Origin of the sequence: Aeromonas sp. 600276, assembly GCF_049175815.1 — a bacterium.
Taxonomy (GTDB): Bacteria; Pseudomonadota; Gammaproteobacteria; order Enterobacterales; family Aeromonadaceae; genus Aeromonas; species Aeromonas dhakensis.
In genome coordinates this window covers 54701-168167 of the sequence record NZ_JAAKVU010000008.1, presented here as the reverse complement: position 1 = coordinate 168167, position 113467 = coordinate 54701, and the positions used below count along the sequence as shown (strand labels likewise).

At 62.9% G+C, this 113467-nt stretch carries 102 protein-coding genes, 3 tRNA genes, 1 pseudogene and 1 riboswitch (2 of these 107 cut by a window edge); of the genes and pseudogenes, 41 read left to right on the top strand and 65 right to left on the bottom strand.

Going from position 1 to position 113467, the window contains the following annotated elements:
• A protein-coding gene (gene queG, locus G5134_RS10520; RefSeq protein WP_065018653.1) for a tRNA epoxyqueuosine(34) reductase QueG crosses the window boundary here: on the bottom strand, positions 1-898 show its 5' portion. It extends 230 nt beyond the left edge of the window; only the first 898 of its 1128 coding nucleotides appear in the window; the start codon lies at positions 896-898; the stop codon falls past the left edge of the window.
• Positions 899-1084: 186 nt separating this feature from the next.
• Here queG and G5134_RS10515 point away from each other — a divergent pair, with 186 nt between their 5' ends.
• The 10 genes from G5134_RS10515 (at position 1085) to G5134_RS10470 (ending at position 11881) form a co-directional block, all read left to right on the top strand.
• A complete protein-coding gene (locus tag G5134_RS10515; RefSeq protein ID WP_065018654.1) occupies positions 1085-2596 on the top strand; it encodes a bifunctional ADP-dependent NAD(P)H-hydrate dehydratase/NAD(P)H-hydrate epimerase in 1512 nt (503 codons plus the stop codon).
• A gap of 8 nt (positions 2597-2604) precedes the next feature.
• Entirely contained in the window at positions 2605-3078 is a 474-nt protein-coding gene (gene tsaE / locus G5134_RS10510; RefSeq protein WP_005304245.1) for a tRNA (adenosine(37)-N6)-threonylcarbamoyltransferase complex ATPase subunit type 1 TsaE, read from the top strand.
• Positions 3069-4634 (top strand): N-acetylmuramoyl-L-alanine amidase, encoded by a 1566-nt coding sequence (locus G5134_RS10505; protein WP_065018655.1) that lies wholly within the window; start codon positions 3069-3071, stop codon positions 4632-4634. The genes tsaE and G5134_RS10505 overlap by 10 nt, the downstream gene beginning before the upstream one ends.
• A 231-nt stretch (positions 4635-4865) precedes the next feature.
• Positions 4866-6740 carry a DNA mismatch repair endonuclease MutL gene (gene mutL / locus G5134_RS10500; protein WP_065018656.1) on the top strand — a complete coding sequence of 625 codons (1875 nt, stop codon included), beginning with the start codon at positions 4866-4868 and terminating at the stop codon, positions 6738-6740.
• 92 nt (positions 6741-6832) lie between these two features.
• On the top strand, positions 6833-7750 hold the full coding sequence (gene miaA, locus G5134_RS10495) for a tRNA (adenosine(37)-N6)-dimethylallyltransferase MiaA (protein ID WP_017779128.1): 918 nt from the start codon (positions 6833-6835) through the stop codon (positions 7748-7750).
• 70 nt (positions 7751-7820) lie between these two features.
• A complete protein-coding gene (hfq, locus tag G5134_RS10490) occupies positions 7821-8084 on the top strand; it encodes an RNA chaperone Hfq (protein ID WP_005304228.1) in 264 nt (87 codons plus the stop codon).
• A 63-nt stretch (positions 8085-8147) separates the two neighbouring features.
• Positions 8148-9434: a ribosome rescue GTPase HflX gene (hflX, locus tag G5134_RS10485; RefSeq protein ID WP_005304225.1), complete on the top strand. Its 1287-nt coding sequence runs from the start codon at positions 8148-8150 to the stop codon at positions 9432-9434.
• 91 nt (positions 9435-9525) lie between these two features.
• The gene (gene hflK, locus G5134_RS10480; RefSeq protein WP_005304223.1) at positions 9526-10677 is read left to right on the top strand and encodes an FtsH protease activity modulator HflK; all 1152 of its coding nucleotides are present in this window, start codon (positions 9526-9528) and stop codon (positions 10675-10677) included.
• Positions 10678-10680: 3 nt separating this feature from the next.
• Positions 10681-11565: a protease modulator HflC gene (hflC, locus tag G5134_RS10475; RefSeq protein ID WP_017763855.1), complete on the top strand. Its 885-nt coding sequence runs from the start codon at positions 10681-10683 to the stop codon at positions 11563-11565.
• Between the two features lie 127 nt (positions 11566-11692).
• Positions 11693-11881, top strand: coding sequence for a DUF2065 domain-containing protein (locus tag G5134_RS10470; protein WP_005304217.1), 189 nt, complete (start codon positions 11693-11695; stop codon positions 11879-11881).
• A gap of 86 nt (positions 11882-11967) precedes the next feature.
• On the opposite strand, the gene ispB is transcribed toward G5134_RS10470, so the two are convergent.
• The gene (ispB, locus tag G5134_RS10465) at positions 11968-12939 is read right to left on the bottom strand and encodes an octaprenyl diphosphate synthase (protein WP_065018657.1); all 972 of its coding nucleotides are present in this window, start codon (positions 12937-12939) and stop codon (positions 11968-11970) included.
• A gap of 242 nt (positions 12940-13181) precedes the next feature.
• Between ispB and rplU the strand changes: the two genes are divergently transcribed.
• The 5 genes from rplU (at position 13182) to G5134_RS10440 (ending at position 18787) form a co-directional block, all read left to right on the top strand.
• Positions 13182-13493 carry a 50S ribosomal protein L21 gene (rplU, locus tag G5134_RS10460; RefSeq protein ID WP_005304210.1) on the top strand — a complete coding sequence of 104 codons (312 nt, stop codon included), beginning with the start codon at positions 13182-13184 and terminating at the stop codon, positions 13491-13493.
• A 17-nt stretch (positions 13494-13510) separates the two neighbouring features.
• Positions 13511-13768: a 50S ribosomal protein L27 gene (rpmA, locus tag G5134_RS10455; RefSeq protein WP_005304202.1), complete on the top strand. Its 258-nt coding sequence runs from the start codon at positions 13511-13513 to the stop codon at positions 13766-13768.
• 188 nt (positions 13769-13956) lie between these two features.
• The gene (gene cgtA, locus G5134_RS10450; RefSeq protein WP_017763857.1) at positions 13957-15159 is read left to right on the top strand and encodes an Obg family GTPase CgtA; all 1203 of its coding nucleotides are present in this window, start codon (positions 13957-13959) and stop codon (positions 15157-15159) included.
• Positions 15160-15552: 393 nt separating this feature from the next.
• Positions 15553-16923, top strand: a complete 1371-nt coding sequence (locus G5134_RS10445) for a YjiH family protein (protein ID WP_065018658.1) — start codon at positions 15553-15555, stop codon at positions 16921-16923.
• A 169-nt stretch (positions 16924-17092) separates the two neighbouring features.
• Complete coding sequence (locus tag G5134_RS10440; RefSeq protein WP_065018659.1) at positions 17093-18787, top strand: AMP-binding protein; 1695 nt, start codon at positions 17093-17095, stop codon at positions 18785-18787.
• A 42-nt stretch (positions 18788-18829) separates the two neighbouring features.
• Here the strand turns inward: G5134_RS10440 and G5134_RS10435 are convergent, their stop codons facing one another.
• The 3 genes from G5134_RS10435 to G5134_RS10425 form a co-directional block, all read right to left on the bottom strand.
• On the bottom strand, positions 18830-19183 hold the full coding sequence (locus G5134_RS10435; protein WP_065018660.1) for a hypothetical protein: 354 nt from the start codon (positions 19181-19183) through the stop codon (positions 18830-18832).
• Between the two features lie 85 nt (positions 19184-19268).
• The gene (locus G5134_RS10430) at positions 19269-19619 is read right to left on the bottom strand and encodes a hypothetical protein (RefSeq protein WP_017763861.1); all 351 of its coding nucleotides are present in this window, start codon (positions 19617-19619) and stop codon (positions 19269-19271) included.
• Positions 19620-19752: 133 nt separating this feature from the next.
• A complete protein-coding gene (locus G5134_RS10425) occupies positions 19753-22725 on the bottom strand; it encodes an HD domain-containing phosphohydrolase (protein ID WP_421231995.1) in 2973 nt (990 codons plus the stop codon).
• 155 nt (positions 22726-22880) lie between these two features.
• Between G5134_RS10425 and G5134_RS10420 the strand changes: the two genes are divergently transcribed.
• Both G5134_RS10420 and G5134_RS10415 read left to right on the top strand, forming a co-directional pair.
• Positions 22881-23870 (top strand): luciferase-like monooxygenase, encoded by a 990-nt coding sequence (locus tag G5134_RS10420; RefSeq protein WP_005304175.1) that lies wholly within the window; start codon positions 22881-22883, stop codon positions 23868-23870.
• A gap of 233 nt (positions 23871-24103) precedes the next feature.
• Positions 24104-24604 (top strand): 2TM domain-containing protein, encoded by a 501-nt coding sequence (locus tag G5134_RS10415; protein WP_017763864.1) that lies wholly within the window; start codon positions 24104-24106, stop codon positions 24602-24604.
• A 252-nt stretch (positions 24605-24856) separates the two neighbouring features.
• On the opposite strand, the gene G5134_RS10410 is transcribed toward G5134_RS10415, so the two are convergent.
• Genes G5134_RS10410 through lptD form a run of 6 tightly spaced genes read right to left on the bottom strand, consistent with a single transcriptional unit; the run spans position 24857 to position 31610 of the window.
• Positions 24857-25678, bottom strand: coding sequence for a symmetrical bis(5'-nucleosyl)-tetraphosphatase (locus tag G5134_RS10410; protein ID WP_005304169.1), 822 nt, complete (start codon positions 25676-25678; stop codon positions 24857-24859).
• Between the two features lie 6 nt (positions 25679-25684).
• Complete coding sequence (apaG, locus tag G5134_RS10405; RefSeq protein WP_065018663.1) at positions 25685-26047, bottom strand: Co2+/Mg2+ efflux protein ApaG; 363 nt, start codon at positions 26045-26047, stop codon at positions 25685-25687.
• Positions 26048-26051: 4 nt separating this feature from the next.
• Positions 26052-26864, bottom strand: coding sequence for a 16S rRNA (adenine(1518)-N(6)/adenine(1519)-N(6))-dimethyltransferase RsmA (gene rsmA / locus G5134_RS10400; RefSeq protein ID WP_005304162.1), 813 nt, complete (start codon positions 26862-26864; stop codon positions 26052-26054).
• A complete protein-coding gene (pdxA, locus tag G5134_RS10395) occupies positions 26854-27849 on the bottom strand; it encodes a 4-hydroxythreonine-4-phosphate dehydrogenase PdxA (RefSeq protein ID WP_065018664.1) in 996 nt (331 codons plus the stop codon). The genes rsmA and pdxA overlap by 11 nt, the downstream gene beginning before the upstream one ends.
• Positions 27849-29147, bottom strand: coding sequence for a peptidylprolyl isomerase SurA (gene surA / locus G5134_RS10390; protein ID WP_005304159.1), 1299 nt, complete (start codon positions 29145-29147; stop codon positions 27849-27851). Before surA ends, pdxA begins: the two co-directional genes overlap by 1 nt.
• 30 nt (positions 29148-29177) lie before the next feature.
• Positions 29178-31610 carry an LPS assembly protein LptD gene (gene lptD / locus G5134_RS10385; RefSeq protein ID WP_065018665.1) on the bottom strand — a complete coding sequence of 811 codons (2433 nt, stop codon included), beginning with the start codon at positions 31608-31610 and terminating at the stop codon, positions 29178-29180.
• Between the two features lie 174 nt (positions 31611-31784).
• Between lptD and G5134_RS10380 the strand changes: the two genes are divergently transcribed.
• Genes G5134_RS10380 through djlA form a run of 3 tightly spaced genes read left to right on the top strand, consistent with a single transcriptional unit; the run spans position 31785 to position 34310 of the window.
• Positions 31785-32795 carry an aminoglycoside phosphotransferase family protein gene (locus G5134_RS10380; protein ID WP_065018666.1) on the top strand — a complete coding sequence of 337 codons (1011 nt, stop codon included), beginning with the start codon at positions 31785-31787 and terminating at the stop codon, positions 32793-32795.
• Entirely contained in the window at positions 32792-33460 is a 669-nt protein-coding gene (gene murU / locus G5134_RS10375; RefSeq protein ID WP_065018667.1) for an N-acetylmuramate alpha-1-phosphate uridylyltransferase MurU, read from the top strand. The genes G5134_RS10380 and murU overlap by 4 nt, the downstream gene beginning before the upstream one ends.
• A gap of 19 nt (positions 33461-33479) precedes the next feature.
• Entirely contained in the window at positions 33480-34310 is an 831-nt protein-coding gene (gene djlA / locus G5134_RS10370) for a co-chaperone DjlA (protein ID WP_017779140.1), read from the top strand.
• Positions 34311-34387: 77 nt separating this feature from the next.
• Here the strand turns inward: djlA and G5134_RS10365 are convergent, their stop codons facing one another.
• The 3 genes from G5134_RS10365 to ettA form a co-directional block, all read right to left on the bottom strand.
• Positions 34388-35731: an NCS2 family permease gene (locus G5134_RS10365; RefSeq protein ID WP_005304142.1), complete on the bottom strand. Its 1344-nt coding sequence runs from the start codon at positions 35729-35731 to the stop codon at positions 34388-34390.
• Positions 35732-35991: 260 nt separating this feature from the next.
• Positions 35992-36327 carry a hypothetical protein gene (locus G5134_RS10360; protein ID WP_010634932.1) on the bottom strand — a complete coding sequence of 112 codons (336 nt, stop codon included), beginning with the start codon at positions 36325-36327 and terminating at the stop codon, positions 35992-35994.
• A 96-nt stretch (positions 36328-36423) separates the two neighbouring features.
• Positions 36424-38091 (bottom strand): energy-dependent translational throttle protein EttA, encoded by a 1668-nt coding sequence (gene ettA, locus G5134_RS10355; RefSeq protein WP_005304135.1) that lies wholly within the window; start codon positions 38089-38091, stop codon positions 36424-36426.
• A 241-nt stretch (positions 38092-38332) separates the two neighbouring features.
• Here ettA and G5134_RS10350 point away from each other — a divergent pair, with 241 nt between their 5' ends.
• Both G5134_RS10350 and G5134_RS10345 read left to right on the top strand, forming a co-directional pair.
• A complete protein-coding gene (locus G5134_RS10350; protein WP_065018668.1) occupies positions 38333-38908 on the top strand; it encodes a Crp/Fnr family transcriptional regulator in 576 nt (191 codons plus the stop codon).
• A 57-nt stretch (positions 38909-38965) separates the two neighbouring features.
• A complete protein-coding gene (locus G5134_RS10345; protein WP_065018669.1) occupies positions 38966-39475 on the top strand; it encodes a YgjV family protein in 510 nt (169 codons plus the stop codon).
• Positions 39476-39564: 89 nt separating this feature from the next.
• Here the strand turns inward: G5134_RS10345 and G5134_RS10340 are convergent.
• The 4 genes and pseudogenes from G5134_RS10340 to G5134_RS10325 form a co-directional block, all read right to left on the bottom strand.
• A pseudogene (locus tag G5134_RS10340) lies at positions 39565-40402 on the bottom strand (5'-methylthioadenosine nucleosidase).
• A 108-nt stretch (positions 40403-40510) separates the two neighbouring features.
• Entirely contained in the window at positions 40511-41365 is an 855-nt protein-coding gene (locus tag G5134_RS10335; protein ID WP_005304122.1) for a lytic transglycosylase domain-containing protein, read from the bottom strand.
• A 208-nt stretch (positions 41366-41573) separates the two neighbouring features.
• Positions 41574-41762 carry a hypothetical protein gene (locus G5134_RS10330; protein ID WP_005304119.1) on the bottom strand — a complete coding sequence of 63 codons (189 nt, stop codon included), beginning with the start codon at positions 41760-41762 and terminating at the stop codon, positions 41574-41576.
• A 210-nt stretch (positions 41763-41972) separates the two neighbouring features.
• Positions 41973-42992, bottom strand: coding sequence for an NAD-dependent epimerase (locus G5134_RS10325; RefSeq protein WP_024942294.1), 1020 nt, complete (start codon positions 42990-42992; stop codon positions 41973-41975).
• 323 nt (positions 42993-43315) lie between these two features.
• On the opposite strand from G5134_RS10325, the gene G5134_RS10320 reads away from it, so the two are divergent.
• Positions 43316-43942, top strand: coding sequence for a YitT family protein (locus tag G5134_RS10320; protein WP_005304112.1), 627 nt, complete (start codon positions 43316-43318; stop codon positions 43940-43942).
• Here the strand turns inward: G5134_RS10320 and G5134_RS10315 are convergent.
• The 4 genes from G5134_RS10315 to G5134_RS10300 are packed head-to-tail and all read right to left on the bottom strand — an operon-like array spanning position 43930 to position 47466.
• A complete protein-coding gene (locus tag G5134_RS10315; RefSeq protein ID WP_065018670.1) occupies positions 43930-44745 on the bottom strand; it encodes a substrate-binding periplasmic protein in 816 nt (271 codons plus the stop codon). The two genes, G5134_RS10320 and G5134_RS10315, sit on opposite strands and share 13 nt — an antisense overlap.
• Positions 44746-44795: 50 nt before the next feature.
• The gene (locus tag G5134_RS10310; RefSeq protein ID WP_065018671.1) at positions 44796-45584 is read right to left on the bottom strand and encodes a heme ABC transporter ATP-binding protein; all 789 of its coding nucleotides are present in this window, start codon (positions 45582-45584) and stop codon (positions 44796-44798) included.
• Positions 45585-45598: 14 nt separating this feature from the next.
• Positions 45599-46630, bottom strand: coding sequence for a FecCD family ABC transporter permease (locus tag G5134_RS10305; RefSeq protein ID WP_010634923.1), 1032 nt, complete (start codon positions 46628-46630; stop codon positions 45599-45601).
• On the bottom strand, positions 46627-47466 hold the full coding sequence (locus G5134_RS10300) for a heme/hemin ABC transporter substrate-binding protein (RefSeq protein WP_042049569.1): 840 nt from the start codon (positions 47464-47466) through the stop codon (positions 46627-46629). Before G5134_RS10300 ends, G5134_RS10305 begins: the two co-directional genes overlap by 4 nt.
• A 168-nt stretch (positions 47467-47634) precedes the next feature.
• Here G5134_RS10300 and hutX point away from each other — a divergent pair, with 168 nt between their 5' ends.
• A complete protein-coding gene (gene hutX / locus G5134_RS10295) occupies positions 47635-48147 on the top strand; it encodes a heme utilization cystosolic carrier protein HutX (RefSeq protein ID WP_005304096.1) in 513 nt (170 codons plus the stop codon).
• Positions 48144-48701 (top strand): heme utilization protein HutZ, encoded by a 558-nt coding sequence (gene hutZ / locus G5134_RS10290; protein ID WP_005304092.1) that lies wholly within the window; start codon positions 48144-48146, stop codon positions 48699-48701. The genes hutX and hutZ overlap by 4 nt, the downstream gene beginning before the upstream one ends.
• Before the next feature lie 71 nt (positions 48702-48772).
• Here the strand turns inward: hutZ and G5134_RS10285 are convergent, their stop codons facing one another.
• From G5134_RS10285 to G5134_RS10275, 3 genes are read right to left on the bottom strand one after another with little or no spacing between them, the layout of a single operon-like run.
• A complete protein-coding gene (locus G5134_RS10285; RefSeq protein ID WP_017779150.1) occupies positions 48773-49177 on the bottom strand; it encodes a hypothetical protein in 405 nt (134 codons plus the stop codon).
• Positions 49178-49216: 39 nt separating this feature from the next.
• Positions 49217-49768 carry a cysteine hydrolase family protein gene (locus G5134_RS10280; protein ID WP_019840206.1) on the bottom strand — a complete coding sequence of 184 codons (552 nt, stop codon included), beginning with the start codon at positions 49766-49768 and terminating at the stop codon, positions 49217-49219.
• Positions 49769-49828: 60 nt separating this feature from the next.
• The gene (locus G5134_RS10275) at positions 49829-50812 is read right to left on the bottom strand and encodes a ChaN family lipoprotein (protein WP_065018672.1); all 984 of its coding nucleotides are present in this window, start codon (positions 50810-50812) and stop codon (positions 49829-49831) included.
• A 188-nt stretch (positions 50813-51000) separates the two neighbouring features.
• On the opposite strand from G5134_RS10275, the gene G5134_RS10270 reads away from it, so the two are divergent.
• Together G5134_RS10270 and G5134_RS10265 are read left to right on the top strand one after the other, a co-directional pair.
• Positions 51001-53094, top strand: a complete 2094-nt coding sequence (locus G5134_RS10270; RefSeq protein WP_065018673.1) for a TonB-dependent hemoglobin/transferrin/lactoferrin family receptor — start codon at positions 51001-51003, stop codon at positions 53092-53094.
• 266 nt (positions 53095-53360) lie between these two features.
• The gene (locus G5134_RS10265) at positions 53361-54515 is read left to right on the top strand and encodes a 3-phenylpropionate MFS transporter (RefSeq protein WP_065018674.1); all 1155 of its coding nucleotides are present in this window, start codon (positions 53361-53363) and stop codon (positions 54513-54515) included.
• Between the two features lie 74 nt (positions 54516-54589).
• Here the strand turns inward: G5134_RS10265 and G5134_RS10260 are convergent, their stop codons facing one another.
• Genes G5134_RS10260 through G5134_RS10250 form a run of 3 tightly spaced genes read right to left on the bottom strand, consistent with a single transcriptional unit; the run spans position 54590 to position 56633 of the window.
• A complete protein-coding gene (locus tag G5134_RS10260; RefSeq protein WP_421231994.1) occupies positions 54590-55798 on the bottom strand; it encodes a hypothetical protein in 1209 nt (402 codons plus the stop codon).
• Between the two features lie 6 nt (positions 55799-55804).
• Positions 55805-56014, bottom strand: a complete 210-nt coding sequence (locus G5134_RS10255) for a helix-turn-helix domain-containing protein (protein WP_005304071.1) — start codon at positions 56012-56014, stop codon at positions 55805-55807.
• Positions 56015-56021: 7 nt separating this feature from the next.
• Entirely contained in the window at positions 56022-56633 is a 612-nt protein-coding gene (locus G5134_RS10250; protein ID WP_211028132.1) for a DUF2975 domain-containing protein, read from the bottom strand.
• Between the two features lie 219 nt (positions 56634-56852).
• Between G5134_RS10250 and G5134_RS10245 the strand changes: the two genes are divergently transcribed.
• The 4 genes from G5134_RS10245 to G5134_RS10230 all read left to right on the top strand — a co-directional run bounded on the left by G5134_RS10245 (position 56853) and on the right by G5134_RS10230 (position 67780).
• Positions 56853-60353, top strand: a complete 3501-nt coding sequence (locus G5134_RS10245) for a PAS domain-containing hybrid sensor histidine kinase/response regulator (RefSeq protein WP_065018677.1) — start codon at positions 56853-56855, stop codon at positions 60351-60353.
• 174 nt (positions 60354-60527) lie between these two features.
• A riboswitch (cyclic di-GMP riboswitch) is annotated at positions 60528-60615 on the top strand.
• A gap of 110 nt (positions 60616-60725) precedes the next feature.
• Positions 60726-63335 carry a glycosyl hydrolase family 18 protein gene (locus G5134_RS10240; protein ID WP_017763888.1) on the top strand — a complete coding sequence of 870 codons (2610 nt, stop codon included), beginning with the start codon at positions 60726-60728 and terminating at the stop codon, positions 63333-63335.
• 68 nt (positions 63336-63403) lie between these two features.
• Positions 63404-65782 carry a M66 family metalloprotease gene (locus G5134_RS10235; protein ID WP_065018678.1) on the top strand — a complete coding sequence of 793 codons (2379 nt, stop codon included), beginning with the start codon at positions 63404-63406 and terminating at the stop codon, positions 65780-65782.
• A gap of 75 nt (positions 65783-65857) precedes the next feature.
• The gene (locus G5134_RS10230) at positions 65858-67780 is read left to right on the top strand and encodes a glycoside hydrolase family 19 protein (RefSeq protein ID WP_306729713.1); all 1923 of its coding nucleotides are present in this window, start codon (positions 65858-65860) and stop codon (positions 67778-67780) included.
• Positions 67781-67838: 58 nt separating this feature from the next.
• Here G5134_RS10230 and G5134_RS10225 read toward each other — a convergent pair whose 3' ends face one another.
• Complete coding sequence (locus tag G5134_RS10225) at positions 67839-68639, bottom strand: putative RNA methyltransferase (protein WP_005304051.1); 801 nt, start codon at positions 68637-68639, stop codon at positions 67839-67841.
• A 126-nt stretch (positions 68640-68765) separates the two neighbouring features.
• Positions 68766-69404 carry a cAMP-activated global transcriptional regulator CRP gene (gene crp / locus G5134_RS10220; protein WP_005304048.1) on the bottom strand — a complete coding sequence of 213 codons (639 nt, stop codon included), beginning with the start codon at positions 69402-69404 and terminating at the stop codon, positions 68766-68768.
• A 311-nt stretch (positions 69405-69715) separates the two neighbouring features.
• Between crp and G5134_RS10215 the strand changes: the two genes are divergently transcribed.
• Both G5134_RS10215 and G5134_RS10210 read left to right on the top strand, forming a co-directional pair.
• Positions 69716-70120: an OsmC family protein gene (locus tag G5134_RS10215; protein WP_005304045.1), complete on the top strand. Its 405-nt coding sequence runs from the start codon at positions 69716-69718 to the stop codon at positions 70118-70120.
• A gap of 49 nt (positions 70121-70169) precedes the next feature.
• Positions 70170-70466 (top strand): MliC family protein, encoded by a 297-nt coding sequence (locus G5134_RS10210; protein ID WP_017763891.1) that lies wholly within the window; start codon positions 70170-70172, stop codon positions 70464-70466.
• 62 nt (positions 70467-70528) lie between these two features.
• Here the strand turns inward: G5134_RS10210 and G5134_RS10205 are convergent, their stop codons facing one another.
• From G5134_RS10205 to arnB, 9 genes are all read right to left on the bottom strand, one after another.
• On the bottom strand, positions 70529-71062 hold the full coding sequence (locus tag G5134_RS10205; protein WP_010634906.1) for a DUF4136 domain-containing protein: 534 nt from the start codon (positions 71060-71062) through the stop codon (positions 70529-70531).
• A 15-nt stretch (positions 71063-71077) separates the two neighbouring features.
• Positions 71078-71947, bottom strand: coding sequence for a phosphoribulokinase (locus G5134_RS10200; RefSeq protein ID WP_010634905.1), 870 nt, complete (start codon positions 71945-71947; stop codon positions 71078-71080).
• 165 nt (positions 71948-72112) lie between these two features.
• Entirely contained in the window at positions 72113-72526 is a 414-nt protein-coding gene (gene arnF / locus G5134_RS10195) for a 4-amino-4-deoxy-L-arabinose-phosphoundecaprenol flippase subunit ArnF (protein ID WP_065018680.1), read from the bottom strand.
• Positions 72523-72867: an EamA family transporter gene (locus G5134_RS10190; protein WP_017787715.1), complete on the bottom strand. Its 345-nt coding sequence runs from the start codon at positions 72865-72867 to the stop codon at positions 72523-72525. The genes arnF and G5134_RS10190 overlap by 4 nt, the downstream gene beginning before the upstream one ends.
• Entirely contained in the window at positions 72867-74510 is a 1644-nt protein-coding gene (arnT, locus tag G5134_RS10185) for a lipid IV(A) 4-amino-4-deoxy-L-arabinosyltransferase (protein WP_017787716.1), read from the bottom strand. Before arnT ends, G5134_RS10190 begins: the two co-directional genes overlap by 1 nt.
• A 78-nt stretch (positions 74511-74588) precedes the next feature.
• A complete protein-coding gene (arnD, locus tag G5134_RS10180; protein WP_065018681.1) occupies positions 74589-75488 on the bottom strand; it encodes a 4-deoxy-4-formamido-L-arabinose-phosphoundecaprenol deformylase in 900 nt (299 codons plus the stop codon).
• Positions 75481-77472, bottom strand: coding sequence for a bifunctional UDP-4-amino-4-deoxy-L-arabinose formyltransferase/UDP-glucuronic acid oxidase ArnA (arnA, locus tag G5134_RS10175; protein ID WP_065018682.1), 1992 nt, complete (start codon positions 77470-77472; stop codon positions 75481-75483). The genes arnD and arnA overlap by 8 nt, the downstream gene beginning before the upstream one ends.
• Positions 77469-78449, bottom strand: coding sequence for an undecaprenyl-phosphate 4-deoxy-4-formamido-L-arabinose transferase (gene arnC, locus G5134_RS10170; RefSeq protein ID WP_065018683.1), 981 nt, complete (start codon positions 78447-78449; stop codon positions 77469-77471). Before arnC ends, arnA begins: the two co-directional genes overlap by 4 nt.
• A gap of 6 nt (positions 78450-78455) precedes the next feature.
• Positions 78456-79592, bottom strand: coding sequence for a UDP-4-amino-4-deoxy-L-arabinose aminotransferase (gene arnB / locus G5134_RS10165; protein WP_065018684.1), 1137 nt, complete (start codon positions 79590-79592; stop codon positions 78456-78458).
• Positions 79593-79813: 221 nt separating this feature from the next.
• On the opposite strand from arnB, the gene G5134_RS10160 reads away from it, so the two are divergent.
• The gene (locus G5134_RS10160; RefSeq protein WP_421231993.1) at positions 79814-81160 is read left to right on the top strand and encodes a UDP-glucose dehydrogenase family protein; all 1347 of its coding nucleotides are present in this window, start codon (positions 79814-79816) and stop codon (positions 81158-81160) included.
• 425 nt (positions 81161-81585) lie between these two features.
• Here G5134_RS10160 and G5134_RS10155 read toward each other — a convergent pair whose 3' ends face one another.
• The 4 genes from G5134_RS10155 to G5134_RS10140 form a co-directional block, all read right to left on the bottom strand.
• Positions 81586-81828, bottom strand: a complete 243-nt coding sequence (locus tag G5134_RS10155) for a YheU family protein (RefSeq protein ID WP_005304010.1) — start codon at positions 81826-81828, stop codon at positions 81586-81588.
• A 107-nt stretch (positions 81829-81935) separates the two neighbouring features.
• On the bottom strand, positions 81936-82919 hold the full coding sequence (locus tag G5134_RS10150; protein ID WP_324039864.1) for a hydrolase: 984 nt from the start codon (positions 82917-82919) through the stop codon (positions 81936-81938).
• A gap of 56 nt (positions 82920-82975) precedes the next feature.
• A complete protein-coding gene (locus tag G5134_RS10145; protein ID WP_005304001.1) occupies positions 82976-83875 on the bottom strand; it encodes a chemotaxis protein in 900 nt (299 codons plus the stop codon).
• 182 nt (positions 83876-84057) lie between these two features.
• Entirely contained in the window at positions 84058-84744 is a 687-nt protein-coding gene (locus G5134_RS10140; protein ID WP_421231992.1) for a hypothetical protein, read from the bottom strand.
• A 39-nt stretch (positions 84745-84783) separates the two neighbouring features.
• Here G5134_RS10140 and G5134_RS10135 point away from each other — a divergent pair, with 39 nt between their 5' ends.
• Both G5134_RS10135 and G5134_RS10130 read left to right on the top strand, forming a co-directional pair.
• Entirely contained in the window at positions 84784-84990 is a 207-nt protein-coding gene (locus G5134_RS10135; RefSeq protein WP_010634894.1) for a YheV family putative zinc ribbon protein, read from the top strand.
• Positions 84991-85222: 232 nt separating this feature from the next.
• Complete coding sequence (locus tag G5134_RS10130) at positions 85223-85861, top strand: FKBP-type peptidyl-prolyl cis-trans isomerase (RefSeq protein ID WP_005303992.1); 639 nt, start codon at positions 85223-85225, stop codon at positions 85859-85861.
• A 62-nt stretch (positions 85862-85923) separates the two neighbouring features.
• Here G5134_RS10130 and G5134_RS10125 read toward each other — a convergent pair whose 3' ends face one another.
• Positions 85924-86139 (bottom strand): SlyX family protein, encoded by a 216-nt coding sequence (locus G5134_RS10125; protein ID WP_005303987.1) that lies wholly within the window; start codon positions 86137-86139, stop codon positions 85924-85926.
• A 14-nt stretch (positions 86140-86153) separates the two neighbouring features.
• A complete protein-coding gene (locus G5134_RS10120) occupies positions 86154-87122 on the bottom strand; it encodes a WD40 repeat domain-containing protein (RefSeq protein WP_017784365.1) in 969 nt (322 codons plus the stop codon).
• 119 nt (positions 87123-87241) lie between these two features.
• On the opposite strand from G5134_RS10120, the gene fkpA reads away from it, so the two are divergent.
• Positions 87242-88048 carry an FKBP-type peptidyl-prolyl cis-trans isomerase gene (gene fkpA, locus G5134_RS10115; RefSeq protein ID WP_005303977.1) on the top strand — a complete coding sequence of 269 codons (807 nt, stop codon included), beginning with the start codon at positions 87242-87244 and terminating at the stop codon, positions 88046-88048.
• A gap of 139 nt (positions 88049-88187) precedes the next feature.
• Positions 88188-89594, top strand: a complete 1407-nt coding sequence (locus G5134_RS10110) for a sigma-54-dependent transcriptional regulator (protein WP_421231991.1) — start codon at positions 88188-88190, stop codon at positions 89592-89594.
• Between the two features lie 80 nt (positions 89595-89674).
• On the opposite strand, the gene G5134_RS10105 is transcribed toward G5134_RS10110, so the two are convergent.
• From G5134_RS10105 to G5134_RS10080, 6 genes are all read right to left on the bottom strand, one after another.
• Positions 89675-90544, bottom strand: coding sequence for a tetratricopeptide repeat protein (locus tag G5134_RS10105; RefSeq protein ID WP_421231990.1), 870 nt, complete (start codon positions 90542-90544; stop codon positions 89675-89677).
• Between the two features lie 113 nt (positions 90545-90657).
• Positions 90658-90993 carry a hypothetical protein gene (locus tag G5134_RS10100; RefSeq protein WP_005303968.1) on the bottom strand — a complete coding sequence of 112 codons (336 nt, stop codon included), beginning with the start codon at positions 90991-90993 and terminating at the stop codon, positions 90658-90660.
• 125 nt (positions 90994-91118) lie between these two features.
• Positions 91119-91460 carry a DUF2956 domain-containing protein gene (locus G5134_RS10095; RefSeq protein WP_421231989.1) on the bottom strand — a complete coding sequence of 114 codons (342 nt, stop codon included), beginning with the start codon at positions 91458-91460 and terminating at the stop codon, positions 91119-91121.
• 86 nt (positions 91461-91546) lie between these two features.
• Positions 91547-93385, bottom strand: a complete 1839-nt coding sequence (locus tag G5134_RS10090; RefSeq protein WP_010634889.1) for a bifunctional metallophosphatase/5'-nucleotidase — start codon at positions 93383-93385, stop codon at positions 91547-91549.
• Between the two features lie 233 nt (positions 93386-93618).
• Positions 93619-95160 (bottom strand): EAL domain-containing protein, encoded by a 1542-nt coding sequence (locus G5134_RS10085; protein ID WP_065018693.1) that lies wholly within the window; start codon positions 95158-95160, stop codon positions 93619-93621.
• Between the two features lie 158 nt (positions 95161-95318).
• A complete protein-coding gene (locus G5134_RS10080; protein ID WP_005303956.1) occupies positions 95319-96179 on the bottom strand; it encodes a Tim44 domain-containing protein in 861 nt (286 codons plus the stop codon).
• A 445-nt stretch (positions 96180-96624) separates the two neighbouring features.
• Between G5134_RS10080 and dnaB the strand changes: the two genes are divergently transcribed.
• Positions 96625-98019: a replicative DNA helicase gene (gene dnaB / locus G5134_RS10075; RefSeq protein ID WP_010673258.1), complete on the top strand. Its 1395-nt coding sequence runs from the start codon at positions 96625-96627 to the stop codon at positions 98017-98019.
• Positions 98020-98165: 146 nt separating this feature from the next.
• Positions 98166-99239, top strand: coding sequence for an alanine racemase (alr, locus tag G5134_RS10070; RefSeq protein WP_065018694.1), 1074 nt, complete (start codon positions 98166-98168; stop codon positions 99237-99239).
• Positions 99240-99321: 82 nt separating this feature from the next.
• Here alr and G5134_RS10065 read toward each other — a convergent pair whose 3' ends face one another.
• From G5134_RS10065 to G5134_RS10035, 7 genes are all read right to left on the bottom strand, one after another.
• The gene (locus tag G5134_RS10065) at positions 99322-99570 is read right to left on the bottom strand and encodes a YfhL family 4Fe-4S dicluster ferredoxin (protein ID WP_005303946.1); all 249 of its coding nucleotides are present in this window, start codon (positions 99568-99570) and stop codon (positions 99322-99324) included.
• A gap of 1 nt (position 99571) precedes the next feature.
• Positions 99572-100936, bottom strand: a complete 1365-nt coding sequence (yegQ, locus tag G5134_RS10060; RefSeq protein ID WP_005303943.1) for a tRNA 5-hydroxyuridine modification protein YegQ — start codon at positions 100934-100936, stop codon at positions 99572-99574.
• Positions 100937-101154: 218 nt separating this feature from the next.
• Positions 101155-101892, bottom strand: a complete 738-nt coding sequence (locus G5134_RS10055; protein ID WP_065018695.1) for an EAL domain-containing protein — start codon at positions 101890-101892, stop codon at positions 101155-101157.
• A gap of 725 nt (positions 101893-102617) precedes the next feature.
• Positions 102618-102890, bottom strand: a complete 273-nt coding sequence (locus tag G5134_RS10050; RefSeq protein ID WP_005303800.1) for a hypothetical protein — start codon at positions 102888-102890, stop codon at positions 102618-102620.
• 134 nt (positions 102891-103024) lie between these two features.
• Positions 103025-103109, bottom strand: a tRNA-Tyr gene (locus G5134_RS10045).
• A 31-nt stretch (positions 103110-103140) separates the two neighbouring features.
• Positions 103141-103225, bottom strand: a tRNA-Tyr gene (locus G5134_RS10040).
• Positions 103226-103256: 31 nt separating this feature from the next.
• A tRNA-Tyr gene (locus G5134_RS10035) sits at positions 103257-103341 on the bottom strand.
• A gap of 335 nt (positions 103342-103676) precedes the next feature.
• Between G5134_RS10035 and G5134_RS10030 the strand changes: the two genes are divergently transcribed.
• On the top strand, positions 103677-104909 hold the full coding sequence (locus tag G5134_RS10030) for a cysteine desulfurase-like protein (RefSeq protein WP_065017463.1): 1233 nt from the start codon (positions 103677-103679) through the stop codon (positions 104907-104909).
• 46 nt (positions 104910-104955) lie between these two features.
• Here G5134_RS10030 and G5134_RS10025 read toward each other — a convergent pair whose 3' ends face one another.
• The 7 genes from G5134_RS10025 to G5134_RS09995 all read right to left on the bottom strand — a co-directional run.
• Complete coding sequence (locus G5134_RS10025; RefSeq protein WP_010634881.1) at positions 104956-106017, bottom strand: protein-glutamate methylesterase/protein-glutamine glutaminase; 1062 nt, start codon at positions 106015-106017, stop codon at positions 104956-104958.
• An 11-nt stretch (positions 106018-106028) separates the two neighbouring features.
• A complete protein-coding gene (gene cheD / locus G5134_RS10020; protein ID WP_005303792.1) occupies positions 106029-106499 on the bottom strand; it encodes a chemoreceptor glutamine deamidase CheD in 471 nt (156 codons plus the stop codon).
• 11 nt (positions 106500-106510) lie between these two features.
• Positions 106511-107314: a CheR family methyltransferase gene (locus tag G5134_RS10015; RefSeq protein WP_010634880.1), complete on the bottom strand. Its 804-nt coding sequence runs from the start codon at positions 107312-107314 to the stop codon at positions 106511-106513.
• A 56-nt stretch (positions 107315-107370) separates the two neighbouring features.
• Positions 107371-109542, bottom strand: a complete 2172-nt coding sequence (locus G5134_RS10010) for a methyl-accepting chemotaxis protein (RefSeq protein WP_065017464.1) — start codon at positions 109540-109542, stop codon at positions 107371-107373.
• 65 nt (positions 109543-109607) lie between these two features.
• Complete coding sequence (locus G5134_RS10005; protein ID WP_065017465.1) at positions 109608-110180, bottom strand: chemotaxis protein CheW; 573 nt, start codon at positions 110178-110180, stop codon at positions 109608-109610.
• Between the two features lie 12 nt (positions 110181-110192).
• Positions 110193-112115, bottom strand: a complete 1923-nt coding sequence (locus G5134_RS10000) for a methyl-accepting chemotaxis protein (protein WP_017763911.1) — start codon at positions 112113-112115, stop codon at positions 110193-110195.
• Between the two features lie 15 nt (positions 112116-112130).
• Positions 112131-113467: the 3' portion of a chemotaxis protein CheA gene (locus G5134_RS09995; RefSeq protein ID WP_065017466.1), read on the bottom strand. It continues 877 nt past the right edge of the window; 1337 of the gene's 2214 nt are visible here — the last part of the coding sequence; its start codon lies off the right edge, out of view; the stop codon is at positions 112131-112133.

The following is a 113467-nucleotide window of genomic DNA, read 5'->3' as shown; positions in this document are numbered from 1 at the left end:
GGCGAATAGGGCTGCCTTCCGTGTGCTTGAGAAACTCGCTCTCGCTCCAGCCCCACAAGGTCAAGAGGGGCGGGCGGTGCAGATTGGGGCGCGGGCTGAAGTCGGGCTCAGGGCTGGCATTGGCGTAGCGGTTCCAGGGGCAGATGAGCTGGCAGTCGTCACAGCCATAGATGCGGTTGCCCATCAGCGGCCGGAACTCTACGGGGATGGGGCCGTCGTTCTCGATGGTGAGATAGGAGATGCAGCGGCGGCCATCCACCACGTAGGGGGCGACAATGGCGCCGGTGGGGCAGATGTTGATGCAGGCCACGCACTTGCCGCATTGCTCTTTCTCCACCGGGGCGTCCAGCGGCAGTGGCAGGCTGAGCAGCAGCTCCCCCAGAAAGAAGAAGGATCCCGCCGACTCGTTGAGCAGCAGCGAGTGTTTGCCCACCCAGCCGAGGCCGGCCTTGGCCGCCAGCGGTCGCTCCAGAATGGGGGCCGAGTCGACGAAGGGGCGCCAGCCCAGCGCCTCGCAGCGCTGCTCGATGCGCTCCCCCAGCTGCTTGAGCCGGCTGCGCAGCAGCTTGTGGTAGTCGCGACCGAGGGCATAGCGGCTGATGTAGCCGAGGGTGGGGTCGCGCAGGGTGGCGGCGAAGCCCGCCTCGAACGGGAGATAGTTCATCCGCACCGACAGCACCCGCAAGGTACCCGGCAGCAGCTCGTGGGGACGGGCCCGCATCATGCCGTGGCGCGCCATGTAGTCCATGCTGCCGTGATAGCCAGCGTCAAGCCAGGCTTGCAGCCTGGGCTCCTCGAGGGTGAGATCCGTGTCTGTGATGCCGGCCTGGTCGAATCCTAGCTCGCTCGCCCAGAGCTTGATATCTTGGGCCAGTTGATGAAGTTCGGCCGTGGTCATGGCGCTGCCGGTCCTGCTGGCGGGCGGCCTGAGCGTGCACCGGGATGGGAGTGTACTGTCATGCTGTATCGCATCTCTGGGGGCTTGCTGCCAAGGTTAACCGATGGGGGCGTTTGCCGCCGTCATACTGCATCATGAGCCCGGTGCCCGCCGGACCGGATCAATGGATGAGAGTCAGGAGCCGTCATGGAACAGGTCATCGGGGATGCTATCAGCGGGAAAGAGGGGCAGAGCTTACCACAATCACTGTGGCGGACTGAACAGATCCGTGCCCTGGAGCGGGAGTGGGCCGAACGCGAGGGGCTGAGCCTCTATGCCCTGATGGAGCGCGCCGGCGCTGCGCTGCGCACCTACGCCACCCACCACTGGCCGCACAGCCGGTGCTGGTGGATCTTTACCGGCCCCGGCAACAACGGTGGCGACGGCTACGTGCTGGCCCGCCTGGCGAGACAGCTGGGTCTTGAGCCTCAGGTTATTGCCGTGCGGGATCCCGCCGAGCTGACGGGGGATGCCAGGCGGGCCGCCGACGAGTGGCTGGCGATGGGGGGCACAGTGGTGTCGCCCGAGGAGCGGGAACTCGACCGGCTGCCGGCCCCGGATCTGGTGATAGATGCACTGCTTGGCACCGGTGTCCATATCCGGCTGTCACCGCTCATGACAAGGATCGTCGCAACAATCAATGGCTTGCAGGTGCCCGTGTTGGCTGTGGATCTCCCCTCCGGCCTCAATGCCGATACCGGCTGCGCCATGGGAGCCGTGGTGCGCGCCAGCCGTACCCTCACCTTCATCGGCATCAAGCAGGGCATGCTCACCGCCGACGGGGTGGATTGCGTCGGTCGACTCGACTGCGACACCCTCGGCGTCACCGCGCCGCCCGAGTGTCAGGCTGCCGCCGAGCGTGTCGATTATCCTTCTCTTTGCGCCAGGCTGACGCCGCGCCAGCGCTCGTCCCACAAGGGCTCCCACGGCAAGGTGTTGCTGGTGGGGGGCAATGCGGGGATGCAGGGGGCCATCGTGCTGGCCGCGCGCGCCTGCCTGCGGGCCGGTGCCGGTCTGGTCCGGGTGTGCCAGCATCCTGATCACCTGCCCGCCAGCCTCTATCAGGCCGAATTGATGGGCAGTCAGGCCGGGGGGGATGAAAGCTGGGCCTCGGTGCGGGTGGTGGGACCGGGTCTGGGTCAGGATGAGTGGGGTCGGCGCCATTTTGAGTCATTTGTTAACGAGCGGGTGCCACTGGTATTGGATGCCGATGGATTGAATTGGCTGGCGCAATGTCCCCGTCATCAGGATAATTGGGTGCTCACGCCCCATCCGGGCGAGGCGGCCCGCCTGCTGGGCTGCACCATTGCCGAGATCGCCGCGGATCGCTTTGCCGCGGTGCAGCGTCTGCAGCAGCGCTTCGGCGGTGTGGTGCTGCTCAAGGGGGCGGGGACGCTGATCCACGACGGCAAGGGGATGGCGCTCTGCAACGAGGGCAATCCCGGCATGGCCAGTGGCGGCATGGGCGACCTGTTATCTGGTATAATCGCCGCCCTTTTGGCCCAGGGCTGGTCTGCCGCCGAGGCAGCCCGACTGGGCGCCGTGATCCACGGGGAAGCGGCCGATCTGGCCGCTGCAGACGGAGAGCGGGGCATGCTGGCATCAGACCTGCTGCCCTTTATCCGTCGACTGGTTAATCCCGACACCATAACAAGCTAAAGAAGAACATGGCAAAACAGTTGATGATGACACTGCCGGACGAGGCAGCAACCGTGGCACTGGGTGGCCGTCTGGCCCACGCCTGCCAGCAGGCGACCACTGTCTTCCTGCACGGGGCCCTCGGGGCCGGCAAGACCACCCTGACTCGTGGCTGGGTGCAGGGGCTGGGTCATGAGGGCAAGGTCAAGAGCCCGACCTACACCCTGGTGGAGCCCTACGAGCTGGCCGACTGGCAGCTTTACCACTTCGATCTCTATCGGCTGGCCGACCCGGAAGAGCTGGAGTTCATGGGGATCCGCGATTACTTCGGCGCCAACACCCTCTGTCTGGTGGAGTGGCCGGAAAAGGGCGACGGCTGGCTGCCTGCGCCGGATCTCGAGATCACCCTGAGTTATGCAAACGAGCAGCGCGAGGTGCAGATTGACGCCCGCACTGCTATTGGCGAAGCCATTCTGGAACGGTTGTCATCTACGTGCGCTTGATCCTTGTTATTGCCCTCTCCCTGCTGGCCTTACCTTCCTGGGCGAATCAGCTCAAGAGCGTGCGGGTGTGGCCGTCGCCGGACAACACCCGGGTGGTGCTCGACATGAGCAGCGCCCCCAATTACAACTACTTCACCCTGACCGGCCCCGATCGGCTGGTGATCGACCTGAAAGGGGCGAGCAACGTCACCAACCTGGCCCGCATCGAGAACAAGAGCGAGCTGGTGCGCAAGATCCGCGAAAGCTCGCCGCTGGAAAAAGGCGGGCTGCGGCTGGTGCTGGACCTGAGTTCAGCCATCAAGCCGGTGGTCTTTCCGCTGGCACCGGCCGGCCCCTACGGCCACCGGCTGGTGATCGACCTGCCTTATGAAGAGAAAGCCTCCGCCACCGCTCAGACGGCACCGGTGGGCGGCAAGGGCAAGGGGGTGGTGATCGCCATCGACCCGGGCCACGGCGGGGAAGACCCGGGCTCCATCGGCCCGCGCCGCACCTACGAGAAGCGGGTGACCCTGGCGGTTTCCCAGAAACTGGCCGCCCTTATCGACCGCGAACCCGGCATGCGCGCAGTGCTGACCCGGCGCGGCGACTACTTCGTCGATCTGAACAAGCGCTCCGAGATTGCCCGCAAGGCCAAGGCCGACCTGCTGGTGTCGGTGCACGCCGACAGCTTCCACAACTCGACCCCGCGCGGCGCCTCCGTCTGGGTGCTGTCGACCAACCGTGCCAACCGCGAGATGGGCAGCTGGCTGGAGAAGCAGGAGAAACAGGGCGAACTGCTGGGGGGCGTTGGCAAGGTGTTGGCCGAATCCGATCCCAACCCCTACCTGGCGCAGACCTTCCTCGACCTCTCCATGGACAAGTCGCGGGCCGAGGGCTATGACGTCAGCCGCCAGATCCTGCGCTCGCTGGGCCGGGTGGCCCGGTTGCACAAGAAGGCACCGGAACACGCCAGCCTGGCGGTGCTGAAGGCGCCTGACATTCCCTCCGTGCTGGTGGAGACAGGTTTTATCTCCAACCACGCCGAAGAGAAGCTGCTGGCGACCTCCAGCTATCAGGATCAACTGGCTCGCGCCATCTTCGAGGGGATCCGCAACTACTACCGGGCTCACCCGACCAAGGGCGCCATGCTCACCGGCAAAGGGCAGGCCAGCAACAAGCAGGCCGCGGTCAGCCGACCTGCCCCTGCCAGCAAGCCGGTCGCCGTCAGCAAACCGGCGGCGCAGCCGGTGCAGCAGGTGGTAACCAACCGGATGCCGGCCACCGAACCGAACCGCAGCAGCGACGGCGGGGCGCCGGTCAGCAGCGTTGGCGGCTCTTCGTCCGGTGCCGGGGTGATCAAGCCCTACGTGGTGGCAGCCAAGGAGCCGAGCGTGCCGGTGACCAGCGTGCAGAGCAATGACAAGGCCAACATGATCCGTCATGTGGTCACCCGCGGGCAGAGCCTCTCCCGGCTTGCCGAGAAATACGGGGTCAGCCAGGCGCGGCTGGTGGAGATCAACAAGCTCAAGTCGCGGGACATCCAGATAGGGCAGGTGCTCTATATCCCGCAAAAGTAGCGCTGGATGAGGCGCCGGGTCCGTCCCTGCCGGTGGCAGAGGCTGACCCGGTGAACCGTCATCTAACCCCGCCGATTGCCCGCACCTTCAACCAAGCAGGAGCCAGCGATGCCGATCCGTACCTTGTCCCCTGTTCTGGCCAGCCAGACGAGCGCGGGCGGTGATACGGCGGCGTGGCTCCCAGTCGGGGCGGTTGCCACAGCCATTCCGTTCAACCAGCAGGAGTAAGCGATGCCAATTCGTATATTGCCGCCGATTCTGGCCAACCAGATTGCTGCCGGTGAGGTGGTGGAGCGGCCCTCCTCCGTGGTCAAGGAGCTGGTGGAAAACAGCCTGGATGCAGGGGCCGACCGGGTCGAGATCGACATCGACAAGGGTGGTGCCAAGCTCATTCGCATTCGCGACAATGGCGGTGGCGTCGCCAAGGATGAGCTGGTGCTGGCGCTGTCGCGCCACGCCACCTCCAAGGTGGCGACCCTCGACGATCTGGAAGGGATCAACAGCCTGGGCTTTCGCGGCGAGGCGCTCGCCTCCATCAGTTCGGTCTCCCGGCTCACCTTTACCTCCCGCACGGCGGAGCAGTCCGAAGCCTGGCAGGCCCAGGCCGAAGGGCGCGAGATGAGCGTCACCGTCAAGCCGGCGGCCCACCCGGTGGGCACGACTGTGGAGGTGGTGGACCTCTTCTTCAACACCCCGGCTCGGCGCAAGTTCATGCGCAGCGAAAAGACCGAGTTTGCCCACATCGACGAGCTGGTGCGCCGCATCGCGCTCTCCCGCTTCGACGTCACCCTGATCCTGCGCCACAACGGCAAGGTGGTGCGCCAGTACAAGGCCGCCAACACGGTGGCGGAGCAGGAGCGCCGGCTCGCCGCGGTGTGCGGCTCTCCCTTCATGCACCACGCGCTGGCGGTGGAGAGCGAGCACAGCGACGTGCGGCTGTGGGGCTGGCTGGCCACGCCCGCCGGCGCCAGACCGCAGAACGATCTGCAATACACCTATGTCAACGGCCGCATGATGCGCGACAAGCTCATCAACCACGCCATCCGCCAGGCCTATGACGAGCTGCTGCCGGCCGATCGGTTCGCGGCCTACGTGCTCTACATCGAGCTGGATCCTCGTCAGGTGGACGTCAACGTCCATCCGGCCAAGCACGAGGTGCGTTTTCATCAGGCGCGCCTCATTCACGACTTCATCTTCCAGGCGCTCTTTACCGCCCTGCGCCAGCCAGGGGCGGCAAGCGACGAGTGCGACCAGCCTCTGGCCGAGACCCTGGTCGAGCTGCCGGTCAGTGCCCCCATCGAGTATCCGGGCCAGGCGCCCAGAGCCGAGTGGTATGGCGCCGAGCACAACTACCGGGCCCCGGCCCGGGAAGTGCGGGAAGGAAGTGGCGCCGGGCGACCCGGCCACTACCAGCCGCCCGAGCCCCCGAGCCGGGAGGCGATGCGCGGCATGGGCGCGCTGCTCACCACCCTGCCGACGGTGCAGGGCACGCCGCTGGCAGAGGCTGAAACCGCGCCTGCCGCCGCCGTGGCGGCCAAGGCGGGGGCGTGGCGGGCCTTGACCCTGGTGGAGCAGGCCTATCTGCTGCTGGAGCGGGACAACCGGCTGGCCCTGCTGTCGCTGGTGCGGGTCGAGCGCCTGCTGCTGCGCCACTGGCTGCTGGAAACCTGGGGCCAGGGGCTGGCGGCCCAGCCGCTGCTGCTGCCGGTCTCCTTCAAGCTGCCGAAAAACCTGGTCGCGCTGGTGGAAACGCAGGAGCGTTTGCTCAAACGGATGGGGCTGGAGTTGAAAAGCGGTGGGCGCGACACCATGATCCTGACTCGGGTGCCGGCGTTGCTGCGCCAGACCGATCTGGTGCGCTTATTACCCGAATTGCTGCAACTGATCGAGAGCGGATCTGACAGTGATGCTGACCAGCAGGCTGAAGTATTATGCCAATGGCTGGTGGAGCAGGGGATAAGTCGCGAAAAAGTATATGATTTTGCCACGGCCAACCGCTTGCTGACGGAACTTGTTGCCGATTTCAGTGACCAACTGGCAGACGTTCGCATGGTGCGCCCGCTGTCACTGGCGAGCGTGCTGGCCGAGTTCGCCGATGGCCATTGAGGGAAATGCCCTCTTGAATCCATAAACCAGTTTTTTGCAGGTGCGCCGCCAAGGGGGGCGACCATGCAAGGGGAGTTTTTCACGTGGCTGACTTGCCGACTGCAATTTTTCTGATGGGGCCGACGGCCTCCGGCAAGACGGATCTCGCCATCGAACTGTGCCAGGCGCTGCCCTGCGACATCATCAGCGTGGATTCCGCGCTCATCTATCGCGGCATGGATATCGGCACCGCCAAGCCTACGCCGGCCGAACTGGCGCAGGCGCCGCACCGGCTGATCGACATCCTGGATCCCGCCATGAGCTATTCGGCGGCCGATTTTTGCCGCGATGCGCTGCGGGAGATGAAAGAGATCGCCGAGCGCGGCCGCATTCCGCTGCTGGTGGGCGGCACCATGCTCTATTTCAAGGCGCTGCTGGAGGGACTCTCTCCGTTGCCCTCCGCCGACCCCGCCATTCGGGCCGGCATCGAGGAGGAGGCCGCCCGCCTTGGCTGGCAGGCACTGCACGATGAGCTGGTGCGCATCGACCCGGTGGCCGGTGCCCGCATCCATCCCAATGACCCGCAACGGCTCAGCCGGGCGCTCGAGGTCTACCGCATCAGCGGCAAGACGCTCACCGAGCTGACCCAGGTGCAGGGGGAGGGGTTGCCCTATCGCGTGCTGCAGTTTGCCATCGCACCGAGCGATCGCGCCGTGCTGCACCAGCGCATCGAGCTGCGCTTTGACAAGATGCTGCAGGGCGGCTTTGAACAGGAGGTCAGGGGCCTCTACCAACGGGGCGATCTCACCCCGGATCTTCCCTCCATCCGCTGCGTGGGATACCGCCAAATGTGGGACTACCTGGCGGGGGAAGTGGAGTATGATGAGATGCGCTATCGCGGAATTGTTGCCACCCGCCAGTTGGCCAAGCGTCAAATGACCTGGTTGCGCGGTTGGTCTGATGTGACCTGGTTGGAATCTGGTGAGTCTGGCAATCTGGCAAGGGTCGTCGCCCGTGCCGGAGTGGCTTGACACTCCTGTATAATCAGGTTGTTATATTGATATCCGGTGTTTAAAAACAACAAACTATAAGGAAAAGAAGATGGCTAAGGGGCAATCTCTCCAAGACCCGTTTTTGAATGCGCTGCGCCGTGAGCGGATTCCTGTTTCTATCTATTTGGTGAACGGCATCAAACTGCAGGGTCAGATCGAATCGTTTGACCAGTTTGTCATTTTGCTGAAGAACACCGTGAGCCAGATGGTATACAAGCACGCCATCTCCACCGTGGTGCCGGCCCGTGCCGTCAACCATCACCAGCACGCCCAGGGCGCGGCTGGCGAAGAGCAGGGTGAAGCCGAGGCGTGATATCCCGGGACGAGGCGACTCGTCAACCCAGATTCATCATGATTCCTGTCAAGGAGCAAGCGCTTGTTTGACCGTTATGAAGCCGGCGAACAGGCCGTTCTGGTACATGTCAACTTCAGTGATGAGGGTGAGCGGGAGGATCTGGAAGAGCTCAAGATGCTGGTGAGCTCGGCCGGGGTCAATGCGCTGGGGGTGATCACCACCAGCCGCAGTGCGCCCAGCGCCAAATTTTTTGTCGGCAGCGGCAAGGCTGAAGAGATCGCGTCCCAGGTCCAGATGCTGGATGCCGACGTCGTCATCTTCAACCATGCCCTGACCCCTGCCCAGGAGCGTAACCTGGAGCGTCTGTTCCAGTGCCGGGTAGTGGACAGGACCGGCCTGATCCTCGATATCTTCGCTCAGCGTGCCCGTACTCACGAAGGCAAGTTGCAGGTCGAACTGGCCCAGTTGCGCCATCTCTCTACTCGCCTGGTGCGAGGCTGGACCCACCTTGAACGTCAGAAGGGGGGGATCGGCCTGCGCGGCCCGGGTGAAACCCAGCTGGAAACCGACCGCCGCCTGTTGCGTGAACGCATCAAGGCGATTTTGCGCCGGCTCGACAAGGTGGCCAAGCAGCGGGAACAGGGACGTCGTGCCCGCAACCGCAACGAGGTGCCGACCGTTTCTCTGGTGGGTTACACCAACGCCGGAAAGTCCACTTTGTTCAACCAACTTACAGCTGCCAGCGTGTATGCTGCCGACCAATTGTTCGCAACCCTGGATCCGACCCTGCGCAAATTGGTGATCCGGGATGTGGGTGATGTGATTCTGGCGGATACAGTTGGATTTATTCGACACTTGCCCCATGATCTGGTCGCGGCCTTCAAGGCGACGCTGCAGGAGACCCGCGAAGCGGATCTGCTGCTGCACGTGGTGGACTGTGCCGACGAGCAGATGCAGGAGAATATCGAGTCGGTGCAGCAGGTGCTGGCCGAGATCGAAGCCGATGACCGGCCCCAGCTGATGATCTGCAACAAGATCGACAAGCTGGGTGAACACCCGGTCGGGCTGGAGCGTGACGAAGAGGGGCGCCCGGTGCGGGTCTGGCTGTCTGCCCAGACCGGCGAGGGGTGTGACGATCTGTTTGTTGCCCTGACCGAGCTGCTGGCCGGCTCCATGGTGCACCACACCCTGCAGTTGCCCCCTTCGGCCGCCAGATTGCGCAGTGCGCTCTATCGCCTCAAGGGCATCGAGCAGGAAGGTTTCAGCGAGGAGGGGGATTTTGTGTTGGAAGTCCGCCTGCAACTGGCTGACTGGAACCGCCTCGTGAAACAAGAAGGTGAGAGTTTACAACGCTTTATCAGGCATTGATTCGTCGATGAGATGAATGTTTGCTGGCTTCATCAACGGTTGATGGCCCGATAGAGATGATATCCATCCGCATGTATTAATGGAGACGCTGATGGCTTGGAATGAGCCTGGTAATAACGGCAAAGACCGTGACCCCTGGGGGAACAACGGCAAGAATCAGGGACCCCCTGATCTGGACGAGATGCTGCGCAAGGTGAGCCGCCGTTTTGGTGGTCTGCTGGGAGGCGGCAAATCGGGTGGTGGTGACGTCGGCAAGTTCGGCCTCTCCATCGCGCTGGTGGTGGCGGTAGTGGTGTGGGTCGTCAGCGGCTTCTATACCATTCGCGAAGCCGAGCGTGGCGTGGTGCTGCGCTTTGGCGAGTACTCCCACAACGTGGATCCGGGCCTGCGCTGGAAACCGACCTTCATCGACCGGGTGATCCCGGTGGACGTGGAGTCGGTCCGCTCCCTGCCGGCTTCCGGCTTCATGCTGACCCAGGACGAGAACGTGGTGCGGGTCGAGATGGACGTGCAGTATCGCGTGGTCGATCCCGAGCAGTACCTGTTCAGCGTCACCAACGCCGACGAGAGTCTGAGTCAGGCGACCGACAGCGCCCTGCGCTACGTGGTGGGTCACACCCGGATGGACGACGTGCTGACCACGGGTCGTGAGAAGGTGCGTCAGGAGACCTGGCAGGTGATCGACAGCATCATCGAGCCCTATCACATGGGTCTGCAGATCGTCGACGTCAACTTCCTGCCGGCGCGTCCGCCGGAAGAGGTGAAGGATGCGTTCGATGACGCCATCTCCGCTCAGGAAGATGAACAGCGCTTCATTCGTGAAGCCGAAGCCTATGCCCGTGAAGTGGAGCCGAAGGCCCGCGGCCAGGTCAAGCGCCTGGAGCAGGAGGCCGAAGCCTACAAGTCCCAGATCGTGCTGAAGGCCAAGGGTGAAGTCGCTCGCTTCAACGAGTTGCTGCCCCAGTATCAGGCTGCGCCCGAGCTGACCCGTGATCGTATCTACCTGGAAACCATGGAAGAGCTCTATCAGCAGGCCAACAAGGTGGTGGTCGACATGCCGGCTGGCAACAACAGCATGATCTACCTGCCGCTCGACAAGCTCTCCGGCAAGGCCAACGCGGTGCAACCGGCTCGTCCGGCAGGTGCGCCTGTGGTTGAACAGACCCCGCCGTCCAACGAAGGGGCCAACTCCACGCCGACCCCGCTGCGCAGCGGCGACCGTTTCAGCTCAGGGAGAAACTGATAGATGAAAAAGCTAGCTATTGGTGTCATCGCTGTGGCCGCCATGGTCTGCTTCTCTTCGGTCTTCATCGTCGATGAAGGACAGAAGGGAATCGTGGTGCAGTTCGGCAAGGTGAAGCGGGTTGAATCCGGCGAGCCGCGCCTGTACGAGCCGGGCCTGCACTTCAAGGTGCCGCTCATCGACCAGGTTCGCAAGATGGATGCTCGTATCCAGACCCTGGAAGGGCAGGCGGATCGCTTCGTCACCTCCGAGAAGAAGGACCTCATCATCGACTCCTACGTGAAGTGGAAGATCGAGGACTTCTCCAAGTACTACCTGGCGACCGGCGGTGGCAACAAGATCCAGGCCGAAGACCTGCTCAAGCGCAAGATCAACAACGGTCTGCGTTCCGAGATCGGTAATCGCACCATCAAGGACATCGTCTCTGGCGAGCGCAGTACCGTGATGGAAGATGCCCTGATGAAGATGGCGCGCTCCTCCGAGCTCGGCATCAAGGTAGTGGATGTGCGCATCAAGCAGATCAACCTGCCGGTGGAAGTCTCCAGCTCCATCTATCAGCGGATGCGTGCCGAGCGGACCGCGGTAGCCCGTGAGCATCGCTCCCAGGGCCGCGAGCAGGCCGAGATCCTGCGTGCCGACATCGACCGCAAGGTGACAGTCATGATCGCCGATGCCGAGAGTAACGCTCGTCAGCTGCGTGGTGAAGGGGATGCCGAGGCCGCCAAGATCTATGCAGACAGCTACAAGAAAGACCCCGAGTTTTTCAGCTTCGTGCGCAGCATGGAGGCCTATCGCAAGAGCTTCGCCGGTGGCAACGACCTGATGGTCCTCAAGCCGGACAGCGAGTTCTTCCGCTACCTCAAGTCGCCGCACGGCAACAAGCAGTAAGCTCGTCGTGATTTGACCCAAGGGCCTGATGATTCAGGCCCTTTTGTTTGCCGGTCATCGGCTGGCAGCGGGGGGCGGCGTGCGAAGTGCTGTGGTTGGGGCACATTCAGACGAGAAAGGAGGTTGTATGCTGACATCCATCCTGATGGGGCTGGGATTGCTGCTGCTGTTCGAAGGGCTGGGGCCGCTCTTGATGCCGCGCGCCTGGCAGCAGATGTTGCGACTGCTGAGCGATCAACCGGCCGAGCAGTTGCGCCGCATAGGCGGCTGTCTGGTGGTGGCCGGGGCCGTTATCTTGTGGGCGCTGGCCCGCTAGCTCCTGGTTGAAACGACAGTGGCACGGCTAATTGGACAATAAAAAAGAGGCCCTCTGGCCTCTTTTTTATTGTCTACCGGCTGGCATCAGGCGCTGCGTTGCACCGCCATGTGGGCCAGGGTTTCCAGCGCCTGCTTGTGTCGGGAGTCCGGCAGGATGGAGAGGGCCGCGATGGCCTTGTCGGCCTCTTCCCGGGCCCGCATGCGGGAGTACTCCAGCGCACCGGTACGGTCGAGGATGCCCAGGATCCGGTCGAGGTGCTCCATGCCGTTGCGGTGCTCGATGGCGTCGCGCACCAGCTGGCGCTCTTCCGGGCTACCCACTTCCATGGCACGCAACAGCGGCAGGGTCGGCTTGCCTTCGGCCAGATCGTCGCCCACGTTCTTGCCCATCTCGTCGCTCTGGGAGCAGTAGTCCATCACGTCGTCGATGATCTGGAAGGCGGTGCCCAGATACTTGCCGTAGTCGGTCATCGCCTGTTCGATGGGCGCGGGCTGATGGGTCAGCACGGCGGCGAGACGGGTGGCCGCTTCGAACAGCTTGGCGGTCTTGCAATAGATGACCGTCATGTAGCTCTCTTCGGTGGTATCCGGGTCGTTGCAGTTCATCAACTGCAGCACTTCCCCTTCGGCGATGGTGTTGGTGGCCTCGGAGAGGATCTCCATCACCCGCAGGTTGGAGAGCTCGCTCATCATCTGGAAGGAGCGGCTGTAGAGGTAGTCACCCACCAGCACGCTGGCGGCGTTGCCGAACATGGCGTTGGCGGTCTCCCGGCCGCGGCGCAGGTCGGATTCGTCGACCACGTCGTCGTGCAGCAGGGTGGAAGTGTGAATGAATTCGATGATGGCAGCCAGTTTCAGGTGATCCTCACCCTCATATCCCAGTGCGCGGGCGGCCATGACGGTCAGCATGGGGCGCATCCGTTTCCCGCCTGCACTGACAATATAGAAACCCAGCTGGTTGATCAGGCTGACATCGGACTGGAGTCGCGCCAGGATCAGTTCATTGACCGCCGTCATGTCGGCGGCACAGAGCGCACGGATAGTCTGTTGGTCCATAAGTCTCGTAACGTGACGGCAGTGATGACTGCGATTTTAGCAATGGCGGGGATTCTACACGATTTCACAATGGGTTACAGTTAAGCGTTTATTCACGGCGGCAGATATGCGCACAAAATAAACTTTTTGCTAAATTGGCCTTGCCTGAGCAAATCGATTTGCGTAGAATGCCCGCCCATTGTTATAGGTTTTTGCGCGTGTCTGGCCTTGAGCAAAAGACACGCCTTTACGGAGTTAATCAAATGTACGCGGTATTCCAAAGCGGCGGAAAACAACACCGTGTGGCCGAAGGTCAAATCGTTCGTCTGGAAAAGCTGAACGTTGAGACTGGCGCTACCATCGACTTCAACGAAGTGCTGATGGTTGCTGCAGGCGACACTTTTAAAGTAGGTGCTCCTTTCGTTGAAGGTGGCAAGGTTGTAGCTGAAGTTGTGGCTCACGGCCGTGGCGAGAAAGTGACTATCGTCAAGTTCCGTCGTCGTAAGCACCACCGTAAGCAAGCGGGCCACCGTCAGTGGTTCACTGAAGTCAAAATCACTGGCATCAGCGCTTAATTAGAGGAGTACGATAGATGGCACACAAAAAAGCTGGCGGTTCATCCCGCAACGGCCGCGATTCAGAAGCTAAACGCCTGGGCGTGAAGCGTTTCGGCGGCGAAACAGTTCTGGCTGGCAGCATCATCGTTCGTCAGCGCGGCACCAAGTTCCACGCTGGTGAGAACGTTGGTCTGGGCAAGGACCACACCCTGTTCGCTACCGCGAACGGCAAGGTGCAGTTCGAAGTCAAAGGTCCGCTGAACCGTAAGTACGTAAGCATCGTTGCTGAGTAATTACGGACCGCAAGGATCCGAAGCCCCGCCAACAGGCGGGGCTTTTGTTTTTCTGATGTAGTTGACGAAAAAACGGCACGCAGCCGACCCTGGCTCTGAAGGGGCGACTGGCAAGATGCGTATCGCCCGCAGGGGTCTGTACCACTATAATGGCGTATCGGTTTTTCGAATTAAGGTGACGGTTACCTATGAAGTTTGTTGATGAAGTCCAGATTCGAGTCGATGCCGGTGACGGTGGTAACGGTTGTGTGAGCTTTCGCCGGGAGAAGTACATTCCAAACGGCGGCCCGGACGGCGGTGACGGCGGTGACGGTGGCGACGTGTATCTGGTTGCCGATGAAAACCTGAACACCCTGATCGACTACCGTTTCGAGCGTTTCCATGCCGCCGAGCGTGGCGAGAATGGCCAGAGCGCCAACTGTACCGGTCGTCGCGGCAAGGACAAGATCCTGCGCGTGCCGGTCGGTACCCGTGCGACCGATGAAGATACCGGCGAACTGCTGGGGGATCTGACCCACCATGAGCAGAAGCTGCTGGTTGCCAAGGGCGGCTTCCACGGTCTTGGCAACACCCGCTTCAAGAGCTCGGTCAACCGTGCGCCGCGCCAGAAGAGCAACGGCACCCCGGGTGAAGTACGTACCCTGAAGCTGGAGCTGCTGCTGCTGGCTGACGTCGGCATGCTGGGCCTGCCCAACGCCGGCAAGTCCACCTTCATCCGCGCCGTCTCTGCGGCCCGCCCGAAAGTGGCCGACTACCCCTTCACCACGCTGGTGCCTAACCTGGGGGTGGTGCGTGGCGAGAACTCCCGCTCCTTCGTCATTGCCGACATTCCGGGTCTGATTGAGGGTGCTGCCGAAGGCGCCGGCCTCGGTATCCGCTTCCTCAAGCACCTCGAGCGCTGCCGCGTGCTGGTCCATCTGGTGGATATCTGCCCGGTGGATGGTTCCGATCCGGCCGAGAATGCCGTGACCATCGTCCGTGAGCTGGAGAAGTACAGCCCGGAGCTGGCGAGCAAGCCACGCTGGCTGGTGTTCAACAAGATGGACCTGATCCTGGAAGAAGAGGCAGGTGAAGTGATGGAGCGCGTGAAGGCCGCCCTGAACCACGAAGGGCCGGTTTACGCCATCACCGCCATTAGCAAGGAAGGGACCAAGAAGGTCTGCTACGACATCCTGGATCTGCTGGATACCATGCCCCGTCAGCTGGCGGAAGATGCCAAGGAAGCCATCGAGAAGGTGGAGTTCAAGTGGGACGACTACCACAAGAACCAGCTGGCCAAGGCCGAAGCGGATGCGCTGGCTGCCTCCAAGGCGTTTGACGAGTCGCTGGACGACGATGACTGGGACGACGAAGACGATGATGGCGTGGAAGTCATCTACGTGCGTGACTGACCCTCATCCTGCGGGTGGGCACAGTGCCCCACCCGCCGCTGAAAAAACCGGAGCCTTGCCAGGCTCCGGTTTTTTTATGGGGATCGACTGGATCACCATATAGATATATTTCTCATGTCACTTATTGCCTGCCAACCGCAACTGATTATACTGCGCTCCTGAATGTAACCTTAACGAAACAATGTGCTAACCATTTGTAATGAATTGATATGCGCATCTGTTTGGGTACATTCTTATGGAAGGTTTGCCTGTAAAAATATTTATGCTTGAAATGATCCATTAAAAGCTTGTTTGTGCATTTTTTTGGAGTATTCTTGCGCCCGTTTTGTCGGGTGAGAGCATGGGTATGCAGGTTCGCCTGGCTAAGGAAAAGTAACATTAAGGCTGTAAACCATGCTGGAAAAGACTCTGCAAGCACCTGCGCTCAATACCCGTCGCAACGTGCTGATGTTCCTGGTCCCGTCACTCATCGGGATCCTGCTGTTCATGACTCCCGTTCTCTATGACGGCAACGTCACCATCCCGGTAGCCGTACTGGCGAAGCTGGTACAGAGGGTGTTTGCCGACTATCTGGTGGCCATGGTCAGCGCCATCATCACCACCACCATGCTGATGACCCTGATCGCCTGGTTGTTCAAGCCGGCGATCCTGGTGAAGCGCCCCTTCCTCAACAGCCTGTTCAACGTCTCACCCTTCTGGGCCTGCGTACGGGTGCTTGGCGGCATCTTCGTGCTGCTGACCTTCTTCGAGGCCGGTCCCGAGGTGCTGCGTTCCGGTGCGACCGGTGGTCTGGTGCTGCACGATCTGCTGCCGGTGCTGTTCTCCGTCTTCATCTTCGCCGGCCTGCTGCTGCCGCTGCTGCTCGATTTCGGTCTGCTGGAGTTTGTCGGCACCATGATGACCCGCATCATGCGCCCCGTGTTCCGCCTGCCGGGCCGCTCCGCGGTGGACTGCTTCGCCTCCTGGCTCGGGGATGGCAGCGTCGGCATCCTGCTCACCAGCAAACAGTACGAAGGCAAGTTCTACACCCAGCGGGAAGCCGCCGTCATCGGCACCACTTTCTCTGCCGTCTCCATCACCTTCTGCCTGGTGGTGATCTCCCAGGTGAAGCTGGAGCACATGTTCGTGCCCTTCTACCTGACCGTCTGCCTGGCCGGGGTAGTGGCCGCCATCGTGGTGCCACGCTTGCCGCCGCTCTCCTGGAAAAAGGATGTCTACAGCGACGGTACTCCCCTGTGCCGCAAGCAGGAGGCGATCCCCCGTCAGCACAGCGTGCTGAGCTATGGCTATGAGCGGGCCCTGACCAAGGCCGACAGCATGACGGATCTCGGCGCCGTGGCGCGGGAAGGGGTGAAGAATGCCCTGGACATGGTGTTCGGCGTGTTGCCGGTGGTGATGGCTGTGGGTACCTGTGCCCTGATGCTGGCCGAGCACACCCCCATCTTCAACTGGCTGGGAGCCCCCTTCGTTCCCTTGCTGGAGCTGCTGCAACTGCCGGAGGCGGAAGCCGCTTCCAAGACCATCATGGTGGGCTTCGCCGACATGTTCATCCCGGCGGTGCTGGCCTCCACCATCGAGAGCGAAATGACCCGCTTCGTGATCGCCGCCATGTCGGTCACCCAGCTCATCTACATGTCGGAAGTGGGCGCCCTGCTGCTGGGCAGCAAGATCCCGGTCAAGCTGTGGGAGCTGTTCGTGATCTTCCTGCTGCGCACCCTGATCACCCTGCCGGTCATCGCCGGGGTGGCGCACCTGCTGTTCTGATCTGCCCCGCGTCTGTAAACGGTCAACTTCGGTTGGCCGTTTTTTTATGGTCGCCATTAGACCAAAGTGAGTCTTTTACGAGGCCTAATTTTACATTAATGTAACAAGCTGAAAAAACACGCCAGCCGAGCAGTAGGCAATTCCAACCTATGTGGCCAGGAGTCACCCCATGACCTCACTGCTCAGCTACCGGGCCGGTCCTTGCGATCAGCCGCTGCTTCACCAGACCATAGGCGCCTACCTGCAAGAGGTGGCGGAACGTTTTCCCGAGCGGCCCGCCGTGGTGGTGCGCCACCAGCAGATCCGCTGGAACTACCGGGAATACCTGACCCAGATAGACCGGCTGGCGCTGGGCCTGCTGGCGCTTGGGATCCGGCCAGGGGATCGGGTCGGCATCTGGTCGCCCAACAACATCGAGTGGTGCCTGGTGCAATTCGCTACGGCCCGCATCGGGGCCATCATGGTCTGCATCAATCCCGCCTACCGCAGCTACGAGCTCGCCTTTGCCATCAACAACGTGGGCTGTCGGGCCCTGATCTGCGCCAGCGCGTTCAAGGGCTGCGACTACCTCGCCATGCTGGGCGAGCTGGCCCCCGAGCTGGCGAGCTGTCCGCCAGGCCGCCTGACATCATCCCGGCTGCCGAGCCTGGAGATGGTGATCCGGCTCGGGGAGCAGCAAAGCGCCGGCATGCTTAACTTTCCCGAGGTGCTGGCTCTGGGCGACCGGCAGGATCCGGCCTGGCTGGCCCGGGTGGCCGCCACCCTCAAACCCGATGACGCCATCAACATCCAGTTCACCTCGGGCACCACGGGCAACCCCAAGGGGGCCACCCTCAGTCACAGCAACATCCTCAACAATGGCCGCCAGGTGGCGCAAGGCATGGCGTTCAGCGAGCAGGATCGGCTCTGCATCCCGGTGCCGCTCTATCACTGTTTCGGCATGGTGCTCGGCAATCTGGTCTGCATCAGCGTGGGGGCCTGCGCCCTGTTTCCGGCCGAAGCTTTCGATCCGGCGGCCACCCTGCGGATGGTGAGCGAGGAGCGCTGCACCGCCCTGCACGGGGTACCGACCATGTTCATCGCCGAGCTGGAGCTGGCGGAGTTTGACCAGTTCGATCTCTCCTCTCTGCGCACCGGCATCATGGCCGGTGCCATCTGTCCCGAGCCCTTGATGCGCAAGGTACAGACCCTGATGCACATGACCGAGGTGACCATCGCCTACGGCCAGACCGAGTGCAGTCCCATCAATCACATGACCGCCATCGATGCGCCGCTGGACAAGCGGGTCACCACGGTCGGCCGCGCCATCGGTCACACCGAGATCAAGCTGGTCGACCCCAGCGGAGAGATAGTGGCCATCGGCGAGCGGGGCGAGATCTGCTGTCGCAGCAACGGGGTGATGCAGGGGTACTGGCAGGATCCGGTCAAGACGGCGGATACCATAGATGAGGAAGGGTGGCTGCACTCGGGGGACATCGGCATCATGGATGAAGAGGGCTATGTGCGGATCGTGGGGCGCAGCAAGGAGCTGATCATTCGCGGTGGCGAGAACATCTACCCGCGCGAGATCGAGGAGCGGCTCTATGATCATCCGGCGGTGCAGGATGCAGCCGTGTTCGGGGTCGACAGCGAGCGCTATGGCGAGGAGGTGTGCGCCTGGGTCAAGCTCAGGCCCCGCCAGGAGGCCAGCGAGGAGGAGCTGAAGCAGTTCCTGTCGGCCCGCATCGCCTACTTCAAGGTGCCAAGATACATCCGGTTCGTGGAGGAGTACCCCATGACGGTAACCGGCAAGCTGCAAAAATTCAGGATGCGGGAACTGATGAGCGACGAGCTGGCCCGCCAGCACGCCGAGGCGATGCGCTGAGCGTGGCGACATCGGAAAAAAGGGCCTGCGGGCCCTTTTTTGTCAGCGTCCCAGCGGGTGGGGCTGTGCCGGCTTGCGGGGGCACTGCACCAGCAGGGTATGGGTGGTGAAGGTGCTGCTTTGGGGGAAGCTTGGGCGAAACCCCGTCATCGGATCGGCGGCCCCCATGCTCATCTGATGGGAAGTGAAGGTGCGCTGGCGGCGATTGGTCTCCTGATAGCCGAGCGGGCAGCTCAGCGTCGCCTGCTGCTGGCACTCCTCCAGTGCGGCGCACTCGATCTGGAAGCGTTGCAGTGCGGGATTGGCGGAGGCGAGTTCGGTGACGGTAGCGGGCGCCGGCAGCAGGGCGCAGCCGGACAGCAAGAGGCTGCCCAGCAGGAAAATTCGGGGTGACATAAGAGAGTGGTGCTCGATGAAACAAGAAAAGGGTGGCTAGCGGCCGGCCGGGGCCAGCTGCCTCGTGCCGGCCGCAAAGCGCGGATCAGCGCGGCGTGATGCCCATATCGACCGGACACTGGATGGTCAGGGAGTGCACCGTGTTGGCCATGCGATAGGGTTTACCAGCCTTGTAGACCTTCTTCTCGTCGTCATAGCTGCCCGCGGTGTACTGGGTGCTGTAGAGGGTCTGCTGACGGCGATCCGTCTCCTTGTAGCCCTGCGGGCAGGTCTGGTTGGCCTGCTGGAAGCAGGCCGTCATGCTGCTGCACTCGATGTAGAAGCCGCGCTGGCTGGCATCGGCCAGGTGCACCGGGGTGACGGTCGGGGCGGGGGGAGACAACAGGGAGCAGCCGGAGAGCGTCAGCGCGCCCAGCATGATGAGATGTTTGGACATAGATAACCTGAACAGTGTGGTGTGACAAAGAGTGAGGGGGAGTCTATTGCTCCCCCTTCGCTATAGGGGCACCGTTATAACCAGCCGGGGGCGTTCAGGCTAGCCCGCAAATGTAAGAAAATATGACCTGGCCCTAGGCCAGCCCGGCCAGCAGGGCGCTTTCATCCACCTGATCCAGCTGTTCGGGGGCGAGGAATCTCCCGGCGTAATCGCGCCAGATGCCGCTGCTGACGAACAGGGCAAACAGGGCGGGATCGATGTGCTGCTCGCGCACCATGCTCTGCATGATGGCCAGCGACTGGGAGACCGTCTTGCCCGATTTGTAGGGGCGATCGCTGGCGGTCAGCGCTTCGAAGATGTCGGCGATGGCCATGATGCGGGCGGGGATGCTCATCTGGCTGCCCAGCAGCTGGCGCGGGTAGCCCTTGCCGTCCATCCGTTCGTGATGGCCGCCAGCAATCTCGGGCACGCTGCGCAGATGGCGGGGGAAGGGGAGCCGCTCCAGCATGCGAATGGTCTGGATGATGTGCTCGTTGATCTTGTAGCGCTCCTCCTCTGTGAGGGTGCCGCGGCCGATGGCGAGGTTGTAGCGCTCGCCGCGGTTGTAGAGATGGGTCGGCACCCGCACCTTGAAGCCCCAGGGATTGCGCTCGTCCAGCTGATCGAGGACGGGGCGGGGGATGAGGTGGGCGGCCTTGTCCGCTAGCAGGGGTTCGACGCAGGGCAGCGGTGCGGCCGCCTCCCCCTGGCGCAGCTTGAGCTCCTCCCGGCTGATGCCGAGCCGATCATCCAGGGTGCGCAGCCAGGTGCGGCTGGCGATTGCATCCAGCCTGGTCAGCTTCTCCGGTGCCATCCATTCGCCGCCCAGGTTGCACTCGGCAACAAAGGCGAACTCCTCGTCCAGGGTGCTCCAGAGCGGTGCCACCGCCGCCCTGGCCGCTTCCCGCTCCGCCGCCGGCAGGCGGGCCGCCAACGCCTCTATGTAGCCGTCGCGCTTGAGCACCTCGAAGCGGGTGCGGATTTCGTGGATCCGATCGTAAAGGGTCTCCAGCTTGGTGGCCTTGTCCACCACGAACTCGGGGGTGGTCACCTTGCCGCAATCGTGCAGCCAGCTGGCGATATGGATGGCCTCCCACTCCTCCTCGTTGAGTCGAAACTCGGCGAACGGTCCCTGCTGCTGGGCACAGGCGGCTTCGGTCAGCATTCGGGTCAGCTCCGGCACCCGCTGGCAGTGGCCACCGGTGTAGGGGCTCTTGGCGTCGATCGCGCCGGCCATCAGCTCGATGAAGGACTCCAGCAACTGCTTCTGCTCCTCCAGCAGGCGCTGATTCTCGATGGCCGAGGCCGAGGTGCCCGCCAGTGCCTCGATCAGACTGATGCGCGAGGCCAGCTCGCGGGCCGAGCAGTCAGGCAGGATCAGCAGCAGGCAGCCGATCAGCTCCTGGCGATGGTTGCGCAGGGGCTCGGCCACCAGCTGGCAGGGGCCGGGGAAGGGGCCCCAGTCGGCCAGATGCTGCTGCCAGCCCTGCTGGTCGATGGCGAGGCTGAGCCGCTCGCCCCGGGCCAGCCCGCCAAACAGGGCCTGCTGCCAGCGGATCTGCCCGGCCGGCAGCGGCGCTTTGCGCCACAGTGCCTGCACCGCCACCATTCCTTTCTCCTGAGCCAGGTAGAGACAACCCCCTTCGGCCTGCACCGCGGCGATGGTTTCGTGCAGGATGCGGCTGAGCAGGGAGTCGAAGCGGTGTTCGGCCGCCAGCGCCCGTCCCATGTTCATGAAGTTGCCGAGGGTCAGCCGCATGCCTGACATGGTATGGGCCAGATCGTCGATCTCGCGGATGGCAGACTCGGGGACCCGACTCTCGCCAAAATCGAAGTGCTGGATCCGCTCCGCCTCCTTGGTGAGCGCCAGCAGCGGGGTGGCGGTACGCCGCGAGACCAGCCAGATCACCGGCAGCAGCAGCAGCAGACCCGCCAGCGCCCACCCCAGATTGACCAGTGCCTCGTCTCTGGCCTGCTGATAGAGCAGGTCGGCCGACACCAGCAGGGCGATATGGAAGGGGGAGTCGCTCCCGAGGGGGGAGAGGTTGACCAGCCAGTCGCTGCCATCGGCGGCGGTCAGGTTGAGCTCGGCCGGGTCGCTCAGCAGGGTGGGCTGGCTGATGATCCGTTGCTGCAGGTCCGCCAGGGCCGGATGGGGCAGACTGGCCAGCATGGGCAGCTGGCTCAGTTGCTCGAAGCTGGGCAGGTGTCTGGGATCGGCGGCCAGCAGGGTGGCGTACTCATCGAACAGGATCACCTGGCTCTGGGCGGGCAGCTGCAGCTTGCCGATCAGGGCCGACAGCCCCTCGACGCTGGTGTCGAGCCCGATCACGGCGCGCCTGTCGTCGCTCTCCACCGCCAGGGTCATGCCAGGCTCCTTGGTGGTGAAGAAGAGGTAGGGGTTGGTGGTGGCGATCCCCGCGCGCCAGCGGGCCTGCTTGTACCAGTCGCGGCTGCGGGGATCGTAGCGGTAGTTCGGCATGGGGCGCCGCTCGAGCAGGCTCAGCCGCTGATCGAAATAGAGAAACTCTCCCTTGCCCTGGCTGAGGCTCTGCACCAGCAGGCTGCTGGCGGCCGGCACGCCCCCCAGCTGGGTCTTGGCTCGCTCGGTCAGTTTGCGCACCAGAAAAAAGTCGCCATCCTCGTAGCCGGCATAGACGGCCCCATAGCTGGGGCTGTTGGCCAGCACCTCCGCCAGTTGTGGCAGGTAGGCCAGGCGTTCGGTCAACGTGGTCATGGCCGCCAGCTGGCCGCTGCGCAACAGGCTGAGAGACATGCGGGCCGGTCGCTCGTTCAGTTGCAGGGCGAGGGCCAGCTGCTGGCGATACTGCAGGAAGTTCTGTCGCTCGTGCTCCAGTCCCTGGCGTGCCCCTTGCTGGAACTGCAAGGCGATGAGGGCGCTGCCGAGCAGGGTGAACAGCAGGATGAAGAGGGTGGCGATATGCACATAGAAGGGTTTACGACCTGGCCTGGCAGTTGTCATGGACACATCCTTGTCACACGGGCGATTGCAGAGACGATCAACCTGCAGTGTGCCTGCAGGATGACAATAAACACAATAACCCATTCAGAAAGATCGGGATGTGACAGAGAGAAAATCCCCCTGCTGGCGCTCCAGAAACCCGTGTCCGTCAATTTTGCCGGCCGATCAGGTGATTCATTCAGGTATCCCGTGCTACATTGCCCCCCTTGTTACTGGTCTGTGAATCAATGGAGTGACCCATGTCTGCCATCCCCTATTCCGTGCTCGATCTGGTGCCCGTGGCCGAAGGCTCGCAGCCGGCCGAATCGTTTCGCCGCTCGCTGGATCTGGCCCGTCATGCCGAGCGCTGGGGTTACAACCGCTACTGGCTGGCCGAGCACCATAACATGCCGGGCATCGCCAGTGCCGCCACCTCTGTGCTGATCGGTCACCTGGCCGGCGGCACCAATACCCTGCGCATCGGCGCCGGCGGCATCATGCTGCCGAACCACTCGCCGCTGGTCATTGCCGAGCAGTTTGGCACCCTGGCGTCACTCTATCCGGATCGCATCGATCTCGGCCTTGGTCGTGCACCGGGCACCGATCAGCGCACCATGCGGGCGCTCAGACGTCAGCGCAGCGGCGAGGTGGATGACTTCCCGGCGGATGTGCGCGAGCTGATGGACTACTTTGGCGACGAGGTGGGCGCGGTGCAGGCGGTGCCGGGCCAGGGGCTGCATCTGCCCATCTGGTTGCTGGGCTCCAGCCTCTATAGCGCCCAGCTGGCGGCGGCCATGGGGCTGCCGTTCGGCTTTGCCTCCCACTTCGCCCCCGCCATGCTGCTGCAGGCGCTGGAAATTTACCGCGCCCAGTATCGCCCCTCCGCCCGCTGGCCCAAGCCCCATGCGGTGGTCTGCATCAACATGATCGCCGCCGACAGCGAGCGGGAGGCGCGCTTCCAGTTCACTACCCTGCAGCAGCAGTTCCTGCGCCTGCATCGCGGCAACGCGGGCAAGTTGCCGGCGCCCGTCGTCGAACTGAGCGAGGAGTGGTCCGAGCGCGAGCTGGTGGCGATGGAGCAGACCCTGGCCCGCTCGCTGGTGGGCAATCCGGATCAGGTACGCCACGGCCTCAAGGCGCTGCTGGCGGAAACCAGGGCCGACGAGCTGATGTTCAACGGTCCCATCGTCGATCATCAGGCGCGGCTGCGCTCCTTTGAAATTGCCGCCGAGCTGATGCAGGCTCTATAAGCTCGACTCCCCGAAGAGCAGGGCGCTATCTTGCTAGAAGCGCCTCTGTCGCCCTGCTGTCAGGTCATCGAGAGGGGGGCGTTATGGGGAGGAAAGATGGGATTTCTGCCCTCTCTATTTATCTAATGCACTGAATTAAAAGGAAAGTCAGGTTGGTGTCAGGCTGCTGTCGTGTCGCATGCCACCCTCCGGCCCCTATGCTGGCCCCGTCAATCAACCACAAGGAGTTCGAGATGATCGTCAGGAAGTTGAGATTGCAGCGGGGCTGGTCACAGGAGCAGTTGGCCGCCTTTACCGGCCTGAGCGTTCGCACCATTCAGCGGATCGAGCAGGGTCAGCAGCCCGGACTGGAATCCCTCAAGGCCCTGGCCGCCGTCTTTGAGCTCGAGGTGGCGCAACTTGACGGTACAAGCCAACAGGAGCATGAGATGAGAGGAAGTGACACGATGGAACGGGATCAGATCCGGGTATCGGTAGAGGAGCGGGCCGCCATGCGTTATGTGGAGGGGCTCAAGGGCTTCTATTACCACATCGCCAGCTACCTGCTGGTAATATGCGGGCTGTTTGTCATCAACTACCTGAGCAACCCGGGCTATATCTGGGCCTGGTGGCCGGCACTGGGCTGGGGGCTGGGATTGATCTCCCATGCCATCAACCTGTTCCAGCCCTTCAAGCTGTTCGGCCCCGAGTGGGAGCGACAGCAGATCGAGAAACGACTGGGACGCAAGCTCTAGGGTGAGGGATGCACCATAAAAAACGGGCCCGGCAATACCGGGCCCGTTTTGTTTTATTGTCTGCAGCCTACTTGGCGTTGGCGGGACAGTGAGTGACGATCAGGGCATCATCTTCATGGCACCACAGGGTTGCTCAGGTTCAGCCGCTTATCGTCACTTGGCGTAGGTAGGGCAGGGGGTCGCGATCAGGGCATCATCTTCATAGCGCCACAGGGTGAGGCTCTGATTGTCCAGACGCTCGCTCCCTCACCATTACTTGGCGTAGGTGGGGCAGGGGGTCGCGATCAGGGCATCATCTTCATAACGCCACAGGGTGAGGCTGTTGCCCCAGACGCAACCGGTGTCGAGCGCCTTGATATCCTGCTTGCCGGTGTTGCCCATCAGGGCCGCCCAGTGGCCGAACACCAGAATGGGGTCGTCCACATGGTGTTCGCGCTGCTCGAACCAGGGGCGCAGGCCCGGGGTCGACTCGGTGGGGCCCTTCTTGCATTTGAAGTCGAGCCGGCCGTCGAAATAGCAGAAGCGCATCCGGGTGAAGGTGTTGATGATGTAGCGGTAGCGCTCGATCCCGACCAGATCGTCCTGCCAGCCATCGGGCTGATCGCCATACATGTTGTGCAGCAGCCACTGGTACTGATCACCGCGCAGCAGGCTTTCCACCTCGCGGGCACAGTTGCGGGCGGTGCGGGCGTCCCACGCCGGGGAGATGCCGGCATGCACCATCATGATGGGCAGGTCGGGGTGCTCCGCCAGCAGCGGGCGGTGGCGCAGCCACTCCAGCAGCTCGTCCCGATCCGGGGCGTCCATCAGCTCCTGCAGCCTGTCTTTCTTCTTGAGCGGGGCGACCCCATCGGCGACCGCCAGCAGGTGCAGATCGTGGTTGCCGAGCACGGTGACGGCCCGGTTGCCCAGCCCTTTGACGAAGCGCAGGGTGTTGAGGGAATCCGGGCCGCGGGCGACCAGATCGCCGCACAGCCAGAGTACGTCGTTAGCGGGATCGAACTCGGCCAGATCCAGCAGACGGCGCAAGTCGTCGTAACAGCCCTGGATATCGCCAACAAAACAGTTCGCCATGAAACCTCAGTTGATAATGTGGGGGACGGCCAGCGTAAAGGGTGCGATGGGCACCTCGAATTGCTGCCCCGACTCGTCTTGCAGGGTATAACTCCCTTCCATCACGCCGAGCGGGGTGGCCAGCGGTACGCCGCTCTGATAGCGGAAGGTCTCGCCGGGGGCGATGACCGGCTGCTCGCCGACCACGCCGGGGCCTTCGACTTCCAGCATCTTGCCATTGGCATCGGTGATGAGCCAGCGCCGGCGCAGCAGTTGCGCCGGGCCGGGCCCCAGGTTCTCGATCTCGATGAGATAGTGGAACTGGTAAGGGTCTTTGCTATCCGCCACATACGAGGGGTATGGGCGGATCAGGATGTGCGGGGTTGCCACGGGATCAGGCCTTTGGCTGATCCGCCAGCCAGTTGGCGATCATGACGAACTGCTCGAGGGAGAGGTTCTCCGGGCGCAGGTTGCCATCGATGCCAAGTTCGGTCAGCTGGGCGTCCGTGATGAAGTTGGAGAAGCTGTTGCGAATGGTCTTGCGACGCTGGCCGAAGCCCTCGGTGCAGACCCGGTTCAGGCAACGAATGTCTTTCGCGACGATAGTCGGGTTCTTGTGCGGGATCAGTCGGACCACGGCAGAATCCACCTTGGGCGCCGGCTTGAAGGCACCAGGGCCCACTTCCAGCACAGGCACTACCTGGCAGTAGTACTGGGTCATCACGCTCAGCCGGCCATAGGCCTTGCTGCCCGGGCCGGCGGCCAGACGCAGCACCACTTCCTTTTGCAGCATGAAGTGCATGTCTTCTACCCGATCGGCGAACTCGCACAGGTGGAAGATGAGCGGGGTGGAGATGTTGTAGGGCAGGTTGCCGAAGATGCGCAGCGGCCCCTTGCCTTCCCCCATCAGGGTGCTGAAGTCGAAACGCATGGCATCGGCTTCGATGACGGTGAGCTTGTCCTTCAGGGTCGGGTGCTCGCGCAGGCGCGCCGCCAGATCCCGGTCCAGCTCGACCACGGTCATCTTGTCCATCTGGGCGGCGACCGGCTCGGTCAGCGCGGCCAGACCCGGGCCGATTTCCACCAGGTTCTGACCCGGCTGCGGATTGATGGCGGCCACGATCTGGTCGATCACGTAGCGATCGTGCAAGAAGTTCTGACCGAAACGCTTACGGGCCGTGTGGCCCATGTGCACCTTACTGCTCATATCTTTTTTTCTCTACCATCTTGATGGCGTGGTTGATCGCGGTGATCAGGCTGCCGGAGTCGGCCAGGCCCTTGCCTGCCAGGTCCAGTGCGGTGCCGTGATCCACCGAAGTGCGGATGAAAGGGAGTCCAAGGGTGATATTGACCGAACTGCCGAAGCCCTTGTATTTGAGCACGGGCAGCCCCTGGTCGTGGTACATGGCGAGTACCGCATCCGCATCCTTGAGGTATTTCTCCTGGAACAGGGTATCGGCCGGCAGCGGGCCGACCAGATCGATCCCCTCCTGGCGCAGGCCGGCCAGGGCGGGTTCGATCACGTCAATCTCTTCACGGCCGAGGTGGCCGCCTTCCCCGGCGTGGGGGTTGAGGCCGCAGACGTAAATGCGGGGCTTGGCGATGCCAAACTTGGCTTTGAGATCCGCATCCAGGATGCGGATCACCTTGCCGAGGCGATCCTCGGTGATGGCCATCGCCACATAGGCCAGCGGAATGTGGGTGGTCGCCAGCGCGACCCGCAGCCCTTCGGTCGCCAGCAGCATCACCACGTCGGCGGTGTTGGATTGCTGGGCGAAGAACTCGGTGTGACCGCTGAACGAGACGCCAGCCTGGTTGATGATCCCCTTGTGCACCGGCCCGGTCACCACGGCGGCAAATTCGCCGCTCATGTTGCCGTCGCAGGCGCGCTGCAGGGTGGCCAGCACGTAGGCGCCATTGCCCTCGTCCAGCTTGCCCGGTATTACGGCGGCGCCGAGGGGAACCGGACAGACGGTCAGGGTGCCCGCCCGCTGCGGTTGTGCCGGCTGACCGGCATCATAGGGCTGCAGCTCGACGGGCAGCCCCAGCAGGGCGGCCCGTTCGTGCAGCAGCGCCGGATCGGCGATCACCACCAGTTGGTGCGGCCAGTCCTGCTGGGCTATCTGCAGCACCAGATCCGGGCCGATCCCGGCCGGTTCACCCGGGGTAATGGCGAGGCGACGACAGGTCATCAGCTGCCGGCGCCTTCGATCTGGATGTAGGCCTCGTCACGCAGCTCGTCCAGCCAGGCCTGGGACTCTTCGGTGAAGCGGCGGTTGTAGATCAGCTGATAGGCGCGCTGCTCCTGGGCCTTGGTGGTGGCATCCTGGCTGCGGCGCTCTTCCAGCTGGACGATGTGCCAGCCGTGGGTAGTGCGGAAGGGTTCGCTGATCTGGCCTGGTTGCAGGCGGTTGACCATGTCGCGGAACTCCGGCACGTAGACGTTGGGATCGGACCAGCCCAGTTCGCCACCCTGCACCGCGGAGCCCGGATCCTCGGAGTACTTCTCCGCCAGGCTGGCGAAGCTCGCCTTGCCGCTCTTGATGTCGTGCAGGATGCCGTCCAGCATGCCCTTGGCTTTCTCTTCGCTCAGAATGATGGAGGGCTTGATCAGGATGTGGCGGGCGCGCACTTCGGTCTGCACCACCTGCTGCTGGCCCTTGCTGTCGAACACCTTGATGATGTGCAGACCGGCACCGGAGCGCAGCGGGCCGACGATGTCGCCCTTCTTGGCGCCCTGCACCGCTTCGGCCATCAGGGTCGGCATCTCTTGCGGGCTCATCCAGCCCCAGTCACCCCCTTCCAGCGCCTTGGGTCCGCTGCTCTCGGCAATGGCCATCTTGCGGAAGTCGGCGCCCTGCTTGAGGGCGGCCAGGATGCGTTCAATCTTGCTCTTGGCGGCGTTGAGCTGCTCGGCGCTCGGATTGTCCGGCAGGGCAACCTGGATGTGACCGACATGGTACTGCTGTTGCTGCTGACCCTGCTTGGCCAGGATATCCACCACCTGCTTCACCTCCTGCTCGGAGATGTTGATGCGGCGGCGCACCTGGTTGCGGCGCACCTCGTTCATCAGGATCTCGCGGCGCACCTCTTCCCGATACTGGGCATAGGTCAGCCCTTCGCGATCCAGCTGGGCACGCAGTTGATCCAGGGTCATCTTGTTGTCGGCGGCGATGCTCTGGATCGCTTGCTCCAGCTGGGTATCGCTGATCTTGAGGCCCTGGCGCTCGGCCAGCTGCAACTGCAGGCTCTCCTGGATCAGGCGGTCCAGCGCCTGTTTGCGCAGGGTAGCGTCATCGGGCAGGGACTGGCCGTTTTCCTGGGCGGAGATCTTGACCTTCTGGACCAGGGCCTCCTGCTGGCTGGCCAGCACCACGTCCTTGTTGACCACGGCAAGCACCTTGTCCATCAGCTCGGGGGCGGCGAAGGCACCCTGGCTCATGGCTCCGAACAGGCCTGCAGTCAGCAGGGAAATCAACGTCTTCTTCATATCCATCTCTCAAGGCGTTTGCCAGACCGCTTATTGGTCTCGCAGGTTAAACGGACGAATGTAAGGCAGTGCTTCGGTGTCAAGGGAGGTGCCCTTGGTGCCGGTACCCACGCTACCCAATCCTTTCATTTCAAACTGAATGCCCAGGCTGCGCTCCGAGGTCGGACGCAGGGTCACGTTGTCCGGAGTGTTGACCCACTCCAGGTTGAAGTTGATGCTCCAGCAGCAGGAGTCGTACTTCAGGCCCACCTTGCGATCAGACTTCACGCTCTGATTCAGCTCCTGATAGTAACCCCCGTACAGGTGCCACTGATCGTTGAGCGGCGTGGTCAACAGCAGGCCGATTTGGTTGAGGTCGGTGACCTGTCCCCGGTTTTCGAGATCGTAGTTGGCGTCGCGCACGAAACGGTGGTTCAACTGGCTGATCAGCTTCTCGTGGCGATACTCGAGAGCGCTATTGGCGGAGCTGAGCCGGCTCTGGTCCATATCATATTGCGCGCCGGCATGGGCAAACCACTGCTCGTTGATCTTGGCATCCCCCTCGAAGGAGAGCGGGGAGCGGGTGTTGGTGGTCAGGGTCTCGCTGGGATAGAGCTTGACCCTGGGCGCAACGAAATCGAAAGCTTGGGCAACGGCCAGCCGAATTCGTTCATCGCCGACCTCATCATATACCCGGCTGGTGAGGCCGATGGAGACTCTGTTGGAGTCGCTGATGCGATCCAGGCCGGCGTAGCGGCGGTCGCTGAACAGGCTGTAGTAGTCCTGGCGCATGGTGGTGGAGTCATAGACCCCTATGTTGTCCTGATCCTTGTAGGGCACATAGAGGTACTGGAACTCCGGCTCCAGGGTCTGGTTGGCATCGCCGCCGAACCAGTTCTGGTTGCGCTCGAAGGTCATGCCGCCCTTGAGGCGGAACGACGGCAGGGTGCGGGTGATGATCCCTTCATCCAGCGTGGTCCCGTTGGCCCCTGCAGGGGTGAAGCGGCTGACAAAGGTCTGGCTCATGTTGTCCGGCACTTCCTGATCGTAGCGGGTGTACATCAGCTTGTACTGGCTGTCGAGGTAGTAGCCTGCCTCGTTGATCAGCGGCATGGTCAGGGTCGGGGCCGTGTAGACCCGGGTGCCGGTGTAGGCGCCGCCCTGGTTCTGGGCGATGGCCTGGGCATTGTTGTAGCCGAACTTGGTGATCTCGGTGTTCCAGGCGAGATCGTACCAGCTGCCCTGCTGGTAGTAGTTGTGGTCGATGCGCGGCATCAGCTCGTGGGGCTGCTGCGCGCTGGCCAGCAGGATCTGGTAGGTGCGCACCTCGGTGTTGATGTTCCAGTTGGGCTGGAAGTAACCGGCCATCAGGGATTGCTGCAACTGGTTCTCGACCTGGGTACCCACCTTGGGAGAGAAGTCGTTGAAGTAGTTGTAATCCCGATCCCGCACCTTGGTGTAGTCGAGCGACACCCGCATGGCGTTGTCGGCAAACAGCGAGGTGTGGTTGGCGTTGAGCAGGTAGCGGTGACCGTCGGACATGGCCTGGTTGAGGCTCGGGGTCTCGTCGTACTGCTTGTCGTTGGCCAGGTTCTCGAAATAGAGGCTGCCCACGTGAGCCGGATCCGGCATGTAGCGGAACTGCACCTGCTCCATCAGGCCCCGTCTGTCCATGAAACGGGAGGTGATGGTGGCATCGTAGTTGGGGGCTATGTTCCAGTAGAACGGCTGGGTGATGTCCATGCCGTTCTTGGAGCTCTGGGTGTAACCCGGGTAGAGCAGACCCGTCTTGCGCTCATCCTTGATGGGGAAGTTGATGTACGGGAAGTAGAACACCGGGTAGTCGTAGAGCCAGAGGCTGGCGTTCCAGGCCTCCCCGAACACCTCGGTCTGATCGATGTCGATGCTGCCCGCCTTCAGGGTCCACACTTCCTGGCCCGGTGGGCAGGTGGTGTACTGGGCCCCTTCCAGGGTGATGTTCTGGTTGTTGTTGGTCATGGTGACCCGGTCGGCGGAGCCGCGCACCGGTGAGCCATGCACCTGATACTTGCCCTCTTCCAGCTCGGAATTCTTGGTATCCAGGTTGGATTTCAGGGTCTTGTCGCTGGTGACCGTGATCTGGCCGTCGTTGTAATAGATGTTGCCGATGGCGATGACGTCCCGGCTCTTCTGATCGAGCTCGGCGTAGTCGGAATCGAACTTGCGCACGCCCTGGCGCACCTTGACGTCGCCCTGATAGACGGCGGTGCCGCCCTGCTTGGCTTCGAGGCGATCGGCATCCACCTCCACGGGCTGGGCATTGGCGTCGGTGCCGGGCGCCAGTTTTTCAATCTTGGGGACATAGTCATAGCAGAGCCCGTCCAGGATCCCGGTGGCGGGAGGCGGCGTCAGCGGCGCTGCCTGCACGATGGCAGGGGTCAGGGCAGGAACAAGGCTGATGGTCAGGGCGATGGGATAGGAGTATCCCAGTGTCCGTTTTGTCATGTGAAAGACTCGCGCAATCCGTGGTAGCTACGGCTGATTCAAGACATGCATTTTACGACAGGATTCATCGAGTTGACATTGCATGTCATTGCTTTATGTTAGCCGGCAATGATAAAGCATTATTGCGGCCAGGGCTAACAGCCAAGTGCTGCTTTCCAATTTGGTCCCCGACTTATGCACGATCGCGATTCCCTCTTGCTGCACTGGGCGCGCCGGATTTCCGGTGATGCCAGCCTTCAGTTGACCCTCATTTCCGGTGACGCCAGTTTTCGCCGCTACCACCGTGGCGGTGGCCTGATCTGGGTGGATGCCAACCCTAAAACCGAAAAAAATCATGAGTTTGTCCGCAATGCCTCGGCCCTGCATGCAGGCGGCCTGCTGTCCCCCGAGGTGCGGGCGGTGGACTACGAGCAGGGGCTGCTGGCGGTGACCGATCTGGGGGATACCCAACTTATTAGCTGCCTGAACGCAGACAATGTGCAGGCCTGGTACGGCAAGGCCATCGCGCTGCTGCCCCGTCTCGGCGCGGTTGAGCTGGACCTTGAGCCTTTTGATTCCGCCTTTATGGCGCGGGAGAACAGCATCTTCCCCGAGTGGCTGCTGGGTCACCATCTGCAACTGACCCTGAGCGATGAAGAGCAGCAGTTGCTCGATGAGACCTTCGCCTGCCTCACCGAGAACAACCTGGCCCAGCCGCAGGGGGTGATGCACCGTGATTTTCACAGCCGCAACCTGATGGTGTGTGGCGGCGAGACGCCGGATGAGAGCAAGCTGGCGGTCATCGACTTCCAGGACATGGTCATAGGGCCGCTCAGCTATGACCTGGTCTCCCTGCTGAAAGACTGCTACGTGCGCTGGCCGGACGCGGTGATCGAGCAGGGCATGCGACTCGGCTTCGACACTTTGCAGCAGGCCAATCTGCTCGGCGGGCTCGATTACGCCGCGTTTCGTCGCGCCGCTGATCTCACCGGCATGCAGCGCCACCTCAAGGCGGCGGGCATCTTCACCCGGCTCTACCACCGCGACGGCAAGTCCGGCTACCTCAAGGATATTCCCCGCACCCTGGGCTACGTGGTGGATGTCTGCCGCAGCCATGGCGCCGCCTATCCGGTGCTGGCCCGCTTCGGCCAGTGGCTGGAGCAGGTGGTGCTGCCCGGGCTGGCCCGCAGCGGAGTGGCGTCATGAAGGCGATGATCCTGGCCGCCGGGCGCGGCGAGCGGATGCGCCCGCTCACCGACAGCCTGCCCAAGCCGCTGCTGGCGGTGGGGGGCAAGCCGCTCATCGTGCACCATATCGAAAAACTCAAGGCAGCCGGCGTGACCGACCTGGTCATCAACCACGCCTGGCTTGGCCACAAGCTGGTGGAAGCGCTCGGCGATGGCAGTACGCTCGGGGTTTTTATCCACTGGTCGGCCGAGGAGAGCGCGCTGGAGACCGCCGGCGGCATCGTACAGGCGCTGCCGCTGCTGGGCAGCGATCCTTTTCTGGTGATCAACGGCGATACCTGGCTCGACCTGGACTATCGCACCCTGGTGAGCCAGCCCCTTGGCGACCAGCTGGCCCACCTCTGGCTGGTGCCCAACCCGCCGCAGCATCCGGCGGGGGATTTTGCGCTGCAGGCGGGCAAGGTGGTTGATAGCCCGGCGCTGACTTTCAGCGGCGTCGGGCTCTATGATCCCGCCGCCTTTGCCGGATTGGCGGCGGGGGCACGCAAGCTGGCGCCTCTGCTGCGGGAGTGGATGGCGCAAGGCAGGGTGGGCGGCAGCCTGCTGGCCGGCGAGTGGCGCGACATAGGGACGGCCCAGCGGCTGCACGAGCTGGACGATCAGTTGCAAGGACGCACTCATTAATTTCACGAGGTCTTGAACCATGCGTATTTGGGGTAAGGTGCTTGGCGCCTTCTTCGGTTTTCTGCTCGGCAACATCTTTGGTGCCCTGCTTGGCCTCTGGATCGGCCATCGCTTCGATCGGGGCATGGGCTTGAATTTTCGCCGCGCCCCCACCCAGCAGCAACAGGCGGTCTTCTTCCACGCCACCTTCGCCGTCATGGGCCACATCGCCAAGGCGAGCGGCCAGGTGACCGAGCAGGAGATCCGGGTCGCCTCCAACCTGATGGACCGGATGCGGCTGGCAGGGGAGCAGCGGGCTCGCGCCCAGGAGTCGTTCCGCCAGGGCAAGGAGGCGGACTTCCCGCTGCGGGAGACCCTGGCCGAGTTTCGCCAGGCCAGCCAGGGCCAGCGCGATATCCTGCGCTTCTTCCTCGAGGTACAGCTGCAGGCCGCCTTCGCCGATGGCAAGGTCGAGGCCAGCGAGCGCGCCATCCTGCACACCATCGCCGACGAACTGGGCTTTAGCCGCATCGAGCTGGCCCGCATCCTGGCGATGGCCGAGGCGCAGATGAACTTCTTCAATCGGGCCCACGGCGGTCAGTATCAGAATGGCGGGCAGGGTGGTCAGCAGTATCGGCAGGAGGCTCCCTCCCGTGACAGGCTCAAGGATGCCTATCAGCTGCTGGGAGTGAGCGAGAGCGACAGCGATCAGGAGATCAAGCGCGCCTACCGCAAGGAGATGAGCAAGCATCACCCGGACAAGCTGGCCGCCAAGGGCTTGCCGCCGGAGATGATGGAGATGGCCAAGGAGAAAACCCAGGAGATCCAGCAGGCCTGGGAGTGGATCCGCGAGGCGCGTGGCATTCGCTGAGCGCCCCTTTATCAGCCATAAAAAAATGCCCGTCGCTGACGGGCATTTTTGTTTGCGCAGCATTTGTGCGTCGCGGCTTAGTGGCTGTCGACCCAGACAAACTTGAGCACGAACAGCAGGGCCACCACCAGCACGCAGGGGTTGATCTCGCGCCAGCGGCCGGTGCCCGCCTTCATCACGCAGTAGGAGATGAAGCCCACGGCGATCCCCTCGGTGATAGAGAAGCTGAACGGCATCATGACGGCGGTCATGAAGGCCGGTACCGCTTCGGTCAGGTCTTCCCACTTCACCCGGGTCAGCTCGGAGCACATCAGCACGCCCACGTAGATGAGGGCGCCCGCCGCCGCATACGCCGGCACCATGGCGGCAACCGGGGAGAAGAAGATCGCCAGCAGGAACAGCAGGCCGACCACGATGGCGGTCAGACCGGTTCGGCCGCCTACGGCGACGCCGGAGCTGCTCTCGATGAAGGCGGTGACCGAGGAGGTGCCCATGAAGGCGCCGCCGACGGAGCTGGCGCTATCCACCAGCAGGGCCTGCTTCATGCGCGGGAAGTGACCCTTGTCATCGGCCAGCTTGGCGCGGTTGGTGACGCCGATCAGGGTACCGGAGGAGTCGAACAGGTTGACCAGCATAAAGGAGAAGATGATCCCGGCCAGGCTGATGTCGAGCGACCCCATCAGGTCCAGCTGGCCGAACACCGGCTCAATGCTGGGAGGCATGGAGACGAAGCCCTTGAAGGTGACGTCGCCAAACAGCCAGCCCAGGGTGGTGGTCACCACGATGGCGATCAGCACGGCGGAGTGGACGCCGCGGGCCGAGAAGATACAGATCAGGAAGAAGCCGAGCAGCCCCAGCAGGCAGGGCAGGGAGGTGAGGTTGCCCACCGTCACCATGGTCGCGGGGCTGGCCACCACTATGCCGGCGTTGTGCAGGCCGAGCAGGGCGATCAGCAGGCCAATGCCGGCGGTGATGCCGACCCGCAGGGTGAGCGGAATGTTGGCGATGAGCCAGTAGCGCACCCGCAACAGGGTGAGGATCAGCAGGCCCATGGCGCCCCAGAAAATGGTGCCCATGCCCACTTGCCAGGAGTAGCCCATGCCGGCCACTACCACGAAGGCGAAGAAGGCATTGAGACCCATGGCGGGAGCCAGGGCGATGGGCAGGTTGGCCAAGAGGCCCATCAGGATGCTGCCGATGCCGGCGATGAGGCAGGTGGTAACGAACACGGCCTGGGTGTCCATGCCGGCCGCAGAGAGGATCTGCGGGTTGACGAACACGATGTAGACCATGGTCAGGAAGGTGGTGATGCCGGCGATCACTTCGGTGCGGGCGTTGGTGCCATGGCCCTTCAGGGCAAACAGACGCTCAAGCAATCCTTGCCCGGCGGCCTGTGCGGGGGCCTGGTGTGGTTGATTCATGTTGGATTCCAATAGGTGACGTGAAATAAGCAGCAGGAGAGGGGCATCCTCCATGGAGGAGTGACGCCCGCTTTCTGGTGGTTAAACAACCAGACTCGTCCTGATACCGTGACAGCGCGCACATTTTTACACAGGCGGCGCCGTTTACAAACCCCGGATCTGCGAGGCGGATCAATGAATAGAGCAAAAATTCAAACGTTTTCCCCGCCGAAAATAAAAAAGGTTCTCGCTGGAGAACCTTTTGAGGGGCAGGGGTCGGGTCAGAGGGTCTTGAAGTAACGCTCCACCAGCTGGGCCAGCACGGAGTCGAGCTTGTCCTGCACCTCTCCCAGTTCCCGCCCCATGCGGCGCAGGAAGAGGCTGGCCTGCTCCTCGCTCAGCTTGCGGCCGTCGATGAAGAACTCCTGCTCCGGCAATTGCTTGTCATAGCGGGGCAGCAGGGTCCAGTTCACCAGCTCCGGCTCCACGGCGGCGAAGATCCTGGCGGCGGCGGCACAGAAGGTCTCGATGTGCGCCTTGCCGTCCGGCCCGAGGCAGCCCGGTTCAACCCGGATCTGGATGGTCAGTTTCTTCTCTGTGGTGGGCTGGGTCGTCATCTTGCTACATCCATGCATAAAAGGTATCCGTCTTGGATTGTAAGCCATCGGGCACAAGAAAGGGGAGCCTGGGCTCCCCTTGTCGCATTTGCCGGTTTACTTGGCGATGCGCTTGTACTTGGCTCTGTGCGGCTGGACCGCCTCGGCGCCGTAGGTCTTCTTCTTCCACTCTTCGTATTCGGTGAAGTTGCCTTCGAAGAATTCGATCTTGCCCTCGTCCTGATAGTCCAGGATGTGGGTGGCGATGCGGTCGAGGAACCAGCGGTCGTGGGAGATGACCATGGCGCAGCCCGGGAACTCCAGCAGGGCGTTCTCGAGGGCGCGCAGGGTTTCGATGTCCAGATCGTTGGTCGGTTCATCCAGCAGCAGCACGTTGCCGCCGGTCTGCAGCAGCTTGGCCAGGTGCAGACGGCCGCGTTCACCACCGGAGAGCTCGCCGACTCGCTTCTGCTGATCGGCGCCCTTGAAGTTGAAACGGCCGATGTAGGCGCGGCTCGGGAACTCGTAGTTGCCGATGCGCAGGATGTCCTGGCCGTCGGCGACTTCCTCGAACACCGTCTTCTTGTCGTCCATGCTGTCGCGGAACTGATCGACAGAGGCCAGTACCACGGTTTCGCCCAGGGTGATGGCGCCGGAATCCGGCTGCTCCTGACCCGACATCATGCGGAACAGGGTTGATTTACCGGCACCGTTCGGGCCGATGATGCCGACGATGGCCCCCTTCGGAATGGCAAACGACAGATCGTCGATCAACACCCGGTCACCGTAGGATTTGCGCAGGTTGGCCACTTCCACCACCTTGTCGCCGAGGCGCGGTCCGGGCGGAATGAACAGCTCGTTGGTCTCGTTGCGCTTCTGGTAGTCGTTGGTGTTGAGCTCTTCGAAGCGGGCCATACGGGCTTTGGATTTGGCCTGACGGCCTTTCGGGTTCTGGCGAACCCACTCCAGCTCTTTCTCGATGGACTTGCGACGAGCCGCTTCCGTGCTGGCTTCCTGCGCCAGACGGGCATCTTTTTGCTCCAGCCAGGAGGAGTAGTTGCCCTCCCACGGGATACCTTCGCCGCGGTCCAGCTCCAGGATCCAGCCGGCCACGTTGTCGAGGAAGTAACGGTCGTGAGTGATGGCCACGACGGTGCCCTCGTAGTCGTGCAGGAAGCGCTCCAGCCAGGCCACGGACTCGGCGTCCAGGTGGTTGGTCGGTTCGTCCAAGAGCAGCATGTCCGGCTTTTCCAGCAGCAGGCGGCACAGGGCCACGCGGCGGCGCTCACCACCGGAGAGGTGCTTGATCTTGGCATCCCATGCCGGCAGGCGCAGGGCATCGGCCGCACGCTCCAGCTGGTTTTCCATGTTGTGGCCGCCCTGGGCCTGGATGATGGCTTCCAGTTCGCCCTGTTCGCGGGCCAGCTTGTCGAAATCCGCATCCGGGTCGGCGTAGGCCGCATAGACCTCGTCCAGCCGGGCCATGGCGCGCTTCACCTCGCCGACCGCCTCTTCGACCGCTTCACGCACGGTCTGCTCCGGATCCAGCTTGGGCTCCTGCGGCAGGTAGCCGATCTTGATACCGGGCTGCGGACGGGCTTCCCCTTCGATCTCGGTATCTAGCCCTGCCATGATGCGCAGCAGGGTCGATTTACCGGCGCCGTTCAGACCCAGCACGCCGATCTTGGCGCCCGGGAAGAAGGAGAGGGAGATGTTCTTGAGAATATGACGCTTGGGCGGCACTACCTTGCCGACCCTGTTCATGGTGTAAATAAATTGAGCCATTGGCTAATTCTCTTCCTTTTCAGCAGGTTAATGTCTTGGCACTAACAGACTGATGTCGTGGTGGGGCCAGGTCGGCGGGTCGCCAACCGGGTTCCAAAAAACCCGTCGATTGTAAACCAATGGGCGAGGGGGGGCAAAGGTGGCACCCGGTCGGCCATCCCCTTTGCCGGGGCCATCACAGCCTGCTGCAACGGGCTGTCAAACTTGGCATGATGAAGGCCCAGTTTGCCCCGGAGTTTGCATGACCAGCCTGCCCTCTGCCCCGCCTCTGGCGGCCACCCTCGCCGCCATGGGGTTGGCGCCCGCCATCGGTGAGCCGCTTGCCGCCCGCCTGCCTCGTTTGACCTTGGAGCCGGGTCAGCCGCTGCTGGCTCAGGGGGCGATGCAGGAGTCGGCTTTCTATATCGAGCGGGGCATCGCCCGCGCCTGCCACTACGCCCGGGACGGGCAGGAGCGCTGCAAGGAGTTCTACTTCGAAGGGGAGCTCTGCCTGCTTTACGACAGCTGGCTCACCGGGTCGCCTGCCCGCTACCAGCTGGAGGCCGTCACGGCACTGCAACTGGTGCGGGTACCGCTCGCCCTGCTGGACGAGCCCGCCTGGCAGCCGGTTTGCATGGCCCTGCTGCGCCAGCAGCTCTGCTACAAGGAGCGCAAGGAGGCCTTCTTGCTGCTCCACTCCCCCGAAGAGCGCTACCAGGAGCTCTGCCGCACCTTCCCCCACTGGCCGGCGCGGCTCACCCAGGTGCAGCTCGCCAACTATATCGGCATCAGCCCGGTCACCCTGTCGCGGATCCGCCGGCGCATTAACACGGGTTAATGCCGCGCCTCGCCCATCCCCGCCATGCTGGGCCCCTCGAACAAGCCTGGAGTGGGGATGATGTCGCTGTTTTTGTGGTCACAACTGGTGGTGAGCCTGGCGCTGCTGCTGGATCTGCTGTCGTTTCAGCTGCGGGCGCGCCGGGCCATTCTGGCCTGCCTGGCGCTCTCCTGCGCCCTCAATGGCGCCCATTTCGCGCTGCTGGGACAGTGGTCTGCCGCCCTGCTGCTCTGGCTGGCGAGTCTGCGCTTCGTGGTCAGCATGCTGGCCACGCGCCGCCTCTTGATGTGGCTCTTTATGGGGTTGTCCTGCCTCGCGGTGCTCGCCACCTATCAGGGGCCGCTCGCCCTACTGGGGTTGCTGGCCAGTCTGCTGCAGACCCGGGCTGCGTTTTGCCCGGATGATCGCCTGCTGCGGCGCTGGATGCTGCTGGGCACCCTCTGCTGGCTGGTCAACAACCTGCTAGTGGGGTCGCCCGTGGCGGCGCTGATGGAGGGGCTGTTTCTGGTCAGTAATCTGGTGGGCTACTACCGCCACTATGGGCGCAAGGTGTTACCTGCCGGCTGAGGTCAGTCTGCCGAGAAAAAAGCGGGTAATGCCGCAGAATGGGTGTTGTAGGGCAAAGAGGCCGCCACAGTGGCGGCCTCTCTGGCATGTCAGGCTTTGTTGAAGCCGTTGATGAGCGCCTTTGCGTAATCGATGACGAACTGCTGGCAGTGGATGGCGGTTTGCGGATCGAACTCCTCGCCGTGCAGATCGCTGTTGGAGAGCACCCGGATCCCGACGAAGGGCACCTTGTAGGCCTCGGCCACCAGGGCGGCGGAGGAGGTCTCCATCTCTTCCGCGGCGGTCTGGTAGGTCTGGTGCAGCCAGTTGATGCGGGCAACCTGGCGGTTCCACTCGTCGGCGGTGCCTATGATGCCGGGGACCACCCGGCCGTGACGATAACCGTCGGCCATGCCGAGGGCGCGGCCGACCAGCTCGGGATCGCCGGCAAAGGCGGTGTGTTCTACCAGCTTGCCGTTGTCGCGCAGGCGCATGGTGACCTCGAAGTTGTGCCATTTGCTCGGATCGACGCCCTGCTCGGCGGGGGTCAGATCACTGCGATAGGCCCCCATGTTGAAGCTCTTGGTGCCGATGACGATGTCGCCCCCGGTGCAGCGCCGGATCGTGGCCGCCCGCCGTGCCCTGGTTGATGACGAGACGTGGCCGGAAGTGTTCCATGGCGAGGGTGGTGGCCGCGGCGGCATTGGCCAGTCCCACCTCGGTGCGGGAGATGACCACCGGATAACCCGAGAGGGTGCCCTGCCAGTAGGTCCAGGCACCCACGGTCAGCTCCTGCTTCTCCTTGAGGGCGGCCACCAGGGTCTCGACTTCGACGTCCATTGCCCCCTGGATCAGGATGGGGGCGGGGGCCGGATTGGCCGCCACGACGGCGGAGTAGAAGAGGGCAAGCAGGGTGAGCAGGCGCGAGCAGCGTTTGATGAAATTCATGGATTACCTGTAATACGTGCGAGAAAGCGCCGGATCCTATCGAAAGGCAAACGATTGCGCAAATGAGGCGGTGGCTTTTGTCAATAGCAGGCCGGCAGGGAGTCGGGTTCAGGGCTGCTTGTGGCCGGCGAAGTAGAGCACCCGCCGCACATATTGCTGGGTCTCCTGATAGGGGGGGATGCCGCCATACTGCTCCACCGATTTTTCGCCGGCGTTGTAGGCCGCCGACATCAGGGTCCAGTTGCCGTCGAAATGGGTGTGCAACCACTTGAGATAGGCCACGCCCCCCTTGATGTTCTGCTCCGGATCGAAGGGGCGGGTCACCCCGAAGCGCTGCTGGGTCTCGGGAATGAGCTGCATCAGCCCCTGGGCATTCTTGGGGGAGACGGCGCGGCTGTCGAGGTTCGATTCGGCGATGGCGATGGCCAGCACCAGCCGCTCGTCGATGCGGTGGCGCTTGGCGGCGTGGCGCAGCATGTTGGCCAGCTTCTGCTTGGCGGGTGACTGGCGGGCCAGATAGGCCTCCAGATTGAAGGGGGTGGTGGGGATGGCGGCGAAGTAGCCACCGGATCCGCCGACGCCGCTGCCGCACTGATCCCCCATCACGGCATTGCCGACCCGGCTGTTGTAGTAACGGATAGCCTGCTGGTTGCCAAGGCGGATCGCCATGGCCAGGTAGGCGTTGGCCATGCGGGGGTTGCGAACCGAGCCCGGGCCGGTGGCGAGCAGGCGGCCGATGCGAAAATAACCTTCCGGGTTACCCGTGGTGGCGGCGGCGCAGTAGAAGTGGATGGCCTGGGTCAGGTTGCCCTGACTCTGTGCCTGTTGACCTTGCTTCAGTGCGCTGAGCGCCTTGGGCGCCTGTCTGAAATCCCTGCTTTGCGCCGCTGCCTGCACATTACCGGCCAGCAACAGCGATAAAAAAAGCAGCAAAAACAGCCTGTTTTCGCTGAGGCTCGACATGGATTCTCTCCTGTTGGGGTACAGAAGATATAGGGGAACATGGCCCGTTCTGCCATTAATCCAGTGGATCCTGTTGTTATGGATCCGGGTATCCAGAGATCAAAACGGTATGGAACCAATGGCCGATGCAGTCCTATCAGGGGCTGGCCGTGCATCCAGGTGGTCGGTGGCGATAAAGAGGTGGCTAAATCAGTTGCCCCTGGCCCCCTCAGACGTCGAGATGATAGGGCTGCTCGTCCGGCTCGGCGGCGGGCAGCTGGCGATACATCAGGCGAATTTCGCTCGCCACCCAGAGCGAGAGCAGGCCGAGCAGGCTCAGCAGCGGCATCAGGGTATGGCTCTGTTGCAGTCCGTAGGCAGACAGGGCGGCGCCCAGCAACAGCAGAATACGGATCATGAGGTGACTCCTTCTCATCATGGTGAGGGGGCGGATGCGTGCCCGTGTGGCACCAAGTGCGGCCAGTATACCCCAGCCGGTGCCCGGCAAACCGCCATCCGCCTCACATCCCCATCCTAAGGGGGGAGGTGGTGCGGCGCCATTCCATTAACTCATCAAACAATTTTCAGCCGGCCGTGGCAGGGCGCACCCAGTGTCCGGTCGGGATGGCTACTCCAGCTCCGCGGGTTGGTAGTAGTCGAGATACCAGCGCACGAACGCGGCGACCCCTTCCTCGATGGAGGTGGCGGGGCGCAGGCCGGTGAGGGTGTGAAGGGGCTCGCTGTCGGCCCAGGTGGCGTGCATGTCGCCCGCCTGCATCGGCAGCATCCGCTTGATGGCGGGCTTGTCCAGTGCCTGTTCCAGCGCCTCGATGAAGTCGAGTAGCCGCACCGGCTGGCCATGACCGATGTTGAGGATGCGGTAGGGGGCGGCGCTCTCTGCCGGGCTCTGTTCGCCGGCGTGCCAGTGAGGGTTGGGGCGGGGTGGCAGCTCGGCGACGGCGAGGATCCCCTCGACGATGTCGTCGATGAAGGTGAAGTCGCGGCTGAGATTGCCCTGGTTGTAGACGTCGATGGGCTCGCCCGCCAGGATGGCTCGGGTGAACTTGGCGATGGCCATGTCGGGCCGGCCCCAGGGGCCGTAGACGGTGAAAAAGCGCAGCCCTGTGGTGGGCAGGCCGTAGAGCGCCGAGTAGGCGTGGGCCATCAGCTCGCCGCTCTTCTTGGTGGCGGCATAGAGGGAAACCGGGTGGTCCACCTGCTGATCGGCACTGAACGGCAACTGCTCGCCCATGCCGTAGACCGAGCTGGAGGAGGCGTAGATCAGATGCCGGATGTCGTGCTGGCGGCACCCCTCCAGCACCGTCAGCATGCCGGTGAGGTTGCTCTCGCTGTAGGCAAAGGGGTTTTCCAGCGAGTGGCGCACCCCCGCCTGGGCACCCAGGTGGATCACCCGCTCGAACTGCCCCTCGGCAAACAGGGCGGCCATGCCGGCCCGGTCCGCCAGCTCGCCCTCTACGAAGCGAAAGTGGGGGAAGGGGGTCAGCATCGCCAGGCGAGCCTCTTTGAGGCTCACCTCGTAGTAGTCGTTGAGGTTGTCCAGCCCCACCACCTGATGACCCGCCTCGCACAGCCGTCTGGCGACGTGAAAACCGATAAAACCGGCGGCGCCGGTGACCAGATACTTCATGGCTGGGGTCCTGTGCAGATCATGGGGCTCCTGATGGTGGTGCTGGAGTTGAGGCTGCGCGCGTTGTAGCAGAGCCGGCGCGTCTGTGCCATGGCAAACCGCCCTTTTCGTCAAGGTGGGGGCGGCTCAGGCGCGGCATGCTGCATCTTGGTGCAGCGGCTGTCAATGGAGAATGACAGGCACCAAAACGGGGCGTGGGCGGCGACTATTGTGATCATGGTCGCAAAAAATAGACTGAATCCCATAACGAAGCCCTGTGGACAGGGCTCGCGCCCGCGATATGGGCAACAGACACTCTTTTACTTCGCTATTGGATACCGGTTATGGACAACACCCCCGTCTCGGCGCAGTCCGCTCGTACTGCGCACCCCCTCTATGAAGACATCATCGCCCTGCTGACCGCCGCCGGCTTCGTCTCCCTCGGCATCTTTCTGTTTCATCAGGTGGGCCTGCTCACCGGCGGCACCGCCGGGTTGGCACTGCTGCTGCAGCAGGTGACCGGGCTGAGCTTCGGCCTGCTGTTCTTCGGCATGAACCTGCCCTTCTATGCTCTGGCCTGGCTCAGGATGGGGCCGCGCTTCACCCTCAACACCTTCGTCTCGGTGGCGACCGTCTCCTTCATGACGGATCACCTCAATGCCGTGCTGCAGATAGGCAAGATTGAACCGGTCTACGCGGCGCTGATCGGCGGCACCCTGATCGGCATGGGGCTGCTCATCATGTTTCGCCACAAATCGAGCCTGGGCGGCTTCAACATCCTGGCGCTGTTTATCCAGGATCGCTTCGGTATCCGCGCCGGCAAGCTGCAAATGGGGCTGGATTGCACCATCGTCATCGCCTCCTTCTTCGTGGTGCAGCCCTGGATCCTGGCCCTCTCCGTGGTGGCGGCCATCATCTGTAACCTGGTGTTGACACTCAACCACAAGCCGGGTCGCTATCAGTTGGCGTGAGGCCTCTGTGAGCCGGGTGGAAAAAGGGTGTGCAGCCGATGATCGGGCAGCGGTGAGGAGAGGCCCCAGTGCACCCTGTGCCGCAGCAGATTGCCCTGGGCTTCCAGCCGGGTCAGGATCTGGTTGAAGGCTGCCAGCTGCGCCTCGCTCATGCGTTGGCGGTTGAAGGCGATGTAGTAGTTCGCCTCGTGACTCTTCTGCCATAGCCTGATCTTCGAGGCGCCACTGAGGTTGAGTCGATAGAGGGCCACATCCAGGTTGGAGAAGTAGAGGTTGTAGCGCCCCTGTCGTTCTATCTTGAGCAGGTTCGCATAATCATCGTTGACGTTGAGTTCCAGCTGCATCGGGGGGATCCCCTGCTGGTGCAGGGTGTCGTCCAGCTGGCGCAGCAAGGTCTCGCTGAACGAGCCTCTGGTCACCCCGATCCGTGCGTGACCAAGGCGAGCCAGAGTCAGCGGTGCGTCAATTTCGTCGACGTGGGCAAAGATGCCCCAGCTCGCCTTGCACAGTGGTACCGAGTAGCTCAGCGTCTTTGCCCTGGCATCGCTCCAGGCGAGCGGAAACATGCCGTCCACTTCCCCCAGATCCAGCTCTTTTCTGGCCCGCAGATTGGGGCGCAGCGTGATCTGGCACCCCTCAGGCCAGTAGCTGCACGCCTCTTTCACCATGTCCACCATGGCGCCGGTCGGCTGGTTGTCACTGCCCATGAAGCTGTAGGGGGCAAACTCCTGGACGACCAGACGCAGGGGGGCTGCAACGCAGAGAGGGGAGAGGAGCAAGAGCAACAGCAGACGAGCAGGCATGGGGCAAGCATCCGTGATTGACACCCTTGCAGTATGAGCGAGAAATCGCCCTACAGGACGACGGTATACATCCCCTGTGGGTCTGTGATCACCCGGGCCGGGTAGTCGTAGAGGCGGTCGATGAGATCAGGCGTCAGCACCTCGCGCGGGGTGCCGTCGGCCATCACTCTGCCCTGCTCCAGCATCACCAGCCGGTCGGCGTAACGGGCCGCCAGATTGAGGTCGTGCAGCACCACCAGCACGGCGGTATGGCGGGCGGCGAGGGCGCGCGCCATGGTGAGCAGCTGGTGCTGATACTTGAGATCGAGCGCCGAGGTGGGTTCGTCCAGCAGCAGCAGCCGCGCTTGTTGCGGTTCCTCCGGGGCCTGCCAGATCTGGGCCAGCACCCGGGCGAACTGTACCCGCTGGCGCTCTCCGCCGGAGAGACCGGGATAGAGGCGGCCGGCCAGATGATCCACCCCGGCATGGGTCATGGCGGCCCGCACTATCTCGTCGCGCCGGCTGGCCGGCTCGCTGTGGGGCAGTCGGCCCATGGCCACCACCTCTTCGCACAGGAAGGGGAAATTCAGGGACGAGCTCTGCGGCAACACGCCGACACGGTGGGCCAGCTCGTTGCCGGCCCACTCCTGCCGCTCCCGGCCAAACAGATCTATCTCCCCCTCATGTTCCAGCTCGCCGGTGAGGCACTTGAGCAGCGAACTCTTGCCGGCGCCGTTGGGGCCGAGCAGGGCGGTGAGGCTGCCCGCCTGCAGGCTGAGGTCGAGCCTGTCCAGGATGGGGCGGCCGCCCCGGCTGAGGCTGAGCTGGCGACAGTGCAGCAGGGTCGATGAAGCTGACAAGATGAGTCCTCCGGTTAAAGGGTGCGGCGGCCCTTGACCAGCAGCCAGATGAAGAAGGGGGCGCCCAGCAGGGCGGTGATGATGCCGACCGGCATCTCGGCCGGCGCCAGCAGGGTGCGGGCCAGCATGTCGGCGCCCAGCAGCAGGGCGGCCCCGAGCAGGGCGGAGAGCGGCAGCAGCCGGACATGGTTGGGGCCGGCCAGCAGCCGCACCAGGTGCGGCACCACCAGACCGACGAAACCTATCATGCCGGCCACTGCCACCGCCACGCCGACCCCGGCGGCGGTGAGCAGGATCAGCCGCCGCTTGAGGGACTGTACCTGAATGCCGAGGTGGCGGGCCTCCCCTTCACCCAGCAGCAGGGCGTTGAGGGGGTTGGCATCGCGCAAGAACAGGATGAGCAGGGCAACCAGGGTCAGCAGCGCCAGCGCCACGTCCACCGGCTTGCCCGCCGCCAGCGACCCCATCTGCCACAAGCTCAGGTTGCGCAGCATCTGATCGTCGGCGAGATAGGTGAGCAGGCCGATCACGGCGCCGGACAGCGCAGTGACGGCCACCCCGGCCAGCAGCATGACGGTGACCGAGGTGCCCCCTTCGCGGGTGCCGAGCAGATAGACCAGGGTGGTGGTCAGCGCCCCGCCAAGAAAGGCGAGCAGGGGCAGCAGGCCGATGCCGAGCAGGCTCTGCCACTGCTGGCCGAGGGGGGCCAGCAGCACGATGGCCAGCGCCGCGCCGAGCGCCGCCCCGCCGGAGACCCCGATGATGCCGGGGTCGGCCAGGGGGTTGCGAAACAGCCCCTGCATCACGGCGCCGCAGAGGCCGAGAATTCCCCCCACGGCGATGCAAAGCAGGGTGCGTGGTAGGCGGATCTCCTGCACGATCAGCAGTTTGTGGGCCTCAATCCCGCTCCCTTGGCCGGCGAACAGGGCACGCAGGCTCTCGCCAAAGGAGAGGGCCATGGGGCCGGTGGCCAAGGATCCGACCAGCAGCAGCGCCAGTGCGCCGCCGGTGAGGCACAGCAGCCAGGGCAGTGGCAGACGCATCATGAACCCAGCTTGATCCACTTGGCGATCTGGCTGGCCTGCTGCAGCGAGGTGAGGCTGAGCCCCCCTTGCAGGGCGTGACCATCGATGGCATGGATGGCCCTGTTCTTGCCGGCCGGGGTGGCGGAAAGGGCGGGCACCTGGCTCAGCACGGTTTCAGGATCCTGATACTGCTGCCAGTCGCGGCCGCTCACCAGCACCAGATCGGGCTGCAGCTCGATCAGGGATTCGGTGGAGACGGGCTTGTAGTCTTGCAGCTGGGCCACCGGGTTGATGCCGCCGGCCAGGGTGAGCAGGGCGCTGGCGGTGGTGTTGCCGCCGGCGATGCTGGTGGGCTGGCCCTTGTGCAATAGCAGGAAGACCACCTTGAGCGGCTTGTTCTGCTTGGCCTGAGCGGCCAGCAGCTCGCTCTGGGTCTGGATTTCGGCCTTCAGACGGGTGCCGGCGGCCGGGTCCTTGAGCAGGGTGGCCAGGGTATCGATGCGCTGGTTGAGGTTGGCGAGGGTGGGGGCGGTGGGCAGCACGTCCACCGCGACCCCGGCCCGGCGCAGCTGCTCCAGGGCGGGCGGCGGCCCCATCTCGTCGCTGCCGACCAGCCGGGTCGGCGCCAGGCTCAGGATCCCTTCGGCGGCGAGGGCGCGGTGATAGCCGACCCGCGGCAGGTTCTTCGGCTCCGGGCTGCTGATGTCGGTGGCGATGAGGCTCTGCTCGCCCCCGAGTGCCAGAATGAGTTCAGTGGTGGCCGGGCCTATGCTGACGATACGCTCCTGCGCCAGAGTGGGCAGGGACAGGGCTGAGCAGCCGAGCAGGCTGAGTGCGAGGGCAAAACGACGGCCCATGCTAACCTCCGAAGGGTGAATGAAGTGGGATTGCCGCCGAGAATATCAAGCCGTCGAAAAAAATGCACTGAGAATGAAAGCGATTATCAATTGCATTGGTTTGGGGCCTTCATTACAGTATCCGCCATGACAGAACAGGGATGCCGCAGGCATCCCAAGGGAGAACCGATGAGCATTGCACAACGCATTCATGGGCTGCTGGCACAAGATCCCGGCGCTCACCCGTCCACCATTGCCGCCGAGCTGGCCGTCAGCGAATGGGAGGTGGTGCGCCACCTGCCGGCCGAGCTGGTTACCCTGGTGCCCGCCGAGCAGGCAGAAGCCCTGCTGGCGGATCTGGCCGACTGGGGCCAGGTGACCACCATCGTCGAATCCGACGGCTCCATCTTCGAGGTGAAGGCCCCCTTCCCCCGCGGCAAGAGCGCCCGTGGCTACTACAACCTGATGGGGCGTGACGGCGAGATGCACGGCCACCTCAAGCTCGACAACGTGGTCGGCATCGCCCTGGTCAGCAAGCTGTTCATGGGCAAGGAGGGGCACTCCTTCCAGTTCTTCGGCCACAGCGGTCGCTGCATTTTCAAGGTCTATCTGGGGCGTGACGAGCAGCGTCAGCTGCTGCCGGCCCAGGTGGAACGCTTCATGGCCCTGCGCCACCAGTATCAAGAGGAAGTCAAAGCATGAGTGAACGTCAGGAGCGTCTGCAGAACCGCCTGCAACCGGAGATCCGCGAGTTTCGCGACGGTTGCCGCACCCTGCAGCTGGCGACGGTGGACAGTGAAGGCAACCCCAATGCCAGCTATGCCCCCTTCGTGCTGCAGGAAGATGGCTACTATGTGCTCATCTCCGAGATCGCCCGCCACGCCCGCAACCTGCAACAGGTGCCCAAGGTGTCGCTGATGCTGATCGAGGACGAGAACGGGGCCCGCGAACTGTTTGCCCGCAAGCGCCTCACCTTCGATGCGCTGGCCGAAGTGGTGGCCCGCGACGACGTGCGCTGGGAGAAGGCCGTGGCGGCGCTGGAAGGGCGCTTTGGCGAGATAGTCAAAGGGCTCTCCAATCTCAAGGACTTCGTGCTGTTTCGTCTCAAGCCCGAGCAGGGGCTGTTCGTCAAGGGCTTCGGCCAGGCGTTCCGGGTCTCCGGCGACGAGCTGGTGGACTTCGTCCACCTGGTGGAAGGGCACAAGCGCATCGACAATGGCGCCGAGCTGACCAGCCCGGCCGATGCACCGGTCTGATCCGCGCGGATCGCCAAGATGACAAAACGGGCAGCCCTGGGGCTGCCCGTTTTTTTATGGACGGTTTTCCCTCAATCCTGCCAGGAGGCCTTGTTGGGAAAGGCGTCGCGGTCGGCCCGGGTGGCGGTCTCGTTGCACTCGCCCCGGATCTTCCAGGAAGTCTGGCTGAGCACTATGTAGCCTTCGCGGCAGTATTTGCGCTCGGTCAGTGCCTGGGTGAGCTGGGCATCCTGCAGCGCTTCGCGCCGCTCCAGCAGGCTCTTGTTCCTGCTCAGCCTGCTGCCGTCATCGTTCTGGAGGCGGGTGGGCAGGGTATCGAGCGGGGCGGCCTCGAAGGTGAAGCGCTTGCTCCCCTCCTCGTTGATGTGGGTCCTGAACAGGGGGGCCGGGCCATCCGGCTGGCGCCCCGGCAAGCCGGAGCAGGCGGTGATTGCCGGCAACAGCAGCGTGAAGGCAACGGCAGAGAGTAGACGCACACAAGACTCCAATCGGGTGATCGCTTCAGAGCGGGCAGATTAACATGCCGGCTCGGGTTGGGTGGCGCCCAGCAGCTCATCCGTCGTGAGCAGGGTCACGCTTCTGCCTTTTGGCAGGCTGAGGTGACGCCACATCCAGTGATGGTGCTCGATGATCTGCTCCGCGCTCAGGTGGGGCCGGTCCGCCGTGGTGTGGGCGTCGGTCACCGCCACCACCTCGAAACCGCGGGCGGCGGCGCTACGCAGGGTAGTGTCGACGCAAAAATCGGTGGCACAGCCGCAGACGAGCAGCCTGTCTACCGGCTGCTCCGCCAGCAGGAAACCGAGCTCGGTGTCGAGAAAGCTGTCGCAGGCGGTCTTGCTCACCCGGCTGTCATGCCCCTCTGGGGCGAGATCGGCGTGCAGCTGCCAGCCCGGACTGGCGGGATCCACTTCGGAACCGGGGGCATCGTGCTGCACATAGATGACACGACCCTGTTCTGCCCGCACGCGCTCGGCCAATCGATTGATATTGGCGATGACCTGGGCGTCCTGATGGCGAGGCTGGGTGAACAGCCCCTGTTGCATGTCGATGACCAGTAACACATCCATATGAAATCCTTGGGCAATTGTTTGTCAGGGGGGCAGCCACTGGGCTCCTCAGACGCAAGGTCAGGGTTGCAGCCACTGGCTGCAGTCACGACTGCGGGATTGATGCAGTGCGCCCATATCTTGCTTCATTTCATCGGCATTTAGCCAGCGTTCCGGCGGGGGGGCGATGCCGACTCGCACGTCGGCCACCCGGCCGGCTGCTGCCGCTTGCTCCTTGCCCGCTTGCGGCGCCGTCAGCTCAGGCACGACCAGCGCCACCTTGAGGGCCGGGTTGCGACTGGCGATGCGGCTGGCCAGCCCCAGTCCCCCCTCCACGTGGAAGTTGCCGGCGATGTGCATGATGCGCCGGCCCGGGTGGCTGCGCAGGTAATCCACCATGCTCTCGGCCATGGTGTCGTCCCAGCTGGTCTGGGCGGCAAAACGGCGGGCATTGCCGTCGGCATCCCCATGATGGAGCGAGGCCATGAATTTCTGGCGATAGGGGTCATCGCCGAGGGTGAGGGTGCGGGCCAGCTGGCTGCGACGGTTGGCGGGCAGCTGATCCAGCCAGGCCGGCCCCTCCTGGCCGACACAGCTCACCAGCGGTTTGGGGGCATTGGCGGCGATGACTGGCAGGTGGCGCGCCTTGGCGAACTCCACCAGCGGGCGATAGTCGCTCGGGTAGTTGGGCCAGGCGTTGCCGTCGCGAATGAGGGCCGCCTCGCCGATGCGACCGGCCAGGTAGGCATCCAGCACCGGCTGATCGGCGCGGCTGAACTGCTCCATGGAGAGCACCAGGGGGCGGCTGTCTGCCTGCGCCGTGTCGGCCAGGCCCGCCAGCATTCTGGCCTGCAGCAGGTGCACCGCCGGGTGGGTGTGCAGCTCGCCCACCAGCACTATGTCGGCATCCGCCACCCGGGTCAGGGCCTGCTCCAGGGTCAGCGCATCCCCCTGGGTGGCCTTGAGCTGATAGTGATAGAGGGTGCCGGCATCGTTGACGGGGGCCGTCGTGGCACAGGCGGCCAGCAGCAGGGGCAGGGTGAGCAGGGGCAGAAGTCGGGTCATGGGTGTCTCGCAGCGATGAGGTGCCTGCACCATACAATGGCAGCATGGCGGGCGGGAAAACAGAGGAGCGTAGTGTAGAACCTAATTACGACAAAAGAAAATGAGAATGATTCCGTTTATTATTGATCTTTGTTGAGAGGTGAGTAAGATGCCTGCTGTTTGATAACAGTTCTCAATAAGGATTTGCAGTGGCCCATAACAACACCCTATCGCTGGTCGCCCTTGCCGTGGCGGCCGGCCTCGCTTCCCCGGTTTTTGCGGCGGACAAGAAAGCAGATGACGTCATGGTGGTCAGTGGCTCCCGGATGGAGCAGAAACTGGAAGATGTCTCCGGTCCCATCTCGGTCATTACCGCCGAACAGATTGAAGAGCAGGTGGTGAGCAACGTCGCCGACCTGTTCCGTTACGAGCCGGGCGTCACCGCCCTCGGCGGTGCCGGCGATGCCCAGACCTTCATCATTCGCGGCATGGGCGAGAACCGGGTCAAGATAGTGCGCGACGGCGTGCGCGAGAACGACGCCTACAAGAATGGCGGCGTGGGCCAGAGCTATTTCGACACCGACATGATCAAGCAGGTCGAGGTGGTCAAGGGGCCGGCCTCGGCGGCCTACGGTTCCGATGCACTGGGTGGCGTCATCGCCATCACCACCAAGGATGCAGCGGATTTCCTCAAGGGGCGCGACAGCTATCTGGACGCCACCTCCGGCTATGCCTCCAGCAGCCACCAGAAGATGGCTGGCTTTACCGGTGCCCTGCGTACCGGCGAGCTGGAAAACCTGCTGCGCTACACCTGGCGTGACGGCGGGGTGACCCAGAACTACGACAGCGACAAGAACGAGTTCGACATCGTCAGTCAGGCGCTGTTGTTCAAGAGCCAGTGGAACCTGAGCGATAACCAGTTCCTCAAGCTGACCGTCGACTACTTCACCGAGGGTCAGGACCCCGACGCGGTCGACCTCACCAAGGCGGGCTCTGTCTTCAACCAGCCGATCACCGACAAGGATACCGACAACCTGTCGCTGGTGCTGGATCACGGCACCGCCCTGCAGGCGCCCTGGGTCGATCGCATCGACAGCAAGCTCTACTACGCCCGCACCAAGCAGACCATGGATCAATACGCCTCCTCCAAATACCCGGTGCGGCCGACCAACCCCTATGTGACCAAGAACTCGCTGGATCACAACGGTTTCGAGCAGAAGAGCCTGGGCGCCCAGGTGAAGTTCAGCAAGGCGCTGGATAGCCAGCGCCTGGCCTGGGGCCTGGAGTATGAGCACACCGACAACGAGCGGACCCGCTTCAAGGCGCCGACCGTGGCGGGGGATTTTGAAGGCTACAGCGAGCTGAGCTTCCCCTCCACCACCACAGAGCACGGCACCCTGTGGGCGTTTGACGAGCTGAAGTTCGGCGAGCGCTGGGTGCTGACGCCGGGGGCCCGCTATGACTACTACCGGATGAACCCGGATCAGGATCCCGCCTACACGGGCGAGAACCTCAAACGCTTCTCCGAAGGGGAGTTCTCGCCCAAGCTGGGGCTGGTATTCAAGGCGCACGAGGCGGCCAACCTGTTCGCCCAGTACAGCCACGGCTACAAGACCCCCATGTATGACAACGCCTTCTCCACCCTGAACCATCAGGCGTACGGCTATCGCATCGAGCCCAACACCAACCTCAAACCCGAGAGCAGCGACGGCATCGATCTGGGGGTGCGCGGCAGCGCCGGCGGTTTCAGCTATGAAGTGGCCACCTTCTACAACAAGTACGACGACTTCATCGAGCTGGGCCAGGTGAGCACCGAAGGGCGCACCGCCGTCTACCAGTACCAGAACCTGGACAAGGCCACCACCAAGGGGGCCGAGGCCAAGGCGGACTACTGGCTGAACGATCTGGTCAACGTCTGGGGCAACCTTTCCTACATCGAGGGCAAGGATGGCGACGGCAACTACATCAACAGCCTGAGCCCGCTCAAGGGGACCCTGGGGGTACGACTGGAGCAGGCCAACTGGAACATCAACACCGCCCTGCGCTTTGCCGACGACATGAGCAAGGTGGGCAAGGATGCCAAGGGCAACGACAACATCAAGAGCGCGGGCTGGGGCGTGGTGGACATCTACGCCCAGTTCAAGCCGGTGCAGGATCTGCAGTTCAACGTGGGCGTCTTCAACCTGTTTGACAAGGAGTACGTCAACTACGAGAGCATCACCGGCCAGAGCGCCAGTGCCAGCACCAGCAACAAGACCGAGCCGGGCCGCAACCTGAGTGCACGGGTCAAGTACGTGTTCTGATGAATACCCATCACGACAAGGGGCCTGCGGGCCCCTTTTTCATGGCGCAAGCGAACGGCCAAAAAGAAACCCGCCGGTGGCGGGTGGAAGGATTGCAACACTAACCAGGAGGAGGTGTTACTCGATAGACACCGGTCTTGCGCCAATAGTTCAATTTTATTGATGTTTTTCACTATTATCTGCGCGGCTTCCCGCCCGGGATCGCAGGATCCCCACCGGCAAATCGGTTATCATTTGTGCCCCATCTTCCCCCTTGCCGAGGATCTATGCCCGCCTTCTCCTGGTTAGCCCTGTTTTTTGGTGCTTTCTACTTCGTCTATGGTGCCTATCTGCCGTTCTGGTCGCTCTGGCTGGAGGGGATCGGGGTGAGCGCCGAGATGATAGGCCTGCTGCTCGGTGCCGGCATGGCGATCCGCTTTGCCGGCAACCTGATGGTGATGGGGCAGATCAAGGGGGCGGGGCACCTGCTGCCGGTCACCCGCCTGCTCTGCCTGCTCAGTCTGCTGGCCTTCCTCGGCTTTTATCTCAGCCACAATCTCTGGTGGCTGGTGGGACTGACCCTGGTGGCGAACTTCATCTACCCGACCCTGATGCCGGTAGGGGAGGCGCTGGCCACCCGCATGGTAGTGCAGGCGCACCTCGACTACGGCAAGGTGCGCCTGTGCGGCTCCTTTGCCTTCATCGTCGCCTCGACCCTGGTGGGGGCCCTGGTGGGGAATTTTGGCAGCGAGTGGGTGCTGCACACCATGGTGGCCGGGCTGCTGTTGATGCTGCTGCTCAGCTGGCTGCCGCTGCACCCGGCGCCGCGGGACATTCAGGGCGAGCGGGTCAAGGCCTCCCTGCTCGATACCCTCAAGTCTCCCCAGGTGCGCCGCTTCCTGCTGATCTCGGCCCTGCTGCAGGGCAGTCACGCCGCCTACTACGGCTTCAGCGCCATTCACTGGAAGGCGGCGGGCTACAGCGGCACCACCATCGGCTATCTGTGGGCGCTGGGGGTGGTGGCGGAGATCGGCATGTTCGCCGCCGACAAGCGCTTCCTCAACCGCTTCGGCGCCCAGACTCTGTTTCTGGTGGGGGCGCTGGGCTGCGTGGTGCGCTGGATCCTGCTTGGAGCCTCCACCGAGATCCTGGTGCTGGTGGCGGGCCAGCTGCTGCATGCGGTTACCTTCTGCGTCAGCCACCTCGGCGCCGTGCGCTTCATGACCCGCCAGCTGCCGGCCGAGCAGCTGATCCCGACCCAGGCGCTCTATGCGGCGCTGGGGCTCGGCATGACGGTGGCCGCCCTGATGACCCTGTGCGGTCTGCTCTACGAACCGCTGGGAGGCAGCATCTTCTTCCTGATGGTGCTGGTGGTACTGCCGGTGTTCGTGCTGCGCCTGCGCCCAGCTGCGCCGTCTGGGCAGGGGCATGTCCCGGTCTGATACCGACCCGTCTGAATCATCACGCAGCAAAAGGGAGAGCCATGGCTCTCCCTTTTTCGTTGCGGCGTGCGGCGTTACCGCGCTTCGCCAAGATAGTGGCGGCTCAGGCGGCGCCAGGTATCCGAGCCTATGGTGCCAGCAAGCAGCTCATTGGATGCGGTATCAAAGCGACCATCCGGCAGCCAGCCCAGCTGGGGCAGCAGCCGGGCGAGGGTGGCGTCATTGTGCTGCAGCTCCCTGTCCAGGGTTTCCCAGAAGGCGCTCCCCTTGACGTAAAAGAGCGGGTAGTAGGAGCGATCTCCTGCCATCACCTCGCGGGCTGCCCGATAGAGGCCGCTCTCGCCATGGGGCAACTGCTTGCCCCGTTCGGCCAGCTCGTTGACCGCCGTGACCTGATGCAGCCGAAAGCGGCGCAGCGCCTTGATGGCAAGGTACTCGGCAAGGCTCTCGTTGACCCAGGTGGGCTGTGGCGCGGTGCTGAGGATGTGCACCGCCTCGTGGGCGGAGGTGCGCAGCAGACGCAGTGGCGCCTGTGGCGTCGGCTTGCCATCCCTGGTGGGGTAGTTGGCGACAAACACCTGATCCCCGGCGGCGCCGCCGAGGGAGCGGGTCGCCACATCCCGCCCCAGCCACACCAGCCGCCACGGGTGAGTGGGCGGGGTGACATCGAGCTGGAAGGCCAGATAGTCGATGATCTCATTCATTTGTTGCTGCAGGGCCGGCAGATCGAGCCGATTGGCCGTCTCGTCATGGCTGAGCAGCAGCCTGGGATCCCGTTTGGTGACGGGCACTGTGGCCAGACCAAATGGCAGGATCAGCGGCGGCTGATTGAGGTCCGGCAGCGGCTGGCAACTGCCATCCGGCAGACAGACGTCCCCTTGGCGACTCCCTTGCTGGCGCACCAGATTGCCCCATTCGGTCAATAGCCACCGATTGGGGGCAAACAGCAGCGACGCCTGGGCCGAGGCATCGGCCCCCAGGGCTGTCGCCGGGGTGAGGGTTACCTGCCAGCCGACCTCTTGGCAGGAGAAGGGCTGGTTGAGGGCCACCGGCTGGTTGTCTGCAAGACAGACCAGTTTGGGTGAAACCGGCGCGGTGCTGCCAGGCAACTGACGAGGGGGGAGCAGGGTAAAAGGGGGATTGCCCTGCATCGTGAGGCGTACCTGCAACTCATTGGCACGGCTGCCCTGCTCGACAAGGTAGCGGGGGCCGCTGGTGCCATCGGCGGCGCAGGCCCACAGCGGCAGCAACCACAGGGCACACAGGGTGAGATGGCGACTCATAGGGGATCAACGCTCCTCCTCGAAGGCCAGCAGATCCCCGGGCTGGCAGCCCAGTTCGCGGCAGATCGCCTCCAGGGTGGAGAAGCGAACCGCCTTGGCATGGCCGTTTTTCAGAATGGAGAGGTTGGCCTCTGTGATGTTGACCCGCAGGGCCAGCTCGCGGGCGGTCATCTTGCGTTCGGCCAGCAGGGCATCGAGTCGGATGATGATGGGCATGGGATCCTCACACCGTCAGTTGTTGTTCATCGGCCAGCAGTTTGGCCTCGCGCATCACCAGGGCCAGTGCCGAGACGATCAACCCGGCCAGCAGCAGCTGGAAGTCCGACGAACTGATGTTGATCTTGCCGTGCAGCTCGGGTCCCGGCAGGGTGAGCACTATGTCCAGCAGCGGCGTCGTGCCGATCTTGGTGACGAAGCTGACGCAGAGCAGCAGGCCGATCCACTGGTAGCGACGGATCTGGCTGAAGGTGAACAGCATGGCCTGCCGGTAGCCGCGAAACAGCTGGAGCAGCTGCCACAGCATCAGCATGAACACCAGATCCGGCAGCAGCATCACCAGGGTGCCCAGCAGGCGGGTTCCCAAAGTGAGGGGATAGTCGGCAACGGCGGGCTGGGTGCTGGCCTGCGGGAGCGACTCCGTGGTCAGGGGCACCTTGTCGAGCACCGAACTCTCTTCCACATTCAGCGCTTCTTGCAGCTCCTGCTGCAGGTAGTCGCTGCCGCCGATCAGGTGTGACCAGACCCCCATGACCGTCAGGACGGGGGTGGCCAGCAGGGTGGCCAGCAGGATCCATTCGATCAGGCTGCTCATGCGTTCGAGCTTGTTGTGTTTCATCGCTTACCTCTTTGAGTGAAAGGGTGGGCCACGCGTAGCGCCGAGTTATCGTTTATCAATAAACACAGCTAGATGTTTATCGTTTTTCGATATTTATTCAACCGTTTTTTATTGAAAAACGATAAATTCTCGTCGCAATAAGGAGATGACATTTTCCGGGCAGCTCTCTAGACTGGCTGCTGCTGCGCTTGAATCTTCAACACGGACAAGAGGTTACAGATGCACCAGGGATGGTTGCTGATCGGATTGTCGCTCTCCTATCTGGGGCTGCTGTTTCTGATCGCCTACGTGGCGGACAAGAACAAACGGCGTCGCCTCCAGGGCCAGCCCCTGCTCTACAGCCTGTCGCTGGCGGTCTACTGCACCTCCTGGACCTTCTTCGGCACCGTGGGCCAGGCCAGCGAGTCGCCCTGGTCGCCGGTGCCCATCTACCTGGGGCCCATGCTGGTGTTCCTGTTCGGCTGGCGACTGCTGGCCCGCCTCATCCTGGTGGCCAAGCGCGAACACATCACCTCCATCGCCGACTTCATCGCCGCCCGCTATGGCAAGTCCCAGCGCCTGGCCATGGTGATCGCGCTGATCGCCATCATGGGCATACTGCCGTACCTGGTGTTGCAACTGAAAGCCATCGTCACCGGGCTGGATCTGCTGATGGCCAACCCTGTGCCCGCCGGCCCCACCGGCAATACCGCCGGGCTGGCCCTCGGGGTGGCCCTGCTGCTGGCCCTGTTCAGCATACTGTTCGGCACCCGCCACCTGGATGCCACCGAGCACCACAGGGGCATGGTGGTGGCCATCGCCTTCGAATCCGTGGTCAAGCTGCTCGCCTTCATGGCGGTGGGGAGCTTCGCGCTCTGGCTCATCCTCAGCAAGCCGAGCCAGGCCCGCACCCTGGTGGCCAGCGATTTTCTCGATGCGGTGGTGGCGGTGACGCCGGGCAGCCTGCTGGAGCTCGCCATCTACACCCTGGTGGCCATGTGCGCCGTCATCTGCCTGCCGCGCCAGTTTCACGTGACCGTGGTGGAGAACAACCAGGGCCAGGATCTGCACTGGGCGCGCTGGTTGTTCCCGCTCTACCTGTTCATGATGGGGCTCTTCATCTGGCCGCTGGCGCTGGCGGGCAAGCAGTGGGTGGGGGCCGGCATGGCCTCGGATACCTATGTGATCAGCCTCCCCATGTCGCTCGGGTTCGACGGCATGGCGCTGCTGGCGTTTCTCGGCGGCACCTCGGCGGCCACCGGCATGGTGATCGTCTGCACCATAGCGCTGGCCATCATGGTCAGCAACGATCTGGTGCTGCCGGTGCTGCTGCGCCGCTTCTGGCAGCAGGGGCGGGACGAGCGGCTGGTGCGCCTGCTGCTGCAGGTGCGCCGCGGCGCTATCCTGCTGATCCTGCTGGCAGCCTGGGGGCTCTACCTCTGGCTCGGGGATCTCACCAGCCTGTCGCGCATCGGCTACCTGTCGTTCGGTGCGGTGGCCCAGTTCGCACCGGCCCTGCTGCTCGGCCTCTACTGGCGGCACGGCAACCGCAAGGGAGTCTATCTCGGCCTCGCCCTCGGGGTGAGCCTCTGGTTCGCCACCCTGCTGGCGGAGAGCGGCCTGCTGGCCGGCTCGCCGCTGGCGACCCTGCTGGCGCCGCCCGACTGGCCTGCGGTGCGCGACCTGAGCCTGGGGGCCTGGTGCATCTTCCTCAGCCTGTTGCTCAACCTGGTCGGCTATGTGGCGGGCTCCCTGCTCTCCCGCCCGGCGGTGAGCGAGCGGCTGCAGGCGGCCAACTTCGTCGGCAAGCCGAGCCGCGATACCACGGCGCTCTATCAGGCGCGGGTCTCGGTCAAGGAGCTGGAGATGCTGGCGGCTCGCTTCGTCGGCTCGAGCCGGGTCAAGCGTGCCTTCGGCCGCTTCGCCGGCGAGCGGGGCGGCACCCTGGCGCCCCAGATGCAGGCCTCCGCCGAGCTCATCGCCCACACCGAGCGGCTGCTGGCCGGGGTGTTCGGCACCTCGTCCGCGCGGCTGGTGCTGGCCTCGGCCCTGCAGGGGCGCAACATGCAGCTGGAAGAGATCGCCACCATAGTGGACGAGGCCTCTGACGTGTTTCGCTTCAACCGCGGCCTGCTGCAGGGTGCCATCGAACACATGGGGCAGGGGATCTCGGTGGTGGATCGGGAGCTCAAGCTGGTGGCCTGGAACCGGCGTTACATCGAGCTGTTCCACTATCCCCCCGGCCTCATCCAGGTGGGCCGCCCCATCGAGGAGATCATCCGCTACAACGCCCAGCAGGGGCTGTGCGGCCCCGGTGATGTGGAGGCCCAGGTGGCGCGGCGGGTCGCCTTCATGCAGCGGGGCAGCCAGCACATCTCGGCCCGCGAGCGCCCAGATGGCCGGGTGATCGAGATGCAGGGCAATCCCATGCCGGCAGGCGGCTTCGTGATGACCTTTACCGACATCACCCCGTTTCGCGACGCCGAGCGGGTGCTGCGCGAGGCCAACGAACACCTGGAGGCGCGGGTGGCCGAGCGCACCCACGAGCTCTCCGAGCTCAACCGCCAGCTGCTGCTGGTGAACCAGCAGGTGGAGCGGGCCAACCACTCCAAGAGCCGCTTCCTGGCGGCGGTGAGCCACGATCTCACCCAGCCGCTCAACGCCGCCAAGCTGTTTACCTCCTCCCTGCTGGAGATGCTGCCGCCGGCGGACGAGCCGGCCCGCATCGCCCGCCACATCGACGACGCGCTGGGGGCGACCGAGGATCTCATCACCGATCTGCTCGACATCTCGCGGCTCGAAGCGGGCAAGTTCAAGGCCAAGAAACTGGATTTCGCCCTGCGCGACGTGTTCGACAACCTCAAGGCGGAGTTCGGCGTGCTGGCCCAGGCGGGGGGGATCCAGTTCTCGGTGGTGGAGAGCGGTGTGGCGGTCTACAGCGACGTGCGCCTGCTGCGGCGGGTGCTGCAAAACTTCCTCACCAACGCCTTTCGCTACAACCCGGGCGGCCGGGTGCTGCTCGGCTGTCGCCGGCTCGGCGACAAGGTGCGCATCGAGGTGTGGGACAACGGCCCCGGCATTCCGGCCGACAAGCAGGAGGCGATCTTCGACGAGTTCTCCCGCCTCGATCACTCCCGTACCGCGCGGGAGCAGGGGCTGGGGCTCGGCCTTGCCATCGCCCGCGGCATCGCCCTGGTGCTCGGCCACAACCTGACCCTGCGCAGCTGGCCGGGAGCGGGCTCGGTATTTGCCGTCACCCTCAATCTGGCGACCCGTCCTGTCGCAACGACGCAGGTAGCGGCCCCCGCCCAGCGGGACAGCCAGCTGGAGGGGATCCGGGTGCTCTGCATCGACAACGAGAGCGACATCCTGATCGCCATGCAGTCACTGCTGGGGCGCTGGGGCTGCGAGGTGGTGTGCGCCCAGAGCCAGGCCCAGGCGGAGGATCTCATCGCCGGCGGCTTCCTGCCGCAGCTGGTGCTCTCCGATTACCATCTGGACGACGGCAAGACCGGGCTACAGGCGCTGCACATGCTGCGTCTCGCCCACGGCAACGACATCGGCGGCATCATCATCAGTGCGGATCGCAAGAGCGAGCTGCAGGCACAGATCCGCGAACACGGCTACGGCTACATCAGCAAACCGGTCAAACCGCTCAAGCTGCGGGCGCTGATGAACAGCATCTTGCGGCCGGCCAAACTTGATGGTGATCACGAATCCGGGAATTCGTCCGATTTTTAATCGGCGGCCCCCAAGTGGCAAGATCGGCACTTTCCGACCCGGAAATGTGCCTTTTCTTCTCGTTTGAGGCTCAAAACCGGTAAAAAGTGACTTATTAATAATCAATCAGGGGTTTGCCCTCTCTCCTTTGACTCCCTTATAGTCAGGTCGCGATTATTTTTATCGCAAATCAAGTTGTGCAAAAGGCAAACCGGATGAAAGTCCGGGACGCAAAGCTTCCGGTCTAAGGGTCAGCGGTACCTAGGATAGCGGGGCCACCACAGGTTGTTTCGTCCATGGGCCAAGCCATGGTGCGATGTTGTCTGCGTTACCTGTCAGGTTGCGTTGCCTTTTTCGTTATCTATTCCAAGAACGAAATAAGGATATTCAACTATGTTAAGTCCAAAACCCTCCGTACTGGCACTGATCGTCGGGGGGCTCTGCGCCTCCTCCGCCTTCGCTGCCGCCCCCGGCAAACCCACCATCGGCTGGGGCGAAACCAAGTTCGCCATCGTCGAAGTGGACCAGGCCGCCACCTCCTACAACAAGCTGGTGACGGTTCACAAGGATGGTGCCCCGGTCAGCGTGAGCTGGAACCTCTGGTCCGGTGATGTCGGCCAGACCGCCAAGGTGCTGCTCGACGGCAAGGAGGTGTGGTCCGGCGCCGCCTCCGCCTCCGGTACCGCCAACTTCAAGGTCACCCAGGGGGGCCGCTACCAGATGCAGGTGGCCCTGTGCAACGCCGACGGCTGTACCCTCTCCGACAAGAAAGAGATCCTGGTGGCCGACACCGACGGCAGCCACCTGCTGCCGCTCAAGGCGCCGCTCAAGGAGAACAACAAGCCCTACGTCAACAAGACCGGCAAGGTGATGGGGGCCTACTACGTGGAGTGGGGGGTCTATGGTCGCAAGTTCACCGTGGACAAGATCCCGGCCCAGAACCTGACCCACATCCTCTACGGCTTCACCCCGATCTGCGGTGGCAACGGCATCAACGACAGCCTCAAAGAGATCTCTGGCAGCTTCGAGGCGCTGCAGCGCTCCTGTGCCGGGCGCGAGGACTTCAAGGTCTCCATCCACGATCCCTGGGCCGCCATCCAGATGGGGCAGGGCAACCTCACAGCCTATGACGAACCCTACAAGGGCAACTTCGGCAACCTGATGGCGCTCAAGAAGGCCTATCCGGACCTGAAGATCCTCCCCTCCATCGGTGGCTGGACTCTCTCCGATCCCTTCTTCTTCTTCGGTGACAAGGCCAAGCGCGACACCTTCGTCGGGTCGGTGAAGGAGTTCCTGCAGACCTGGAAATTCTTCGACGGGGTGGACATCGACTGGGAATTCCCGGGTGGCCTCGGGGCCAACCCCAACCTCGGCAGCCCCTCCGATGGCGAAACCTACGTGCTGCTGATGAAGGAGCTGCGCGCCATGCTCGACGAGCTGAGCGCAGAGACGGGCCGCACCTATGAGCTCACCTCCGCCATCAGTGCCGGCGGCGACAAGATTGCCAAGGTGGACTATCGCGCCGCCCAGCAATACATGAATCACATCTTCCTGATGAGCTACGACTTCAACGGCGCCTGGACCAACACCGGGTTGGGTCACCAGACCGCGCTCTACGAGTCGAGCTGGGATCCCAACACCAAGTACACCACCGACAAGGGGGTCAAGGCGCTGCTGGGTCAGGGCGTCGAGCCCGGCAAGGTGGTGGTGGGGGCCGCCATGTATGGCCGCGGCTGGACCGGCGTCAGCGGGTATCAGGGCAACAACCCCTTCACCGGCACCGCCACCGGCCCGATTGCGGGCACCGAGGCGGAAGGGATCTGGGAGAAGGGGGTCATCGATTACCGCGGCATCGCCAAGGGCAAGATGGCCGGCGACTGGCAGTACAGCTATGACGAAGTGGCCGAGGCACCGTCGGTGTTCAAGGCTGCCACCGGCGAGCTCATCACCTTCGATGACGAGCGCTCGGTCAAGGCCAAGGGGCAGTACGTGCTGGCCAACCAGCTCGGCGGCATGTTCGCCTGGGAAATCGATGCCGACAACGGCGACATTCTCAACGCCATGCACGAGGGGCTGGGCCACGGCGATAGCACACCGCCGGTCAACAAGCCGCCGGTGGCCAATGCCGGCACCGATCTCGCGGTGACCGGCCCGGCCGAGCTGGTGCTGGACGGTTCCTCCTCCCGCGATCCGGAAGGGGCGGTACTGAGCTACAGCTGGGCCCAGATCTCCGGTCCCAAGGCGACCTTGAGCGATGCCACCCAGGCCAAGGCCAAGGTAGCCGTCGATGCGGTGAGCCAGGACGTCAATCTGGTGTTCGAGCTGACCGTGACCGATGACCACAACCTCAGCGCCAAGGATCAGGTAGTGGTGACCAACAAGGCGCCACAGCCCAACCTGCCGCCAGTCGTTACCGTGCAGGACAAGGTCTCGGTGCAGGCCGGCAAGCAGGTGAGCATCACCGCCAACGCCAGCGATCCCAATGGCGACACCCTGAGCTATCAGTGGAGCGTGCCGGCCGGGCTCACCGCCAGCGGTCAGAACAGCAAGACCCTGGTAGTGACCGGCCCCAGCGTAACCGTGGAGACCGGCTATGACCTCACCGTCACCGTGACCGACGGCGCACTGGATGCCCAGGCCGCAACCCGCCTCACCGTGACCCCGGTCAGCGGTGGCGGCGACTGCAACGCCACCGATCCGGATGCCGCCAACTGGCCGGCCTGGAAGGCAGCGACCACCTACAACGGTGGCGAGAAGGTGAGCCACAACCAGCTGGTATGGCAGGCCAAATACTGGACCCAGGGCAATGAGCCGAGCCGCAGCGCCGATCAGTGGAAGCTGATAAGCCAGGTGCAGCTGGGTTGGGATGCCAACGTTGCCTACAACGCAGGTGACGTGACCAGCCACAACGGTCGCCAGTGGAAGGCCCAGTACTGGACCCGCGGCAACGAGCCAGGCAAGCACGACGTCTGGCAGGACATCGGCGCCGCCAGCTGCAAGTAATTCACCATCCACAGGGGCATGCCAGGCATGCCCCTCCTTTTCCCCCATAACAACAAAAGAGCACCACCATGACCACATGCACCACACGTCTTGCCTGCCTGATCGGCGCAGCCCTGGCAAGCGGCCCGCTGCTGGCCGCCGTTCAGCCCCCCACACCACTGGTCTTTGACACCACCCGGCCGCAGAACGATCTGCAGGGCTCGCTGCTGGCCGGGGTCCAGTTTGCCCAGAGCCAGATCCTGCCCGCCCACCCGCGGGAGGGTGACAACCAGCCCCGTCTCACCGCCCTGCGCAAGAGCCTGCTGCTGGTGCGCCCGCTGCAGGCCGGCAACGAGGCGCCGCTGGCGCTCGAGGCCCGCGACGGCGCCGGCAAGCTGCTCGGCAGCCTCACACTGGAGCCGCCTTCCCGCCTGCCCAAGACCGCCTACTACCTGGAAGGAACGCCGGAGGAGGGGGTCGACTTCACCCCGGGCCCCGGCACCAGTACCGTCATCAACAGCAGCAGCGAGCTGGCCAGGCTGAGCGATCCGAGCGGTGCCTTCCTGCTCGGCAAGTTGCAGCCCCATGCCCTGGTCACCATCCAGACCGCCGACGGCCGCTGGGTGCGCGACATCTTCTTGCCCCGCGATGCGAGCCTGGAGGGCAAGATGGTGCGCCTCGCCTCCAATGCCGGCTACAACTCCACCGTCTACTTCAGCGGCCGTCAGGTGACCCTCTCCCGCGGCCAGAACCAGCAGTTCAAGTTCGTGCGCGGCCAGTGGATCCGCGATGGCGAGCTGGAAAACAACGGCATCACCTATGCGAGCGACGCCTGGAGCGCCGTGCTGCCGGCCGAGTGGATCATGCCCGGCCTCACCCTGCGCCTGAGCCAGGGGGATTTGAGCGGCGAGCTGACCGACCTCAAGGTGGGGGCGCCGGGGGAGCTGCTCATTCACACCATCGACATCGGCATGCTGACCAGCCCGCGCGACCAGTTCGCTTTTGCCAAAGATAAAGAGGCCCAGCGGGAGTACTTCCAGACCATTCCCGCCAGCCGCCTCGTCGTCAGCCAGTATGCGCCGCTGGCGCTGCCGGAAGTGATGCTGCCTGATGGCACCCTGCTCACCGACTTTGATCCGAGCGAGGGGGGCTGGCACAGTGGCACCATGCGCCAGCGCATCGGCAAGGAGCTCATCTCCCTTGGCATCGACAATGCCAACTACGGCATCAACAGCACCGCCGGGGAGGGGGAGAGCAGCCATCCCTACGTGGTGGCCCAGCTGGCGGCCCACAACAGCCGCGGCAAGTACGCCAACGGGGTGCAGGTGCACGGCGGCTCCGGCGGGGGCGGCATCGTCACCCTGGACGCCTCCCTTGGCAACGAGTTCAGCCACGAGGTGGGCCACAACTACGGCCTCGGCCACTATGTGGGCGGCTTTGCCGGCTCGGTGCACCGCAGCGCCGACCAGATCAACGCCACCTGGGGCTGGGATGGCGACAAGAACCGCTTCATCCCCAACTTCTTTGCGAGCCGCAGCGGCCAGAGCGCCTGCCTGGACGGCCAGTGCCAGGCCCCGTTTGATGGCCGCAAGTTCGGCTTCGACGCCATGGCCGGCGGCGAGCCGCTCTCCGGCTTCAACCGCTTCACCCTCTACACCCCCAACTCGGCGGCCATCATCCAGCGCTTCCTCGAGAGCAAGGCGGTGTTTGACGCCAGCTCGCCCACCGGCTTCAGCAAGTGGAACGAAAGCCAGGCGAAGATGGAGCCCTACCGCCACCGGGTCAATCTCGCCGAGCAGATCACCGCGCCGGTGAGCGACCTGGGTGAGGTCAGGCTGGCCGCCCTGCTGGCCGAGTACGATCTGGTCAAGGTGGCCATGTGGGATGGCAACTGGACCCGCAACATCCAGCTGCCGGCGGCCTCGGCGGTCAATCGCGGCCGCATCGTCAGCATCGACCACAATGCCGGCTACAACAGCACCCTCTTCATCAACGGTCAGCAGATCACCGTCTCGCGCGGCTTCAAGAAGAGCTACACCTCAGACGGCAGCCGCTGGAACGAGGGGGCGCCGGCGGATCTGGCGGTAGATCGCAAGCCCGCCGCCTTCGGCGTGCCGGTGACCACCCTGGTCGGCTACTACGACCCGCAGGGTCAGCTGCCGAGCTACCTCTACCCGGCGCTGCACGGCGCCTACGGTTTTGCCTATGGCGATGACGGCGAGCGGCTCGGCAACAGCGACTGCCAGCTGCAGGTGGAGACCCGCGACGGTCTGCTGCGCTTCAAGCTGGCCAACCACAGGCTGAGCGCCAGCGTGATGAACAAGTTCCACGTCAACGTGCCGACCGCGAGCGAGCCGCGCAGCGCCAGCGTGCTGTGCCGCAACCAGTCACAGGCCGAGGTCCAGCTTGCGTCTGCGCCGGCCGGGCTCGGTTACACGGTCAACGGCATGCCGCTGGCGACGCGTTGATCCCTTTTCGCCTCGCGCAACGCGAGGTGCCACGGGCGGGGGCCAAGCCCCGCCCTTCACTAGCAAGAGGTAAATATGATGACAAGAAAGTCCTCTGTGGCCACCCTGCTGGCCGCGCTCTGTCTGAGCGGCCAGTTGTGGGCCGCCACCCCTTATGACATCAATCAGGGCTATGCCGGCGGCAGCCAGGTCAGCTTCAACGGCCAGATCTACGAGGCCAAGTGGTACGCCAATCCGGGCCAGAGCCCGGGGCTGCAGGTGGCCAACGAGTGGGACTCGCCGTGGGCGCTGATGGGAGAGGGTGAGGTGACGCCCCCCGGCGGCGGAGAGGGGGTCACTCCGCCTGAGCAGGGCGGCAGCGGTACCGCCGACGGCAGCACCGTCTACCTGAGCCAGAGCGAGCTGGATGCCAGGGAGCAGGCGCTTACCGACTTCCCGGCCATGACGGCGGTCAAGGCCTCCATCGCCACCCGTGACAATGCCGTGGTCGAGGCGGTGGCCCCCGGTCTGCCGCTCAACCCCGCCAACGTCAAACGGGTGGAGGGGTTGCTCAGCGAATCGCAGTTCAACTTCCTGTTCCCGCTGCGGGCGCCGGAGTACACCTATCGCGGCTTCCTGCAGGCGGTGGCCAAGTTTCCGGCCTTCTGTGGCGACTACAACGACGGGCGCAACGCCGAGGCCATCTGCCGCAAGTCGCTGGCCACCATGTTTGCCCACTTCGCCCAGGAGACCGGCGGCCACGAGAACTGGCGACCCGAGCCCGAGTGGCGCCAGGGGCTGGTGTGGGTGCGCGAGATGGGCTGGACCGAGCAGATGCGCGGCGGCTACAACGCCGAGTGCAACCCCGAGGTGTGGCAGGGTCAGCAGTGGCCGTGCGGCAAGTTCGACAACGGCGAGTTCAAGAGCTACTTCGGTCGCGGTGCCAAGCAGCTGTCGTACAACTACAACTACGGCCCCTTCTCCGAGGCCATGTTCGGCACAGTGCGCACCCTGCTGGACAACCCGGAAAAAGTGGCGGACACCTGGCTCAACCTGGCCAGCGCCGTCTTCTTCTTCGTCTATCCGCAGCCGCCCAAGCCCTCCATGCTGCACGTGGTCGACGGCACCTGGCAGCCCAATGCCCACGACCGGCAGAACGGCCTGGTGCCGGGCTTCGGGGTGACCACCCAGATCATCAACGGCGGGGTGGAGTGCGGCGGTGCGGCCGAGCATGCCCAGTCCCAGAACCGGATCACCTACTACCAGGCCCAGGCCCAGTATCTGGGGGTGCCGGTACCCGCCGACGAGGTGCTCGGCTGCAAGAACATGAAGGTGTTCGACGAGGCCGGATCCGGCGCCCTGCCCATCTACTGGGAGAACGACTGGAGCTATGTGCCGGGCAACCCCAACGGCGGCAAGAGCTACGCCTGCAAGCTGGTGGGCTACCAGACCCGTTTCAGCGCCTTCAAGGAGCGTGACTACAGCCGCTGCGTGCAGCACTTCTTCCCCGAGGTGGTGATCGAGGACAACGGCGGTGGCACCAACCTGCCGCCGGTGGCCAGCATCAGCGGCCCGAGCGAGGCGCTGGGCGGCGCCACCGTGCTGCTCTCCGGCCAGGGCTCGAGCGATCCGGAAGGCAAGCCACTCAGCTACGCCTGGACCCTGCCGGCCGGGGCCAGCGCCTCGGATCTGACCCAGTCCACCCTGAGTGCCACCCTGCCGCCGACCCCGGCCAGCGACACCCGTTACGGCTTCGTGCTCAAGGTGACCGACGACAAGGGACTGAGCCGCAGCGCCACCCACGAGATCCTGATCAAGGGCAGCGGCGGCACCACGCCGCCGGATGGCAATCCGCCTTACAAGGAGGGTACTGCCTACAAAGCCGGTGACAAGGTGAGCAATCTGGGCGGCAACTACCAGTGCAAACCCCATCCCTACACCGGCTGGTGTGCCGGTGCGGCCTGGGCCTATGAGCCCGGCAAGGGCACGGCCTGGAGCGATGCCTGGATCAAGCTGTAACGGCATCTCCGCGCAATAAAAAAGGCCCGTCAGGGCCTTTTTTCATGGGGTGGCATGCTCACAGCGGCTTTTGCCACAGGCTCAGCAGCAGATCCTGCTCCAGTGCGTCCGGTCCCTGGTGGGTGAAGGCGTGGCGCTGCTCGCCGCTGGCACGCCAGCCGAGGCGGCTGGTCTCCAGAATGTGCTCGCGCAGGCCCTGATCCATCTGCATGCTGAACTGGCAGCGCAGCTGACCCATGGGGTCGAGGCCGGCCAGGCTCGGCCAGCTCAGCGGGTGCTCCATGCTGACCGGGTTGAGGCTGACCCTCAGCTGCCACTGATGGCGCGGCCCCGGCTGCAGGTAGAGCAGATAGCCGCCCGGTGCCAGCCAGTTGACCAGCAGTTCGGTCTTGACCTTGAGATCGTTGACCAGCAGCAGCTGGGCCGTGCCCGGCATGATGGGGGCACGGGCCGGATCGGCGATGACGAACTGACCCTCCGGCTGCGCCTTGTTGGCGGCGAAGATGGTGTTCTTGGCGATGTCGACGCCGGCAAACTGCCAGCCCGGCAGTCGTTCGGCCAGGGCGCGGCAGTAGTAGCCCTCGCCACAGCCCAGGTGGATCAGCTCGCGCGGTTCGAGGGGGGCGAGCAGGCTGGCCATCGCCTCGACCAGCGGCAGCTGGTGGCCCTGCTCCAGGAAGTGACGCTTGGCGCGCATCAGGGCGCGACTGTCGCTGTCCTTGGGGTTCTTCTTGCCGGGGATGAGATCCAGATAGCCTTCCGGGGCGGGATCGAAGTGGTGCTTGTTGGCGCAGTAGCGCCCCTTGGAGGCGTCATGCAGCTGAAGGGGGCTGCGGCAAATGGGGCATTGAAGGTGCATAGGATCTCTCTTGGCGAAAGCCGTGCTGGCAGGGGCGTTCGGGATTATAGGGGAGGCGATCAGAAAAGGCTGCCGTGGCAGCCTTCTTTATCCGGCGGCCCAGTGCGGGGCCGCCAGTAGCGGGGATCAGCGGGTGCCGAACACCACTATGGTCTTGCCGTGGGCGGAGATCAGCTCCTGCTCTTCGAGCATCTTGAGGATCCGGCCGACGGTCTCGCGGGAGCAGCCGACGATCTGGCCTATCTCCTGACGGGTGATCTTGATCTGCATGCCGTCCGGGTGGGTCATGGCATCCGGCTGCTTGGCCAGGTTCAGCAGGGTCTGGGCGATCCGGCCGGTCACGTCCAGGAAGGCGAGGTTGCCGACCTTCTGGCTGGTGTGCTGCAGCCGCTTGGCCATCTGGCCGGAGAGGCGCATCAGGATTTCCGGGTTGACCTGGATCAGCTGGCGGAACTTCTTGTAGGAGATCTCGGCCACTTCGCAGGAGCCCTTGGCACGCACCCAGGCGGAACGCTCGGGATTCTCGTTCTCCTCGAACATACCCATCTCACCCAGGAAGTCGCCCTGGTTCAGATAGGAGAGGATCATCTCCTTGCCTTCATCGTCCTTGATCAAGACGGCCACAGTGCCCTTGACGATGTAGTAGAGGGTTTCCGCCTTCTCACCCGCGTGGATCAGGGTGCTCTTGGCGGGATACTTATGAATGTGGCAGTGCGACAAGAACCATTCCAGGGTGGGATCGCTTTGCGGTTTGCCAATGACCATGAGAATTCCTCTGTAGTGTCTTTTTATGGACTCGTGCGTCCGGGCAAGCTGCCAACCTTGCCATTCCTTGTATTAGTCGCAGTAGGATAAGAGCCTTTGTCTGTGCTGACAAGGCTTTGAGGGCTTTTGCCAGCTCCCCTTGCAACCCCTGCTGCGCTCCGTTCGCCATTGTAAGGAAGCTGGGGGCATCAGATGTTGATTTTGATCTAGTTAGCCCGGAAGTTCGTGAAAATGGCGGATATGTGCCGCTGTCGCGCCGTCTGGGGTATGCTATGTCGGTCAGATCTGTCGTCATCAAGAGGAAAAGTGAAATGAAAGCCAAGGTCAGCTGGGTGGAAGGCATGAAGTTTGTGGGCGAGAGTGAGTCCGGTCACCAGGTGATCCTGGACGGCGCCAACCCCGGCGAGGGTGCCAGCCCGATGGAGATGATCCTGCTGGCGGTGGGTGGTTGCAGCTCAATTGATGTGGTCTCCATTCTGGAGAAGGCGCGTCAATCCGTGACCGCCTGTCATGTGGAGCTGGCCGGAGAGCGGGCTGACTCGGTGCCGCGGGTGTTCGAGAAAATCCACCTCAACTTCGTGGTAACCGGCAAGGGGCTGGCCGAGAAACAGGTGGCCCGTGCGGTGGATCTGTCGATGGAAAAATATTGTTCAGTTTCCCTGATGTTGGAAAAAGCGGTAGAAATTACCCATAGTTATCAAATTGTTGAAGCCTGATAGCCGTGATTATTCCGATCGAATAACGCCATGACATAAGGAAAGTGCAATGAAAAAAATGATAGTGTTGCTCCCCCTGCTGGGACTGGCGGCTTGCAGCATGCCGCAGCCGACCCAATACCAGTTCAGCCAGTACCAGTGTGGTGAAGAGATGCTGGCCGTGACCTATGACGCCCAGGCCGACATGGTGCAGTTCCCCTATGCCGGCGTCTACCACAAGCTGGGCCGGGTCGAGGCGGAGTCCGGTGCCAAGTATTCCGACGGTGTCACCACCTTCTGGAACCAGGAGAAGCAGGCCATCCTCAGCCAGAAAGGGGTAACCCTGCTGACTTGCCAGCGCAAGTGACTGTCATGGTGTGATCGCAACGGCCTGCTTGATGCAGGCCGTTTTGCATTCAAAGGAAGGGATCAGCGGGTGGGCAGGGAGTCGAGCATCTTGGCGGCCAGCTGCCGGCTCAGCTGCTGGCGATCCCCTTCGGCGATGGCCACGTCGCTGGCCAGGGAGATGGCGCTGCTCCACACCGCCTGCTGGGTACGCCGGTCGAGCAGCACTATGGCCAGGGTTCCCTTGCGGGCATCGGCCTTGGCCTGTAGCCCGGGCGTCATGCCGAGGCGGGCGAAGATCTCGCCGTCGCTCAGATCCTTGCTGCCGGCCACCCCGATGGCGACCCAAAGGTCGGCCTCGTCGAGGGGCACGCTCTGCCACCCCTTGCTGCCCAGCGCCTGGTTGACCGCCTGCTGGACCGGCTCCAGCCAGCCCTCGGCGCTGTCGCCGGCATACTGGAACTGCTCGGCCAGCGCATAGCGCGGCGTCGCCCCGAACGGCCAGCTGGCCGCCGGGCGCACCACCATGGTGCCCGCCTCCAGGGTCGGTGCAGCGGGGCCGCTGCTGCAGCCGCCCAGCAGGGCGGCCAATCCCACAGAGATAAATGCTAACCGCATCGTCAGCTCCTTGGCTCAGGTGATCTTGCCGGTTTCGAGCAGCTGCTGGATCAGCGGGCGCAGGATCAGCTCCATTGCGAAGCCCATCTTGCCGCCCGGCACCACTATGGTGTTCATCCGCGACATGAAGGACCCGTCGATCATCGACAACAGGTAGGGGAAGTCCACCTGCTTGATGCCGCGAAACCGTATCACCAGCATACTCTCGTCCAGGCTCGGGATCACCTTGGCGCTGAAGGGGTTGGAGGTATCCACCGTCGGCACCCGCTGGAAGTTGATGTGGGTGCGGGAGAACTGGGGAGTGATGAAGTTGATGTAATCATCCATGGAGCGGACGATGGAGTCGGTGACCGCTTCGCGCGAATGGCCGCGCTCCGAGGTGTCGCGAATGAGCTTCTGGATCCACTCCAGGTTGACGATGGGCACCACCCCGATGAGAAAGTCCACGTGGCGGGCCACGTTGTGATCCTCGGTGACCACGCCGCCGTGCAGCCCCTCATAGAACAGCAGGTCGGTGTCGTTCGGCAGGTTCTGCCAGGGGGTGAAGGTGCCCGGCATCTGGTTGAAGGGCACCGCCTCGTCGAAGCTGTGCAGGTAGCGCCGATACTGGCCGCTGCCGTTCTGGCCGTACTCCTGGAAGAAGCTCTCCAGCAGGCCGAAGTCGTTCGCCTCGGGTCCGAAATAGCTGATGTGGCGCCCCTGTTCGCGCGCCTTGCGGATCGCCACGTCCATTTCCGGGCGGGTGTAGCGGTGAAAACTGTCCCCTTCCACCACGGCCGCCTGATATCCGAGTTGATGAAACATGGAGCGAAAGGCGATGGTGGAGGTGGAGGTGCCGGCACCGGACGAACCGGTAACCGCAATGATGGGATGCTTGGCCGACATAGAATTCTCTCTTCCTTGGGAGTTTCCGTTATAAGGGCATGTTCCGAGTACGGTCAAGTGTGCGGTCTGACAGTACCGCCGCGCAACCGCTTCTCTGGCGTGCCAGCATCGGCGGCAGACAAAAAAGGGCTGCCATGGCAGCCCTTGCGATAAACAAGAGAAAAACTAGTCTGCCTGCTTGTTGCTGGCCGCAGGCTTGATCCCCACCAGCACGGCCCCCAGCAGGATAAACAGCACCCCGAGCGCCTTGCCCGGCTCCAGCGGCTCGGCGAAGAGCGGAATGTTGACCGCCAGCAGGTAGACCAGCGCATAGCTGGTGCTGAGCAGGGGGTAGGCGATGTTGAGCGGGGTGGAGTGCAGCGCCGCCAGCCAGCAGAGCAGCGACAGGGCGTAGCAGCCCACCCCGGCCAGGATCACCAGTAGAGGCAGCGGATGGGCCAGCATCACGGCAAGATCCGGCTGCCAGGCCGGCAACTGGATCGCCCCCCACTTCATGCCGAGCTGGGCCACCGTCACCAGCACTATGCTGCCGAGCACGTAGAGATACCCCTTCAGCGCCTGCTGATGGCCGCCGCTCATAGCAAACCTCCCAGCAGCAGGGCGCCCACTATGATGGCCCCCACCCCCAGCCAGTTGTGGTAGCTGATCTGCTCGTGAAAGAACAGTCTGGAGCCCACCAGTACCAGCACCAGATTGATGCTGAGCATGGGGTAGGCCATGCCGAGCGGCAGCCGTTGCAGCAGGTAGATCCAGAGCAGCATGCCGCTGCCGAGGGCCGCCACGCTGGCGATGAGCCAGGGGGAACGCAGCTTCTGCCAGTGGTTGCAGGGGCGGCGCTGCCAGCTGATGACCGCCTGCTTTTGCAGCATCTGGCCGCTGCAGGTCAGCAGGCACACCAGCAACAGCAGCAGTATGTCCATCACTGGGCCCCGTGGTAGATGAGCAGGGTCAGCCGGTGGCTGACGATGGTCTCGTCGGCGGGGGGCACGGGCCCGGTGTTGCCGTCGCGATCCGTCTTCATCAGCAGGGCCACCTGGCCATTTTTACGCGCCTGTGCCAGCCAGGCCGGGAAGTCGGCGCGGGCCACGTAGCGCCCCGCTGCATCCGGGTAGCCGAGGCCGTAATGGACCTCCCCCTTGCTGTCGAACAGGTTGATCTCGCTGCGCCGGGTGCCCCAGGCGAGGGAGGAGGCCAGCCCGACGTCGTTGGCCAGCAGGGTGCCTGACTTCATCAGCACGGCCTGGTTGGCCTCGATGAAGCGCTCCGGCAGCTTGGAGTCGATCAGCGATTGCGGCAGTGCCCAGGGCAGGCCGATGGCCAGCACCATGGGGCAGAGCGCGCTCAGGGTCCAACGCTGGTTGATGGCCTTGAGCTGAACGAAGCCAAGCAGACTCCAGCCGGCGAAGATCACCATGGCCACCGCCAGTGCACCGTGATCCTCCTCGCCGTAGACGGCGTGGCGGGGGGAGAAGGCCAGCACCGCCAGCACGATCAGGCAGATGAGGCCGAACAGGCCGTTCAGCCAGGCGTTGACCTTGAAGGCCCGCTCTTTCCCCTCCTTGAGCAGATCGACGGCGCTGGCGGCCATCAGCATGGCCAGCGGGGCGAAGCAGGGCAGGATGTAGGTGAGCAGCTTGCCCTTGGCCACGCTGAAGAAGAGGAAGGGCAACACCACCCAGGCCAGCAGGTAGAGGGTCTCCGGGTTTATCTTGCGCTCCTGCCAGCCCTTGCGCAGGGCGCCGGGCAGCAGGCCGAGCCAGGGCAGGGTGCCGAGCAGCCCCATGGGCAGGTAGTACCAGAACGGCGCCTTGTGCTGGGCGTTGTCGGCGGCGAAGCGCTGGATGTGCTCAATCCAGAAGAAGTAGTGCCAGTAGTCCGGCTCGCGCAGGTGCACGGCGATGGCCCAGGGGGCTGCCAGCAGGGCCGCGCTCAGGATGGCCAGCGGCCCGAAGCGCACCAGCTCGAGCAGGCGGCGCTGATAGATAACGTAGGGCACTATGACCACCACGGGCACCGCCAGGGCGATGAAGCCCTTGGTGAGAAAGCCCATGCCGCAGGCGAGGCCGAACAGCAGATAGCCGCCGACCCGGCTGGCAAGGGAGCCCTCCTTGCGGATGATGTAGAAGCTCACCATGGCGGCGTTGAGCCAGAGGGTCACCATGGCGTCCAGCACGCTGTAGGTGCCGATGCCGTAGACGATCAGCAGCGACAGATAGATGAGCCCGGCGAGGAACGCCTTGCGCCGGCACTGCCAAAGCTGCAGGGCGAACCAGAAGATGAGTACGGCGCTGAGGCCGGTGGCGGCCGCCGAGGCGAAGCGCACGGCGAAGTTGGTGTCACCGAACAGCTGCTGGCTGATGCTGTTGAACCAGTAGCCGGCGATGGGTTTCTCGAAGTAGCGCAGGCCCAGGAAGTGGGGGACCACCCAGTCTCCGGTGCTCACCATCTCCCGGCTTATCTCGGCGTAGCGGTTTTCGTCCGGGCTCCAGAGCGGCCGCTGGTCGAGCGGCAGCAGGTAAAAGAAGAGAAAGAACAGGGGCAGGGCCCACTTGGTCAACGTCATGACATCCTCTGTTGCATGGTGTGATTAGCGCGATGGTTAGTCCTGCCACCCGAGGTGGCGTCATTTATCTCAGGCATCTCAGGCCTCGGCCTTGCAGCCGAGCCAGCCCTCCCGCCCGGGCAGGGTGCCGCGTACCAGCCGGCCGGTCGGCAGCGTGGTCGGGTCGGATGGTAACAGATCCCCGAGCGGCACGAAGCGGGTGCCGCGCGCCCTGGCTTCGCCGAGCAGGGCATCGAACTGATCCGCCATCACGATCCCTTCCACTTCGGCGTGGATGGTGTAGACGTGGGGGCCCTGCGCCGGCGGGGTCGCCAGCTGATCTAGCAGGAAACGGTTGAAGCCGTCGACCGTCACCTGATGGCCCACCACCTCGTCGAAGGTGGGCAGGTTGACCGGGATCTGCGGGGTGCCGGGGCGACCGTCCTGCAGCAGGGGCCGGAACAGGCCGCTGCCGCGACAGTCGCTGTTGTAGCGAAAGCCGAACTGCTCCTTGGCCTGGGTGGTGAGCGGGTCGGCCCGCCAGCCGGCGGCGGCGGAGCAGTCCACTTCGCGCCCCAGGATCTGGTTGAGTGCATCCACCCCTAGCCGGGTCTGACGAATCAGCTCGGCTTCGTCCCAGCGGCCGGTGTTGGCCTGCCAGCCGTGGTGATCCCAAGCGTGCAGCCCTACCTCGTGACGGGCGCTGTCGGTGTCGCGCATCAGGGAGCCGAGCTGCTTGCCGATGGACTTGCCGGGCCAGGCGGTGCCGGCCAGCAGGATGTCCAGCCCATAGAGGGATGCTGCGTTGGAGCGCAGCATCTTGAGTAGAAAGCGGGGTTTTAGCAGGCGCCACAAGTGGCGCCCCATGTTGTCCGGTCCGACCGAGAAGAAGAAGCTCCCCTTGACCTGATGCTTGTCGAGCAGTTGCAGCAGGCGGGGCACCCCGTCACGGGTCCCCCTGAAGGTATCGACGTCGATCCGCAGACCCACCTCAGTCATGCTCGACTCCCGTGGTGACCGCCCCTTGCAGGAAGAAGTCCAGGGTGTTGCCTATGGTCTCTTCCATCTCGATGGTCGGTTCCCAGTCCAGCAGGCGGCGGGCATTGGCGATGCTCGGCCGGCGGTGGGAGACGTCCTGATAGCCGTCGCCGTAGAAGGATTTGCTCTCCACCAGCTTGAAGCCGGCGAACGGCGGGAACTGGTCGCGCAGCGGGTGAGCCTCGAACTTGGCGAGCAGGATCTCGGCCATCTGCTGGATGCTGGCCTCGTTGTCCGGGTTGCCGATGTTGATGATCTGGCCGTCGCAGCGGTTCCCCTTGTTCTCGATGATGCGGAACAGGGCCTCGATGCCGTCCTCGATGTCGGTGAAGCAGCGCTTCTGGGCGCCACCGTCCACCAGCTGGATCGGGGTGCCGTCCACCAGGTTGAGGATCAGCTGGGTGATGGCGCGGGAGCTGCCGATGCGGGCGGAGTCCAGGCTGTCCAGACGCGGCCCCATCCAGTTGAAGGGACGGAACAGTGTGAAGTTGAGCCCCTCCTTCTTGCCGTAGGCCCAGATGACGCGGTCCAGCAGCTGCTTGGAGACCGAGTAGATCCAGCGCTGCTTGTTGATGGGGCCGACGATGAGGCGGGAGCTGTCTTCATCGAAGCTGTGATCGTCGCACATCCCGTACACCTCGGAGGTGGAGGGGAAGATGATGCGCTTGTGGTACTTCACGCAGTAGCGGACGATCTTGAGGTTCTCCTCGAAGTCGAGCTCGAACACGCGCAGCGGGTTGCGGGTGTACTCGATGGGGGTGGCGATGGCCACCAGCGGCAGGATCACGTCGCACTTCTTGATGTGATACTCGATCCACTCGGTGTGGATGCTGATGTCCCCCTCCACGAAGTGGAAGTTGGGGTGACCGATGAAGCGATCCACCGCGCTGGAGCCGATGTCGAGGCCATAGACCTCGTAGCCGCCATCCTGGAGCAGGCGCTCGGTCAGGTGGTTGCCGATGAAGCCGTTGACGCCGAGGATCAGCACCCGGGTCAGCCGCGCCTTGCGCAGGGCATTGCTCGCCTTGGCGCCGATCTTCATCCCTTCCACCAGCCCCAGTTCACGGGCCAGCTGGGCGCCGCGCACATAGAGCCCCCCTTCGGCCTGACCGGCCAGGATCTCCAGCACTCCTTCACCGCAGGCGATGCGCAGCGGCTCCTGGCTCAGGATGGTGCCCGGCTGCTTGTCGCTCTGCTGGGCCAGCCAGTGGCTCTTCCACACCGTCAGCTTGCGATCGCCGGCGAAGCTGAAGGCGCCCGGGTAGGGCTGGGTGACGGCGCGCACCAGGTTGTGCAGTTCGCGGGCCGGGCGGTGCCAGTGCAGCTCGCCATCGGCCGGGGTGCGGCGGCCATAGTAGCTGGCCTTGTTCTCATCCTGCGGGGTGAGGCGGATGTCGCCGGCGCGCAGCTTGGGCAGCTCCTGCTCCAGCAGCGCCCGGGCGGCGAGGCACACCTTGCCGTGCAGGGTCAGCGCGGTGTCGTCGTCGGCAATGGTCACCCCCTGCTGGGCGACGATGGCGCCGGCATCGGGTTTGGCGGTCATCTGGTGCAGGGTGATGCCGGTCTCGGTCTCGCCGTTGACCAGGCACCAGTTGATGGGCGCGCGGCCGCGGTAGGCGGGCAGCAGGGAGCCATGCAGGTTGAAGGCGCCGACGGTCGGGATGTCGAGGATCGCCTGCTTGAGCATGTTGCGGTAGTAGAAGGAGAAGAGGGCCTGGGGCGCCAGCTCCTGGATGCGCTCGATCCAGAGCGGGTGGTTCACGTCCTCGGGGGAGTAGACCGGCAGGTTGTGCTCGGCGCAGAGCTGGGCGACCGAGCCGAAGAAGCGGTTCTCGCCCGGATCGTCGGCGTGGGTGAAGACGGCCTGGATCTCGTAGCCTGCCTCGAGCAGGGCCTCGATGCCGGTGCAACCGATATCGTGATAAGCAAAGACGACGACTTTCATTGTTCAGCTTCCTGTTGCGGAGGGGTGGTGGCGGTGCGCACGATCCGGTGGATGAAGTAGCGGGGACGGGCGCGCACGTCTGTGTACATGCGGCCTATGTACTCTCCCAGCAGCCCCATGCCCAGCAGCTGCACGCCGACAAAGGTGAAGAGAATGGCAAAGAGGGTGAATACGCCATCGGCGGCCCAGTCGGCGCCCATTACCAGGCGCATCAGGATCAGCAGGATGGAGAAGACGAAACCAATACCCGCCACCACGCTGCCGACGATGCTGAGCAGACGCAGCGGGGTGGTGGTCATGCAGGTGACCAGGTCATACATCAGGTTGATGAGGTGCATCAGCCCGTATTTGGACTCTCCGTGGGCCCGCTCGGCATGGCCCACTTCCAGCTCTATGGTGCGGCGGGCGAAGCTGTTGGCCAGGATGGGGATGAAGGTGCTGCGCTCCTGGCAGCAGAGCATGGCGTCGATGATGTGGCGGCGATAGGCGCGCAGCATGCAGCCGTAGTCGCTCATGTGCACGCCGGTGGCCTTTTGCACCGACTTGTTGATGAGCTTGGAGGCGGTCTTGCGAAACCAGGAGTCCTGGCGGTTGCGGCGCATGGTGCCCACCACGTCGTAGCCCTGCATGGCGGCTTCTACCAGGCGGGGGATCTCCTCCGGCGGGTTCTGCAGATCCGCATCCAGGGTGATCACCAGATCCCCCTTGGCGGTCTCGAAGCCGGCCATGATGGCGGCATGTTGACCGTAGTTGCGGTTGAGCAGCACCCCGACCAGCTTGCTGTCCTCGCGGGCGGCGGCTTCGCTGATGAGCTCGGTGGAGCCGTCGTGGCTGCCGTCGTCGATGAGGATCACTTCGTAATCCTGCGACAGCTGATCGCAGGCGGCGGTGACCCGGCTCAGCAGCACGGGCAGGCTGGCCTCCTCGTTGTAGACGGGGATGACCACCGAAACCAGCTTGATGTCAGTGTTGTTCACGTTTGGTTACTCCAATATGTCGATAAGTGCCGCGACCACGCGGTCAACGTCGGCCAGCGTCATGTCCGGGAAGAGTGGCAGGGTGCACAGGCGTGAGGAGTTCCACTCGGTATGGGGCAGGCTGAGGGTCGGGTAGCGTTCGCGGTAGTACTTCTGGGTATGGGCTGCCCGAAAGTGCAGACCGGTGCCGATGCCGCGCTCCTGCAGCGCCTGCATCAGCTGATCCCGATCGAGGCCGCAGCGCTCGGGGTCGACCCGCACCATGAATAGGTGCCAGGCGTGCAGGTGTGGGTAGCCCGGCACGGCGAGGGGGGCCAGCGGCAGACCGGCCAGCCGCTCCTGGTAGCGGGTCACCAGTTCGGCCCGTTTCGCATTGAGCTCGGGCAGGCGTGCCAGCTGCACCAGGGCGATGGCGGCGTTGATGTCGGCCAGGTTGTACTTGAAGCCCGGGGTGATCACCTCCGCCTGCGGCTTGCGGCCCAGGCTCATGCGATCAAAGGCATCCACGCCCAGGCCGTGGAATTTGAGCATCCGCACCTTGTCTGCCAGCGCCTTGTCGTCGGTCACCAGCATGCCCCCTTCGGCGCAGGTCATGTTCTTGATGGCGTGGAAGGAGAAGATGGCGGTGCCGCTGGCGCCGATCCAGCGCTCCCGATAGCGGCTACCGACCGCGTGGGCGGCATCTTCGATGACCGGAATGCCGTGCCGGCCGGCCAGCTCGAGGATGGGGTCCAGGTCGATGGGGGCGCCGGCATAGTGCACCGGGATGATGGCCTTGGTCCTGGCGGTGATGAGCGGGGCGATCAGCTCGGCGCTGGTCATCAGGGTATCCGGGTCCACGTCGACGAAGACCGGCTCGGCCCCCAGCAGGGTGATGATGTTGATGGTGGAGACCCAGGTCTGGGAGGGGGTGATCACCTCGTCTCCCGGGCCAATGCCCAGCGCCATCAGGGTGACGTGCATGCCGGCGGTGGCGGAGCAGAGGGCGACGGCATGCTGGCAGCCGAAGGTATGGCAGAATTGCTGCTCCAGTTCATGATTCTTCGGGCCCGTGGTGATCCAGCCCGATTTCAATACATCACAGACAGCACTTATCTCGGCATCGCCCATGGCTGGCCGTGAAAATGGCAGAAAATCTTGCATATGAGATCCAACAAAGAATATTAATCAGTGCCCATTAAATTGGGCTCCCCCAAACTGTTTTACTCAACATACGGATATAAAAGCGGGCCTGCAATGGTCCAGAAACAGCTGGTAACAATTAACTGGTGCGGACATCTTAGGTAGTGTGATAAATATTTATAACCCCCCAAACCTACTGTTTTTCCAAATTACAAATTCTCTGACATTCTGGTTGTATCAATATGAACATTACTGTATTTGGAAGTGGCTACGTGGGCCTGGTTCAGGCCACCGTGCTGGCCGACGTCGGTCACCAGGTCATCTGTGTCGATGTCGATGAACAGCGGGTGGCTGCCCTGATGGACGGTCATGTCCCTATCTATGAACCCGGGCTCGACACCCTGCTGCAGCGCAACATCAAGAGCGGCTCCCTGGTGTTCACCACGGATGCCGTGCTGGCCGTCAAACACGGCGATGTGCAGTTTCTGGCGGTGGGGACGCCACCGGGGGAAGATGGTTCCGCCGATCTCAGCCACGTGCTGACGGTGGCCGAGACCATCGCCCAGTATCGCGATCGGCCCGTCATCATAGTCAACAAGTCGACCGTGCCGGTGGGCACCGCCGACAAGGTGACCGCCAGGGTCAACGCCATCCTGCAGCAGCGGGATCAGTCGTTCGCCTTCGATGTGGTCTCCAACCCCGAATTTCTGAAAGAGGGCTCCGCCATCCAGGATTGCCTGCGGCCGGATCGCATCGTGGTGGGCACCGCCAACGAGGCCTCCCGCCAGCTGATGCGCGAGCTCTACGAGCCGTTCAACCGCAACCACGACCGCATCCTGTTCATGGATGTGCGCAGCGCCGAGCTGACCAAGTACGCCGCCAACTGCATGCTGGCCACCAAGATAAGCTTCATCAACGAGATGGCCGGGCTGGCCGAGCGGGTCGGCGCCGACATCGAGATGGTGCGCCAGGGGATAGGCTCGGATCAGCGCATCGGCTATCAGTTCATCTACCCGGGTTGTGGCTATGGCGGCTCCTGTTTTCCCAAGGATGTCAAAGCCTTGCTGGCCACGGCCCAGGAGCTGGAGTACGACACGCCGCTGATCCGGGCGGTGGAGCGGGTCAATGAATTGCAAAAGTCGCGGCTGTTTCAGCTGCTGTTAGCGTTCTTCCGCTCCGAAGGGGAGACCTTGGCCTGCAAGACCATCGCCCTGTGGGGGCTGGCGTTCAAGCCCAACACCGACGACATGCGCGAGGCGCCGAGCCGGGCCCTGATGGAGGCGTTGTGGCAGGCCGGTGCGACCGTGCAGGCCTATGATCCCGAGGCGATGCAGGAGGCCCAGCAGATCTACGGCAACTGCGACAAGCTGCGCTTGATGGGCACCAAGGAGGCCGCCCTGTTTGGTGCGGATGCCCTGGTGATCTGCACCGAGTGGAACCACTTCAAGGCTCCCAACTTTGCCGCCATCAAGCAGGCGTTGAAGCGCCCCCTGATCGTGGATGGTCGCAATCTGTTTGATCCGGGTCGCATGAAAGATCATGGGTTCCATTATTACGCCATCGGCCGGGGTGAATCGGTAATGAAATAACATCTTGTCATATTGGGCCGCCATCAATAATCAGCTGTGTGGCGGATTAATCTGCTGGATATTGGCTGAAGCGAGATATTGCTCTCACTATTTTTATGGGGAGGGCGAGTTTTGTCATCATAATTTAATATTGTGAACCGCTTCACTTTATTTATTCTATTTTGTCGATATAACCCGGCGCTTAATTATTGCGGTCACCCTTGTCGTTATCCGCTATCGGGGAGAGAGGACAGGCCGCGCCAGGGGCGCAAGGTGTTTGCAGAACAGGCATGAACAAGATTTGGCAAGGTGGCAGCAATGCCAGTCAACATGGCCCTGCGCAGTTGCGCAGGGCCATGTTGTTTTATCGGGGGCGGGGAGATCCGGCGGGAACAGACAGGGAGAAGGGCGGCCAGGGTGGCAGGCCCGCCACGGCGATGGGCAGGCTATTGCGGTAGGTCGTCCACCTGCGCCCTGTCGAGGGTCGCCTTGGGCACTATGTTCACGCTCTCGTGCAGCTCGCTGTACACGATCACCGCCACGCCCTGCTGCAGCTGAGCTCTGACATCGTCGACCTTGTCGGCCAGACTGACATCCTGTTCGCCATACTCGGTGCCTTCCTGCAGCACGAAGTGCTCGAGCAGGTTGTTGAGGGTGTCTGCATCCAGCTCTTGCCAGGGGATTATCATGGTTTCATCTTCCGTTACCAGAGAGCGGGTATTGTCTATCTGTGGTCGGCCAGCGCAAGGGATTTATCTGGCCGCCCGCCGATGAGGTGAGAGAGCGGCCGCCATGGCTACCGGCCCGTACCTTGAGTCTGCTCCTGCAGCCACTGGCTAATCCGCTCCTCCAGCCAGAATCTTGGCCGCCAGGGGGTGCCATGCAGGAAGCCCACGTGGCCGCCCCGCCGGCTCAACTCGTAACGCACCATGGGGGAGAGTTGCTCCGCCTGCGGGATCACCGCCTCGGTCATGAAGGGATCGTCGGCGGCGTGGATCACCAGGGTGGGGATGGGGATCTGAGCCAGCATCCCCAGGCCCGAGCAGCGCTGGTAGTAGTGATCGGCGCTGTCAAAACCGTGCAGTGGCGCCGTGACCTGCTCGTCGAAGTCGCGCAGGGTGGCGATGGCGCGCACCTGCTGCGGCTGCCAGCGGGCGCTGGCCGCCGCTTGCCGCCGGATCTTCTGCTGCAGGTTGTGGCGCATGGTGCCCAGCAGATAACGCTGATAAACCCGCGAGAAGCCCTGATTAACCCGATCGGCACAGCTGTCCAGCCGCAGCGGCGCCGAGATCACCACCGCCGCCTTCAGCTCGCGCGGGCAGGCGCGCGCCAGCAGATTGACCAGCATGTTGCCCCCCAGCGAATAGCCGATGGCGATGAGCGGCTTGCCGGGAAAGCGGCGGCCGAGCTCGGCGATCACCGCCTGGGCATCCTCGATGGCACCGGAGTGATAGGCCTGCAGCAGCCGGTTCGGCTCGCCGCTGCAGCCGCGAAAGTGCATCAGTACCGCCTCGTTGCCCTGGCGTTGCAGGTGGGCGAACAGCCCCTTGGCATAGTGGGAGTGAATACTTCCCTCCAGCCCGTGAAACAGCACGATGAGCGGTCGCTCATCCCGGCTGATCTCGCCGCTCCAGGCGAGATCGACGAAGTCGCCGTCCGCCAGCTCGAAGCGCTCGGCCACGAAGCGGGCCGGTTGGCGGCGCAGCCACTTGGGCAAAATGGTTTGCAGATGGGGATTGCGCGCCCACCAGGGGGCGTGGAAGTGACTTTCGATCAGCATGCTGGGTCCGGGACAGAAAAGGAAACGGCGAGCAGCCGGGCTGCCCGCCGTCGAGATCAGGCCGGCAGGCTGTCGTGGTGCTCGGCACCGCGCAGCATGGCCTGGATCAGCTCGTTGGCTTCAAACTTGGTCAGCGCCTCGTGGGCACCCACCTGGTGGGCCCGCTCCACGCTGATCTCGCTCGAGAGCGAGGTGTGCAGGATGATGTAGGCTCCCGCCAGCTTGGCGTCGCTCTGCACCTCGAAGGCCAGCTCGTAGCCGTCCAGCCCCGGCATCTCGATGTCGCTCACCAGGATGTCGATGGGGGTCTTCTGGGCGGCCCGGGTCTGCATCAGGGTCAACGCATCCTTGCCGTTGGTGCACACCTCGTAGGGGATGTTGATGTAGTCCAGCGCCGCCATCAGCTGGCGGCGGGCGACCGAGGAGTCATCCACCAGCAGGATCCGCATCGGCTTGATCCGCTCCCGCTGCACGTCGGTCAGCACCGGGTAGAGGTGGCTGGGGTCGTCCGGGTAGACCCGGGAGAGGATCAGCTCCACGTCCAGCAGCTGGATCAGCTGGTCATTGACCCGGGTCACGCCGGTCACGAACACGTTGTGACCGAGGGAGGCGGGGGGCGGCGCTATGTCGCGCCAGTTGCATTCGGTGATCTTGTCGATGCCGCGCACCAGAAAGCCCACCAGGGTGCGGCGGCAGTCGGTGATGATGATGAAGCAGTGTGGCATCTCTTCCTGGCTGATCGGGCGATAACCCACCGCCATGGCCATGTCGATCACCGGGATGGTAGTGCCACGCATGCTGGCGGCGCCGAGCACGGTCGGGTGCGAGTGCGGCATGGCCGTCAGCTGGGTGTAGGGCACTATCTCTTTTACCTTGAGGGTGCCGATGGCGAAGGATTGCTTGGCCGAGAGATGAAACAGCAACATGCCCTGGGATTGGTTGGCCTTGCTTTTCATGGCAGATGTCCTGTGAGTCAAAACGGTATCAGTCGATTCAGGCCCCTAGCATAAAGGATTATAGGAGAAATGGCCCTTCCGTTATTAACGACCGTTTGCCGTAAAACTGGACTCATTTCATCCATTTATTGCGGCGATCCGCCCTGTTGCGAAGCGCCGGGGGCCGAGCTGCGAGGGGGCGGTCAGACCGCGAGCAGGGTCGCCAGCGGGCAGCCGAGCCACTGCTGGCTGGCGCGATCGAGGGCGCGCTCATCCTCGTAACCGAGCTTGCTCGCCACCTGAGGAGCCTTGCTGCCGCTCTTGAGCAGACGCACCGCCTGCAGCAGCTGCCACTGCGCCCGCAGGGCATCGGCCGCCAGTGCCGGCTCGTTGAGGCCGCGCTGCGCCAGCGCCTGCTGCCATGCCTCGTTGCCGCCAGCCTGGCCAGCGGCCAGACCCTGCCAGGCGGTCTGCAGCCCAACATCCGCCTGCGACTGGATGGGGCAGCCCTGCAGCTCATCCAGCAGCACCTGCAGCCGGTGACCGTAGGCGCCGTGCCAGTCGCGGGGGCGCTGCCAGTCGGCCAGGCTGTCGAACAGGGGATCCAGCAGCGGGCCGGGTTGCAGCCAGCCCGCCTGGGCGGGCTGGTCGACACGCACCGAGCAGGTCAGCAGATCGTAACGGCAGCCCGCCAGCGGGCTGAACGCGGCCAGGGCATCGGCACAGAGCCAGAAGTGGCTTCCCGCCGTCAGCAGCAGCTCATGGGCGCCGAGTCGCAGCAGCGCCGCACCCCGTGCAATCCGCAGCAGTTGCCCTGCCGGCACGCGTTTGCGAACGCCGACTTGCAGATGGGGGGTGAAAAAATGCTGATGTTCGATGGCGTGATGCATGTAAAAACCCTGATATGATGCTGCCCGGAGGTAACGAAAATGGAAACCAGACGTAAAAAACGCTTCATTGCCGGGGCTGTCTGCCCGGCGTGCGGCAAAATGGACACCATGATGCTGTATATGGAGCATGGAGTCGAGAAGGTGACCTGCGTCGAGTGCGGGGATACCCAGGTGCAGACCGAGGCCGAGGTGGCCAAGGTAACCCGCGAGACCGAGCAGGTGATCGGGGTGTTTCGCCCGGAATAATGGAGGGGCAGAGCGCGGACTGTGCCTATCCCTCGGACTGATGGCGGCCGCCGGCCTGCACGGGCCAGCGCGCCGCTCACTCCCATGAGTGCCGGCCAACGGGATGGCGGGTGGCTTTGCATTGCCATCCCCTGCTGGCTTTTTCATCACGACTGAGCCGGGCCCACCATATGCTTGTCTGCCTTTTTGAGGTATTCTGGGCCCGTTTTTTTCTATCCGCAGGATCCCTGACATGAAAGTAGCTCCCCTGAGCGTGGTTACGCTGGAATACACGGTCACCGACGAACACGGTGAAGTCATCGACACCACTGTCGGTAAAGAGCCTCTGGTGTATCTGCACGGTACCCGTTATCTGGTCTCTGGCCTCGAAGCCGAGCTGGAAGGGCGCAGCGTGGGCGAGGCGTTCGACGTCACCCTGACGCCGAGCCAGGCCTATGGCGAGTACGACGAGAACCTGGTGCAAGAAGTGCCGGGCGAGCTGTTCGACGGCATGGAAGTGTCTGAAGGGGATACTTTTGTGGCCGAGACCGACGAAGGTCACCGTCCGGTGACCGTGGTCGAAGTGTCCGAAGAGTTCGTCAAGGTGGATGGCAACCATCCGCTGGCCGGCGTGACCCTGGGCTTCAAGGTCGAGATCAAGGACGTGCGCGCCGCCACTGCCGAAGAGCTGGCCCACGGCCACGTGCACGGTGCCGGTGGTTGCGGTCACGATCATGGCCACGACCACGATCATGGTCACGACCATGAACACGGCGGTTGCTGCGGCGGTGGCCATCACGGCCACGATCACGGTCATGACCACGGCGACGACCATGGTCACGGCGGCTGCTGCGGTGGCGGCGGTTGCGGTGGCAAGGGCCATCAGCACTGATCACGGCATTGCCGATGATAAAAAAACCCGCGCCTGGCGCGGGTTTTTTTATGGCTGCGCACTCAGTAGTGCGGCGGCGGGGTCTCTTCGGCCATGCTGGCGATCTGGCTTGGCTGCACGCTCTGCAGCTTGTCCACCAGCAGCTGGATCCGATGCTTGAGCCGATCCAGCTCGCGCCCCTGGGTGGTGACCTCCTCGTTGAGCTGCTCCACCGTGTATTCGGCGAAGGCGAGGCGGCTTTCCAGGGTTTCGAGGCGATCGTTTAATTGCTGACTCATGGGCCTTTTGGTCCTTACTTGATAGTCCAGATTTCGGCCAGGCCGCTGGAGCTGGCGCTGACAAGGTGGCTATTGTCGCGCAAAGCCACGCCGTAGACCACTGCGCTCGGTGGTTTCACCTTGGGATGGGGCGAGACGCGCCAGCTCTGCAGCAGGCTGCCGTCGCTCACCTGCCACAGGGAGAGCTGGCGGGAGGGGGCGCCGGTGATGAGCCACTTGCCGTCGTTGGCAAAGCGCGCCGTGGTGTAGACCTCGAAGCGGTGGTCGAATTGCAGCCGGCTCAGCTCCTTGCCGGTTGTCAGATCCCAGATGCTGGCCTGGCGGCTGTCGGCGGTGAAGGCGAGCCGTCCGCTCGGGTCGAGCCTGGCCAATACCACCCGGCCGGCGTGGTTGAAGCGCCACACCACCTGGCCGCTGCGGGTATCCCACAGGTAGGCGCTGTAGTCGTTGCCGCCGGTGAGGGCGTAACGGCCGTTGGGGGAGATGTCGACTGTGTTGACCTGCTCGGTGTGGCCGAGGAATTGCAATCTGCGGCCGGTGCGGGTGTCCACCACCTCCGCCTTGCCGTCCTCCCGGCCGATCAGCACCTGGCGACCGTCGGCGGAGAGGGCGATGTCCCTCAGCCTGGATTCAGGAAGCGAATAGTAGCCTTGGGACTGGCCATCCTTGAGGCGCCAGATCCCGAAGGTATTCAGGCTGGCGGTCACGGCGTGGCTGTTGTCCGCCGAGAAGCGAGTAATGATGACGAAGTCGTCCGGATTGTCGGACTGGCGCCAGCGCCAGCGCTCCTTGTCCTGCTCCAGGTCCCACACTACCGTGCCCTGGCCCAGGCTGGAGACGATGGCCTGCTTGCCGTCACTGGCCAGATCGGCGCTCAGCAGCCCCTGGCTGGCGAGGGTCAGTTGCCGGTCCGGCGATGAGCTCTGTTCGCAGCCTGTCAGTATCAGGCAAACCGCGACGAGATAAATGGCACTTTTTATCATTTTTCCTGTCTCATGCTTTCGTTACCTGCGATCACGGCGTTAGTATAAGGCGCTTATCACGATAAACCTCTCATTTCACGAAGGAACCGAGAGCGGTATTTAGAGTTTTGGAGAAACTGATGAACAATTTTCTGAAGGTGTCCCTGTTGGCTGCGGCGGTTGCCGTAGGTCTGACTGCTTGCCAAAAAGACGAGAAGACTGCTGCGAATACCGCAGAGGTCAAGGCAGAAGCCAGCAAGCCGGCAGAGGCCCCCAAGGCTGAAGCCAAGAGCTTTGAAGAGCAATCCGGCTATGCAATTGGCCTCTCCATGGGTCGTTATATCGCCAATACCCTGGAGCGCCAGCAGGAGCTCGGCATCAAGCTGGACAATGCCGTGATCCTGAAGGGCGTCACCGACGGTCTGGGCAAAGAAGCCAAGATGACCGACGAGGATATCCAGAAGGTTCTGCAGCAATACGATGCCAAGATCAACGAGCTGACCAAGGCCAAAGCTGACAAGGATGCGGTGGAAAACCTGAAGAAGGGTGAAGAGTACCTGGCCGCCAACGCCAAGAAAGAGGGCGTGAAGAGCACCGAATCCGGCCTGCAATACCAGGTCGAGAAGATGGGTACCGGCGCCAAGCCGAAGGCCACCGACATCGTCAAGGTACACTACACCGGTACCCTGACCGACGGCACCAAGTTCGACAGCTCCGTCGATCGCGGCGAGCCGGCCACCTTCCCGCTCAACCAGGTGATCCCGGGTTGGACCGAAGGTGTGCAGCTGATGCCGGTTGGTTCCAAGTTCAAGTTCTTCCTGCCGTCCAAGCTGGCCTATGGCGAGCACGGTGCAGGCTCCATCCCGGCCAACGCCGTGCTGGTGTTCGACGTTGAGCTGCTGGCCATCGAGAAGCCGGCTGCCGATGGCGAGAACGCCAAGAAGTAAACGGCCCGCGTTGAAAAAACGGCTCCTTAGGGAGCCGTTTTTGCTTGTATATCCTGCCGAATGGCGGGATAAAAGAGAGAGTCGCCAACTGTGCTAAGATGGCGAAATAGACAACAAAATCAATTGCAAGGATGGCGCCGTGGCGGAAAGCAAACCCCGAGTCCTGCTGGTGGAAGATACCCGCAGTCTGGCAGTGGTCTATGAACAGTATCTGGCCCAGGATGGCTATGAGGTGCTGGGGGCTGACTGCGGCCAGCAGGCCCTGGCCCAGCTGCTGAGCAGCCCGCCCCCCGTGGTGCTGCTGGATCTCGAGCTGCCCGACATGTCCGGCATGGACATTCTGCAGCAGATCACTGAACAGCAGCTGCCCTGCTCGGTGGTGGTGATCACCGCCCACGGCTCGGTGGACGTGGCGGTGGAGGCGATGCGGCTCGGCGCTTTCGACTTTCTGACCAAGCCGTTCGATGGCAAGCGGCTGTGCGCCACCGTCCGCAACGCCTTCAAGCACCAGCAGCTCAGCTCGCTGGTGGCCCAGTACCGGGAGAACTTCGAGCGCAGCTCGTTTGCCGGTTTCATCGGCGCCTCCATGCCGATGCAGGCGGTCTATCGCATCATAGAGAGCGCGGCGCCGAGCAAGGCGACCGTGTTCATCACCGGCGAGAGCGGCACCGGCAAGGAGGTGTGCGCCGAGGCCATCCACCAGTGCAGCCCGCGCCGGGAGCAACCCTTCATCGCCCTCAACTGCGCCGCCATTCCCCACGACCTGATGGAGAGCGAGATCTTCGGTCACGTGAAGGGGTCGTTCACCGGCGCCCAGGGGGATCGCAAGGGGGCGGCCAGCCTGGCTGACGGCGGCACCCTGTTCCTCGACGAGATCTGCGAGATGGATCTCGACCTGCAGAGCAAGCTGCTGCGCTTCATCCAGACTGGCACCCTGCAGCGGGTCGGCAGCGGCAAGCTGGAGACGGTGGACGTGCGCTTCGTCTGCGCCACCAACCGGGATCCCCTGGTGGAGGTGAAAGCAGGGCGTTTTCGCGAGGATCTCTACTACCGGCTGCACGTGATCCCGCTGAGCCTGCCGCCGCTGCGCGAGCGGGGCGAGGACATACTGCTGCTGGCGCGCAACCTGTTGCAGAGTTACGCCAAGGAAGAGAGCAAGCGTTTCAAGGATTTCGATGCCGAGGCGGCGCGGGTGCTGCTCGACTACCCCTGGCCCGGCAACGTGCGCGAGCTGCAGAACGTAGTGCGCAACATAGTGGTGCTCAACGACCGCGAGCTGGTGAGCCCTGACATCTTGCCGCCGCCCCTCAATGGCAGCCGGGGGGGGCTGCCGCTGGCGGTATCCGCACCGGCGCCGGTCGGCAGCGCCGAGCCTGTGATGTCCAATGCCCCGATCCGCCCGCTCTGGCTGGTGGAAAAAGAGACCATAGAGCAGGCCATCGCCAGCTGTGACGGCAACATTCCCAAGGCGGCGGCCCTGCTGGAGATCAGCCCCTCCACCATCTATCGCAAGAAACAGAGCTGGGAGGAGGCGAGCCTGGTCTGACGTCCTGGGGTTACCCTTTGGGGGATGAAGCGTGCGGGGCGGCCCATTGGCCGCCCCGCTGCGTTTCTGACGATGGTTGACTAGAGCTTGCCCAGCGTCTTGAGTCTGGCCAGCCGCTCTGCCTCGTTGGCCTTGAGCCAGCGATCCTGCGACAGCAGAAACCAGGCACGGGCGAAGTATTCGGCGGCGGCCGGATCATCCAGCGCCAGCGCATTTTCCCCCAGCTCTTCGAACACATAGCCATCCTCGGGCGCACCGGCGGCAGCCATGTCGTCCTTCAGCTGGGTCAGCTCGGCCCGGGCCTGCTCGTGTTGCCCCTGAGCCCGGCTCAGGCGGGCCAGACTCCAGCGGGCGATAAAGGCCTTGGCCTGATTGTTGTGCTGCTCGTGCCAGGCCAGGCATTTTTGCTGACATTGGCGGGCCTCTTCCAGCCGGCCCAGTTCGAACAGGGTCCAACCCTGATTGTTGTAGAGGGTGGCGAGCCAGCCGCGCACCTTTGGATCCTGACTGCGCTCCGCCAGCTCCATCGCCAGCTGATGCCAGCGGCTCTGCTCCTCCAGCGGGGCGGCGATGGCCACCATGTGGGCCGCATCGATGGCGAGATAGAGCTCCTTGTGCTTGAGCCCAAGCTGCCACGCCTGTTCAAACAGCGTCCTGGCGCTGGCCTTGTCGCCGGCGGAGTTGAAGGTGCGGCCGCGCTCCAGCAGGGCGCGCAGGCGGGCCCGCGGGGTCGCTTCGGTGAGGCGGGGCTCTATCTCGTCGAGCAGCTGGTGCGCCTCGGCAAACTGGCGTTGCAGCGAATGGGTGCGGGCTATCTGGGTGAGCAGTTCCAGCTCGTATTGCAGGTCGGCGGCGGCGCGCGCCTCGGGCAGCAGAGCATGAAAACGCAGGGCACTGGCGGCGGGGTCCTTGTAATCCCACTGCGCCATGAAATCAGGCGGATTGTCCATCTGGCCTCCTTGCTGGCGATCCTTTCACCAAGATGCCTGCAAGCCATTGTTTGTACAAGGGGCCCTCGTCACAGAGCGCCCCTTGAGTCATGGCAACGGCAGCGGCCAGCCGGTCAGTAGACCATGGCCAGGCTCATCAGCATCAGGCCGAGGGCGGCGAAGGCTCCCTCCTTGATGGCGAGGCGCGGCACCAGTGCCTTGGGCAGGGCCGGAAACAGACTGAGGGCAAAGCCGAGCCCCGGCATCAGCCAGTGGAAGGCCGGGTTGCGCAGGCTCGGGTCTGCCGCACCATTGATGATGATGAGCAGAATGAAGAGGGTGAAGGCGGGCAGGATGAACCAGCGGGCACTGCCGGCCGCGACCGCTCGCAGCGGCGAGATGCGATAGAGCAGCAGGGTCACGATAAACAGCACCAGGGGGGCCAACAGGTAGAGGGGAGCCGGGTTCATAACGGGTATCCTGAAAAAGGGGGTAAACAGCAGTGGCGGGATTTAATCAGCCCGCAGCCGGGATGACCAGCCACAAGGGCCCGGGCTGTGAAGAAGATCCCAGGCAAAGGTTTGCCGGCGGCGTCTCAGCGCAGCCAGTACCAGGCGGCAAAGCCGAGCCAGCTCAATCCCTGCAGCAGCCAGGGCAGGGGATGCTGGCGGGTTACTTCCACCAGTTCGACGATGTCGTCCTGCTCCTCATCCTGCTGCGCTGGGTGAGACTGTTTGGCCTTGGCCTGCAGTTTTTTCTGGCGATTGGCCTCGCGGGCCCGCGCCTTCATCTGCTTCTTGTATTCGTCTATGCCTTTCTGGATCCCCTGGGCGATCAGCTGGGTCTGCTCCTTGGTCTGTCCCGGTTTCTGGTTGGCGCGGGCAATTTTCATCGCCTCCTGCTGGGTCTCGGGGGAAATCTTGTCGTACTTCGCCATCAAAAGGTCTCCTCGGCATCGATTGGCGGGGAGTATGCCATAAAAACGGCGCCCTCAGGCGCCGTTGCAACAGCTTGTGAGCCGGATCAGGGCTTGTAGTAGGTCACGGTCGCATAGGGCAGCGGATTGAGGGTGCCCTGGGACTCGGCGTACTCCATGAACATCTCGTTCTCGCCCACGCCGGAGTCGACGTAGTCACCCTTGTTGGGCAGCTCTTCGCGCTTGAGCAGACCGCTGTAGCCATCCTTGCCGGAGGCGATGTAGGTGTTGGCACCAACGCGGTAGACCTTCTCGTCATCCAGCGGCAGCCACTGGCCGTTGGCGTCCAGCATCTCCAGCTTGGTGATGCGGGAGCCCTTGGCCAGCTTGCCGTCATAGGTGTAGCTCAGGTGGCCGACGTAGGGGAAGGCACCGCTGGAGGCGGCGATCCCGGTCTCCAGACCGATGGAGTAGTCAACGGCGTACTCCAGGGTGGCACGCACGTCCTTGCCCTTGAGGTTGAAGGCGGCGATCTTGTTGCCAAACGGCAGCAGGGTCCCCATCACGTAACCGACCGAGAGCGGGCCCGCGTTCACGTCGGCACGCACGCCACCGGCGTTCTGGATGGTGAAGTCCACCTTGGTGTTGAGCTTGTTGAGCTTCCAGTAGAGCGACTCGGCCACCAGGGGATCGATGAGGCCGGCGCCGTCCGGGGTGGTCGGCACGCGCACATGGGGCAGCTTGGTCGGCACGTCGGCGATGATCTTGGCCTCGAGCTCGGCCACGGCCGGCTTGTACTCGGTGTCGATCACGTCGCGCATGGCGGTGTCTTCCGGCACGATCTCGATGACCGGAGACTTGCTGATGAAGTCGACCACGTTGGTCTGCTCGGTGCCGCTCAGCGGCACCTTCTTCTTGGCCACTTCCTTGGTGAAGTCGTCGCCGGTCATCAGGGTGTTGCGCCCTTCACACTTGGTGAGCTCGCCTTCCTTGCTCAGGGAGACGTTGACCAGGCCGTAGCCCTTGGCCCATTCGCCGGCCTGCACGATACAAGTCTTGCCACCGTCCGGGTTGTTGACGATCTGGGCATAGGTGTTGTCGTCGGCCGGGTTCTGGTTGTGGGCGGTGTAGCCGATGCTGTTGAGCTCGGTGATGTCGCCGAGGAAGGTCTGGGAGTGACCGCCGACGATCAGGTCGATGCCGTTGACAGCCTTGGCGACCGCCTGGTCATTTTGCAGGCCGATATGGGTGACCATGATGATCTTGTTGGCACCCTTGGACTTGAGGGTGTCGACCATTTTCTGGGCGGTCTCAATCATCGGCAGGAATTGGGTGTCTTTGTCCGGTGAGGAAATATCATGCATATTTTCCAGCACCAGTCCGAAAATACCCACGCTCTCGCCATTGACTTCCTTAATGACATATTCGTGAATATTCTCGCTGTCCTTCAGGGTGGCGCTACTGGATTTCACCATATTGGAAGCCAATACCGGGAAATTCACCCGTGAGACGAAGTCTTTAATTGCCTGGTTGCCCAGATCGAATTCATGGTTGCCGAGCACCATGGCATCGATACCCATGTCGGAGAGCAGTCGGGACTCCTCTTCCCCCTTGAACTGGGTGAAGTAGAGGGTGCCCTGGAAGGCGTCACCACCGTTGAGCACCATGAAGTTGCGGCCTTCGCTGGCCGCCTGGCTGCGCAGCTCGTCCAGCTTGAACTTCAGACGCGGATAGCCGCCCAGCTTGGCGTTGAACTTGAACAGCTCCTGCCCGCTCGGCTGGATCGCCAGGGCATTTTCGGTCGGGTCGAGGTGGGCGTGGGTATCATTGATGTGGGCAATGGTCAGATCCAGCGGAATATGTTCCTTGCTGCTGTTTTCTGAATTGCAGGCGGTCAGCCCGAACAGGGTAATTGAGACGGTGACGGCCAGTAGCGTCTTCTTCATCGGTAATATTCCTCTTGTTGTTATAGTCCTGTATATCGTTCCTGCATGACAGGAGTGTGGCGATTCTAGGCAAAAAGTAATAATTGGAAATAAACAGAGCTGATTCCTTTGAGCTACTGCACATTAATAAAGCAAATAAACGTTTGCGTGATTTTGCGCAGCAGGACAGGGGCGCGGCGGGGATTTTCCATCAGCACGGCGGGTGATGCAACCCTGCCGTGCCCGGGCGGGATTCAGGGTGTTGAAATGATGTTCAGCCGCTGCAGAAATTGTTGCGGGGTGAGCGGGCGGCCATAGAGATAACCCTGCAGATAGTCGACGTGACGCTCGGTGAGAAAGTCGGCCTGCTCCCGGGTCTCGACCCCCTCGGCGATGGTTTTCAACCCCAGCCGGGTCGCCAGATTGATGGTGCTGTCGAGAATGTGGCGGGAGAGGGCGTTGGTGCCGATCATGGCGACGAAGCTCTGGTCGATCTTGAGATAGTCCACGTGAAACTGCTGCAGATAGGTGAGGCTGGAGTGGCCGGTACCAAAGTCGTCCAGCCCTATCCTGACCCCCATCTGCCGCAACTCGTCAAACAGCTGCCCGGTGAGCTGGTTGGGGGTGATGAGCTCGCGCTCGGTCAGCTCCAGCACCAGGGTGACCTCGTTGGCGGCGAAGGCGGCGAGAAAGGTGCGGCAGTCATCCACCAGGCTCAGCTGCTGGCAGTGACGGGCACAGATGTTGAAGCTGAAGTGGAAGCGGGGTGGCAACGCTGCCGCATGGGGGGCGAACTGCAGCCGCACCTGCTGCATCAGGGTCTGGGTCATCAGGATGATGAGGCCGCTCTCCTCCGCCAGCGGGATGAAGAGATCCGGTCGGATCAGCCCCTGGCTGTGATGCTGCCAGCGCATCAGCACCTCGCAGCCGTGCAGCTGGCCACTCTGGCTGACGACGATGGGTTGCAGATAGGGGACGAACTCCTGCTTGATGATGGCGCGTCTGAGCTCCTGGGTCGGGGTCGAGATATGGCTCCACCAGCGGTAGGTGGCGAGGCCGGCCAGCCCTCCCAGGAGCAGGATCAGCAGTATGATGGTGCTCTGTTTTTGCAGGGTGGTGGTCAGCACGGCGCTCAGCAGAAATCCCTGATTGAGGCTGTAGTTGAATGCCGCCGAGTCGAGCCGGTAGTTGAAGCCCCGCAGCCTGGGGGGTTGGCCATCATGCACCTTGCCACGCAGGTCGAGCCACTGCTCGCCTATCTGTACCCAGCTGTTCGCCCCGGCGAGGCGCCACTGCAGCGGCTTGCTCAGGTGATAGGGGTTGATGGCGACCACCACGGCGTTGCTCCCCTCGCTCAGGTGATAAAACAGCAGCGACGGCTTGCGTCCGAGCCGGGTCACGGCCTCCAGCCTGAGCCGCTCGTGGCGATCGTCCTGCAGCCGGTCCTCGAGATCGATCTCGTCGAAGATGGAGGAGCAGTAGAGGCGGCCGTTGCGGGAGAGGTTGATCGAGCGCACATAGGGGGAGGTGGCGACCAGCACCCGTAGCTCGCGGGCCACCTCGCGACAGGGGCGGCTGGCCAGTGGCAGGGCCGCCCTGGCCGCCTGGGTCGAATGGGAGAGCGCGCTGTCGATCTGCGTGATGGCGCGCTCGGCGGCGGTCTGGGCCTGCTGCCGGGTCATCGACCAGGTTTGCCAGTAGAGGGTGGCAAGGGAGATGAGGATCAGGGTGGCGCAGCAGAGCAGGCTGGCCAGGAGACGAGGCATGTTGCTGCTACGCAGAAAGGGGAACACCATGTACCACGCCTCGTGAAGGTTCAATTGAACAAAAAAAGGTCGGACATACTACACAATCACACCTCAATCTCCTAGCCACTACAAGGGGCTTCAGCGACCTCCAAAAAGCAAAGGCGGCCCGCAGGCCGCCTTTATCCGTCATCACTGGCTGGTCGAGCTTACAGCTGCTCGATGCCGACGATGTGCCAGGGTGCATTGTCCTTGGCCAGGTTGCGCTCGAGGTGCCACACCTCCTTGATGTCCTCCTCGACCTGCTCCTGGCGATCCATGTAGCGGCCGCTGAAGCGCACGCTCACCTGGGCCCAGTCGCTGCCGTAGTCGGCGCGCACCAGCTGGGTATCCACATACATCACCTCGGTGTGCTGCTCACCGGTCAGCTCGGCGCGGTCGGCCTTGAGCTGCTCGAACAGCTCGGGGCTGACGTATTCGCGGATCTTCTCCAGATCGTTCTTGTTCCAGGCTTCCTGCAGGGTGCGGTAGTGATCGCGGGCGCCGGCCAGGAAACCGTTCATGTCAAAACCTGGCGGCAGGCGGAACGGCACATCGCTGTCGGCGAAACCGGTGGCCTGCGGGGCGCTGTGGTTCTGCTCGAACTGCTGGGGAGCCGCACTCTGGGGCGGCTGATAGCCGGCATAGGCCGTCTGTTGCTGCTGCGATGCCGCCATCTTGCCCTTGCGCAGGGTGCGGAACAGGAATACGCCGCCCAGTGCCAGCAGGGCGATCAGCAGGAAGTCCATCCCTTGCAGGCCTTCGAAGGCACCGCTGCCCAGCAGGTAGGCGAACAGGCCGCCGGCCAGCAGGCCACCCAGCAGACCACCCATCATGCCGCTCTTTTTCGGCGGGGTCTGGGCGCCCACGGTGGGGTTCTTGGTGTCGACCGGCTTGGCGGCGGGCTGGGCCGGCGCCGTCTTGTAGCTCTTGCCGAAGGATTTGCCGCCGCCAAACTTCTTGGCTTCGGCGTGAGGTGCCCCCAGGCCAATGGCCAGGATCACGGCAAACAGGGTCAGCATCTTTTTCATTTTGACTCTTTTCACTCTCGTCTGTGGGTGGGGCATGCTCTGCTTTGGCAAGCTCAGCGAGGCGCATGGCAGGCTGCATGTCCCTAAATGTGTCGCAGCTTGGGCCGATATGTACCATGATTGGCATGAATTATTCATGAACGAAGAACCACGTCGTGTGGGTGTCAATGGCAGGAGTGTGTCCCATGAAAAACAGACGGTTGAGCCGCAAGGAGCGCAAACTGCGCAGCAAAACCAGACAGAGCAAGGGTGAACTGACCCTGGTCTGGCCCTTTATCGTGGTTTGAGCCCCGTTTTGCGCGGCAACGGACATCAGGAGGCGATGGCAGCAACCAACAGGAGGGCGGTTGGGCCACAGAGAAGTGAACAGCGCGTATTTGCGCTCGCGATGGCGGGGTTTCTTTTGTAAAATTCCCGTCCCCTTCCCGCTGCGGTTTTTATGTGTATGGCAGAGCAAGTGACGGCGAAAAAAGACGCCAAGACACAACAGCTGAAAGTACCTCCCCACTCTTTTGAGGCCGAACAGTCCGTACTGGGCGGCCTGATGCTGGACAACGAGGCCTGGGATCGGGTCGCCGAACGGGTGATCGACAAGGATTTCTACAGCCGCCCGCACCGCCTGATCTTCCAGGCCATGACCCGCCTCTCCAACGCGGGCAACCCCATCGACCTCATCACCTTGCAGGAGGAGCTCGAGCGCTCCGAGCAACTGGAAGAGGCCGGTGGCTTCGCCTATCTGGTGGAGATCGCCAAGAACACCCCGAGTGCCGCCAACATCAGCGCCTACGCCGAGATCGTGCGTGAGCGGGCGGTGGTGCGGGAGATGATCTCGGTCGCCAACGAGATAGTCGAAGCGGGTTACGAGCCCCAGGGCCGCACCTCCAACGATCTGCTGGATCTTGCCGAGAGCAAGGTGTTCCAGATCGCCGAACAGCGCACCAGCGCCAACGAGGGCCCCCAGCCGCTCAAGCTCATCCTCGAGCAGACCGTCGACAAGATTGAAGAGCTGTTCAAAACCCCCCACAACGGGGTGACCGGCGTCTCGTCGGGCTACAACGATCTGGACAAGATGACCGCCGGCCTGCAGCGCTCGGATCTGGTCATCGTCGCGGCCCGTCCCTCCATGGGCAAGACCACCTTTGCCATGAACCTGTGCGAGCACGCGGCGCTCACCGCCGACAAGCCGGTGCTGATCTTCTCCCTCGAGATGCCCTCCGAGCAGATCATCATGCGTATGCTCGCCTCGGTGGGGCGCATCGACCAGACCAAGGTGCGGACCGGTCAGCTCGACGACGAGGATTGGGCCCGTCTCTCCTCCACCATGGGGCTGCTGCTGGAGAAGGGCAAGATGTATATCGACGACTCCTCCGGCCTGACCCCGACCGAAGTGCGCTCGCGTGCCCGTCGGGTGGCGCGGGACAACGGTGGCATCAGCATGATCATGGTGGACTACCTGCAGCTGATGCGGGTGCCCAGCCTCTCCGACAACCGTACGTTGGAGATCGGTGAAATCTCCCGCTCCCTCAAGGCGCTGGCGAAAGAGCTGCAGTGCCCTGTGGTTGCGCTCTCCCAGCTCAACCGAAGCCTGGAACAGCGGGCCGACAAGCGCCCGGTCAACTCGGATCTGCGGGAATCCGGCTCCATCGAGCAGGATGCGGACTTGATCATGTTCATCTACCGCGACGAGGTGTACCACGACGACAGCCCCGACAAGGGGATCGCCGAGATCATCATCGGCAAGCAGCGTAACGGCCCCATCGGTCGTGTGCGCCTCACCTTCCAGGGCCAGTTCTCGCGCTTTGACAACTACGCAGGCCCTGCGTTTGATGATGACTACTAAGTCGGGAGCCTGCTCCCGGCATCCATAAACAGTTTTCCCGGTTCGACAATTCTGCCGGTCCGGCCTTAGACGATGACATTTGAGGGCTGACACCACCCGGTGCCTGACGCGTTGGCGCGTTATCATGCCCTCGTAAGGGAAAACAGATGAAAGCGGCTATCGCCCAAATCAATACAGCGGCCCTGCGCCACAACCTCGCCGTGGTCAAACGCCACGCTCCCCAATGCAAGATCATTGCGGTGGTCAAGGCCAACGCCTATGGCCACGGTCTGCTGCCGGTCGCCCGCACCCTGGTGGATGCGGACGCCTACGCGGTGGCCCGCATCGAAGAGGCGCTGATGCTGCGCTCCTGCGCCGTGGTCAAGCCCATCGTGCTGCTGGAGGGCTTCTTCAGCGCGGCCGACCTGCCGGTGCTGGCGGCCAACAACCTGCAGACCGCGGTGCACACCTGGGAGCAGCTCGAAGCGCTGGAGCAGGCCGAGCTGCCTGCCCCCGTGGTGGCCTGGCTCAAGCTCGACACCGGCATGCACCGGCTCGGGGTACGGGCCGACGAGATGCCTGCCTTTATCGAGCGGCTCGGCAAGTGCAAGAACGTGGTGCAGCCGTTCAACATTATGACCCACTTCAGCCGCTCCGATGAGCTGGAGCAGCCCACCACCCGCGAGCAGATCGACCTGTTCAGCCAGCTGACCGCGCCGCTCAAGGGCGAGCGGGCCATGGCCAACTCGGCGGGCATCCTGGCCTGGCCGGATTCCCACTGCGACTGGGTGCGCCCGGGCGTCATCCTCTACGGCGTCTCGCCCTTCCCCAATACTGTGGCGGCGGATTACGACCTGCAGCCGGTGATGACCCTCAAGACACAACTGATTGCGGTGCGGGATCACAAGGCGGGCGAGCCGGTGGGCTATGGCGCCAACTGGGTGTCGGATCGCGATACCCGGCTCGGGGTCATCGCCATCGGTTACGGCGACGGTTATCCACGGATGGCCCCCAACGGCACGCCTGTGTTGGTCAATGGCCGCATCGTACCCCTGGTGGGGCGGGTCTCCATGGACATGACCACGGTGGATCTCGGCCCCGGCGCCACCGACAAGGCGGGCGACGAGGCGGTGCTGTGGGGTGAGGGCTTGCCGGTGGAGCGGGTGGCCGACCAGATCGGCACCATTCCCTACGAGCTCATCACCAAGCTCACCTCCCGGGTCTTTATGGAATACGTCTAGGTGCCGTGAGAGCCAAACGTGAAAAAGCCCCGCATGCGGGGCTTTTTTTTATGATGTTGTTGCGACCTGCAGATTACCGATGTTACTGCCGGTGCATCCGCACGAACTTCTCCATCAGCTGCTCTTCGGTTTCCACGTGAGCGGGATCCCAGATGATGCAGTCGATAGGGCAGACACTGATGCAGGTCGGCTTCTCGTAGTGACCGACGCACTCGGTGCAGCGACTGGGGTCGATCTCGTAGATCTCCTCGCCAAGGCTAATGGCCTGGTTCGGACACTCGGGATCGCACATGTCACAGTTGATGCACTTGTCGGTGATGAGCAGGGACATCTCAGGCGGCCGAGTGGGGCTGACGGGTGTCCTCGCGCTCGCCGAGGTTGCGCAGCAGGATGCCGTAGTTCACGTCCACTTCCTTCGGTACCGGTACGTAGACCACGTGGCCGTTGCCCGGCGCGGTGTCGATGAGTTCGCCCTTGCGGTTCTGCATCTGCTCCAGATTGAAGCTGAGGTTGCCCTGCGGGGTCATCAGCTCCAGGCTGTTGCCCACCAGGAACTTGTTCTTCACCTCGACTTCCACCATGTCGCCGTTGCGACCGGTGATCTCGCCGACGAACTGCTGGGTGTCGGAGACCGAGTAGCCGTAGTCGTAGTTCTGGTATTCGCTGTGGTTGTGACGGCGCAGGAAGCCCTCGGTGTAACCGCGGTGGGCCAGATTTTCGAGGGTGCCCATCAGGCTGCGGTCAAACGGCCGGCCGGCAACCGCATCGTCGATCGCTTTGCGATAGACCTGGGCGGTGCGTGCGCAGTAGTAGAAGGACTTGGTACGGCCTTCGATCTTGAGCGAATGGACGCCCATCCTGGTCAGCCGCTCCACGTGCTCGACGGCGCGCAGATCCTTGGAGTTCATGATGTAGGTGCCGTGCTCGTCCTCGAACGCGCTCATGTACTCGCCCGGACGGTTGGACTCTTCCAGCAGCACCAGCGCATCGGTCGGTTTGCCGGCACCCAGGGTCGGGTCGACCTTCTGCACGGCGATGGGCTCCTGGCGGTGGACGATCTGGCCCACCTCGTCCTCTTTACCCTCGTGCACCTTGTACTCCCAGCGGCAGGAGTTGGTGCAGGTGCCCTGGTTGGGGTCGCGCTTGTTGATGTAGCCGGAGAGCAGGCAGCGGCCGGAGTAGGCCATGCACAGGGCGCCATGGACGAACACTTCCAGCTCCATCTCAGGGACCTGCATGCGGATCTCTTCGATCTCGTCCAGCGACAGCTCGCGAGAGAGGATGGCACGGGTCAGGCCCATCTGATGCCAGAACTTCACCGTAGCCCAGTTGACCGCGTTGGCCTGCACCGAGAGGTGAATGGGCATGTCCGGGAAGGCTTCACGCATCATCATGATGAGACCGGGGTCGGACATGATCAGCGCATCCGGGTTCATCTCCACCACGGGGCGCATGTCGCGGATGAAGGTCTTGAGCTTGGAGTTGTGGGGCTGGATGTTGGCCACCACGTAGAACTGCTTGCCGAGGGCATGGGCTTCGTTGATGCCGAGCTGCAGGTTCTCGTGATCGAATTCGTTGTTGCGCACCCGCAGGCTGTAGCGGGGCTGGCCGGCATAGACGGCATCGGCGCCATAGGCGTAGGCATAACGCATGTTCTTGAGGGAACCTGCGGGGGAGAGCAATTCTGGTTTAAACATGTCGGACTCTTATGTCTGATTGCAAATCAGGACGGCGCCACCTGATGGCGTCGTATGGGTTGAGCTGCGCCGGGAGTGGATACTCACACCGCCACCCGGTCACGGCATACCCGGCATCGGCCGGATAAACGGGGTGCGAGATTGTACTCGCCCTCACCGCATCATGCAATTTGGCAGGGAATCATCCCCGGCGCGAGTCGACGGGTAAAATGGGCCGCTCAGGCCCAGCGGGAGAGGGGGGAAGGCATGGCGTAGGCGTAGCCCTGCTGATAGTCGCAGCCGAGCCGGTTGGCTGTCTCGATGTGCTGCAGGGTTTCGACCCCTTCGCACACCACCTTGATGCCAAGCCGCTGCAGGTACTCCACCAGACCGGTCAGCATGCGCAGGGCATGGGGTGTCTTGCTGGCTTGCAGCAGCAGGGAGCGATCCAGCTTGATGATCTCGTAGGGTAGCGCCATCACTCGCTGGAAGTTGCAGGCCAGGGTGCCAAAATCGTCGCAGGCGATGTGGGCACCGTGCTCGCGCAGCACCTCGATCAGCGCCCGATGCGGAGGGTGCAGCGGGGCGTGCTCCAGCACCTCGAACCAGATCTCGATCCCCAGCTTGCGCGCCTGCATCAACACCAGCAGCAACAGGTTCTGATAGGTGGGGCTGCTCAGGGTCGGGTTGAGATTGATGGAAAGAAAATAGGGTCCGGCCTGCGCCAGGGTCGGCAGATCCCGCATGATGGCCCTGAGCATGACGACATCAAGATGCAGGGATTGCTCCTCACTGAGGGAGGCGAAGTCGATGCCCTGATAGCTCTGCTGGGCCGGCTCCCAGCGTCTGGCCAGCACCTCATAACCCTTGACCTGATGATCCCGACCGATGATCGGCTGATAAAACGGCACAGCAGGCTCGGCGGCCGCGATGCTTGCCATGTCACTCATTGGGTACTCTTCTTGAAATGCAAACACGGCACTCACCTGTTGACGGATATGGCCGTGGATAATAGCGGAGGGAGCGCGGAATGTTCTGTAGGAATTCTCTGATAATATGGGTGAGTTAGCCGGATGGATATATTTATGTGCCTCTATGAAATGTATTTTTTATATAAAATCAATACTTCCTGACAGCATGTGATAATGCAGGGAAGCTAACCGGATGCTGGTATTAAATAACAGCGCCTAAATGTCGGCTTGAACAAGCATTTCAACGCTGTATGGCAGGTCAGCATGATTTGGTAAAAATTGGGCGCTCAAACTGCTGATGCCAAGGTGTTGGTGAGGGTTGCCATTCATTGGATTACCCGCTAGCCGGCCTGCCTTGCTCACCACCTGAGCAGAGCAAAGTCGGCAGGGCTTGGGTGGCGTTCCCTCTGGGGTCATCAACCAGGCCAGCAGGGGAGGGGAAAATAGAATGTTTATGAGAAACAGACTTGGTGACTGACCAAAAATATTGATGGCGAGCTTTCGATGTATTTTATCAAGATTGTTTTCATTGGTTCATAGTTTGGCGGGATATTTCGCAGGGATAATGATGGGGGGGATTAAAGAAATGTGCTGCCTGGTTGAGAAGATATATCCCGCCGCATGGCCAGCTATAGTGAGTAGTTTGTGGTAAAAGTCTTGGACAGAATTTTTAAAATAAATACCGATATTGAATTCATTTCTGCATGTAACGGTATCGAGGGCGCTGACTCTCAGCGGGCAACGGCCTCAAGCGGCAGCAATGGGGTTTTGCGCTGTTCTGGCTCTATGGCCTGTGCCAGCCAGTCCCAGTCGAGCAAGGGGGTGTCTGCCTTGAAACGCTGATAGGCGAGGCCCTTGTCGACCGTCAGGAACAGGGTAGTCGGCAAGCCGATGCGGTTGATATAACGCACCATCACCTCACCCCGGTAGCTGGTCAGCCGTTGCTGCAACTGCTGCAGGTTCAATCCTTTCGCCTGCCCTGCTTCATCCCAGATCTCAAACATGGTCATGTCCTTGAACGATATGGCAATACTGTTTCCAAAAGCGGGCCCACAGGCAATTGTCAGATCTGACAGTGTCAAATGGATAGATGCGTGAAAAGCAAAAACCCGGCACTAGGCCGGGTTTTCTTGAATGATGGTGGAGGGAGAAGGATTCGAACCTTCGAAGGCAGAGCCGTCAGATTTACAGTCTGATCCCTTTGGCCGCTCGGGAACCCCTCCACAGGGGTACTACACAAATTGTTCAGGAAGATGGTGGAGGGAGAAGGATTCGAACCTTCGAAGGCAGAGCCGTCAGATTTACAGTCTGATCCCTTTGGCCGCTCGGGAACCCCTCCACGGGGTATTTTCCTGATTGTTGCACTTGAATGGTGGAGGGAGAAGGATTCGAACCTTCGAAGGCAGAGCCGTCAGATTTACAGTCTGATCCCTTTGGCCGCTCGGGAACCCCTCCCCAAGTGCGAGGCGCATACTATCAGATCTTCGCTCTTTGTGAACCCCTTGCGGGCATATCTGGCGACAAAAAAGTATCATTCGGTCATTTTTTGATATTTGTCGCTCATTTTTCACGCTTATCAACGACTTCCCTGCTGCTGTCTGGCATTGATCAGGATGGTGGCGAGGCGAGGTGTCGCACCAGCCGGTTGCCATCAGGCAGCGTTTTATACTGAAAAATTCACCTTATTTTGTAAGTGTGATGGCTGACCGCTTCACTGATGGACATTGCTGCTGCTGCATTTTACTCTCGCCATGTTATTCAACTGTTAACATGGATTGTGGACTTCTCCTATGCAGGCTCTTGATATCGCCGTGTTGCGCGGCCAGTTCCCCGCTCTCAATCAGCTGGTTGAAGGCAAAACCCCCGTTTTTTTTGACGGCCCCGGCGGGGCCCAGGTACCACACGCCGTGCTCACGGCCATGACCGATTACCTCGGCCGCTTCAACGCCAATCTGGGCGGCCCCTTTTTCTCGGCCAGGGCGACCGAGCAGCAGGCCCTGCGGGCCAGGCTGGCGGTGGCGGCCTTGCTGGGGGCGGAGCGGGCTGAAGAGATAGTATTCGGCGCCAACTTCACCACCCTGACCTTTGCGCTGAGTCGTGCCTTGGCCAGAGAGTGGCAGGCGGGGGACGAGATCATCGTCAGCGCGCTCGATCACTACTCCAACGTCTCCAGCTGGCAGCAAGCGGCAGCGGATCGCGGCGTGGTAGTGCATCAGGCAAGAGTAGATGTGACGACCGGCGGACTGGACTATGCGCATCTGTTCAGCCTGCTCGGGCCCAAAACCCGGCTGGTGGCGGTAACAGCGGCCTCCAACACCACAGGTACTCTGGTCGATATTCCGCGTATCGCCGATGCGGTGCACGGGGTGGGTGCCCTGCTCTACGTAGATGCGGTGCACTTTGCGCCCCATGAGCGCATCGACGTGCAGGCTTGGGATTGCGACTTCCTCGGTTGCTCCGCCTACAAGTTTTTCGGCCCGCACCTCGGCATCCTCTTCGGCAAGCATCGCCACCTGGCGCATTTCACCCCCTACAAGGTTGAACCGGCCAAAAATGTGGCGCCCTACAAGTGGGAAACCGGTACCCAGAGCTGGGAGGCGCTGGCGGGAGTAGAAGCGACAGTAGAGTATCTGGCCTCCTTGTCCGGGCTGGACGGCTCCGAACACGAGCTGGAAGCTCGCCTCGATCTGGCGTTTGCCCGCAGCCAGGCCCATGAGCGGCAGCTCAGCGATCATCTGCTGGCCAGGCTGGCCGAGCGCCCCTGGTTCACCCTGCACGGCATTCAGGGCAGCAAGGGGCGCACTCCTACCTTCGCCCTCACTTCAAGTCGTCATAGCCCAGCCGAGATGGCCGAGTTTCTGGGGCAGCATCAGGTGTGCAGCTGGGCCGGCCACTTCTATGCGCTGGCGCTGGTGGAGCAGCTGGGGGTGAGCGACGGTGTGCTGCGAATAGGCTGCATGCACTACAACACCTCGGCGGAGATTGATCGCCTGTTCGCTCTGCTCGACGACATGCCGCATTGAAACAACACAGCCCGGTCAGGCCGAGCTGTGTCACCTCATCTGTCTGCTAGCGTCCCACGATGGCGTGATGGATATCCTGCAGCGGCAGGACATGGCGGGCGGCGCCGAGCTTGATGGCCTCCTTGGGCATGCCGAAGACCACGCAGGAGGCCTCATCCTGGGCAAAGGTATTGGCGCCTGCTTCCAGCATCTCGCGCAGCCCGCGCGCACCGTCATCCCCCATCCCGGTCATGATGATGCCGGTGGCATTGCTGCCGGCAAACTTGGCCACCGAGCGAAACAGCACGTCCACCGAAGGGCGGTGGCGGTTGATGAGGGGGCCGTCCATCACGTCGACGTGATAGTAGGCGCCGCTGCGCTTGAGCAGCATGTGCTTGCCGCCGGGGGCGATGAGCGCGAGCCCGGGAATCACCCGATCATTGCTTCTGGCCTCCCGCACCTCTATCTGGCACAGGTTGTTGAGCCGCTCGGCAAAGGAGGCGGTGAACTTCTCCGGCATGTGCTGCACGATGACGATGCCGGGGCAGACCCGGGGCAGGGTAGTCAGCACGGCCTCCAGTGCCTGGGTGCCGCCGGTGGAGGTGCCGATCGCCACGATCCGCTCCGTGGTCTGGGCCATGGCATGCTGGCTGGCCGGCGCCATGATGGCGTCGGCATTGAGCTTGGGGGCGACCGTGGTGGACTGGGTTCTGACTTGGCGTCTGACATTGGCCTGGGCGGCGGCGCGCACCGCCATGGCCAGCTCCTGCGCCGACTCCTGCAGAAAGCTTTTCAGACCGACCGTGGGCTTGGTGATGATGTCGACGGCGCCGGCGGCCATCGCCTGCAGCGTGGTTTCCGCCCCCTTCTCGGTCAGGGAGGAGCAGATCACCACTGGGGTGGGGTGCTCGGCCATGATCTTGGTGAGGAAGGTGATGCCATCCATACGTGGCATCTCCACGTCCAGCACGATCACGTCTGGCCACTCCTTCTTCAGTTTCTCTTGTGCAAACAGCGGGTCGGAGGCGGTGGCAATCACCTTGATATCGGGCTCCTGCTCGAGAATGGCCTGCAACACCTGCCTCACCACGGCGGAATCATCCACCAGCATGACTCTTATCTGTTTCATTCCCGTCCCCCTTAGCGGTGTGGCAAGCGATGATGACGTACCCAGACATTGCCGTTGGCCAGCTCGAAAATCAGACTTCTGTGTCCCGCATGGCCAAGATGATGGGCCTTGATGGTCAGGCCCAGGTGCTGGGTCAGCTGCCAGGCCGCCTTGATGTTCTTGATGGCCACATTCATGGTGTTGAGCGTTTGCTGTTCTATAAACATGTTGCCGCCGCCAAACAGCTTGACCTCGTATTCATGGATGGGGGCGGGGTGCTTGCCTATTTCGTGGATAAACAGCTGGATTGCCTCATCGGCATAACGACCGTCCAGACTCGGTGCGCTGTGGCCGCGGCTGGGCAGCATGTAATGGCACATGCCACCTCGCTTCTGCTCCGGATGCCACATGGTAATGGCCACGCAGGAGCCAAGATGGGTGCGGATGATGGCGTCATCCTGTCCAAAGAAGAACTCGCCCGGTTGCAGCATGACCTCTTTCATACTGAAAAAACTCAAGGTTTCAAATAGATGGAAGGGGATACCAGTTGCAGGCCGTGGGGCAGGCCGTTCAGGCTCTCGGCGTGACTGACGATGAGATAGCCCCCTTTTCTCAGGCGCGGCACCAGTCGCTGCAGCACCTGTCCCTTGGTTTCCCGGTTGAAATAGATCATCACGTTGCGGATCAGGATGACGTCGAACAGCCCGATGTCAGGCAACTCCTGATTCAGGTTGATATGGTAAAACTGCACTTTCTCGCGCAGCTTGCGATCGATGATGAAGGTGCCCTCCTGAAAGCCGACCCCCTTCAGGCAGTACTTCATCAACAATGGCAGCGGGATGTTGTGGGCCCGTTCAATGGGATAGAGCCCCGTTCTCGCCTGTTCCAGCACCCGGGTCGAGATATCCGAGGCGATCACTTCCCAGTTACCCAGCTCCAGATGGTCGGCCAGGGTCATGGCCAGGCTGTAGGGCTCTTCGCCGGAAGAGCTGGCTGCGCTCCAGATCCGAACCATCCGCTCTTTTGGCAACTGGCGCAGCACCTTGGTCCCGAGAAACTCGAAGTGCTTGGGTTCGCGAAAAAAGTAGGTCTCGTTGGTGGTGAGCAGATCGAGCGCAATCTGCAGTTCACTGCCGCGGTTGTGCATGATCAGGCTGAAATAGTCGCCATAGCTCTCCAGCTCATAGTAACAGAGCCGTTTTGACAATCGGCTGGCGACTAGGGCCTTCTTGGCCGGTGACAGATCGATCCCCGCCGTCTGGTGGATCCAGCGTTGAAACTGCGCAAATTCATCATCATGCAACTGGGTCTGATACACGGAAGGACTCCCGAAACAAACGGGATGCGGGTGAGTTCCACTCACCCGCATCCGGGTTAGAAGCGAACAAAGTCACCGTCATTGTGGGGCCGGGGCAAGTTGCCATTACCCTCTGCGGCATTGTTCTCGAGCATGAAGCGGCCGCGGGGGCCGGTGCGGGAGGCTGCCACCTTCTGGCCGGCATTGAGCTTGTGCCGCTCCAGGGTGAAGAACTCCATCGCCAGTTGCAGCTGTTCGGCCTGGCTGCTCATCTCCTCGGCGGTGGCGGCCAGCTCTTCGCTGCAGGATGCGTTCTGCTGGGTCACCTGGCTCAACTGGTTCATGGCGATGTTGATCTGGCTGACGCCGGTTGACTGCTCTGCGGAGGCGGCGCTGATCTCCTGCACCAGATCCGAGGTCTTGTTGATGGAGGGCACCATCTGATCGAGCAGGCGTCCCGCTTTCTCCGCCATGTCGACGCTGCTTGAGGCCAGCTCGCCAATCTCCTGGGCCGCTACCTGGCTGCGCTCCGCCAGCTTGCGAACCTCGGCGGCCACCACGGCGAAACCCTTGCCGTGGTCGCCGGCCCGGGCCGCCTCGATGGCGGCGTTGAGGGCCAGCAGATTGGTCTGGTAGGCGATGTCATCTATGATGCCGATGCGCTTGGCAATCTGCTTCATGGCATCGACCGTGAGCTTGACCGCCTCGCCGCCTTCTACCGCCTCCTTGGCCGCCTTGCTGGCCATGCCATCGGTAACCTGGGCGTTGTCGGTGTTCTGGTTGATGCTGGCGCTCATCTGCTCGATGGAGGCGCTGGTCTCCTCCATGCTGGAAGCCTGCTCGCTGCTGGACTGGCTGATGGACTGGGCGGTGGCGCTGACCTGCTCGGCGGCGCTGGAGAGGTTGTCGGATGCCCCCAGCACCTCGGTCACTATATTGGTGAGCGAGACGATGGTCTGGTTGAGGGAGTCCTTGGTCGTGCCGAATACGCCGGGGTAATCGGCCTCTATGTGCTGGGTCAGATCCCCGCGCGCCAGTGACTGAACCACCCTGATCACGTCGTTGAGACTGGTGTCGATCACCTCGGCGATACGATTTATCCCCTCCCCAAGGTTCTGGAAGAAGCCGCTCTTGCCGGTGAGGTCCATGCGGCGGTGCAGTTCGCCATTGATGACGGACTGGACGATTTCCGACATCTCCCGCTCGATGGCGACCTCCTTGGTGCGATCCGACCACTCGACCACGGAGCCCAGCCGCTCGCCATCGTCGCCGAATACCGGGTTGGCGATGAGGGCGAAAGTGCGTCCCCCCAGCATGATCTGGGTACGATAGGTGTTGTTCAACTTGGCCAGCATGCTGCGTTGATGGCCCGGATTCTTGTGAAAGCTGTCGATGTTGGCGCCCATCAGGTTGGCCGAGTTGAAGTGGTGCAGCTCCTTGCGGATGTCAGTTTCGGCCTGGCCCAGCATTTCCCTGACAGCTTCGTTCATGTAGATGATGTTGAGGTCGGTATCGGCGATCATCACGTTGGTGCTGGCCCCGTCGAGCGCCTTCTTGACTCGCAGACTTTCGGCGGCCGCCTGCTTGGCGGCGGCATTGGCGGCTTTCACTTCATTCTCGATGGCGATCTCCTTGGTGCGGTCGGCCCACTCCACCACGGAGCCGAGCCGTTCGCCACCGTCATTGAAAACGGGGTTGGCGATCAGGGAGAAGGTGCGGCCTCCGACCGTGATCTGGGTGCGGTAGGTCTTGTCCAGCTTGGCCAGCATGTTGCGCTGGTGGGAGGGCTCCTTGTGGAAAGTATCGATGTTCTTGCCCATCAGGTGCCTGACGTCGAAGCTCGGCAGATCCTTGCGAATATCCAACTCTGCCAGTCCCAGCATGGCCAGCACGGCTTCATTCATGTAGACGATGTTCAAATTGGTATCGGCGATCATCACATTGGTCGAGGCACCATCCAGCGCCTTGCGCACTCGCAGGTTTTCTTCGTAGAGCGCCTGATTGGCCTCGCGGGCGGCGAGCGCACTGCCAAGGCGATCTCCCAGCAGCCCCAGTACGGCATTGAACTCCTGGCAGAGCTCCTTGAGAGGGCCGGTGAGCGTGTCCAGCTCTAGCTGGGCGGATTGTTTGCCTTGTTGGATCCCCTGAGCCAGGGTGCGGGTTGCACCAGTCAACTGGCGCAGTTGTTCCTGCAGCAAGGCATGAGCATTGCCGTTGCCAAACAGATTGCCAAAGAGTGATTGAGTCATGGGCCTTATCCTTGTGCGACATGTCATTGCTGTGTGGTGGAGCGAAACGCGGATTTATGTTGTTGTCATGGCGTTTGTGGTTTTTGTTCCAGTAGCCGTTCCTGCTGCTGAGTCAACTCGCTGAGCTGGGCCATCTCGTTGATGGAGAGCACCTTCTCGGTATTGATGAGAATGACGAACTTGCCGTTGACCTTACCCATGCCGCTGATGAAGTCGGCCCGGATGCGGGCCCCGAAGCTTGGTGGCGGCTCAATCTCGTTGCAGGGGATGGTCAGTACCTCGGAGACGGAGTCCACCACCACGCCAATGTCCTGATTGCCGTGTTCCGGGTCGTCCGGGTGCACGTTCTCGATGATCACGATGCAGCTGCGGCGAGTGATGCTGGAGGGTGAATTGCCAAAACGGGCGTTGAGATCCACTACAGAGACGACGGCCCCCCTCAGGTTGATCACGCCCCGAATAAAACTCGGCATCATGGGGATGGGGGTGATGTTGCCGTATTCGATGATCTCCTTGACCCCGAGAATGTTGATGGCAAACATTTCGCCGTTGATCAGGAAGGTGAGGTATTGGGCATCACCCTGATTGTCATGTACCAGCGTGCCAGGCTGGGCGACCACTTCGGTAGACATGCTCATGAGGCTCTCCGGTTAAAAGCGGACAAAATCGGTTTCGTCAACCTGCGGTTGCGCAGCCACATTGCCATGCAACGGGGGCTGGGCCGGCATCACAAACTTGCCTCTGGGAGGCACGCCCTTGTGCAGGTTTTCGACCTGTCTGGGTGAGCGGCCGCTGCCTTGCAGGGAGAAAAAGTCCATGGTCTGCTGCAGCTCGTTGGCCTGGGAGCTCATCTCCTCCGCGGTGGCGGCCAGTTCCTCGCTGCTGGCAGCATTTTGCTGGGTCACCTGATTGAGCTGGCTCATGGCCAGGCTTATCTGGTTGGCGGCGCTGGCCTGCTCCCCGGAGGCGGCGTTGATCTCCTGCACCAGATCGGAGGTCTTGCGAATGGAGGGCACTATCTTGTCGAGCAGACTGCCCGCCTTCTCGGCAGTATCGACGCTGCTTGACGAGAGTTCGCCTATCTCCTGCGCCGCGATCTGGCTGCGTTCGGCCAGCTTGCGGACCTCGGCGGCGACCACAGCAAAGCCTTTGCCATGTTCACCGGCCCTGGCCGCCTCGATGGCGGCATTGAGCGCCAGCAGATTGGTCTGGTAGGCGATGTCGTCGATGATGCTGACCTTGCGGGCGATCTGCTGCATCGCGGCAACCGTCTGCTGTACCGAACGGCCCCCTTCGGTGGCCTCCAGTACGGCGCTGCTCGCCATGTTGTCGGTCACCTTGGCGTTGTCCGTGTTCTGGTTGATGCTGGCGCTCATCTGCTCGATGGAGGCGCTGGTCTCTTCCACGCTGGCCGCTTGCTCACTGGTGGCCTGGCTGAGGGACTGGGCCGTGGTGCTGACCTGATTGGAGGCGTTGGTCAGGTTGTCGGCGGCGTTGCGTACTTCCTCGATGATGGCGGTCAGCGCGGCGATGGTGCTGTTGAGGCCATCCTTGGTCTGACCGAAAATCCCCGGATAGGGCTGCTCGATCTTCTGGGTGAGGTCACCCTGCGACAGGGCGGTGGCAATGCGCATCACGTCGTTGAGGCTGGTGTCGGTCACGTTGGAGAGACGATTGAGCAGTTCGGAGAGGCGCTTGATGTAACCCTGCCGTCCGTCCAGTTCAATTTTGTAGCTGAAATCCCCCTGTTCGACGGCGGCGGTCACCAGCGTTTCTATGTCGGTAATGAGGGACGTCAGCTTGTTGACCATGTTTTGCATGGCTAGCAACAGCTGGCCGGCTTCATCGTGGGCTCCGATGTCGATGGTGACGTCGAGATTGCCGTCCGCCAGGTGGTTGGCAACCTGCAGTGCCTGGTTGATGGGGGAGATGATGCTGCGAATGAGGACGATGCCAAACCAGGCTGCGGCCACCATGCCGGCGGCGACCACAGCCATCATGGTAAGCAGCATGACGTCATACCAGGCCTGTGCCTGTTCGTATTCGGATTTGGCAACGTCGAGCTGCAGACTGACCAGCTCGGTTATCTTGCTGCCGATGGGGTCGATGGAGCTGTAGAGTTTGCCGTCAAACTCATTGAGCGTATCAGCAATGACACCATGCTGATTTGAGAGAAAGGCCTCCAGCCTGGTGATGTCTCGATCCGCGGTATTGAACAGGCTGTTGGCCTCGGCCGACAGCTTCTGTTCGGCTGCGGTCAGCTTGGTGGCCTGATAGTGTTGCCATTCCAGCTTGATCTGCTGCTGGGCATGCTGGATCTGCTGCAACGCCTCCTCGGCGCTGACGAGACCGGCATTGGCCTTGTTGACATTGTCTATGATGGCGACGGCGTAGTTGTCCGAGATGGTTTTGAGCTGCTTGAGCGGCACCACCCGGTCGTTGTAGACCCGCTGCAGCCCCTTGTTGCTGCTATGCATGTTGTAGAGCCCGAGCACTCCTACGCCAAACAGCAGTACGCAGAGCAGACAGAGCAGAATGGTGAGTCGTAGTTTGATGGTGGAGTTTTTGAACATGTCAGGCTCCTGATGTTAATTGACTCTTGGTTGGGATTGCAGACGTGGAATGGCGTACTGGCTCAGCTGGCCCAGTTCCTGGTCGATGGCATGCTGGATCAGAGAGGGAATATCCAGAATGAGGGCTACCTCACCGCCACCCAGAATGGTGGAGCCGCTGATCCCCTGCAGGCGCTGGAACAGCTTGCCGAGCGGTTTGATGACGGTCTGGAACTCCCCTAGCAGCTCGTCGACCACCAACCCAGATTTCTTGCCGCCGTGGCTGACAACCACGATATTTTCCCGGCGGCCACGGTTTCCCTCGACATCGAAGTAGTGCTGCAACCGGACGAATGGCAGCACTTCACCACGCAGATTGATGTAGTTGCGCCCTTGGGTATCGGCCAGCGCGCTCTGGGTCAGCTCCACGCATTCGATCACCATGTCGAGGGGGATAACGTAGTAAGTGGTGCTGACGCGCACCAGAAAGCCATCGATGATGGCCAGGGTCAGCGGCAGCCGGATCTGTACCCGGGTGCCGAGGCCGGGCTTGCTGTCCAGCTCGACGCTGCCACGCAGGGCCTGGATATTGCGTTTGACCACATCCATGCCCACCCCGCGTCCGGAGAGATTGGTGATGGTCTCCGCGGTGGAGAAGCCGGGCTCGAAGATGAGCTGGTAGATCTCCTGATCCGACAGGGTAGCATTGGCTGCTGCCAGCCCCCGCTCCTGCGCTTTTTGCAGGATCCTGGCTTTGTTGAGGCCGGCACCATCGTCCTGGATCTCGATGACGATGCTGCCGGAGTCGTGATAGGCGTTGAGGGTCAGGGTGCCCCGTGCTGGCTTGCCGGCCGCCAGCCGTTTCTCGGCCGCTTCTATGCCGTGATCCATGGCATTGCGCACCAGATGCATCAAGGGATCGCCGATCTTTTCCACTACAGACTTGTCCAGCTCGGTGTCGCCGCCGGTGATCACCAGCGCTATGTCCTTGTTCAGCTCGTGGCTGACATCCCGCACCACCCGCTGGAAGCGGTTGAAGGTATCGCCGATGGGCACCATGCGCAGGCGCAGGGCACCATCGCGGATCTCCTCGACCAGCATGGCAATGGTGGAGTTGGCTTCCTGCAGCTGGCTGTCCCGTGAACGCTGGGCCAGCAGGTTGGCGCCGGAGCTGGCCACGACCAGTTCTCCCACCAGATTGATCAACTCATCCAGTTTGTCGGCGTGGACCCGGACATAACGCCCTTCCTTGTTCTTGTTCTCCTTGCTCTGATTCTGTTTCTTGAGCGCGGCGTCCACCACCACTTCATTGACGGCACCCTGGGCGATCAGGATCTCCCCCAGCTTGTTGGTGTCGGCCTGCGGCTGCTCAT

Coding starts and splice junctions, on each gene's coding strand:
- G5134_RS10515 (WP_065018654.1), top strand. CDS start 1,085: ATGGAACAGGTCATCGGGGATGCTATCAGCGGGAAAGAGGGGCAGAGC.
- tsaE (WP_005304245.1), top strand. CDS start 2,605: ATGGCAAAACAGTTGATGATGACACTGCCGGACGAGGCAGCAACCGTG.
- mutL (WP_065018656.1), top strand. CDS start 4,866: ATGCCAATTCGTATATTGCCGCCGATTCTGGCCAACCAGATTGCTGCC.
- hfq (WP_005304228.1), top strand. CDS start 7,821: ATGGCTAAGGGGCAATCTCTCCAAGACCCGTTTTTGAATGCGCTGCGC.
- hflK (WP_005304223.1), top strand. CDS start 9,526: ATGGCTTGGAATGAGCCTGGTAATAACGGCAAAGACCGTGACCCCTGG.
- hflC (WP_017763855.1), top strand. CDS start 10,681: ATGAAAAAGCTAGCTATTGGTGTCATCGCTGTGGCCGCCATGGTCTGC.
- G5134_RS10470 (WP_005304217.1), top strand. CDS start 11,693: ATGCTGACATCCATCCTGATGGGGCTGGGATTGCTGCTGCTGTTCGAA.
- ispB (WP_065018657.1), bottom strand. CDS start 12,939: ATGGACCAACAGACTATCCGTGCGCTCTGTGCCGCCGACATGACGGCG.
- rplU (WP_005304210.1), top strand. CDS start 13,182: ATGTACGCGGTATTCCAAAGCGGCGGAAAACAACACCGTGTGGCCGAA.
- rpmA (WP_005304202.1), top strand. CDS start 13,511: ATGGCACACAAAAAAGCTGGCGGTTCATCCCGCAACGGCCGCGATTCA.
- cgtA (WP_017763857.1), top strand. CDS start 13,957: ATGAAGTTTGTTGATGAAGTCCAGATTCGAGTCGATGCCGGTGACGGT.
- G5134_RS10445 (WP_065018658.1), top strand. CDS start 15,553: ATGCTGGAAAAGACTCTGCAAGCACCTGCGCTCAATACCCGTCGCAAC.
- G5134_RS10440 (WP_065018659.1), top strand. CDS start 17,093: ATGACCTCACTGCTCAGCTACCGGGCCGGTCCTTGCGATCAGCCGCTG.
- G5134_RS10435 (WP_065018660.1), bottom strand. CDS start 19,183: ATGTCACCCCGAATTTTCCTGCTGGGCAGCCTCTTGCTGTCCGGCTGC.
- G5134_RS10430 (WP_017763861.1), bottom strand. CDS start 19,619: ATGTCCAAACATCTCATCATGCTGGGCGCGCTGACGCTCTCCGGCTGC.
- G5134_RS10425 (WP_421231995.1), bottom strand. CDS start 22,725: ATGGGTTATTGTGTTTATTGTCATCCTGCAGGCACACTGCAGGTTGAT.
- G5134_RS10420 (WP_005304175.1), top strand. CDS start 22,881: ATGTCTGCCATCCCCTATTCCGTGCTCGATCTGGTGCCCGTGGCCGAA.
- G5134_RS10415 (WP_017763864.1), top strand. CDS start 24,104: ATGATCGTCAGGAAGTTGAGATTGCAGCGGGGCTGGTCACAGGAGCAG.
- G5134_RS10410 (WP_005304169.1), bottom strand. CDS start 25,678: ATGGCGAACTGTTTTGTTGGCGATATCCAGGGCTGTTACGACGACTTG.
- rsmA (WP_005304162.1), bottom strand. CDS start 26,864: ATGAGCAGTAAGGTGCACATGGGCCACACGGCCCGTAAGCGTTTCGGT.
- pdxA (WP_065018664.1), bottom strand. CDS start 27,849: ATGACCTGTCGTCGCCTCGCCATTACCCCGGGTGAACCGGCCGGGATC.
- surA (WP_005304159.1), bottom strand. CDS start 29,147: ATGAAGAAGACGTTGATTTCCCTGCTGACTGCAGGCCTGTTCGGAGCC.
- lptD (WP_065018665.1), bottom strand. CDS start 31,610: ATGACAAAACGGACACTGGGATACTCCTATCCCATCGCCCTGACCATC.
- G5134_RS10380 (WP_065018666.1), top strand. CDS start 31,785: ATGCACGATCGCGATTCCCTCTTGCTGCACTGGGCGCGCCGGATTTCC.
- murU (WP_065018667.1), top strand. CDS start 32,792: ATGAAGGCGATGATCCTGGCCGCCGGGCGCGGCGAGCGGATGCGCCCG.
- djlA (WP_017779140.1), top strand. CDS start 33,480: ATGCGTATTTGGGGTAAGGTGCTTGGCGCCTTCTTCGGTTTTCTGCTC.
- G5134_RS10365 (WP_005304142.1), bottom strand. CDS start 35,731: ATGAATCAACCACACCAGGCCCCCGCACAGGCCGCCGGGCAAGGATTG.
- G5134_RS10360 (WP_010634932.1), bottom strand. CDS start 36,327: ATGACGACCCAGCCCACCACAGAGAAGAAACTGACCATCCAGATCCGG.
- ettA (WP_005304135.1), bottom strand. CDS start 38,091: ATGGCTCAATTTATTTACACCATGAACAGGGTCGGCAAGGTAGTGCCG.
- G5134_RS10350 (WP_065018668.1), top strand. CDS start 38,333: ATGACCAGCCTGCCCTCTGCCCCGCCTCTGGCGGCCACCCTCGCCGCC.
- G5134_RS10345 (WP_065018669.1), top strand. CDS start 38,966: ATGATGTCGCTGTTTTTGTGGTCACAACTGGTGGTGAGCCTGGCGCTG.
- G5134_RS10335 (WP_005304122.1), bottom strand. CDS start 41,365: ATGTCGAGCCTCAGCGAAAACAGGCTGTTTTTGCTGCTTTTTTTATCG.
- G5134_RS10330 (WP_005304119.1), bottom strand. CDS start 41,762: ATGATCCGTATTCTGCTGTTGCTGGGCGCCGCCCTGTCTGCCTACGGA.
- G5134_RS10325 (WP_024942294.1), bottom strand. CDS start 42,992: ATGAAGTATCTGGTCACCGGCGCCGCCGGTTTTATCGGTTTTCACGTC.
- G5134_RS10320 (WP_005304112.1), top strand. CDS start 43,316: ATGGACAACACCCCCGTCTCGGCGCAGTCCGCTCGTACTGCGCACCCC.
- G5134_RS10315 (WP_065018670.1), bottom strand. CDS start 44,745: ATGCCTGCTCGTCTGCTGTTGCTCTTGCTCCTCTCCCCTCTCTGCGTT.
- G5134_RS10305 (WP_010634923.1), bottom strand. CDS start 46,630: ATGATGCGTCTGCCACTGCCCTGGCTGCTGTGCCTCACCGGCGGCGCA.
- G5134_RS10300 (WP_042049569.1), bottom strand. CDS start 47,466: ATGGGCCGTCGTTTTGCCCTCGCACTCAGCCTGCTCGGCTGCTCAGCC.
- hutX (WP_005304096.1), top strand. CDS start 47,635: ATGAGCATTGCACAACGCATTCATGGGCTGCTGGCACAAGATCCCGGC.
- hutZ (WP_005304092.1), top strand. CDS start 48,144: ATGAGTGAACGTCAGGAGCGTCTGCAGAACCGCCTGCAACCGGAGATC.
- G5134_RS10280 (WP_019840206.1), bottom strand. CDS start 49,768: ATGGATGTGTTACTGGTCATCGACATGCAACAGGGGCTGTTCACCCAG.
- G5134_RS10275 (WP_065018672.1), bottom strand. CDS start 50,812: ATGACCCGACTTCTGCCCCTGCTCACCCTGCCCCTGCTGCTGGCCGCC.
- G5134_RS10265 (WP_065018674.1), top strand. CDS start 53,361: ATGCCCGCCTTCTCCTGGTTAGCCCTGTTTTTTGGTGCTTTCTACTTC.
- G5134_RS10260 (WP_421231994.1), bottom strand. CDS start 55,798: ATGAGTCGCCATCTCACCCTGTGTGCCCTGTGGTTGCTGCCGCTGTGG.
- G5134_RS10255 (WP_005304071.1), bottom strand. CDS start 56,014: ATGCCCATCATCATCCGACTCGATGCCCTGCTGGCCGAACGCAAGATG.
- G5134_RS10250 (WP_211028132.1), bottom strand. CDS start 56,633: ATGAAACACAACAAGCTCGAACGCATGAGCAGCCTGATCGAATGGATC.
- G5134_RS10245 (WP_065018677.1), top strand. CDS start 56,853: ATGCACCAGGGATGGTTGCTGATCGGATTGTCGCTCTCCTATCTGGGG.
- G5134_RS10240 (WP_017763888.1), top strand. CDS start 60,726: ATGTTAAGTCCAAAACCCTCCGTACTGGCACTGATCGTCGGGGGGCTC.
- G5134_RS10235 (WP_065018678.1), top strand. CDS start 63,404: ATGACCACATGCACCACACGTCTTGCCTGCCTGATCGGCGCAGCCCTG.
- G5134_RS10230 (WP_306729713.1), top strand. CDS start 65,858: ATGATGACAAGAAAGTCCTCTGTGGCCACCCTGCTGGCCGCGCTCTGT.
- G5134_RS10225 (WP_005304051.1), bottom strand. CDS start 68,639: ATGCACCTTCAATGCCCCATTTGCCGCAGCCCCCTTCAGCTGCATGAC.
- crp (WP_005304048.1), bottom strand. CDS start 69,404: ATGGTCATTGGCAAACCGCAAAGCGATCCCACCCTGGAATGGTTCTTG.
- G5134_RS10215 (WP_005304045.1), top strand. CDS start 69,716: ATGAAAGCCAAGGTCAGCTGGGTGGAAGGCATGAAGTTTGTGGGCGAG.
- G5134_RS10210 (WP_017763891.1), top strand. CDS start 70,170: ATGAAAAAAATGATAGTGTTGCTCCCCCTGCTGGGACTGGCGGCTTGC.
- G5134_RS10205 (WP_010634906.1), bottom strand. CDS start 71,062: ATGCGGTTAGCATTTATCTCTGTGGGATTGGCCGCCCTGCTGGGCGGC.
- G5134_RS10200 (WP_010634905.1), bottom strand. CDS start 71,947: ATGTCGGCCAAGCATCCCATCATTGCGGTTACCGGTTCGTCCGGTGCC.
- arnF (WP_065018680.1), bottom strand. CDS start 72,526: ATGAGCGGCGGCCATCAGCAGGCGCTGAAGGGGTATCTCTACGTGCTC.
- G5134_RS10190 (WP_017787715.1), bottom strand. CDS start 72,867: ATGGACATACTGCTGCTGTTGCTGGTGTGCCTGCTGACCTGCAGCGGC.
- arnT (WP_017787716.1), bottom strand. CDS start 74,510: ATGACGTTGACCAAGTGGGCCCTGCCCCTGTTCTTTCTCTTCTTTTAC.
- arnD (WP_065018681.1), bottom strand. CDS start 75,488: ATGACTGAGGTGGGTCTGCGGATCGACGTCGATACCTTCAGGGGGACC.
- arnA (WP_065018682.1), bottom strand. CDS start 77,472: ATGAAAGTCGTCGTCTTTGCTTATCACGATATCGGTTGCACCGGCATC.
- arnB (WP_065018684.1), bottom strand. CDS start 79,592: ATGCAAGATTTTCTGCCATTTTCACGGCCAGCCATGGGCGATGCCGAG.
- G5134_RS10160 (WP_421231993.1), top strand. CDS start 79,814: ATGAACATTACTGTATTTGGAAGTGGCTACGTGGGCCTGGTTCAGGCC.
- G5134_RS10155 (WP_005304010.1), bottom strand. CDS start 81,828: ATGATAATCCCCTGGCAAGAGCTGGATGCAGACACCCTCAACAACCTG.
- G5134_RS10150 (WP_324039864.1), bottom strand. CDS start 82,919: ATGCTGATCGAAAGTCACTTCCACGCCCCCTGGTGGGCGCGCAATCCC.
- G5134_RS10145 (WP_005304001.1), bottom strand. CDS start 83,875: ATGAAAAGCAAGGCCAACCAATCCCAGGGCATGTTGCTGTTTCATCTC.
- G5134_RS10140 (WP_421231992.1), bottom strand. CDS start 84,744: ATGCATCACGCCATCGAACATCAGCATTTTTTCACCCCCCATCTGCAA.
- G5134_RS10135 (WP_010634894.1), top strand. CDS start 84,784: ATGGAAACCAGACGTAAAAAACGCTTCATTGCCGGGGCTGTCTGCCCG.
- G5134_RS10130 (WP_005303992.1), top strand. CDS start 85,223: ATGAAAGTAGCTCCCCTGAGCGTGGTTACGCTGGAATACACGGTCACC.
- G5134_RS10125 (WP_005303987.1), bottom strand. CDS start 86,139: ATGAGTCAGCAATTAAACGATCGCCTCGAAACCCTGGAAAGCCGCCTC.
- G5134_RS10120 (WP_017784365.1), bottom strand. CDS start 87,122: ATGATAAAAAGTGCCATTTATCTCGTCGCGGTTTGCCTGATACTGACA.
- fkpA (WP_005303977.1), top strand. CDS start 87,242: ATGAACAATTTTCTGAAGGTGTCCCTGTTGGCTGCGGCGGTTGCCGTA.
- G5134_RS10105 (WP_421231990.1), bottom strand. CDS start 90,544: ATGGACAATCCGCCTGATTTCATGGCGCAGTGGGATTACAAGGACCCC.
- G5134_RS10100 (WP_005303968.1), bottom strand. CDS start 90,993: ATGAACCCGGCTCCCCTCTACCTGTTGGCCCCCCTGGTGCTGTTTATC.
- G5134_RS10095 (WP_421231989.1), bottom strand. CDS start 91,460: ATGGCGAAGTACGACAAGATTTCCCCCGAGACCCAGCAGGAGGCGATG.
- G5134_RS10090 (WP_010634889.1), bottom strand. CDS start 93,385: ATGAAGAAGACGCTACTGGCCGTCACCGTCTCAATTACCCTGTTCGGG.
- G5134_RS10085 (WP_065018693.1), bottom strand. CDS start 95,160: ATGGTGTTCCCCTTTCTGCGTAGCAGCAACATGCCTCGTCTCCTGGCC.
- G5134_RS10080 (WP_005303956.1), bottom strand. CDS start 96,179: ATGAAAAAGATGCTGACCCTGTTTGCCGTGATCCTGGCCATTGGCCTG.
- dnaB (WP_010673258.1), top strand. CDS start 96,625: ATGGCAGAGCAAGTGACGGCGAAAAAAGACGCCAAGACACAACAGCTG.
- alr (WP_065018694.1), top strand. CDS start 98,166: ATGAAAGCGGCTATCGCCCAAATCAATACAGCGGCCCTGCGCCACAAC.
- G5134_RS10065 (WP_005303946.1), bottom strand. CDS start 99,570: ATGTCCCTGCTCATCACCGACAAGTGCATCAACTGTGACATGTGCGAT.
- yegQ (WP_005303943.1), bottom strand. CDS start 100,936: ATGTTTAAACCAGAATTGCTCTCCCCCGCAGGTTCCCTCAAGAACATG.
- G5134_RS10050 (WP_005303800.1), bottom strand. CDS start 102,890: ATGTTTGAGATCTGGGATGAAGCAGGGCAGGCGAAAGGATTGAACCTG.
- G5134_RS10030 (WP_065017463.1), top strand. CDS start 103,677: ATGCAGGCTCTTGATATCGCCGTGTTGCGCGGCCAGTTCCCCGCTCTC.
- G5134_RS10025 (WP_010634881.1), bottom strand. CDS start 106,017: ATGAAACAGATAAGAGTCATGCTGGTGGATGATTCCGCCGTGGTGAGG.
- cheD (WP_005303792.1), bottom strand. CDS start 106,499: ATGAAAGAGGTCATGCTGCAACCGGGCGAGTTCTTCTTTGGACAGGAT.
- G5134_RS10010 (WP_065017464.1), bottom strand. CDS start 109,542: ATGACTCAATCACTCTTTGGCAATCTGTTTGGCAACGGCAATGCTCAT.
- G5134_RS10005 (WP_065017465.1), bottom strand. CDS start 110,180: ATGAGCATGTCTACCGAAGTGGTCGCCCAGCCTGGCACGCTGGTACAT.
- G5134_RS10000 (WP_017763911.1), bottom strand. CDS start 112,115: ATGTTCAAAAACTCCACCATCAAACTACGACTCACCATTCTGCTCTGT.